This is a genomic window from Aquimarina sp. MMG016 (genome assembly GCF_018100805.1).
Lineage (GTDB): Bacteria > Bacteroidota > Bacteroidia > Flavobacteriales > Flavobacteriaceae > Aquimarina.
The window spans coordinates 173,015-288,357 of sequence record NZ_JAGJEA010000006.1 but is presented as its reverse complement, the minus strand read 5'-3'; the positions used below and the strand labels follow the sequence as shown (position 1 = coordinate 288,357).

The 115,343-nt window shown below is 32.4% G+C and carries 117 protein-coding genes (2 of these 117 running past the window's edge); 48 read left to right on the top strand and 69 right to left on the bottom strand.

Annotated features, from left to right (window positions below; translation table 11 throughout):
- The 3 genes from dnaE to J8M14_RS14215 form a co-directional block, all read right to left on the bottom strand.
- Positions 1-1,068, bottom strand: part of the annotated coding region (gene dnaE, locus J8M14_RS14225; protein WP_211075472.1) for a DNA polymerase III subunit alpha (this coding region is incomplete at its 3' end). The annotated region extends 1,921 nt beyond the left edge of the window; 1,068 of its 2,989 annotated nt are in view.
- A 212-nt stretch (positions 1,069-1,280) separates the two neighbouring features.
- Positions 1,281-2,495: a DNA polymerase IV gene (dinB, locus tag J8M14_RS14220; RefSeq protein ID WP_211075481.1), complete on the bottom strand. Its 1,215-nt coding sequence runs from the start codon at positions 2,493-2,495 to the stop codon at positions 1,281-1,283.
- Between the two features lie 163 nt (positions 2,496-2,658).
- Complete coding sequence (locus J8M14_RS14215) at positions 2,659-3,474, bottom strand: hypothetical protein (protein WP_211075471.1); 816 nt, start codon at positions 3,472-3,474, stop codon at positions 2,659-2,661.
- Between the two features lie 289 nt (positions 3,475-3,763).
- Between J8M14_RS14215 and J8M14_RS14210 the strand changes: the two genes are divergently transcribed.
- Positions 3,764-4,273, top strand: a complete 510-nt coding sequence (locus J8M14_RS14210) for a DinB family protein (RefSeq protein ID WP_211075470.1) — start codon at positions 3,764-3,766, stop codon at positions 4,271-4,273.
- A gap of 90 nt (positions 4,274-4,363) precedes the next feature.
- Here J8M14_RS14210 and J8M14_RS14205 read toward each other — a convergent pair whose 3' ends face one another.
- Positions 4,364-4,891 carry a hypothetical protein gene (locus tag J8M14_RS14205; protein WP_211075469.1) on the bottom strand — a complete coding sequence of 176 codons (528 nt, stop codon included), beginning with the start codon at positions 4,889-4,891 and terminating at the stop codon, positions 4,364-4,366.
- 223 nt (positions 4,892-5,114) lie between these two features.
- Here J8M14_RS14205 and J8M14_RS14200 point away from each other — a divergent pair, with 223 nt between their 5' ends.
- From J8M14_RS14200 to J8M14_RS14180, 5 genes are all read left to right on the top strand, one after another.
- On the top strand, positions 5,115-5,549 hold the full coding sequence (locus J8M14_RS14200) for an Rrf2 family transcriptional regulator (RefSeq protein WP_211075468.1): 435 nt from the start codon (positions 5,115-5,117) through the stop codon (positions 5,547-5,549).
- A 54-nt stretch (positions 5,550-5,603) separates the two neighbouring features.
- On the top strand, positions 5,604-7,811 hold the full coding sequence (locus J8M14_RS14195) for a HAMP domain-containing sensor histidine kinase (protein WP_211075467.1): 2,208 nt from the start codon (positions 5,604-5,606) through the stop codon (positions 7,809-7,811).
- A gap of 20 nt (positions 7,812-7,831) precedes the next feature.
- The gene (locus J8M14_RS14190) at positions 7,832-10,054 is read left to right on the top strand and encodes a tetratricopeptide repeat protein (RefSeq protein ID WP_211075466.1); all 2,223 of its coding nucleotides are present in this window, start codon (positions 7,832-7,834) and stop codon (positions 10,052-10,054) included.
- A gap of 10 nt (positions 10,055-10,064) precedes the next feature.
- Positions 10,065-10,775 (top strand): response regulator transcription factor, encoded by a 711-nt coding sequence (locus J8M14_RS14185; RefSeq protein ID WP_211075465.1) that lies wholly within the window; start codon positions 10,065-10,067, stop codon positions 10,773-10,775.
- 154 nt (positions 10,776-10,929) lie between these two features.
- Positions 10,930-11,985, top strand: a complete 1,056-nt coding sequence (locus J8M14_RS14180) for a DUF6340 family protein (RefSeq protein ID WP_211075464.1) — start codon at positions 10,930-10,932, stop codon at positions 11,983-11,985.
- A gap of 38 nt (positions 11,986-12,023) precedes the next feature.
- Here J8M14_RS14180 and J8M14_RS14175 read toward each other — a convergent pair whose 3' ends face one another.
- The 15 genes from J8M14_RS14175 to J8M14_RS14105 all read right to left on the bottom strand — a co-directional run bounded on the left by J8M14_RS14175 (position 12,024) and on the right by J8M14_RS14105 (position 28,729).
- Complete coding sequence (locus J8M14_RS14175) at positions 12,024-12,257, bottom strand: DUF6095 family protein (protein WP_211075463.1); 234 nt, start codon at positions 12,255-12,257, stop codon at positions 12,024-12,026.
- Positions 12,247-13,059, bottom strand: coding sequence for an N-acetylmuramic acid 6-phosphate etherase (gene murQ, locus J8M14_RS14170; RefSeq protein WP_211075462.1), 813 nt, complete (start codon positions 13,057-13,059; stop codon positions 12,247-12,249). The genes J8M14_RS14175 and murQ overlap by 11 nt, the downstream gene beginning before the upstream one ends.
- Positions 13,060-13,124: 65 nt before the next feature.
- Positions 13,125-13,943 (bottom strand): DUF4249 family protein, encoded by an 819-nt coding sequence (locus J8M14_RS14165; RefSeq protein WP_211075461.1) that lies wholly within the window; start codon positions 13,941-13,943, stop codon positions 13,125-13,127.
- Positions 13,944-13,947: 4 nt separating this feature from the next.
- Entirely contained in the window at positions 13,948-16,338 is a 2,391-nt protein-coding gene (locus tag J8M14_RS14160) for a TonB-dependent receptor (RefSeq protein ID WP_211075460.1), read from the bottom strand.
- A gap of 400 nt (positions 16,339-16,738) precedes the next feature.
- Positions 16,739-17,413 (bottom strand): hypothetical protein, encoded by a 675-nt coding sequence (locus J8M14_RS14155; RefSeq protein ID WP_211075459.1) that lies wholly within the window; start codon positions 17,411-17,413, stop codon positions 16,739-16,741.
- Between the two features lie 108 nt (positions 17,414-17,521).
- On the bottom strand, positions 17,522-18,607 hold the full coding sequence (locus J8M14_RS14150; RefSeq protein ID WP_211075458.1) for a hypothetical protein: 1,086 nt from the start codon (positions 18,605-18,607) through the stop codon (positions 17,522-17,524).
- Entirely contained in the window at positions 18,588-19,148 is a 561-nt protein-coding gene (locus tag J8M14_RS14145; RefSeq protein ID WP_211075457.1) for a hypothetical protein, read from the bottom strand. The genes J8M14_RS14150 and J8M14_RS14145 overlap by 20 nt, the downstream gene beginning before the upstream one ends.
- Before the next feature lie 4 nt (positions 19,149-19,152).
- Entirely contained in the window at positions 19,153-19,695 is a 543-nt protein-coding gene (locus J8M14_RS14140) for an RNA polymerase sigma factor (RefSeq protein WP_247672644.1), read from the bottom strand.
- Positions 19,696-19,882: 187 nt separating this feature from the next.
- Entirely contained in the window at positions 19,883-20,461 is a 579-nt protein-coding gene (locus tag J8M14_RS14135) for a GrpB family protein (protein ID WP_211075456.1), read from the bottom strand.
- Between the two features lie 82 nt (positions 20,462-20,543).
- Entirely contained in the window at positions 20,544-22,769 is a 2,226-nt protein-coding gene (locus tag J8M14_RS14130; RefSeq protein WP_211075455.1) for an NADP-dependent isocitrate dehydrogenase, read from the bottom strand.
- An 880-nt stretch (positions 22,770-23,649) separates the two neighbouring features.
- Positions 23,650-24,000, bottom strand: coding sequence for a 50S ribosomal protein L19 (rplS, locus tag J8M14_RS14125; RefSeq protein WP_211075454.1), 351 nt, complete (start codon positions 23,998-24,000; stop codon positions 23,650-23,652).
- A 137-nt stretch (positions 24,001-24,137) separates the two neighbouring features.
- A complete protein-coding gene (gene trmD, locus J8M14_RS14120) occupies positions 24,138-24,815 on the bottom strand; it encodes a tRNA (guanosine(37)-N1)-methyltransferase TrmD (protein ID WP_211075453.1) in 678 nt (225 codons plus the stop codon).
- A 59-nt stretch (positions 24,816-24,874) separates the two neighbouring features.
- On the bottom strand, positions 24,875-25,495 hold the full coding sequence (locus J8M14_RS14115) for a tRNA (guanine-N1)-methyltransferase (protein ID WP_211075452.1): 621 nt from the start codon (positions 25,493-25,495) through the stop codon (positions 24,875-24,877).
- A 228-nt stretch (positions 25,496-25,723) separates the two neighbouring features.
- On the bottom strand, positions 25,724-27,172 hold the full coding sequence (locus J8M14_RS14110) for a glyceraldehyde-3-phosphate dehydrogenase (protein ID WP_211075451.1): 1,449 nt from the start codon (positions 27,170-27,172) through the stop codon (positions 25,724-25,726).
- 144 nt (positions 27,173-27,316) lie between these two features.
- Positions 27,317-28,729, bottom strand: a complete 1,413-nt coding sequence (locus J8M14_RS14105; protein ID WP_211075450.1) for a trypsin-like peptidase domain-containing protein — start codon at positions 28,727-28,729, stop codon at positions 27,317-27,319.
- A gap of 161 nt (positions 28,730-28,890) precedes the next feature.
- Here J8M14_RS14105 and dapF point away from each other — a divergent pair, with 161 nt between their 5' ends.
- The 4 genes from dapF (at position 28,891) to J8M14_RS14085 (ending at position 32,238) form a co-directional block, all read left to right on the top strand.
- A complete protein-coding gene (gene dapF, locus J8M14_RS14100) occupies positions 28,891-29,676 on the top strand; it encodes a diaminopimelate epimerase (RefSeq protein WP_211075449.1) in 786 nt (261 codons plus the stop codon).
- Positions 29,670-30,197 carry a GNAT family N-acetyltransferase gene (locus J8M14_RS14095; protein WP_211075448.1) on the top strand — a complete coding sequence of 176 codons (528 nt, stop codon included), beginning with the start codon at positions 29,670-29,672 and terminating at the stop codon, positions 30,195-30,197. Before dapF ends, J8M14_RS14095 begins: the two co-directional genes overlap by 7 nt.
- Positions 30,187-31,230 carry an endolytic transglycosylase MltG gene (gene mltG, locus J8M14_RS14090; protein WP_211075447.1) on the top strand — a complete coding sequence of 348 codons (1,044 nt, stop codon included), beginning with the start codon at positions 30,187-30,189 and terminating at the stop codon, positions 31,228-31,230. Before J8M14_RS14095 ends, mltG begins: the two co-directional genes overlap by 11 nt.
- Positions 31,231-31,581: 351 nt before the next feature.
- A complete protein-coding gene (locus J8M14_RS14085; RefSeq protein ID WP_211075446.1) occupies positions 31,582-32,238 on the top strand; it encodes a peptidoglycan-binding protein LysM in 657 nt (218 codons plus the stop codon).
- Here J8M14_RS14085 and J8M14_RS14080 read toward each other — a convergent pair whose 3' ends face one another.
- From J8M14_RS14080 to dnaA, 3 genes are all read right to left on the bottom strand, one after another.
- The gene (locus J8M14_RS14080; protein ID WP_211075445.1) at positions 32,239-32,970 is read right to left on the bottom strand and encodes an SAM-dependent methyltransferase; all 732 of its coding nucleotides are present in this window, start codon (positions 32,968-32,970) and stop codon (positions 32,239-32,241) included. It abuts the gene before it with no gap.
- Positions 32,971-33,036: 66 nt separating this feature from the next.
- Positions 33,037-33,501 (bottom strand): low molecular weight protein-tyrosine-phosphatase, encoded by a 465-nt coding sequence (locus tag J8M14_RS14075; RefSeq protein ID WP_211075444.1) that lies wholly within the window; start codon positions 33,499-33,501, stop codon positions 33,037-33,039.
- Positions 33,502-33,521: 20 nt separating this feature from the next.
- A complete protein-coding gene (dnaA, locus tag J8M14_RS14070) occupies positions 33,522-34,949 on the bottom strand; it encodes a chromosomal replication initiator protein DnaA (protein WP_211075443.1) in 1,428 nt (475 codons plus the stop codon).
- 195 nt (positions 34,950-35,144) lie between these two features.
- On the opposite strand from dnaA, the gene J8M14_RS14065 reads away from it, so the two are divergent.
- Complete coding sequence (locus J8M14_RS14065; RefSeq protein ID WP_211075442.1) at positions 35,145-35,549, top strand: thioesterase family protein; 405 nt, start codon at positions 35,145-35,147, stop codon at positions 35,547-35,549.
- Here J8M14_RS14065 and J8M14_RS14060 read toward each other — a convergent pair.
- From J8M14_RS14060 to J8M14_RS14040, 5 genes are read right to left on the bottom strand one after another with little or no spacing between them, the layout of a single operon-like run.
- Positions 35,543-36,160, bottom strand: a complete 618-nt coding sequence (locus tag J8M14_RS14060; protein ID WP_211075441.1) for a YigZ family protein — start codon at positions 36,158-36,160, stop codon at positions 35,543-35,545. The two genes, J8M14_RS14065 and J8M14_RS14060, sit on opposite strands and share 7 nt — an antisense overlap.
- 10 nt (positions 36,161-36,170) lie before the next feature.
- Positions 36,171-37,040: an EamA/RhaT family transporter gene (locus J8M14_RS14055; RefSeq protein ID WP_211075440.1), complete on the bottom strand. Its 870-nt coding sequence runs from the start codon at positions 37,038-37,040 to the stop codon at positions 36,171-36,173.
- Positions 37,037-37,645 carry an HAD family phosphatase gene (locus tag J8M14_RS14050; protein WP_211075439.1) on the bottom strand — a complete coding sequence of 203 codons (609 nt, stop codon included), beginning with the start codon at positions 37,643-37,645 and terminating at the stop codon, positions 37,037-37,039. Before J8M14_RS14050 ends, J8M14_RS14055 begins: the two co-directional genes overlap by 4 nt.
- The gene (gene ribD, locus J8M14_RS14045) at positions 37,638-38,681 is read right to left on the bottom strand and encodes a bifunctional diaminohydroxyphosphoribosylaminopyrimidine deaminase/5-amino-6-(5-phosphoribosylamino)uracil reductase RibD (RefSeq protein ID WP_211075438.1); all 1,044 of its coding nucleotides are present in this window, start codon (positions 38,679-38,681) and stop codon (positions 37,638-37,640) included. Before ribD ends, J8M14_RS14050 begins: the two co-directional genes overlap by 8 nt.
- Complete coding sequence (locus J8M14_RS14040) at positions 38,681-39,142, bottom strand: hypothetical protein (protein ID WP_211075437.1); 462 nt, start codon at positions 39,140-39,142, stop codon at positions 38,681-38,683. Before J8M14_RS14040 ends, ribD begins: the two co-directional genes overlap by 1 nt.
- Positions 39,143-39,240: 98 nt before the next feature.
- Between J8M14_RS14040 and J8M14_RS14035 the strand changes: the two genes are divergently transcribed.
- From J8M14_RS14035 to J8M14_RS13950, 18 genes are all read left to right on the top strand, one after another.
- Complete coding sequence (locus J8M14_RS14035) at positions 39,241-39,726, top strand: GNAT family N-acetyltransferase (protein WP_211075436.1); 486 nt, start codon at positions 39,241-39,243, stop codon at positions 39,724-39,726.
- An 18-nt stretch (positions 39,727-39,744) separates the two neighbouring features.
- Complete coding sequence (prmC, locus tag J8M14_RS14030) at positions 39,745-40,596, top strand: peptide chain release factor N(5)-glutamine methyltransferase (protein WP_211075435.1); 852 nt, start codon at positions 39,745-39,747, stop codon at positions 40,594-40,596.
- A 13-nt stretch (positions 40,597-40,609) separates the two neighbouring features.
- Positions 40,610-41,200 carry a TIGR00730 family Rossman fold protein gene (locus tag J8M14_RS14025; protein WP_211075434.1) on the top strand — a complete coding sequence of 197 codons (591 nt, stop codon included), beginning with the start codon at positions 40,610-40,612 and terminating at the stop codon, positions 41,198-41,200.
- Positions 41,200-43,194: an NAD-dependent DNA ligase LigA gene (gene ligA, locus J8M14_RS14020; protein ID WP_211075433.1), complete on the top strand. Its 1,995-nt coding sequence runs from the start codon at positions 41,200-41,202 to the stop codon at positions 43,192-43,194. Before J8M14_RS14025 ends, ligA begins: the two co-directional genes overlap by 1 nt.
- 53 nt (positions 43,195-43,247) lie before the next feature.
- Positions 43,248-43,934 (top strand): lysoplasmalogenase family protein, encoded by a 687-nt coding sequence (locus J8M14_RS14015; RefSeq protein ID WP_211075432.1) that lies wholly within the window; start codon positions 43,248-43,250, stop codon positions 43,932-43,934.
- A gap of 126 nt (positions 43,935-44,060) precedes the next feature.
- Positions 44,061-44,756 (top strand): hypothetical protein, encoded by a 696-nt coding sequence (locus J8M14_RS14010; RefSeq protein ID WP_211075431.1) that lies wholly within the window; start codon positions 44,061-44,063, stop codon positions 44,754-44,756.
- Between the two features lie 374 nt (positions 44,757-45,130).
- Entirely contained in the window at positions 45,131-45,475 is a 345-nt protein-coding gene (locus J8M14_RS14005) for a hypothetical protein (RefSeq protein WP_211075430.1), read from the top strand.
- Positions 45,476-45,544: 69 nt separating this feature from the next.
- Positions 45,545-46,249 (top strand): hypothetical protein, encoded by a 705-nt coding sequence (locus J8M14_RS14000; protein WP_211075429.1) that lies wholly within the window; start codon positions 45,545-45,547, stop codon positions 46,247-46,249.
- Positions 46,250-46,302: 53 nt separating this feature from the next.
- The gene (locus J8M14_RS13995; protein WP_211075428.1) at positions 46,303-49,029 is read left to right on the top strand and encodes an AAA domain-containing protein; all 2,727 of its coding nucleotides are present in this window, start codon (positions 46,303-46,305) and stop codon (positions 49,027-49,029) included.
- A gap of 83 nt (positions 49,030-49,112) precedes the next feature.
- Positions 49,113-49,637 carry a hypothetical protein gene (locus J8M14_RS13990; RefSeq protein ID WP_247672643.1) on the top strand — a complete coding sequence of 175 codons (525 nt, stop codon included), beginning with the start codon at positions 49,113-49,115 and terminating at the stop codon, positions 49,635-49,637.
- Position 49,638: 1 nt separating this feature from the next.
- The gene (gene dapA / locus J8M14_RS13985; RefSeq protein WP_211075427.1) at positions 49,639-50,514 is read left to right on the top strand and encodes a 4-hydroxy-tetrahydrodipicolinate synthase; all 876 of its coding nucleotides are present in this window, start codon (positions 49,639-49,641) and stop codon (positions 50,512-50,514) included.
- Positions 50,515-50,525: 11 nt separating this feature from the next.
- Positions 50,526-51,452 (top strand): ion channel, encoded by a 927-nt coding sequence (locus J8M14_RS13980; protein ID WP_211075426.1) that lies wholly within the window; start codon positions 50,526-50,528, stop codon positions 51,450-51,452.
- Between the two features lie 138 nt (positions 51,453-51,590).
- A complete protein-coding gene (gene bamD / locus J8M14_RS13975) occupies positions 51,591-52,382 on the top strand; it encodes an outer membrane protein assembly factor BamD (protein WP_211075425.1) in 792 nt (263 codons plus the stop codon).
- A 15-nt stretch (positions 52,383-52,397) separates the two neighbouring features.
- Positions 52,398-52,730 (top strand): DNA-directed RNA polymerase subunit omega, encoded by a 333-nt coding sequence (locus tag J8M14_RS13970; protein WP_211075424.1) that lies wholly within the window; start codon positions 52,398-52,400, stop codon positions 52,728-52,730.
- Positions 52,731-52,734: 4 nt separating this feature from the next.
- The gene (gene coaBC / locus J8M14_RS13965) at positions 52,735-53,946 is read left to right on the top strand and encodes a bifunctional phosphopantothenoylcysteine decarboxylase/phosphopantothenate--cysteine ligase CoaBC (protein WP_211075423.1); all 1,212 of its coding nucleotides are present in this window, start codon (positions 52,735-52,737) and stop codon (positions 53,944-53,946) included.
- Positions 53,939-54,826, top strand: a complete 888-nt coding sequence (locus J8M14_RS13960) for a DUF4835 family protein (RefSeq protein ID WP_211075422.1) — start codon at positions 53,939-53,941, stop codon at positions 54,824-54,826. The genes coaBC and J8M14_RS13960 overlap by 8 nt, the downstream gene beginning before the upstream one ends.
- A 76-nt stretch (positions 54,827-54,902) precedes the next feature.
- Positions 54,903-56,558, top strand: a complete 1,656-nt coding sequence (gene recN, locus J8M14_RS13955) for a DNA repair protein RecN (RefSeq protein WP_211075421.1) — start codon at positions 54,903-54,905, stop codon at positions 56,556-56,558.
- 78 nt (positions 56,559-56,636) lie between these two features.
- On the top strand, positions 56,637-57,455 hold the full coding sequence (locus tag J8M14_RS13950; RefSeq protein WP_211075420.1) for an SDR family oxidoreductase: 819 nt from the start codon (positions 56,637-56,639) through the stop codon (positions 57,453-57,455).
- Positions 57,456-57,507: 52 nt separating this feature from the next.
- On the opposite strand, the gene J8M14_RS13945 is transcribed toward J8M14_RS13950, so the two are convergent.
- The 4 genes from J8M14_RS13945 to J8M14_RS13930 are packed head-to-tail and all read right to left on the bottom strand — an operon-like array spanning position 57,508 to position 62,257.
- A complete protein-coding gene (locus tag J8M14_RS13945) occupies positions 57,508-58,185 on the bottom strand; it encodes a LytTR family DNA-binding domain-containing protein (RefSeq protein ID WP_211075419.1) in 678 nt (225 codons plus the stop codon).
- Entirely contained in the window at positions 58,182-59,201 is a 1,020-nt protein-coding gene (locus tag J8M14_RS13940; RefSeq protein WP_211075418.1) for a histidine kinase, read from the bottom strand. The genes J8M14_RS13945 and J8M14_RS13940 overlap by 4 nt, the downstream gene beginning before the upstream one ends.
- A gap of 20 nt (positions 59,202-59,221) precedes the next feature.
- The gene (locus J8M14_RS13935; protein ID WP_211075417.1) at positions 59,222-59,914 is read right to left on the bottom strand and encodes a family 16 glycoside hydrolase; all 693 of its coding nucleotides are present in this window, start codon (positions 59,912-59,914) and stop codon (positions 59,222-59,224) included.
- 21 nt (positions 59,915-59,935) lie between these two features.
- The gene (locus tag J8M14_RS13930; protein ID WP_211075416.1) at positions 59,936-62,257 is read right to left on the bottom strand and encodes an outer membrane beta-barrel family protein; all 2,322 of its coding nucleotides are present in this window, start codon (positions 62,255-62,257) and stop codon (positions 59,936-59,938) included.
- 198 nt (positions 62,258-62,455) lie between these two features.
- Here J8M14_RS13930 and J8M14_RS13925 point away from each other — a divergent pair, with 198 nt between their 5' ends.
- The 5 genes from J8M14_RS13925 to J8M14_RS13905 all read left to right on the top strand — a co-directional run bounded on the left by J8M14_RS13925 (position 62,456) and on the right by J8M14_RS13905 (position 67,369).
- Entirely contained in the window at positions 62,456-63,460 is a 1,005-nt protein-coding gene (locus J8M14_RS13925) for a glycosyltransferase (RefSeq protein WP_211075415.1), read from the top strand.
- Between the two features lie 5 nt (positions 63,461-63,465).
- Complete coding sequence (locus J8M14_RS13920) at positions 63,466-64,425, top strand: YbbR-like domain-containing protein (protein ID WP_211075414.1); 960 nt, start codon at positions 63,466-63,468, stop codon at positions 64,423-64,425.
- A 1-nt stretch (position 64,426) separates the two neighbouring features.
- Positions 64,427-65,005 (top strand): dephospho-CoA kinase, encoded by a 579-nt coding sequence (coaE, locus tag J8M14_RS13915; protein WP_211075413.1) that lies wholly within the window; start codon positions 64,427-64,429, stop codon positions 65,003-65,005.
- A gap of 120 nt (positions 65,006-65,125) precedes the next feature.
- On the top strand, positions 65,126-66,652 hold the full coding sequence (locus J8M14_RS13910) for a HAMP domain-containing sensor histidine kinase (protein WP_348772848.1): 1,527 nt from the start codon (positions 65,126-65,128) through the stop codon (positions 66,650-66,652).
- A gap of 3 nt (positions 66,653-66,655) precedes the next feature.
- Positions 66,656-67,369: a response regulator transcription factor gene (locus J8M14_RS13905; protein ID WP_211075411.1), complete on the top strand. Its 714-nt coding sequence runs from the start codon at positions 66,656-66,658 to the stop codon at positions 67,367-67,369.
- Positions 67,370-67,414: 45 nt separating this feature from the next.
- Here J8M14_RS13905 and miaA read toward each other — a convergent pair whose 3' ends face one another.
- Genes miaA through J8M14_RS13875 form a run of 6 tightly spaced genes read right to left on the bottom strand, consistent with a single transcriptional unit; the run spans position 67,415 to position 74,516 of the window.
- On the bottom strand, positions 67,415-68,320 hold the full coding sequence (gene miaA, locus J8M14_RS13900) for a tRNA (adenosine(37)-N6)-dimethylallyltransferase MiaA (protein ID WP_211075410.1): 906 nt from the start codon (positions 68,318-68,320) through the stop codon (positions 67,415-67,417).
- Positions 68,313-69,152 carry an ion transporter gene (locus J8M14_RS13895; protein ID WP_211075409.1) on the bottom strand — a complete coding sequence of 280 codons (840 nt, stop codon included), beginning with the start codon at positions 69,150-69,152 and terminating at the stop codon, positions 68,313-68,315. The genes miaA and J8M14_RS13895 overlap by 8 nt, the downstream gene beginning before the upstream one ends.
- Before the next feature lie 32 nt (positions 69,153-69,184).
- Positions 69,185-71,161 carry a DUF3857 domain-containing protein gene (locus J8M14_RS13890; RefSeq protein WP_211075408.1) on the bottom strand — a complete coding sequence of 659 codons (1,977 nt, stop codon included), beginning with the start codon at positions 71,159-71,161 and terminating at the stop codon, positions 69,185-69,187.
- Positions 71,154-72,527, bottom strand: coding sequence for an exonuclease domain-containing protein (locus tag J8M14_RS13885; protein WP_211075407.1), 1,374 nt, complete (start codon positions 72,525-72,527; stop codon positions 71,154-71,156). The genes J8M14_RS13890 and J8M14_RS13885 overlap by 8 nt, the downstream gene beginning before the upstream one ends.
- Before the next feature lie 44 nt (positions 72,528-72,571).
- The gene (locus tag J8M14_RS13880) at positions 72,572-73,234 is read right to left on the bottom strand and encodes a YggS family pyridoxal phosphate-dependent enzyme (RefSeq protein ID WP_211075406.1); all 663 of its coding nucleotides are present in this window, start codon (positions 73,232-73,234) and stop codon (positions 72,572-72,574) included.
- Positions 73,235-73,277: 43 nt separating this feature from the next.
- Positions 73,278-74,516 (bottom strand): DUF1015 domain-containing protein, encoded by a 1,239-nt coding sequence (locus tag J8M14_RS13875; RefSeq protein WP_211075405.1) that lies wholly within the window; start codon positions 74,514-74,516, stop codon positions 73,278-73,280.
- Positions 74,517-74,718: 202 nt separating this feature from the next.
- On the opposite strand from J8M14_RS13875, the gene J8M14_RS13870 reads away from it, so the two are divergent.
- Entirely contained in the window at positions 74,719-75,129 is a 411-nt protein-coding gene (locus J8M14_RS13870; protein WP_211075404.1) for a hypothetical protein, read from the top strand.
- Between the two features lie 72 nt (positions 75,130-75,201).
- Here J8M14_RS13870 and J8M14_RS13865 read toward each other — a convergent pair whose 3' ends face one another.
- Genes J8M14_RS13865 through J8M14_RS13855 form a run of 3 tightly spaced genes read right to left on the bottom strand, consistent with a single transcriptional unit; the run spans position 75,202 to position 77,714 of the window.
- On the bottom strand, positions 75,202-75,825 hold the full coding sequence (locus J8M14_RS13865; RefSeq protein WP_247672642.1) for a M23 family metallopeptidase: 624 nt from the start codon (positions 75,823-75,825) through the stop codon (positions 75,202-75,204).
- Positions 75,818-76,705: a 3-hydroxybutyryl-CoA dehydrogenase gene (locus J8M14_RS13860; protein ID WP_211075403.1), complete on the bottom strand. Its 888-nt coding sequence runs from the start codon at positions 76,703-76,705 to the stop codon at positions 75,818-75,820. Before J8M14_RS13860 ends, J8M14_RS13865 begins: the two co-directional genes overlap by 8 nt.
- Positions 76,706-76,748: 43 nt before the next feature.
- A complete protein-coding gene (locus J8M14_RS13855; RefSeq protein WP_211075402.1) occupies positions 76,749-77,714 on the bottom strand; it encodes a Gfo/Idh/MocA family oxidoreductase in 966 nt (321 codons plus the stop codon).
- Between the two features lie 149 nt (positions 77,715-77,863).
- Between J8M14_RS13855 and J8M14_RS13850 the strand changes: the two genes are divergently transcribed.
- Positions 77,864-78,505 (top strand): protein-L-isoaspartate(D-aspartate) O-methyltransferase, encoded by a 642-nt coding sequence (locus J8M14_RS13850; protein WP_211075401.1) that lies wholly within the window; start codon positions 77,864-77,866, stop codon positions 78,503-78,505.
- Positions 78,506-78,519: 14 nt separating this feature from the next.
- Positions 78,520-79,125 (top strand): hypothetical protein, encoded by a 606-nt coding sequence (locus J8M14_RS13845; protein ID WP_211075400.1) that lies wholly within the window; start codon positions 78,520-78,522, stop codon positions 79,123-79,125.
- A 5-nt stretch (positions 79,126-79,130) separates the two neighbouring features.
- On the opposite strand, the gene smpB is transcribed toward J8M14_RS13845, so the two are convergent.
- Positions 79,131-79,589, bottom strand: a complete 459-nt coding sequence (smpB, locus tag J8M14_RS13840) for an SsrA-binding protein SmpB (protein ID WP_211075399.1) — start codon at positions 79,587-79,589, stop codon at positions 79,131-79,133.
- Between the two features lie 84 nt (positions 79,590-79,673).
- Positions 79,674-80,030 (bottom strand): DUF3887 domain-containing protein, encoded by a 357-nt coding sequence (locus J8M14_RS13835; protein WP_211075398.1) that lies wholly within the window; start codon positions 80,028-80,030, stop codon positions 79,674-79,676.
- Between the two features lie 213 nt (positions 80,031-80,243).
- On the opposite strand from J8M14_RS13835, the gene J8M14_RS13830 reads away from it, so the two are divergent.
- A complete protein-coding gene (locus tag J8M14_RS13830; RefSeq protein WP_211075397.1) occupies positions 80,244-80,999 on the top strand; it encodes a DUF6503 family protein in 756 nt (251 codons plus the stop codon).
- Here the strand turns inward: J8M14_RS13830 and J8M14_RS13825 are convergent.
- The 4 genes from J8M14_RS13825 to J8M14_RS13815 are packed head-to-tail and all read right to left on the bottom strand — an operon-like array spanning position 80,996 to position 82,889.
- Positions 80,996-81,511 carry a histidine phosphatase family protein gene (locus J8M14_RS13825; RefSeq protein ID WP_211075396.1) on the bottom strand — a complete coding sequence of 172 codons (516 nt, stop codon included), beginning with the start codon at positions 81,509-81,511 and terminating at the stop codon, positions 80,996-80,998. The genes J8M14_RS13830 and J8M14_RS13825 overlap by 4 nt on opposite strands.
- Positions 81,512-81,562: 51 nt before the next feature.
- The gene (locus J8M14_RS23305; RefSeq protein ID WP_282100261.1) at positions 81,563-81,688 is read right to left on the bottom strand and encodes a hypothetical protein; all 126 of its coding nucleotides are present in this window, start codon (positions 81,686-81,688) and stop codon (positions 81,563-81,565) included.
- 57 nt (positions 81,689-81,745) lie between these two features.
- Positions 81,746-82,231 (bottom strand): acyl-CoA thioesterase, encoded by a 486-nt coding sequence (locus J8M14_RS13820; RefSeq protein WP_211075395.1) that lies wholly within the window; start codon positions 82,229-82,231, stop codon positions 81,746-81,748.
- Between the two features lie 49 nt (positions 82,232-82,280).
- Complete coding sequence (locus tag J8M14_RS13815; RefSeq protein WP_247672641.1) at positions 82,281-82,889, bottom strand: TetR/AcrR family transcriptional regulator; 609 nt, start codon at positions 82,887-82,889, stop codon at positions 82,281-82,283.
- 138 nt (positions 82,890-83,027) lie between these two features.
- Here J8M14_RS13815 and J8M14_RS13810 point away from each other — a divergent pair, with 138 nt between their 5' ends.
- Positions 83,028-84,992, top strand: a complete 1,965-nt coding sequence (locus J8M14_RS13810) for an endonuclease (protein ID WP_211075394.1) — start codon at positions 83,028-83,030, stop codon at positions 84,990-84,992.
- Here the strand turns inward: J8M14_RS13810 and J8M14_RS13805 are convergent.
- Both J8M14_RS13805 and clpB read right to left on the bottom strand, forming a co-directional pair.
- On the bottom strand, positions 84,989-85,651 hold the full coding sequence (locus J8M14_RS13805) for a hypothetical protein (RefSeq protein ID WP_211075393.1): 663 nt from the start codon (positions 85,649-85,651) through the stop codon (positions 84,989-84,991). The two genes, J8M14_RS13810 and J8M14_RS13805, sit on opposite strands and share 4 nt — an antisense overlap.
- Before the next feature lie 210 nt (positions 85,652-85,861).
- Positions 85,862-88,462, bottom strand: a complete 2,601-nt coding sequence (gene clpB, locus J8M14_RS13800) for an ATP-dependent chaperone ClpB (RefSeq protein WP_211075392.1) — start codon at positions 88,460-88,462, stop codon at positions 85,862-85,864.
- Positions 88,463-88,666: 204 nt separating this feature from the next.
- Between clpB and ytxJ the strand changes: the two genes are divergently transcribed.
- Positions 88,667-89,062 (top strand): bacillithiol system redox-active protein YtxJ, encoded by a 396-nt coding sequence (gene ytxJ, locus J8M14_RS13795; RefSeq protein ID WP_211075391.1) that lies wholly within the window; start codon positions 88,667-88,669, stop codon positions 89,060-89,062.
- 3 nt (positions 89,063-89,065) lie between these two features.
- Here the strand turns inward: ytxJ and J8M14_RS13790 are convergent, their stop codons facing one another.
- From J8M14_RS13790 to fahA, 5 genes are all read right to left on the bottom strand, one after another.
- The gene (locus tag J8M14_RS13790) at positions 89,066-89,464 is read right to left on the bottom strand and encodes a group III truncated hemoglobin (protein WP_211075390.1); all 399 of its coding nucleotides are present in this window, start codon (positions 89,462-89,464) and stop codon (positions 89,066-89,068) included.
- An 11-nt stretch (positions 89,465-89,475) separates the two neighbouring features.
- On the bottom strand, positions 89,476-89,763 hold the full coding sequence (locus J8M14_RS13785; RefSeq protein ID WP_247672640.1) for a hypothetical protein: 288 nt from the start codon (positions 89,761-89,763) through the stop codon (positions 89,476-89,478).
- Positions 89,764-89,853: 90 nt separating this feature from the next.
- On the bottom strand, positions 89,854-90,453 hold the full coding sequence (locus tag J8M14_RS13780; RefSeq protein WP_211075389.1) for a Crp/Fnr family transcriptional regulator: 600 nt from the start codon (positions 90,451-90,453) through the stop codon (positions 89,854-89,856).
- Between the two features lie 7 nt (positions 90,454-90,460).
- The gene (locus J8M14_RS13775; RefSeq protein ID WP_211075388.1) at positions 90,461-91,648 is read right to left on the bottom strand and encodes a hypothetical protein; all 1,188 of its coding nucleotides are present in this window, start codon (positions 91,646-91,648) and stop codon (positions 90,461-90,463) included.
- Positions 91,649-91,750: 102 nt separating this feature from the next.
- A complete protein-coding gene (gene fahA / locus J8M14_RS13770) occupies positions 91,751-93,031 on the bottom strand; it encodes a fumarylacetoacetase (RefSeq protein WP_211075387.1) in 1,281 nt (426 codons plus the stop codon).
- A 287-nt stretch (positions 93,032-93,318) separates the two neighbouring features.
- On the opposite strand from fahA, the gene glyA reads away from it, so the two are divergent.
- A complete protein-coding gene (glyA, locus tag J8M14_RS13765) occupies positions 93,319-94,593 on the top strand; it encodes a serine hydroxymethyltransferase (RefSeq protein WP_211075386.1) in 1,275 nt (424 codons plus the stop codon).
- Positions 94,594-94,748: 155 nt separating this feature from the next.
- On the opposite strand, the gene J8M14_RS13760 is transcribed toward glyA, so the two are convergent.
- Genes J8M14_RS13760 through J8M14_RS13740 form a run of 5 tightly spaced genes read right to left on the bottom strand, consistent with a single transcriptional unit; the run spans position 94,749 to position 98,531 of the window.
- Entirely contained in the window at positions 94,749-95,354 is a 606-nt protein-coding gene (locus tag J8M14_RS13760; RefSeq protein WP_211075385.1) for a peroxidase-related enzyme, read from the bottom strand.
- A 2-nt stretch (positions 95,355-95,356) separates the two neighbouring features.
- Positions 95,357-95,872, bottom strand: coding sequence for a signal peptidase II (gene lspA, locus J8M14_RS13755; protein WP_211075384.1), 516 nt, complete (start codon positions 95,870-95,872; stop codon positions 95,357-95,359).
- Between the two features lie 50 nt (positions 95,873-95,922).
- Entirely contained in the window at positions 95,923-96,450 is a 528-nt protein-coding gene (locus tag J8M14_RS13750; protein WP_211075383.1) for a nuclear transport factor 2 family protein, read from the bottom strand.
- A complete protein-coding gene (locus J8M14_RS13745; RefSeq protein WP_211075382.1) occupies positions 96,447-96,986 on the bottom strand; it encodes a GNAT family N-acetyltransferase in 540 nt (179 codons plus the stop codon). The genes J8M14_RS13750 and J8M14_RS13745 overlap by 4 nt, the downstream gene beginning before the upstream one ends.
- 9 nt (positions 96,987-96,995) lie before the next feature.
- A complete protein-coding gene (locus J8M14_RS13740; protein WP_211075381.1) occupies positions 96,996-98,531 on the bottom strand; it encodes a hypothetical protein in 1,536 nt (511 codons plus the stop codon).
- A 167-nt stretch (positions 98,532-98,698) separates the two neighbouring features.
- Here J8M14_RS13740 and lpdA point away from each other — a divergent pair, with 167 nt between their 5' ends.
- Positions 98,699-100,105, top strand: a complete 1,407-nt coding sequence (lpdA, locus tag J8M14_RS13735; RefSeq protein ID WP_211075380.1) for a dihydrolipoyl dehydrogenase — start codon at positions 98,699-98,701, stop codon at positions 100,103-100,105.
- Between the two features lie 58 nt (positions 100,106-100,163).
- Here lpdA and J8M14_RS13730 read toward each other — a convergent pair whose 3' ends face one another.
- The 3 genes from J8M14_RS13730 to J8M14_RS13720 all read right to left on the bottom strand — a co-directional run bounded on the left by J8M14_RS13730 (position 100,164) and on the right by J8M14_RS13720 (position 102,176).
- Positions 100,164-100,625 carry a hypothetical protein gene (locus J8M14_RS13730; protein ID WP_211075379.1) on the bottom strand — a complete coding sequence of 154 codons (462 nt, stop codon included), beginning with the start codon at positions 100,623-100,625 and terminating at the stop codon, positions 100,164-100,166.
- 113 nt (positions 100,626-100,738) lie between these two features.
- A complete protein-coding gene (locus tag J8M14_RS13725; RefSeq protein WP_211075378.1) occupies positions 100,739-101,449 on the bottom strand; it encodes a LytTR family DNA-binding domain-containing protein in 711 nt (236 codons plus the stop codon).
- The gene (locus J8M14_RS13720) at positions 101,439-102,176 is read right to left on the bottom strand and encodes a histidine kinase (RefSeq protein ID WP_247672639.1); all 738 of its coding nucleotides are present in this window, start codon (positions 102,174-102,176) and stop codon (positions 101,439-101,441) included. Before J8M14_RS13720 ends, J8M14_RS13725 begins: the two co-directional genes overlap by 11 nt.
- Before the next feature lie 548 nt (positions 102,177-102,724).
- Between J8M14_RS13720 and J8M14_RS13715 the strand changes: the two genes are divergently transcribed.
- Positions 102,725-103,150: a MotA/TolQ/ExbB proton channel family protein gene (locus tag J8M14_RS13715; RefSeq protein ID WP_211075376.1), complete on the top strand. Its 426-nt coding sequence runs from the start codon at positions 102,725-102,727 to the stop codon at positions 103,148-103,150.
- Positions 103,151-103,202: 52 nt separating this feature from the next.
- On the opposite strand, the gene J8M14_RS13710 is transcribed toward J8M14_RS13715, so the two are convergent.
- The 7 genes from J8M14_RS13710 to J8M14_RS13680 are packed head-to-tail and all read right to left on the bottom strand — an operon-like array spanning position 103,203 to position 109,242.
- Positions 103,203-103,442, bottom strand: a complete 240-nt coding sequence (locus J8M14_RS13710) for a CDGSH iron-sulfur domain-containing protein (RefSeq protein ID WP_211075375.1) — start codon at positions 103,440-103,442, stop codon at positions 103,203-103,205.
- A gap of 52 nt (positions 103,443-103,494) precedes the next feature.
- Complete coding sequence (locus tag J8M14_RS13705; RefSeq protein ID WP_211075374.1) at positions 103,495-105,270, bottom strand: ABC transporter ATP-binding protein; 1,776 nt, start codon at positions 105,268-105,270, stop codon at positions 103,495-103,497.
- Positions 105,271-105,278: 8 nt separating this feature from the next.
- Positions 105,279-106,055, bottom strand: a complete 777-nt coding sequence (gene bla, locus J8M14_RS13700) for a subclass B1 metallo-beta-lactamase (protein ID WP_211075373.1) — start codon at positions 106,053-106,055, stop codon at positions 105,279-105,281.
- Positions 106,015-106,569, bottom strand: coding sequence for a metal-dependent hydrolase (locus J8M14_RS13695; protein ID WP_211075372.1), 555 nt, complete (start codon positions 106,567-106,569; stop codon positions 106,015-106,017). Before J8M14_RS13695 ends, bla begins: the two co-directional genes overlap by 41 nt.
- A gap of 34 nt (positions 106,570-106,603) precedes the next feature.
- Positions 106,604-107,377, bottom strand: a complete 774-nt coding sequence (locus tag J8M14_RS13690; protein ID WP_211075371.1) for an NYN domain-containing protein — start codon at positions 107,375-107,377, stop codon at positions 106,604-106,606.
- A 5-nt stretch (positions 107,378-107,382) separates the two neighbouring features.
- Positions 107,383-107,880 carry a hypothetical protein gene (locus J8M14_RS13685; RefSeq protein ID WP_211075370.1) on the bottom strand — a complete coding sequence of 166 codons (498 nt, stop codon included), beginning with the start codon at positions 107,878-107,880 and terminating at the stop codon, positions 107,383-107,385.
- A gap of 6 nt (positions 107,881-107,886) precedes the next feature.
- Positions 107,887-109,242, bottom strand: a complete 1,356-nt coding sequence (locus J8M14_RS13680; protein WP_211075369.1) for a DEAD/DEAH box helicase — start codon at positions 109,240-109,242, stop codon at positions 107,887-107,889.
- 153 nt (positions 109,243-109,395) lie between these two features.
- Here J8M14_RS13680 and J8M14_RS13675 point away from each other — a divergent pair, with 153 nt between their 5' ends.
- The 3 genes from J8M14_RS13675 to pabB all read left to right on the top strand — a co-directional run bounded on the left by J8M14_RS13675 (position 109,396) and on the right by pabB (position 111,963).
- Positions 109,396-109,974: a hypothetical protein gene (locus tag J8M14_RS13675; RefSeq protein WP_211075368.1), complete on the top strand. Its 579-nt coding sequence runs from the start codon at positions 109,396-109,398 to the stop codon at positions 109,972-109,974.
- Positions 109,975-110,090: 116 nt separating this feature from the next.
- Entirely contained in the window at positions 110,091-110,627 is a 537-nt protein-coding gene (locus J8M14_RS13670; RefSeq protein ID WP_211075367.1) for an NADPH-dependent FMN reductase, read from the top strand.
- A 4-nt stretch (positions 110,628-110,631) separates the two neighbouring features.
- Positions 110,632-111,963: an aminodeoxychorismate synthase component I gene (gene pabB / locus J8M14_RS13665; RefSeq protein ID WP_211075366.1), complete on the top strand. Its 1,332-nt coding sequence runs from the start codon at positions 110,632-110,634 to the stop codon at positions 111,961-111,963.
- A 62-nt stretch (positions 111,964-112,025) separates the two neighbouring features.
- Here the strand turns inward: pabB and J8M14_RS13660 are convergent, their stop codons facing one another.
- Entirely contained in the window at positions 112,026-112,727 is a 702-nt protein-coding gene (locus J8M14_RS13660) for a hypothetical protein (RefSeq protein ID WP_211075365.1), read from the bottom strand.
- 139 nt (positions 112,728-112,866) lie between these two features.
- Between J8M14_RS13660 and tilS the strand changes: the two genes are divergently transcribed.
- Positions 112,867-114,198 (top strand): tRNA lysidine(34) synthetase TilS, encoded by a 1,332-nt coding sequence (gene tilS / locus J8M14_RS13655; protein ID WP_247672637.1) that lies wholly within the window; start codon positions 112,867-112,869, stop codon positions 114,196-114,198.
- Positions 114,198-115,343: the 5' portion of a cytochrome c biogenesis protein CcdA gene (locus J8M14_RS13650; RefSeq protein WP_211075364.1), read on the top strand. Its footprint extends 837 nt past the window's final position; only the first 1,146 of its 1,983 coding nucleotides appear in the window; the start codon lies at positions 114,198-114,200; its stop codon lies beyond the right edge, outside the window. The genes tilS and J8M14_RS13650 overlap by 1 nt, the downstream gene beginning before the upstream one ends.

Below are 115,343 nucleotides of genomic sequence, written 5' to 3'. Positions count from 1 at the left end.
ATCAATATCAAAATCAGGAGGGCTGGTGCGATGTGAGTTAATAAATCGTTCAAAATATAGGTCTAACTCGATTGGATCTACGTCTGTGATGCGTAATAAATAAGCTACAATACTATTGGCGCCACTACCGCGACCTACATAATAGTATCCTTTATTTTGAGCATAAGAGATAATTCTCCAATTGATCAAAAAATAAGAGACAAAATTCATTTTTGTAATTAGAGATAGCTCTTTTTCTAATCTATCTAACACCTTTTGGTTGGGATTTGGGTAGCGATAGGGTAATCCTTCTTTACATAATTTTCTGAGTAACTTATTGTCTTTTTTTATACTACCTGTATACGTTTTTTGATTGAGTGAAGGTTTGTTCTTAGAAAAGTTAAAATTAATAGTACATTCCTTTATAATATGTTCTGTGTTTTTAATTATAAAATCAAACTCAGAGAATTGTTTTCTAATTTCATAATCTGTAATCATTTGTTCTGAAAAACAAGCTTGCTGCTCTTCTGGAAGGCGGCTTAATAGTGTATTGTTATCAATAGCTCTGAGTAGTCGATGTGCATTAAAATCTTTCTTATTTCTGAAGGTTACAGGTTGTAGTATAACAAGCTTATCTTCTAATTTTTTATACTCTGAAAACCTAAGCTTTGAAATTTCTTTTAATGAAATACCTATAAATTCGTTTGATGTGAAATTAGTTTTTTGTAATTCTAGAACTTGTGTAAAAGGATAAATAACATAGGCGTTTTCAAATGTTGGCGCGATAGTGGGAAGGTTTTTTTTATTATGAAGATGGAGAGACAAAAAATCATTGAGTTCTTTGTATCCATAATTGTTTTTTGCTAAACCTACATATAGCGGTTGATGGTTATTTCTAAAGTCAATACCAACTATAGGCTTGATCCTATGATCTTTTGCTTTTCTAATAAAATTCAGGCAAGCAGATGTATTATTGATATCTGTTAATGCTAGACAGCTTATATTATTTTGTTTTGCAAGCTCTAACAAGTCTATTTCAGAAAATGTTCCGAAACGCAAACTATAATATGAATGACAATTTAAGTACATCTTTTAAGGAATGCAGGTTTATGAATTATAGCTTTAGAATTAGATAGTCTATTTTAGCTATTTAGTGTTTTTTGAATTTTTATTTTCACTTTTCTAATTTTAAAAAGCATCAGGGATAGCAGTGGAAATCCCACAGTCCCGATGATAATCGGGACGAGGAATTGAAACGTATAGCCCGCTCGGATGCCCAGGTTATTATTGTTGATTTTTAGTTACTGTTTTCTGTGAGCCAATACGATGGGAGGTTGTCCGTTAAAAGGGTTTTGCATCCTGCCAATCGTTTTGGCTCCCATAGCGGCTGCCCTAATTACACTTCGATCCCCATATCGAATTCTAATATTATCTAATGCTTGGTATAAATTGAGTTGTTTTTCATCATCGTCAAACAGATTGATCTGATAATTACCATTAACCAAGTGACTAAATCGAATACCAATCAATCGTACTAATAATCGTTTTTGATACAGTTTATCAAAGAGTTCCTGAATTTTTGGTATAAGAGTATGATCTGCGCTTGTGTATGGTATTTTAAGTTGTTTTGTGTAAGTATTAAAGTCTGAATATCTAACTTTTACAGCAATACAGGCGGTAAGCTTATTTCCTCTACGCAACTGATATGATAGGTTTTCTGTCATGGCGATCAGGATGTTACGAAGTTTATAGATATCTATAGTATCTCTATCAAATGTTCTTTCTGTAGAGATTGATTTACGTTCAGAAAAGGATATCACAGGAGTATTATCTATACCATTGGCTCTTTTCCAGATCGTGCGACCATTAACACCTAATACTCTTTGTATGACTTCTACAGGCATTTCTTGTATAGTATTTACATAACGCACTCCCAGATTTCTAAGGGTGTAGTAGGTTTTTTCTCCTACCATAGGAATTTTTTTAATAGATAAAGGGGCCAGAAAAGGTTTTTCTGTGCCAAAGTCTATTTTCATCTGATTATTGGGTTTTGCCTCATTAGTAGCTACTTTAGATACTACTTTATTCTGTGAAAGTCCAAAGGATATAGGAAGTCCAGTTTCTGACATGATTTTTTGGCGTAATTCTGAGGCATATGTGTAAGCTCCAAAAAATTTATCCATTCCTGAGAGATCTGCATAAAACTCATCGATACTAGATTTTTCGAAAACAGGTACATTTTCTTTAATAATCTCTGTTACTACATCAGAATGTTTACTGTAAGTTCCTGCATTGCCTTTTATGACTACGGCTTCAGGACAGAGTTCTTTGGCAATCTTCATTGACATTCCAGAGTGTATTCCATATGTTCTGGTTTCGTAACTACACGCTGCTACTACACCGCGATCACTGGTTCCTCCTACTAATAGGGGTTTGTCTTGTAGTGAGCTATTAATGAGTCGTTCTACAGATACGTAGAATGTATCCAAGTCCATATGTAATATTGTTCTCAAAATTTATTTTTTTTGGAATATTTCCAAATATATGGAATTATTCCATATATTAGATTTTTACAAATAACATTTTATTAACAACAAGGAATAAAAAAAACGGTACTTGATTTCAAGTACCGTTTCTAAAAATTTTATTTTGGGGCTACAAAATAAAATTAAATTTTAACTAGTCTTCGTAACTAGCAAATTGTTGCATAGCAGTTCTGGTAAGCTCCTTGGCTCTGTTTACATAAAAATTCTTTGTATCATCTAGTGATTCGTTCTGTAGGTCATTTTCGCTTCTCACATAATCATTTTGAGCTTCAAAAGAAGGCTCTTCATCATTATTAAGTACTACACTTAATTCTTGTAAAGCATTTTCTAATTTTTGTAAGGCAAGTTCAGCTTTATCTTTTATTACTGCTTGTGCTTTTAACTCAGCAGCACGCTCAGCTTCAAATTGGGCTTGTCTTTGCTTTTGCTCAGCTATTTGTTGAGCTAATCTTTTTTGTTCGATTTCTAATTGACGTCTTTTTTGTTCTAATTCTAGTTGTTTATTAGCTACTTCTTCTGTTGCGCTTGCGATAGCATCATCTTCTTCAGCACTGGCAACATCACCAATATAAGTATCTCCAGCATTAGCTTGACATTGGGTTAGTTGTTCTAAAATTTTAGACCCTAAATCCTTAGCACGTTTAGCATAATATCTACTACGCTCATAGGTATCTTGTTGTAGAGAACTTTCCATGTCAGATTTAGCTTCGTATGCAGTTTCATTTGCTTCACTACAATTACATTGATCTGCAAGATCTTCTACTTTTTGAAATGATTCTATAGCCTTATCAGCATATTCTTGTGTATGAAACACATTGTTAGCTCCGTAAGCCTTCTTACTATGAGCATATGCATAACTTGCTGCAGTTAAGGCATCATCATAAATATCCTGAGCATTGATTTGAAAAATTGAACAAAATAAAATTAGGATCAGGGGAAACTTTTTCATGATTAATGGGGGCTTTAATTTTATAGGGCAAGTATACAATAATTTTTACATATCATCCAAGAAAAAATGTCATTAATCGATGAAATACGCACTTTATCTTACTAATTTATGGTTTAACCTCAATAAAAGTGATAAATATCCTACTGAATTTAATGTTAATTCGATAGTTGAGATATATTAAAAACGGTTATAATTGTTTTATATTTTGAAGAATAAGTAAAATTTCAATTTTAGTAGATAAAAGGATTTATTGTGTAAGTAAATTATGTATCTTACGTCTATAAAATTTATGAAACAACTAATTATATCCTCAATTAATAGCAACCTCAATAATGCTATTTCTTTATTAGACGCAATAGATTCAAAAACCTATCAAGACAATTCTATTGGACCATATTATTCCAGTATAGGTTCTCATATTCGGCATACATTAGATTTTTTTGATTGTATTATAAGTGGTTTGGATACTAATGATATTGACTTAACAGCTCGTAAAAGAGATGAGATTCTGTCTATGAATAAAGAAGCTGCCAAAAACCATATCTATAAACTTCAGGAGGTTTTGGTTTCTTTTGTAGATGTTAATACAGATTATTTAGTGCATGTTACAGATAACTTAGGGCAGGGTAAAGTAACAGTTAATTATACTTTAGAAAGTATTTTGGCTCATGCTAATAGTCATGCAATTCATCATTATGCTACTATTGGTTATATTTTGAATCAGTTGGGAGTAGAGCTTAAAATCCCGGGATTTGGTTATAACCCTACTACTCCTGTTAACAAGCGAGAGGGTATTTAATTTAGTATATGTTTTTATAAAAGAAAAAACCGCGAAGAATTACTTACACGGTTTTGGTCTATTTCAATAATAGCATCCTCTCATACGATACTATTGTATTACTACTAGTTCTCCTTGAAAGCTTCCTTTGGTTATAGCATCGTTGGATTGAGCAGCAGTATCACTATCAAGAATTAAGTCGTATTCAATTTTGGTTTCTTGACCTACTGCAGACACAGTGACTGTTCCGGCTTCTATAGAAAAACTTTCTCCATCGGTAGATTCAACATCTCCGTCAAATTTTAGTGGACCCCTAGTTTCAGTGTAATCTTCATAGGTGTATGTACCTTCTGCTAGTGTGCTAGTAGAAGAATGAAAGTCAAGGATCAGTATAGTACCTGTACCTTCAAATTCATCAGTGGTAGTATTATAAGTTATGCCACTAGAAGCTAAACTTACATCTACATCAAATGCGTTTATATCTTGTCCAAGAGTTTCTGTAAATCCTTTTGATATTGTAAGAGGAATGTCTCTAACAGTCGGAGGAACTGGTCCATTATCATCATCACTACTACAAGATGTAAATGCTAATGTAAGAATGATCAATATTAATGATTGTACTAACTTGAATTTTTTCATATTTTTTTTGTTAAGTAATTAATGAGTTAAAAAGTTATTTTGTTCGGAGTAAATGTATTCTGTTTAATACATAGCGAAGTTATTGAGAGGAGTTTTAGCATAGTTATGTGGAGGAATGTATAAATAAAGAGGATAAATGCTTTGGTTAGATGTTTTTAATTCGGATAAATTTATCCGAATTAAAAATAATATCTATATTTGATTGTGGTTTTTAAAGTTAAGTATGTTTTCTAAAGCTTGTGAATATGGTATTAAAGCTTCAATTTATGTTGCTCAGCAGTCCTTGCAGGGTAATTGTGTTAATCTAAAAACTGTAGCTAAAGAAATTAATTCTCCAGAGGCTTTTACTGCCAAAATACTTCAGCAATTAGTGAAAAATAAAATTTTAGATTCTATTAAAGGTGCCAAAGGAGGGTTCTTAATTGAAGAAAAAAGAATTAATCAGATCCAACTTGGAGATATAGTGTATGCAATTGATGGAGACTCTATATATACGGGATGTGGACTTGGGTTAAAGGAGTGTAATGCTCGCAAACCTTGCCCAGTACACCATAAAATTTTGATTGTTAGAAAAGAATTGAAAAATATGCTAAAAAATACGAGTTTGTTTGAATTAGCGAATGGTTTGGAGATAGGTTTAACGTATTTAAATAGATAGAGGATGAAATTGTAGTATAATCAACAAAACACAAATCAACTAATTAAAATATATATGAAAGCAATAACAACAATCATAATAGTACTTTTTTTTATGCCTCTGAGCTATGCTCAGAAGGAAAAAGATTTATGTGCTAGTTGGCAAGAGCAAGCTGATGATATTGCAGATTTAGACAAAAGAATGAATCATAACACATCATATATATATAAGGTATCTGATAAATGTAAAGTAAAAGTTTATGTTGATTTAGGAATTGTTTATTTAAATAAGCTAAAGGTTGATTCTTCTCTTTATTATATAGATAAAGCTATAGCATTAGGACAAAATATAAATGCAGAAGAGGAACTAGTGTTAGCTTATACTGAAAAGTGTAATATTCTTATTTCAAAAAATGAACATACACAGGTAGAGGATTTACTAAAAAAGTCAAGAAAGCTATTGAAGAATTATCCAAACAGCTCAGCTTGGATTCATTACTATGATAAGAAAGGATATGTAGAGTATGGTAAATCAGAATATTATAATGCATTAGAGTACATGGATTCTACTATCATTGCTGCTAAACGAAGTAATTCTTTTAAAGAAATCAATCAAACATATGAGCATAAGGGTGTTTTGTATATGAGATTGAATGAATATGAAAAAGCTGCAGAGAATTTTATTTTGTCAATAGAATCAAAAGAAGAACATGGTATATTTCGTGATTTGAGCGGTACATATAGATATTTAGGGTCTTGTTTTTTTGAATTAAAACAATATGATACTGCAAAAAAGTATATTCTGAAAGCTATTGAATTTGGAGAGACTAATAATAACGATTTTGCATTATTGATTGGTTATGCTCGTTTGGCAACTTATAATAGGTACATGAATCTTAATGATGAATCAGAAATAGCTGTAAACAAAGCTATAGAATTAGCCAAAAAAACAAAAACAGACAAACATATTTCTGTAGCACTAGAAGAAAAAGGGTTTCTTTATTTCTATAATTATAAAGATTATGATCAAGCAGAAAAATATTTTGAAGAAGCATATCAAGCTGCGAAAAGAACTGAACAATTACGTCCTGTATATAAAACACTTCAATCATTAATAGCTTTATACATTGAAAAAAAGGATGCTACTAAACTCAGAATGTATCTTGATGAATTAGAGCAGATTGTTAAAGAGACTCCTAAACCAAATTATAAAGTTCATCTGCAAAAAGTTTATAGCAATTATTATGAAATTATTAATCAGCCTAAAAAAGCATTATTTTATTTAAAATCATATTATAGCCTTCAAGATTCTATATCAAACAAGGAAGTGTTTACCAAAGTTGCTGCTTTAGAGAAACAATATGATACTAAAAAGAAAGAGCTAGAGATTGTAAACCTTAACCAAGAAAAGAAAGAACAAGAACAAATTGTACAGCAAGCCACTTTAAGACAGCGGTTGTACTTGCTGGCTTCTATATTTTTATTGTTTTTATTAGTTGTTGGTACCTGGACTTTTATTAAACTTCGTAAACAAAAGACTGAACTTGTTAATACTAATCAAGTTAAGAATCGTCTTTTCTCTATCATAGCACACGATCTAAGAGGAATGATCATCCCTTTTCAAAGATCAGGCAAAATCTTAAAACATCACATCGATAAAGGAAATCATGAAAGAACTATTGAGCTTTCTAATGAAATAGAAAAAAATTCAGAGAGCCTTTCTAATATGTTAGATAATTTATTGAACTGGTCTTTAGAACAAATGAATGGCTATAAGATGAACCCTGAAAAGATTTTGATAAAAACACAACTTAAAGAAATCATCAAAGGATATGAACAGGAAGCAGCTTATAAAAATACTAAGATCAATTTAAAATATGAAGAAGATATAGCAGTTAAGTTAGATAAAGGAGCATTTCATGTGATTTTTAGAAACTTAATTGGTAATGCATTAAAGTATACAGAAGATGGAAATATTCGAGTTGAGTTTAAAAAAGATTTTAATACACTATTATGTTCAGTAATTGATACCGGAGTAGGAATGTCTGAGAAGCAGCTTGAACATCTTTTTACTATAGAAGAAGAAAAAAGTACTGTTGGGACACGTGGAGAAAAAGGTACAGGTCTCGGATTGAATTTGGTATATCGATTTGTAAAAATGAATAACGGTATCATTAAAGTATCATCAGATAAAAGGATTGGTACTCGTTTTGATTTAAGTTTCCCTATTTCAGAAATATTTACAATAGAACAAGAAGACGATTTAGAATCTAAGTCAGCTTAATTAAGAACTAAAAAATGTATATGGGAGTACAGAGAATTGTTTATTTTGTTTTTATTATTTCTAGTATTTTTAATATTCATGCCCAGAATCAAAGCCCAGAAGAGCTTTGTGATGAATTGAGTAAACAATTAGATACAATCCATAACCTAGATGTACGATTAAGGCTTTGTAAACAAATGGATCATAAAGTTGATGTAGTTTGCAGAGTCAATCTTTATATAGAACAAGGAAATATATATAGAGCAAAACAACAAGTAGATTCTTCTAAATACTATACCGAGAAAGCAATAAAATTAGGAGAAAGCAGTGAAAAGGCAGAAGAAATTTTGACTTGGGCCTATGCCAAAAAAGCAGAAGTGTTATTTTCAAATGGTGAAGAAGATAAAGCTATAATATTACTAAAAAAGGTTAGAAACTTGCTTACTAAGTATCCTAATAGTGAGCATTGGGTTTCTTATTATCGCTCATTTCAAGAATTTTCAGCCAAAAAGATAAACTATAAAAAGGCTATACAATATGCCGATTCTATAATTATTGCAGCAAAAAGAAGTAATGATAGTATCGAAATACCAAATGCTTATCATAATAAAGGTTTCTATTTTGTGAAATTGGGAGAGTATGAAAAAGCTGCTGAGAATTTGATAAAAGCAACAGAGTTAAAAGAAAGGATGAAAGATTTAAGTGATATAGCTGCTACATATTATGTTTTGGGCGCCAGTTATGTTAGGTGGGAAAAATATGAGGTAGCTAATAAATATTTCAAAAAGAGTATTGCTATATCAAAAGAATTTAATGATGATTATATTCTAATGATTAGTTATTTAAGATTGGCCAAATCCAAACGTAAATTAAAGGATTTTGAAGAATCTCTTAAAATTATTGACTCTGCATTGTCAATTGCTAAAAATCTTAATAGTCAATCTCAACTTGCAGAAGGTTATATGGAACAAGGATTTATATATTTTGAAAATTTCAAAGATTATGATAAAGCAGAATCTTTTTTTATCAAAGCATTTGAGAAGGCTAAACAATCTAATAATGATTTAATCATATATTCAACTATTGAGTCTTTAGTAAAAATTCACTTGCATAATAAAGATTATAATGAAGTAAAGGTATTATTGGAAACATTGAAAGAGGTAACACAAAAAATAAATACTAAAGATCATACTTTAAGATTACATAAAAGATATAGTGATTATTATGAACAAATAGGCAGATCAAATCTGGCATTGTTGCATCTTAAAAAATATTATTTAATAAAAGACTCTATAGCTAATACAGAAATAAAGACTAAAGTAGCTGATCTTGAAAAAAAATACGATACTAAAAAGAAAGAGCTAGAAATTGTAAACCTCAATCAAGAAAAGAAGGCGCAAGAACAAGTAGTGCAATTGGCAACTTCAAAACAACAATTGTACTTGTTAACTTCTTTATTTTTACTGTTTTTATTAGTTGTTGGTACTTGGACTTTTATTAAACTACGTAAGCAAAAAAATGAACTTACAGCTACAAATCAAGTTAAGAATCGTCTTTTCTCTATTATAGCACACGATCTAAGAGGAATGATCATCCCTTTTCAGAGATCAGGCAAAATCTTAAAACATCACATCGATAAAGGAAATCATGAAAGAACTATTGAGCTTTCTAATGAAATAGAAAAAAACTCAGAAAGCCTTTCTAATATGTTGGACAATTTATTGAATTGGTCTTTAGAACAGATGAATGGCTATAAAATGAATCCAGAACAAATTTCAATAAAAGCAGAACTGAAAGAAATCATTGAAGGCTATGAGCAGGAAGCAGCATTTAAAAATTCTAAGATCAGTTTAAAATACGAAGAAGATATTGCCGCTATGTTTGACAAAGGAGCATTTCACGTAATTTTTAGAAACTTAATCGGTAATGCGTTAAAGTATACAGAAGATGGAAATATAAGAGTTGAGTTTACAAAAGATTTTAATACGCTATTATGTTCAGTAATTGATACCGGAGTAGGAATGTCTGAAAAGCAACTCCAAGATATTTTTACTTTAGGAGAAGAAAAAATTACCATTGGTACACAAGGTGAAAAAGGCACTGGTCTGGGGCTTAACCTCGTAAATAGGTTCGTAAAAATGCATAATGGAAGCATTAAAGTTTCTTCAGAAAAAAGAATTGGCACGCGTTTTGACTTAACCTTTCCCAAATTAGAACCATTAACTACAGATCAATCGGATAATTTAGAATCCATGTCTGCATAAACTTAAAGCCATGAGTGTATACATAGTAGAAGATAATTTAGAAGATTTAAAAAAACTTCAGGTTACCATAGAAGAACTTGGGCATAAATGCATAGGTAGTTCGGATGATTCTTTTGAAGCACAAGAACAGATAGGAATGTTAAAACCAGATGTTGTGCTGATGGAGGTTGATCTAAACGGTAAACAATCTGGAATTACATTAGCCAGAAGAATTAAATCATTATATAAAGTGCCTATTTTATTTATATCATCAAATACAAATAGTGATATTGTGTCTAAAGCGGCAGATATTAACCCTATAGGTTATTTAACCAAGCCTATTAATAAAAATGATCTCAAGGCAGCAATGATTCTTGCACAAAACCATGTTCCTAAACAAATGGGTAAAAAGAAAGAATTATCTAATATTTTTATTAAGAGTGGTAATAAGTTGATAAAAGTTGTTATTGATAGTATACTTTTTGCATATACAGATTCAAAAAATTATTGTTCCATTATAACTTCAGATAAGAAAAAACTATCTGTGAGACATTCAGTAATGGGATTACATAAGCAACTGGATAACACAACTTTTATTCAGACACATCGATCCTATATTATTAACTGGCAGAAGGTAGATTTCTTTTATGAATCTGATCAGACTATAGAAATAGAAGGACACCATATTCCCGTTGGACGAACTTTTAAGGAAGAAGTATATAAGAGACTAAAGGTGATTTAGGTTTACGAAGTTTCTATTTCATGGATCAACATTTTTCCTCTGATGCCTGTAACTAATCCACAAAATTAAGTCACTACTCCACAATTAAATATTTTCCTGGATTATGATATCTATATTAACCACAGTTTATAAAAACTAACTAAAAACACAAATAATGAAATCACACAATTTCCAAAGAGCTTTACTAAAAATAATAACTCTACTGTTATTTCTTATCATAACTTCATGTAGTAGCAAAAAGTCATTACGTACAGAAGTTATAAAACCACCAATAGTTTCATTGGATTCCTCGATTAAAAAGGTTGGGGTTCTTAATAGAAGTATTCCTTCAGAAGAAAATAAAGGGTTGGATCAACTCGATAAAATCTTATCTGTAGAAGGAGCTAATTTGGATAAAGAGGGGGCAAACCAAGCAGTTTTGGCATTAAAAAATGAACTTACCAAGAATCCTAGATTTATAGAATCTAAAGTTATAGAAAGCAATGCTTTATCTAATCCAGGAGGTGGTGTTTTTCCATCAGCTTTATCTTGGGATGTTATTGACCAACTTTGTAAAGAAAATAATGTAGATGCTATTTTTGTTTTAGCTATATATGATACAGATGCTAAAGCAACTTATGATACAGCTGCCAAAGATATCAAAGGTCCATTAGGGGTTAAGATTCCCGGTTTAGAGCATATTGTAAAAATAGAAACAAAAATTTATACAGGATGGAGAGTTTATGATCCGGTTAAAAGGAGAATAAGTGATGAGCTTTCTGTTAATGAAAAAACATTATCCAAAGGTAAAGGAGTTAATCCTGTTAAGGCAATTGAAGCTGCTAAGAATAGAAAAGAATCGGTATTACAAATCAGTCGTAAAATAGGAGAGAATTACGCTTTGAGATTACTTCCTTATAAGGCTAGAGTATATAGAGATTATTATGTGAGTGCAACACCCAATTTTGAAATAGCGAAGCGTAAAGTAGAAACAGGGCAGTGGGAAGGTGCTTCAGAATTATGGTTAAAAGAAACATCTAATCCAAATCCTAAAATTGCCGGTCAAGCATGTTTTAATATGGCTTTTTATAATGAAATAAAAGGAGATTATCCTAAAGCGATAGAATGGGCTACAAAATCGTATACTGATTACGAAAATAAAAATGCACTAGACTATATAGATGATCTTAAAGAAAGAATAGATAATCAGAAAATATTAAGCAAAAGTTGATAGGGAACTATAAATGGGAAGAAATAATATATCTCATATTATTTCTTCCCAAACATAGAATCCATAATAGTCTTTAATCCTCTAAAGGCCATAAATATTGCAAATCCAGCACCTATTAGCCCTAGAATAAGGACTGGTATATATAACGGATGATCTTGATTTTTAAAAGCTTGATGTATAACTACCGGGCTGATAAACATAAAAATCAAAGCAATTGCCATTCGTTGCACGCCTTTACCCAATAGTTCTTTGTCAGTTCTTTTAGGCTCCATAATTGTTTATAGCATTACGAACATTTCCATGTTGTTTAAGTAATTCTGCAGCTTTCTCGCGGTTTATATTAAGTTCTTCCATAACCATACGAGTTCCGCGATCTACCAGTTTATTGTTGCTCAGTTGCATATCCACCATCTTGTTACCTTTCACTCTTCCAAGTTGAATCATTGTGGTAGTAGATATCATATTTAAGACTAGTTTCTGAGCAGTTCCTGCTTTCATACGAGAACTTCCGGTTACGAATTCCGGACCTACGGTAACTACTATAGGAAATTGTGCAGTTTCCGCCAAGGGGCTTCCTTCATTACAGGTAATGCATCCAGTGATAATATTGTTTTCATTGCATTTCTGTAACGCCCCAATTACATAAGGTGTTGTTCCTGAAGCTGCAATACCTACCACTACATCATTTTCAGAAATATGATATGTTTCGAGGTCTTTCCACCCTTGATCTGTACTGTCTTCTGCAAATTCTACAGCTTTTCTGATAGCGTTGTCTCCTCCTGCTATTAATCCTATGACCAGATCATGAGAAACCCCAAAAGTAGGAGGGCATTCACTAGCATCAACAATTCCCAGTCTTCCACTAGTCCCGGCACCAAGGTAGAATAACCTACCTCCATTTTTTAGTTTTGGAACAGTTTGCTCTACTAAAGCTTCGATTTGTGGAATTGATTTCTCAACAGCATCCGGTACAGTTTTATCTTCATTATTGATGTTAGTCAATAATTCATTGACCGTCATTTTTTCAAGATGATTGTACTTAGAAGCCTTTTCTGTGATTCTTGTAAACTCCATAGTTTCAAAAATACTGATTTTTAGAATGAAGATACCGGCTAATTATTCAAGATTTTAAAAAAAAACTATTCTTCAATCGTAAATGGAAAACGGTCTGCTTCAGATAAATTAAAATATCCAAAAGCAAAATTATCTCTGTTTGTTGTGTTAATTATATTACCCCGTAATGATGCTGGAGGAACCTGAAAAGGACCACCACTATCTGGATCGCTTTGTTCTATAATGATATTCATATAATTAAAGAACTGCTCATCAACTCCTAATAATTTAACAGTCAAATCTTGACCTGCAATCATATCTTCATAGAAATATGAAAAGGTACCGTCATTTTCGACAAAACGATCTTCAATAGTACCATATAAGTTGAAATCAAAATCTAGAAGATAAAAATCATCCCGAGTACTATCATCTGTAAAAGTGATTAGTATTTCAGTTTCATCTCCGTCGATTAAAACTCTATCTCCTTGCTTTATATCATCAATTGGCACAGTTGGAATTAACTGAGTTGTGGCTTTATAAGTTTCGTTATTATGGATCACTGTTAGCTCATAATCAATATTAGTTTCTGGTAATTCGAAAGTAGTGGTTGTTGGGATATAAACCCCTGCTTCTGAGGATTCTTCAAAATTTAATACTGTATTATCGTTAAGATTGGTAATAAAAACAGTGGCATCACTCACAGGAGGCACACTATTAGAAAAGAAAGGAGAAGTTAGGGTTAGTTTTATACGGCCTTCAACGGTAACCGGGTCTTCAAACACGTATTTTTCAAAAAATGCATCGATGACTAATCTGGGTTCTCCGTTGGGAATATCAACCTCAATTACATCTTCACATCCTGTACATATTATAAAAGCGAATATTATATAGATTAGTTTTTTCATGTTTTTAAAATTTAAAATTATAGGTAACCGCCGGTATTATGCCAAAAATTGAAGTTCGTACAGCTTCATTGACAAATGTCTCATCATTTTGACTAAATGATATAGAAGCTGCATTTCTCCTGTTATACAAATTGTAAATACTAAATACCCATTCCCCTTGCCATTTTCTATTTTTATTTTTTCTAGGAGTTAGTGTTGCTGAAACATCAATTCGATGATAAGCAGGCAATCTAAAATTATTACGTGCTCCCTCTTCAAAGACAGGGACTACCAATCCATCTAAATACTGAAACTGACCTATTGGATAATTGGTGGGTTGCCCCGTTTGAAATACAAAGTTAGCTCCAAATTTCCACTTCTCATTCAGTTCATAGCTTCCATTAAAAGATATGTCGTGTGTTTTATCAAAAGGTGTATTATACCAATCTCCACTATTGATCCCTGTTTCTTCTGGAGTTCTTCCTTGAGTCCTTTGTTCTGATTTGGATAAGGTATATGCTAACCAACCCTTAAACTTACCTTCATTTTTCCGAAGTAAAAGTTCTAGACCGTATGCTCTGGCTTCTCCATTAAGGATATCTTGTTCAATAGCATCATTAGCGATAAGGTCAGCTCCATCAATGTAGTCAATACGGTTTTCTATATCTTTATAAAAAGCTTCAGTTTCTATAGAGTATTCTCCATCTTTGATACTTTTAAAATACCCTATGGCATATTGATTCAATAATTGAGGTTTAATATATTTTCCACTTGGTGTCCATACATCCAAAGGAGTAGGGGAGTTTGTATTAGACAATAAATGAAGATATTGCGCCATTCTATTATAGCTGGCTTTGATTGAAGTGTTGTCATTAAAAGCATAAGCTAAAGCAATTCGAGGCTCTAAATTAGTAAATGTTTCAATTTGATCACTTCTACTAAAACTTTCTGTGCCTATCGGATCAGCCGCCTCATATATCTGGCGATCTTCGTCAAAATTTAACGGATTATCATTCTCGTAGATGTTCAATTCATCTTGACCTAATCGGATAAAATTACTAAGCCTTAATCCATATTGTAGGGATAGCTTATCACTTATTTTATGTTCTGCATCAACATAAACACCAAATTCATTAGCATATTTATCGATAAGTTTATCCGGAGGAATACCAGAATCAGGCCTATTAGGTTCAATCTCACCAGGATTAAACTTAAAATAGATATTATTGATACCGTAGTTGATTTGTAGATTATTGCTTAAATAATGTTTAAAGTCATATTTTATATTGAAATTACGAATACCAGAATTCCATTTAAAACCTACAAAATCTAACTCAAGGCCATAGAAATAATCAGAATATATTATGGAAAGATTAGAGAATAGTTTATCAGAAAAAAGATGATTCCATCTTAGATTTACTACAGTGTTACCATAGATATTTTCAAAGCTTTCTGAAATGCTGAAGACATCTCGGCCAAAATATCCCGAAAGAAAAATATTATTATTATCGTTGATTTTATAATTCAATTTGGAGTTTACATCATAGAAATAAGCTACATTTTTATTGTCCTCATCAAAAATTGGAAGAAAAAGATGTGCATATGATGCACGACCTCCGACTAAGAAAGCTCCTTTGTCTTTTACAATAGGGCCTTCAGCTAATAATCTACTGGCAACAGCTCCAATTCCTCCATTGAGTTTATAGTTCTTACTGTTTCCTTCTTTTTGATAAATGTCTAAAACCGAAGAAACCCTTCCACCATAACGAGCAGGGATTCCTCCTTTATATAATTTGATATCTTTTATAGCATCAGGATTGAATACTGAGAAAAATCCAAATAGGTGAGAAGAATTAAAAATCGTAGCTTCATCCAGAAGAATAAGGTTTTGGTCCGCAGCACCACCTCTTACATTAAAACCAGAAGCTCCTTCACCACCACTGGTAACACCTGGTAATAATAAGATAGATTTAATAACATCCGCTTCACCAAGAACAACCGGAATTTGCTTAATAGTTCCGGCAGAAAGCTTGTTCATACTCATCTGGGGTTTTTTGATATTTATTCTTTCTGATTTTTCAGTGATCACAACTTCATCCAGCATTTCTGAAGATTCTGACAACTGAAAATTTAATTTAGTATCTTGGTTCAGATCAATTTCTTGAATGATATCTTTAAAACCTATATAGCTTACTTGTAATTTATATGTTCCTTGCGGAAGTGTTATAGAATAAAAACCATATTCATTAGTAACGGCTCCTTTTCCTATTTCCGGAAAAATAACATTTACACCAATTAGGGTTTCATTACTCGATTGTTCAGAGACTGTTCCACTTAATGTGAACTTTTCTTGACTATACAATGAACACTGTGTGATAAGTATAAACAGGAAACTAATTAAGATATATTTTTTCAAAGGATATATGTTTTAAAGTATATGTTGAATAAAATCAAAGAATATGATTGTAGTTTAAAATTACGGTAAAGTTGTTTTTTATAGAAAAGTGATATACAAACCATTAATATCTGTCTACCAATCTTTTTGAATACTCTATAAAGAGTAAATCATAAAAAGTAATATTGTAAAGGAAAATATATGACACGAGTTTTACAATTACACAAGAGTTAATTTTGAGTTATATTATTTGTCAGATTGTTATCAATGTTTCCATTGAAAACTGATTGGTGACCATTCATTATTAATATTTGAAGTACTATTGATAGGTGAATTATAGTTTTGATTTTTAATAAATACTTGATTGTTTTTTGAAAATACATATAAAGTATCAAGTTTTTTCTTGTGAACTTGTTTTGACTTATTCATTATTTGGGATATTTTTTTTATATCGATTTCTACCTAAATTGAATACACCAACTTTTATGCCTAACCCTGCAGAAAATCCATTAATTCTATCAACTCCATTAGGAACTAAGTCAAATTTACTAGAGAATCGATATTTAACACCAGTTTCTAATTGTACATATCTAGAAATGTTAAAAAGTAAACTTACACCTGGTTCTACCACAAAAATAGCGTCCCACTCATATTCGTCTTCATTAAATTCATCATCGTTATCAAAATCTCCATCCACATAACCTGTAGCTCCTGCACCTACTAATAATGGGAAAGATAAATTTAGCCTAGATTTACTAAAGAAAATTGGTTCTAAATGAATTCCTCCATATCCACCGGCAAGATCTTCGTTATTAGAAATGAATGTACCTCTTAGATTTTGTTGTGAATAAAAGCCTTTCATTGAAAACCCCACTTCAAACTGGCGATTCGCTACATAAGCTACTTTAAGTCCAAATATTCCAGTGTCTTTACCATCAATCTCTCCATAGCTAGTATTGATCCCCAGATATACTCCGTGTACAATATTCTTTCGATCATTAAACTCTATATAATCTTTTTCTTTTGATTCTTCCTGTGCGTTGATATGAAATATGCTAAGAATTAATAAAATAAGTGCAGCTCTTGATTGTCTCATGATTGTTGATTTGTTTTATTATTACTATTGACAGTTTAGTATGGAAATGGTTGCTTTTTGATTGGTTTTTGTGAAAACTTTAAGGTTATGGTGTCTATAATTGACTAATTATCTTTCTTTTAAAATGATTACTCCTTTTTTACCTGTAATGTTAAATTCACCTTTTTTACCCAAACCATATGAAGCGGTAATATTTCTCAGTTTTTTCTTACTATCTACCACGTCAGTTTTAATATCGACGAATGATTTAGGTATTCGTAACAAACCTTGTTCAAGAGAAGCATTAAAATCAAAACTCAGATTAGAAATATTTATATTTAATTCTGAAGATTTTTGTTTTATGGTAATATGGGCATCATTTTTAAGTATTTCATTAATCCAAAGATCTGCTACATCTAGAGTAAGGTCAATATTTTCTTTAATTTCTTCAAGTCTTATATTCGAAAACCTAAGTTCTCCCTGAATTTTCTCTAATTTTCTTATAGTTGCTTTATCCTTACTGGAATACATTTCCAGGTTTTTTACACTATCTATGTTTATGGTGGATCCACTGCTAGTTATCCGAAGGTCTTCTGATGTATCAAGATCAAGTTCACTGTTTTTTAATTCAATATTTCCGTAGGTAATTGATTTAGCCTGTAGTTTACCAAATTTCGTTTCTATATTAGCATTGGTCAGATCATTATTAATCCATATATCTCCGTGTTGTAAATTAACCTTTAATCTTCCTTTCCAATCACTGATAATAATATCTCCAAATTTATTTGTTAGCTGAACTTCTGCATTAATGGGTAAATTAATTTTATAATCAATCTGAATATTTCCTTTATCAAAATCAAATGGATTAGCACGATTTAGAATACGTGAGAAAAAACTGTTACTTTTTTCCTCGATATTAGAAAATATGTTTATAAAATCACCTGAAATTGTAAAGAACGGTTTTATTCTTGCCAAAAGTTCCTGAGCATCTTCTTTTTCCTTTTTACTAACCTTAATATCTGCAATGATTTGTACTTCATTTTGGTCCCAACCATTAATTATGATATTTCCATATTTGTTTTCTAGCTGTAATTCTCCAGCATTAGTAAACTCGTATGACTTTTCAATAGTTTTAGATACTTCTTCCTGAGCTCTGATATTCTGTCCTGAGCAAAGTATACAGACTATTAATATCTTATAAAATATATCCTTCATTATCTTCGGATTTTTTTGAGTCATTAATTTGTTCTAATAGATTTTCTATTAATTCTATCCTCTTCTTGTAATTGTTTACGATAGCCTCTAGTATATATTCATTGTTGAGGTTTGTACCCATTTCTTCTTTTAGGAGAAGATATTCTTCATCCAATTCATCTATAAAAGACAAAAACTCTTCTTTATCTTCAGGTAGTAGTTTCGTATTGTTCTTTACCAATTGAACCTGAAAAGAAACCAAGCCTTTATAATAATTATCAATGTCTTTTAACTCCTGATTTACAATGTCATTTGATGGATTTATACCGATTTCCGAGGTGAGAAATAGGCCAGCAGAAGAAAATATACCTATGATAATAACAATACTGGCTGCAATTTTAAGAAGTGGAGACCGCCATAATCTAATGGTTTTAGGTTTACGAGGTCTTACTTCATCAGTTTGGAGTTCGGAATCAATATATTGCCAAAGCTTAGCTTTATCCCCTTTATATTCGTCAAACTGATGTTTGTTTTCTTTTATATATTTTTCAAAGTCATCCATTATGTTATAATGTGTTTATCGTCTGAATTAGTTTTTTCTTAGCTCTATGATATTGAGATTTAGAAGTAGAAACGCTAATTTTTAGTATTTCTGAAATCTCAATATGGTCATAACCTTCAATTAGATAAAGATTGATAATTTGTCTATATCCATCTGGGAGTTGGGCTATACCTTTTTTTATTTTATCGATATTAATTTTTTTAACCGGTTCACTAATCTTCTCTTCACTTATATGATACTCGTGATTATCAAGTGGAGTAATCGGTATTTTTTTTAGTTTTAAGTGATTTATACTTTTATTAATAACTATTCTTTTTAACCATGAGCCAAAAGTGCTTTCGTATCTAAAAGATTTCAGATTCCTGAAAGCTTCTACAAAACTATCTTGTATAATATCCTCGGCATCTTCTTTAATACCTATCATACGCATACTCACATTATACATAGCGTCTACATAAAGCTCGTATAGTTGATACTGCGAATTCCTATCACCAGACTTGCTTTTTTCTACAAGATCTTTATGTGTATGCAGGATATTGGTTTCCAATTAATTGTGCTGGATTGTAAGTTTCTTTAAAGTTACTTTTCTTTTCTAGTTATTACTATTGACAACTGAAAAAATGGAAGGTTGCATATTACTATATAAATTTGATGAATACCAATAAAAAAGGGTTACAAACTTTAATTTGTAACCCTTTTTATGTCTAATATTTCTAAGATTTTTTAAATATATTTTACTCCAATGCTGATTTGGCAATCTGAGTAATGTATTTTACAAACTCACCTTTTCCAATTCTATAATTAACTCTATGGTTATGAAATTTTTGAGCAAGTTCATATTTCAGAGAGGCATAATCTTTAGCAATATCAGGATGCTGTCTTAAATAATCTCTAAAATAGATTCTATCCCAGAGGTCTTCATGATCCACAGTAGTCATATGTATAAAGAATTGTTGTTCTTTTTTATGATCTAAACTGAATCCTTTGGCGAATATCATATAATCTTGCCCAAAACCTTCTTGTTTAAAAAAATCATACCCTATACTTTTCATTTTTTCTACAATCGAATTACTGAAAAGCTTTTCTTTTGGGATTGCGATTAAAATATCAATACTATCTTTTGAAGGTAAGTTGGGAATAGATGTGCTACCAAAATGCTCTATTCTAAGAATAATTTTACTAGATATTATATTCTTTATTTTCTCTTTTTCAAGCAGAAAAGTGTTGGGCCACTCTGGTTTGTAGTCGCTAATTTCTATTGGGAATAATTTACCCCATTCTTCAGGAGTTAGATCTTGAAGTGTCTTTTTCATGATGTATTGATTGATGATTGTATTGCATAAAAAACCTGTGTAGGAAACTACACAGGTTTATAAATATAAATTTTGTTTTTTGTTAACTATTGATAATAGAATTTAGTGTGTCACTTGGCCTCATAGCATCAGCTACTTTCTCAGTATTTGGCCAGTAGTAACCACCCATATCTACAGCACTACCTTGAGCTTCGATTAGCTCATTAATGATTGTAGCTTCATTATCTGCTAATTGTTTTGCAATATCAGCAAACTCTGTTTGTAGCTCTGCATCTTGATTTTGCTCCGCTAGTGCTTGTGCCCAATATAAGGCTAGATAAAAATGACTCCCTCTGTTATCCAATTCATTAACTTTACGAGAAGGAGATTTTTTATTATCTAAAAATTTCACAGTAGCATCATCCAAGGCATCACCAATAATTTTAGCTTTTGGATTGTTGTTTGTTTCTCCTAAATGCTCCAAAGAAACAGCCAGTGCCAAAAACTCTCCAAGAGAATCCCATCTTAGGTGTCCTTCTTTATTGAATTGTTGTACGTGTTTAGGAGCAGATCCTCCTGCACCGGTTTCGAATAAACCACCGCCATTCATCAAGGGAACAATGGATAACATTTTTGCACTTGTTCCTAACTCTAGAATAGGGAATAGGTCTGTGTTATAATCACGTAATACATTTCCTGTCACAGAGATAGTATCTTTTCCGTCTTTAATTCTTTCTAAAGAAAAACGGGTAGCTTCTACAGGGGACATAATTCTTATATCTAATCCGGTAGTATCGTGTTCTGGTAAATAAGTGTTTACTTTTTTAATAAGCTCAGCATCGTGGGCTCTATTTTTATCTAACCAGAAGATTGCTGGAGTACTAGTGGCTCGAGCTCTGCTTACAGCTAGCTTTACCCAGTCTTTTACTGGTGCATCTTTAGTTTGGCACATACGCCAGATATCACCTTGCTCTACAGCGTGTTCGATCAATACCTTACCTGAATCATCCACTACACGAACAGATCCATTTCCTTGGATTTCGAAAGTTTTATCGTGCGAACCATACTCTTCAGCCTTTTTGGCCATCAATCCTACATTAGGAACTGTACCCATAGTAGTTGGGTCAAAAGCTCCATGTTTCTTGCAGAAATCAATAGTTTCCTGGTAAATACCTGCGTAACTGCTATCCGGTATTACAGCCTTAGCATCCTGTTGTTTTCCTTCTGCATCCCACATTTGTCCCGATGTGCGAATCATAGCCGGCATAGAAGCATCAATAATAATATCACTAGGAACATGTAAGTTTGTAATACCCTCATCAGAATTTACCATGGCTAATTTTGGACCTTTTTCATAACAAGCCTGGATATCGGCTTTTACTTCAGCTCTTTTAGCATCAGGTAATCTTTTTAATTTATTGATAAGATCTCCAAAACCGTTATTCACTTCTACACCAATTTCTTCTAATACAGCTGCATGTTTTTCAAAAACATCTTTGAAAAATACTTCTACAGCATGACCAAATATGATAGGATCAGAAACCTTCATCATGGTTGCTTTCATATGTAGTGAAAACAATACATCTTTTTCTTTAGCATCAGCTACCTGCTCTTCAAGAAAAGAAATCAAGGCTTTTTTGCTCATCGCAGTAGCATCTATAACTTCTCCTTTTAGCAATGCAGTTTTTTCTTTTAAAACAGTAGTGTGTCCATTATTATCTACGAATTCAATTTTTACATTTCCCGCTTCAGAGACTGTAACTGATTTTTCATTAGATCTAAAATCTCCACTGGACATTGTTGCTACGTGAGTTTTAGAATCTGCACTCCATGCCCCCATAGAGTGAGGATTTTTTCTTGCGTATTGTTTTACAGGTTTTGGCGCTCTACGGTCAGAGTTTCCTTCTCTTAATACCGGATTTACTGCACTACCTTTTATTTTATCATATTTAGATTTGATTTCCTTCTCTTCTTCAGTTTCTGGTTCTTCCGGGTAATTAGGTAAAGTGAACCCTTGAAGTTGTAATTCTGCAATTGCAGCTTTTAGCTGTGGGATAGAAGCACTAATGTTAGGAAGCTTGATAATGTTGGCTTCAGGTTTTTGTGCAAGTTCTCCTAGTTCTGCTAAAGCATCAGATTGTTTTTGCTTATCTGTGAGCTGCTCAGGAAAATTAGCCAAAATTCTTGCCGCAAGAGAAATGTCTTTAGTTTCTATAACTATATCTGCGGGTTTTGTGAATTTTTTGACTATCGGTAAAAAAGAGTAAGTAGCTAGAGCCGGAGCTTCATCAGTTTTGGTATAAACAATCTTTGCACTATCAATTGCCATATATTTTATTTTTTTGTAAGGCATCTTTTGTTTAGAAAAGTAATGATTGCAGATACCTTTAATTAAAACACGTTACGGAAAATTAATCACATAATTTTTCCGTGCGCGAAGATACGAATATAGCGATGTAAATACAACCAGAATGCTGTTAGTTTTGAGTTAAAGAGTTTGAATCAGAATTTCTTAAAAAGAATCAATTAAAAATATGGAGTAAGAGTTTTTTTGGTTAAAAAAATGAGGTATTCTTTATAAAATAAAAAAGCCATATCAAGAATATGAATATTTTGATATGGCTTCATCGGAAATAAAATAATATTATGTTAGCTGTTTTACCCGCTATGAAATAAAAACTTTCGTTACTTTATACCATAAAAATTTACTTCCTATTTTGAGTAGTTATAAATTTATCAAACAATAATTCGTTTAATTTATAGCTACTCGTACGACTAACAAGTATTTGTCACTTAAATTAATTTCCTAATTTTTGATATATTACTTGAATAGTCTAATGCCTCTTGAATTCAAAAAGGTGTCAAAACTTAATTTTTTCCTTTGAATTTCATTTTGAAATGATTTTAAAGTAAGGCCCTTAAAGTTATTTCAAGGATGTACTCAAAAAAATAACTTTCGTTTCATATTTATTTCAAAATCAAGATAGGCTTTTATATGTTCAATGAACGTATGATATGATATATAACCAGGAATCCTTGTGTCATCTCATATGTTATATTATCTTGAATTAAAGATAGTAAAAATCAATTATTCTATCAATATTTTGTATAGTATTAGTTATCAACTGGTTATAAACTAAACTTATTAACTTTTGTTCATAAAAAAAGGCTGCCGTTTGGCAACCTTTTTAAAGTAAAAGCTATAATGATTAGCTTCTTTTTTCTTTGATACGTGCTTTCTTACCAGTAAGTCCTCTAAAGTAGAAGATACGTGCTCTACGCACCTTACCTCTTTTGTTAACTTCAATTTTCTGAAGTGCAGGAAGGTTAACCGGGAAAATACGCTCTACCCCAACAGTTCCAGACATTTTTCTGATTGTAAAAGTCTCAGTAGATCCAGAACCTCTTCTTTGGATTACAACTCCTCTAAAGAACTGTGTACGTGTTTTGTTTCCTTCTTTAATTTCGTAATATACTGTGATTGTATCACCTGCAGCAAACTCAGGTAATTCTTTTTTTGTAACAAATTCGTTTTGTACAAATTTTACTAAATCTTCCATTTTGATATAGATTACATAGGGTTTTGTTAAAGCAACATTCACGATTTTCGCCAGAGGTTGTTTCAATCAGGGTGCAAAAATAATTATTATTTAGTGATTTGCAACTATTTTTAATTCTTTTATTACTGAATTACAGACTATTCTTCTAATAAATCTGGTCTACGTTCTTTGGTTCTTTGGTATGCTTGTTCTTCTCTCCAGGCTTCGATTTTAGGAAAATTGCCTGATGTTAGTACTTCGGGTACTTTCCAGCCTTTATATTCAGCGGGTCTAGTGTAAATTGGAGGGGCTAGCAAATCATCCTGAAAAGAGTCGGTTAGCGCTGAGGTTTCGTTGCCTAATACACCAGGGATTAAGCGGAATATGGCATCGCACAGAATCAAGGCTCCTAATTCTCCTCCAGAGAGTACATAATCTCCTATGGATATTTCTTTGGTAACAAAATGATCTCTTACGCGTTGGTCTACACCTTTATAATGCCCACATAGAATAATTAGATTACCTTTTAATGATAATTGGTTGGCGATACCTTGATTTAAAGTTTCACCATCAGGGGTCATATAGATTACTTCGTCATAAGTTCTTTCGGATTTTAATTTAGAGATACATTTATCAATGGGTTCTATCATCATAACCATCCCAGCACCTCCACCAAATTGATAATCGTCAACGGTTTTGTAATTATCTGTGGTATAATCTCTTAGGTTGTGTAAATGTACTTCTACTAGTCCTTTTTCTATAGATCGCTTCATTATGGAAGCTTCGAAAGGACTTTTTAGAATGTCTGGAACTACAGTTATAATATCAACGCGCATCTTTATTCTTTAAGGTTGCAAAGATGCAAAAGAATATAGTAAAAATCTATAAATTTGGATTACTTTGCTCCGGTCTTACGCTGTTTATTAATTTCATCCTGAAGTTTACGCATTACTTTTTGTTCACGTTCTAAAGCTCTGCGTCTATGATCTTCAAATTCGGCTTCAGTCTCTGCTAATGCTTTCTTAGCTTGCACGGTAACTGCATTGCTGTTTTTGAATTTAAAAATAAAGAAACCTAATAATGCTAAAAGAGCTCCAATAATAGACCACATTATGGTTTTATAACCCGATTTTGCCACAGACGCTCCAAAGAAACTCATGCTATCTTTTTCATTGGTGATGTTAGCAAGGTTTTCATTTGTTTTGGCTAAAGACTCTTGTAGCCCGGTAATGGTAGACTTTTGCTCTGCAATCTCTAAATTGGTAGTTTTTAATTTAGATTCTAAGGTTTTTATGGTGTCAATAGTGTTGGATTTTAGCTTGTTAATCCACACTTGTTTGATGACTTTATATTCTTGGTATCTGCTTGATTTTTTTATGACTATATCAAACTGTTTTTCAATGTTTCCTTCTTTTAAAGCTTGCTCAGGTGTAAGTACAGGTTCTTCTTGTGCCTGAATGGTTTGAAAAAGAGGTAATGATAGTAGTAAAATGAGTAGATATTTAGGTAATTTCATTATGTTTAACGTTAGTCATTTAATTTCTTCTGTAAACGTTAATAAATGTACGATATTGTAGAGAATAGGCAAGATTTTTTGAATATAGTTTTGCTATCTAATATCAACGTTATGTTATTTATTTGATAAAAAACAGATTAAATATTCTGAAGCATAAATTTTAAGTTAAAAAAAGTCGCTATTTACATTAAATAGCGACTTTTAATATTCTGTATAAGAATTTTGCTTCTAGTAATATGTAAAGCGTCTTACTTTAGCAATATATTTTGATAATCTAATTACTTGGTGGCTGTAACCGTATTCATTGTCATACCAAACATATAAGATGGCATTTTGACCTTTAGTATCTACTATAGTCGCGTTACTATCGTATATCGAAGGAGCTGATGAGCCTACGATGTCGCTAGACACCAATTCGTTGTCTAGAGAATATTTGATTTGTTCTACCAAGTTGCCTTCTAAAGCATATTTTTTAATGATAGCATTCATACTTTCTTTAGAAGCTTTTTTCTCTAAATTAAGATTAAGTATAGCTAATGAACCATTAGGTACAGGAACTCGTATTGCGTTAGAAGTCAATTTTCCTTCCAGGCTCGGTAAAGCTTTGGATACTGCTTTACCTGCTCCAGTTTCAGTGATAACCATGTTTAGTGCTGCTGCACGGCCTCGTCGATATTTACTGTGCATATTATCTACTAAATTCTGATCATTAGTATATGCGTGTATGGTTTCCAGATGTCCATTTACAACTCCAAAACTTTCTTCTACTGCTTGAAGAATTGGAGTGATTGCATTAGTTGTACAAGAGGCAGCAGAAAAAATATTTACCTTATCAGGGTCGTGCTCTTTGTGGTTTACTCCATGTACAATATTAGGAACACCTTTCCCCGGTGCTGTTAGTAATACTTTGTCGATTCCTTTGGCTGCTAAATGTCTGCTTAAGGCTTCTTTGTCTCTAAAAGCTCCGGTATTATCAATTAATAATGCATTGTCAATACCATAAGAATTATAATCTATGTCTTCAGGATTATTAGCACTAATTATTTTAACCGTAGTTCCATTAACTATTAAAGCGTTATTAGCAATATCGGTTTCGACTGTACCTGCAAATTCTCCATGTACAGAATCATTTCTAAGCAAAGAAGCTCTTTTTTCTAGTATTTCTTCTGTAATAGCTCCTCTGGTTACGATTGCTCGTAATCTTAATTGATTTCCTTTTCCAGTAATGGTCATTAATTCTCGTGCTACCAAACGACCAATTCTTCCAAATCCATATAATACTACATCTTTAGGAGATATAGCTTTGAATTTTTTAGCATCTTTTAGCTTATCTTGTACAAAACGATTTACAGATCCAAATTCATCTCCTGCCAAATGGTATTCATAAGTAAGTTTACCAATGTCTAGTTTTGCAGGGGGTAAATCCATCAATTTGATAGCTTGTGCAATTTCTGCAGAATCAAAAATCGAAATAGGTTTCTGTACAAATTCACCTGCATATTCGTGTAGGTTAATAATCTGACTAACATTTTTGTCGATCAATTGATTTCTAAAAAGTACTAATTCGACAGCATTATCATACCATAGATCGCTTACAGTTTTAATAAAAGCAACGGTAGCACGACGTCTGTCTGCCTGAAAGGCTAATTCTTTTTCATAAACTTCATTAGAGCTCATAATGTGTTGTGTTTTTTACAGTCTTGAAATTTCGTGCAAAAGTATATATTTCAAACGTTTTCGTGCAACCTTTTTTAATAAAAAATTCCCATTGAATTTTTAAAACAATGGGAAGTGCTATTTTATAAGGGTTTTATGTATAACTTATTGAAAAACAAACTCTCTTTTATCACCGTTTCGATCTATTAAGCTAATGGTGATATCTTCATCCGGATATTTGCTTTCTATAATTTGTTTTACTTCTACAACGTTTTTAACTTTCTTACCATCAATTTCACTAATAATTAAACCTTTTAGATTATAACGTTGCATTCTAGCGCTTAATTCCTGGCTAATAACTACTCCATGATCTATTTTAAAGTTCTTAAGATATCCTTTTGGAGGGTTGGTAACTTCTACACCAACATCTTTTATAATATATTGCTGTATAATAAACTTAGTAAGTGTAACGGGTAAAGTTAATTCTTTACTATTTCTTAGAATTTTGACACTAATAATATCATTAGGGCTTTTGCTATTTACATAACCGGTTAAATCCGAGAATTTTTTAATTTTTAATCCGTCAATTTCTTTAATAACATCACCTTCTTGTATTCCTGCTTTTTTAGCACCACTATTATCAGCTACAGTAGCGACAATAACACCTTGTGCGGTATTAATGTTATAATCTTTCATTGCTTTTGCATTAATGCTCTGTCCGGTTATTCCAATAATAGCACGTTGTACATCTCCAAACTCTAATATGTCTTCAACAATTTTACGTGTGTTATTAGATGGCACGGCAAAAGCATAACCAACATAACTACCGGTTTGTGATGTAATTGCTGTATTAATACCAATTAATTCTCCTTTAGTATTCACAAGAGCTCCACCACTGTTTCCGGGATTGATAGCTGCGTCTGTTTGTATAAAAGACTGAACATTATTGTCAGTCTCGTCCAGATCTCTTGATTTAGCACTTATAATTCCTGCTGTTACCGTAGAGGTTAAATTAAATGGATTACCAACGGCCAGAACCCATTCTCCGATTTTAGCAGAGTTTGAGTCTCCAAAAGGAATATATGATAGCTTTTCTTCAGAATCAATTTTAATTAGCGCGATGTCGTTTTGAGGAGAAGTTCCTATTACTTTAGCTTTATAAGACTTGTTGTTGTTTAAAGTAACTTCTAGATCAGAAGCTCCATCAATTACGTGGTTGTTTGTTACAATATATCCATCTTCGGTAATAATAACTCCAGACCCTGCTCCTTGAATTCTTCTTTCTTTAGGGCCTCCGTTTCTAAAAAATTCCATTAAATTTCTCGGTGTTCTGGTAACTCCATATTGTTTAACGTGTACAACTGCATTAACCGTTTTTTCTGCTGCTAGGGTGAAATCTACATTTGTATTCGTAAGATTATCTGTATTGTTAGCAGTATATGTGGTTGGAATTAAATTAGGTTGAGTATTGGTTTGTGTAATTACGATTGGTTCAGGTTCTAAAAACAGTTTATATGCGCCTAATGTTAGGACTCCTGCTAAGATGGCTATAACCAATAAACTAAAAAATCTTTTCATCTTCTTTCTTTTTTGTTTGATTTAACTAGTGCTATTGAGATAGACTATATATAACTTTTAAAGTTACAATTCTAGTGCGTTTTTTTTGTTATTTAACTCACAATTAACAACATATTTTTGTAATCATTCTTTGTACCTTTGCTTTTGTAATTTAAGAAATAATGATCCTTACTTTTTATAAATATCAGGGTACCGGAAATGATTTTGTTATCATTGATAATCGTAATAAAATTCTTTCCAAAAATAATACCAAATTATTTGCAAGACTTTGTGACAGGAAATTTGGGATCGGAGCAGATGGTTTGATGTTGTTAGAACTTCCTGAAAATGAAGAAGATGATTTTACTATGGTGTATTTTAATGCCGATGGTAACGAGAGTTCTATGTGTGGTAATGGAGGAAGATGTTTGGTGGCTTTTGCAGCCTTCCTAGGTGTTATTGATAATAAAGCAACTTTTACGGCTATAGATGGAAAACATCATGCAGAGATTAAAGATGGGTTAGTATACCTGCAAATGCAAGATGTTTTAGAAATAGAAACATACGACTCGCATCTATTTTTGGACACCGGATCACCACATCACGTGGCTATGGTGGAAAATTTATCTGATTATGATGTGGCCAAAGAAGGTAGAGCTATCAGAAATGGAGCTCCATATTTTGAAGCTGGAAGTAATGTGAATTTCGTGGAAAAGAAAAACGGGAACGTGTTCGCAGTTAGAACTTATGAAAGAGGGGTAGAAGATGAAACATTATCTTGTGGAACTGGTGTTACAGCAGTTGCATTATCTATGCATGCTACTAAGTTGACCAACGATGAAGAAGTTAGTGTTCAGACTCAGGGTGGAGAATTAAAAGTTACTTTTAGAAAAGAAGAAGATGGTTATAAGAATGTCTTTTTGATTGGACCTGCAAAGCAGGTTTTTAAAGGAGAAATAGAATGCTAACACTCAAAGGAGAAAATATCTATTTACGAGCTTTAGAACCAGAAGATCTAGATTTTGTTCTTGAGGTTGAAAATGATGAACAAATCTGGGAAATGAGTTCTACACAAACACCTTATTCTAAATTTGTGATCAAACAATATCTGGAAAATGCTCACAAAGATATTTATGAGGTAAAGCAATTGCGATTAGTTATTTGTACTAATGATAATCATACTTTGGGTCTTATTGATGTGTTTGATTTTGACCCTACTCATAATAGGGCAGGAGTTGGAATTGTAATTGCTGAGGCAGAAGATAGAGGTAAAGGTTATGGAGCTGAAGCTTTGGAATTGCTTATGGATTATTGCTCAACCCACTTACATTTACATCAACTATATGCTAATATTTCTGAAGACAATTATAATAGTATCAAGTTATTCGAAAATAAAGGTTTCCGTAAGGTTGGTGTTAAAAAAGAATGGAATTTAGTCGGAAACAGGTACAAAGACGAACTTTTATATCAATTATTATATGTACATTAAAAAGATTTTAGTGGTTATTGCCCTAATTGGATTAATAGTAGGTGGGGCTTTTGCATACTATGTGTATCAAGCTGTTTTTTCTCCTAATACAAAATTTGAGACCGAAACTGCGCTTGTTTATATTCCAACAAATACTAATTATGACGATCTTAAAAAGATTATAACTCCTTTTATTGAAGATATATATAGTTTTGATCGTATTGCAAAACGAAAAGGATACATTGATAATATCAAAGCGGGACGATTTATTCTTAAGAAAGGTCTTAATAATAATGATATTGTTAATGTTCTACGAAGTAAAAATACACCTGTATACGTGACTTTTAACAATCAAGAAAGACTCGAAAACCTTGCTGGTAGGGTCGCTTATCAGATCGAAGCCGATAGTGTTTCTTTGATAGAGGCTTTTAAAGAAGAAGCTTTTTTAGAAAAAAATAATTTCTCTTTAGAAACGGCACTTTCTATGTATGTTCCTAATAAGTATGAATTCTTTTGGAATACATCGGCAACACAGTTTAGGGATAGGATGCTAAAGGAGTATAATCGTTTCTGGAATGATAAGCGTAAATCTAAAGCTAAGACCATTGGATTGACACCTATAGAGGTTTCTACTATGGCTGCTATCGTGCAAAAGGAAACTGCTAAAGTTGATGAACGCCCTAGAGTTGCTGGAGTTTACATGAATCGTCATAATAACGGCTGGAAATTGGATGCAGATCCTACTGTAATCTATGCGCTTAAAAAACATAAAAATGATTGGGATACGGTTATAAAGAGAGTGCTGTATAAGGATTTAAAATTGGATAGCCCTTATAATACTTATATGTATAGTACATTGCCACCGGGTCCAATTGCAATGCCCGATATTACTTCAATTGACGCTGTGCTTAATTATGAAAAGCACGAATATTACTTTTTTGTTGCTAATGTAGAGAATATGGGATACCATAAATTTGCGAAAACTATGGCGCAACATAATCGTAACAAAAAACAGTATATAAATTGGATTAATAAACAGGGTATAAATCGATAAAATCATAGTGTAATTTTGTAGGAAAAAAATATGCTTTTTTGATTTTCATGGATTTTTCTGACTCAATTTATTAACAAAAACATAAATTTTATTGTGAATTACTTGGAATAGTGGTAGTTCAGTTTATGTCGATGAAACTACATGGTTTGACGTTTAAGTGTTGTTTTTAAGTCTTTTTTTAGCTATTTCAGTTGTTTTTTTATCTTGTTTTTGATGTAAATAGCTGTTTTTCAGTATTATAATTATTTTAACACTCAGTCCTTTGTCTAAAGAAAAATATGTGTATCTTTGCACGGCAAAAATTTAAGTAGTGGGGAACACTTTTTTAGTGACTACTTAGAAATTTTTCATATGATAAAAAGACTAGTAGGCTTATCATTATTACTTACAATTGGGGGAATACTATTGTTAAGTTTTAAGACCACAAAAAGTCCAAATTTAGACAAATACAGTACAGCTGGTTTAGATTTGTACTATATCGCTCCGAACTTTGACGAAATCGAAGACGGCATGTCTGATTCGTATATGTCACCAAAATTGGGTAAATCTTATGTCGGATTCAAAGAAGCGGTCGCTTTTAAAGAGTCTAGAGGTGATTATGGAGTAGTAAATCAATTTGGTTACCTTGGTAAATATCAATTTGGTAAAGGTACACTAGCTATGATAGGGATTTATAACAAAAATAAATTTCTGAATAGCCCAGAACTTCAAGAGAAAGCTTTTTACGCCAATTCATCAAGAAACAAGTGGATTTTAAGAAGAGATATCAAATGGTTTGTAGGTAGACGAATGAATGGTGTTGAGGTAACAGAATCTGGAATTCTTGCTGCTGCACATCTTGCAGGACCCGGTGCTGTCAAGAAATATTTGCGTAGTGGAGGAGTAGAAGGCTTTGCAGATGCATTTGGAACTACAATACGTTACTATATGAAACGCTTTAAGGGTTATGATACTTCTTTTGTGGTGCCAAATAGAAAAGCAAAAGCGATAAGCTTAATTGATAAATAATTAATGATCTCTTTGGATAATGAAGATAGAGGGTTTTTTATGAAGCTCTATTTCTTCTTTTTTCCATTCTTCTATTGTTTTAGTGGCTATAAGTTCAGAGGTAAGGGTGATGTCGCATGCGATACATAAACGAGTGTTATTGTGTAATATAGATTTTAAATCTGAAAACATTTTATCATTCCTGTAGGGGGTTTCTATAAAAATTTGAGCTTGATTTTTATCCAGAGATGTTTTTTCCAGATATTTGATAGTAGATTTTCTTTCGTTTTTATCAATGGGTAGATAGCCGTTAAATGTAAAATTTTGACCATTCATGCCACTGCTCATCATGGCTAATAAAATTGAGGAAGGACCAACAAGAGGAGTAACCTGAATTCCTTTTTCGTGAGCAATTCTTACTACTTCTGCTCCGGGATCTGCAACTCCTGGGCAGCCAGCATCAGACATCAATCCCATAGATAAGCCATTAAGACAAGGTTCTAGGTATCCGGGTATCTCGGAAGTATCTGTGTATTTATTTACAGAGTGTATAATCAAAGATTTTTGAGATTTGCTTGGGCTTACCTTTTTAATGAATCTTCTTGCAGGTTTTTCGTTTTCTACGATATAATGATTAACCTGCTCTAATACTTTCTTAATAGATATCGGAAGTACCTCTAACGGTACATCATCTCCAAGTCTTGTGGGGATCAAATATAATTTTCCTTTTGGATCTAGGGCTTTAAATTCCATAGGTAATATAAACGACTAGTTATGGTTAATATTTTTCAATATACAAAACTTTGCTTTTCTAAAAAGTTAAGAAAGCTTTTCTAGCTTGGCAGCAATTTTTTCTGAAGCCTGATTTAGCATTTGAAATACATCCTCAAACCCCTGATCACCACCATAATATGGGTCTGGAACATCTATTGAATTATTTGGATATAATTCATCCATAATTAAAGACACTTTGTTTGTGTCTTTTGGATTTCGAGATAGTTTAATTACATTTTGATAGTTAGAACTATCCATAGTGTAGATAAAATCGTAATTATCAAAGTCTTTTGTGGTGAATTGAGCTGCTCTTTGCTGAGTAATATCGATTCCAAACTTTTTAGCAACTTCAATGGATCGTCTGTCTGGTTTTCCTCCAATATGGTAGTTGCTAGTTCCGCAAGAGGCTACAGTATATTTTTCAGGATCAAGTTTAGATTGTAGTATTCCTTCTGCTAACGGTGATCTGCAAATGTTACCAAGACATACCATTAGTATTTTGATTTTCATGTCAAAAGAAAGGAATTTGGTTAAAGAGTGAGCTTTTTACCTAAATCTTCAACGTATTTTCTAAACTGCTTGTCTGTAGAAGATAAGTTGTCTACAGTTTTGCAAGCATGAAGTACGGTTGCGTGATCTCTTTTGCCAATTTGTGTACCAATACTGGCTAAAGAGGCTTTGGTTAATTTTTTTGCAAAAAACATAGCTAATTGGCGAGCCTGAACTATATGTCTCTTTCTTGTTTTAGATTGAAGTGTCTCAACATCCATCTGGAAGTAATCACTTACCACTTTTTGGATATAATCTATTGAAACCTCACGTTTTGTGTTTTTTACATAATTGTCTACAATAGCTTTAGCTAAATCAATAGTAATATCTTTTTTGTTGAATGAAGAGTGAGCGATTAATGAGATAATAGCTCCTTCAAGTTCTCGGATATTGGTTTTGATGTTATTTGCTAAAAACTCTATAATATCTTCAGGCATTTCTACACCATCGCGATATAGTTTGTTCTTGATGATAGAAATTCTTGTTTCAAAATCTGGGTGATGTAACTCTGCAGATAACCCCCATTTAAAACGGGATAACAGTCTTTGCTCAATATCTTGCATGTCAACAGGGGCTTTATCACTTGTTAAGATAACCTGTTTGCCATTTTGATGCAAATGATTGAAAATATGAAAGAATACATCTTGTGTACCTGCTTTACCAGATAGTAATTGTATGTCATCTACGATAAGTACGTCGATAATCTGATAAAAGTGAATAAAGTCATTTCTGTTATTCTTTTTTACAGACTCAATGTATTGCTGAGTAAATTTTTCAGCAGAAATATATAAAACTGTTTTTTCTGGATAATTATCCTTTATGTTTACTCCGATAGCGTGAGCTAAATGAGTCTTTCCTAATCCAACTCCTCCAAAAATCAAAAGAGGGTTAAATGAAGTTCCGCCTGGTTTATTGGCTACTGCCATACCTGCAGATCTTGCTAATCGGTTAGAATCACCTTCTAAGAAATTTTCAAAATTGTAGCTTGGATTAAGCTGAGATTCAATTTTAACATTTCTTATACCGGGAATCACAAAAGGATTCTTTAGTTCTGGGTTTTTACTTTTAATCGGCACGTCAACTTCTTGAGAACCTACTGCAGTACGATTAGAACTTGGAATTTTTTCTGTAAATGGCTTTTTGTTACCATATGTATTTTCCATTTTGATTATATAAACCAACTTAGCTGTTTCTCCTAACTCACGAGTTAAAGAAACTTTCAGAAGATTAACATAATGTTCTTCTAGCCATTCGTAAAAGAATTTACTAGGTACTTGAATACTTAAAGCACTATCTGTAAGTTTAACAGCTTTGATTGGCTCAAACCAAGTTTTAAAAGCTTGTGGTGTGATATTGTCTTCAATAAAAGACAGACAATTATCCCAAACTGATTGCGCAGTTAAATTCATTCTTTAGATTAAATTTCTGTTTACTTAGGTTATTAACGGAAAATTGTTGAAAAAGTTCCTTCTTTTTTTGTTTGACAAATATGTGAACAAAAAATGTAAAAAAAAAACGATTTCTGGGTTGAATATTAATTATTTTTTTCGCATACTTTAATTACTTCAATAATCATAACAATATATCACTTTTTAATAAAAAATATGCCTCTTACATCAAAAACATTGTTAAAAGTTAGATACTCAGAAACAGATCAGATGGGAATTGTCCACCACGGTAATTACGCACAGTATCTGGAGTTAGCAAGAATAGACTGGTTGTCCCGCTTAGGGATTTCCTATAAATCAATGGAAGAAAGCGGTATTATGCTTCCTGTTTTTACTTTGGATTTCAAATTTAAGAAATCTGCTTTTTTCGATGATGAATTAACCATTACAACTAAGTTAAGGAAAATTCCTACAGTTCGAATCGAATTTGACTATGAAATCTACAATCAGGATCAAGAGTTATTAACAACAGCAGCTACAACCCTTGTGTTTGTTGATAGTGTTACACGCAAACCAATTTTATGTCCTTCTTATTTAATCGAAAAAATAAAAAATCATTGATTCTCTAATTCTTTAATTGTTACCTCATACAACGCGGAGAAAAAGCTATTTATTTTATCAGCAACAGTTTTTCTTACAGAAATATATATATTGCAATTTAGCTCGAGTTCTTGTCTGGTGATTTTTAGCTGATGTTCTTTGATAATACGCATCACTTTATTCATATCCTTGTACTCAAATATGATGAGAAAGTCAACATCAATGGTCTTTTCGATAATATCAGAAGTTTCCAGAGCTAGTTGTGCAGCTCTTTTATAAGCATTTATTAAACCACCTACACCAAGTTTTACTCCTCCAAAATATCGAACAACAACTACAAGTACATTTGTAAGCTCAAAAGATTGGACCTGACCATAGATAGGTTGCCCAGCTGAGTTAGAAGGTTCTCCATCATCGTTAGCTCTAAATCTTATTTTTTTGACTCCAATTTGCCATGCATAACACCAATGTCTTGCAGAATGATGCTGTTTCTTTAATCTTTCTAGATGTTGCTTTGCTTCTTCTTCAGATGAAATCGGGAAAGCATATCCAAAGAATTTACTGTTTTTATCTTTAAACAAAACTTCTTCGGTTGCTGTGCTAATCGTTTTATAGGTGTCCTTTATATCCAAATTTGGTTTATTAAATTGAGAAAGCGACTAATAAAATACTGATTATAGCTAGTATAATTCCGATCCAGTTTTTCAAAATTAGCTTTTCTTTAAAAAGCATGATTCCTGCAATTGTAGATACTAATAATATGGCTACATTATTAATAGTAAAGACCGAAGAACTATCCATACCGTCATATCTTAATGCTTTTATTAAAAAATAAATAGAAAAATAGTTTGGTACTCCCAGGCAGATTCCTGCTATAATATTTTTAATAGATATATTTAATGTTCCCTTCAGTGCTTTATATATAATAATGGTTACACCAACAATAGCGGCAAACCCAAAAATACTTGCAGAAAAGATAGGGACATCAGTTTTAGCTATATAATGTGTTTCTAGAAATTTAAGGCTGGTGTCAATAATTCCACTTCCTATAAATACCAACAATGGATAAATTAGATTTTCTTTTTTGATAGAAATACTTCCTGCATTTTTCATTGAGGTCATATAGACGGCTAAAAGAGCTATGATAATCCCAATAATTTTAAGTGCTCCGGTACTTTCTTTATAAACTATAATTCCAAAAACAATAGGTATCGCTACACTCATTTTGGTGGCTACTGCTGCTACAGATAGCCCATTTTTCTGTGTAGTAATTGCCATTAAATTAAATACCGAAATAAATATAATCCCTAAAATCATTGTACCATAAAACCAACCTTGATTAGTAATAGAAACAAAGTCTATGGGCTCTGAATAAGCTACTAGTCCAGAGATACATGCAACTAAATAGTTAACGATAATCGCTTGTAGTGTATCTACTTGATACTTTGCAAAAAGCTTAAAAATGACAAATATTAAACTAGAGGCTAAAACACTTAGGATTAAATAGATCAAAATAATTCAGATTTAATGGTAAATAGATTGGTTACATCTTCTGTACTGGGATTGTTATTCCAGATATGGATTCCCAGACTTGAAGCTGTGTCAGTATTTGCTTTAGTGTCGTCAATAAAAAGAGTTTCTGAAGGCGTGATGTTGTTTTGGTTTAGAACAAATTCAAAAATATCCCTGTTAGGTTTTCTAAATCCTATTTCTTGCGAAAGATAGAATGTGTTAAAGCTATTTTTGAATTCAGGATAGAACGCAATATTCTTTTTTATCCAATCGATATGTAATTCATTAGTGTTGCTAAGTAAAATCAGCTTATACTTTTTTTCTGAAGCCAATTGTTGGATAAAATCTAATCGATGTTTAGGGAAATCTAATAGTATTGCATTCCATGCGCTAATAAGTTGCTCCTCTGTGGCTTCTGGAAGTAAAACTTTATAATGATTTATGAATTCGGAAGTAGAGATACCTCCAGTTTCATAAAGCTCATTGATAGCTTGTTCTTTTTTAGTGAATCGAAAGCTTTTGAATTTTGAAAACTCTCTTAAAGTAGCAGGTTTATCAATATTGATAAAAACATCACCAAAATCAAAAATTATAGTTTTAATCATTGTAGTAAATTCTTAATGTGTCATCCATAATTTTGTCTTCAGAAATAAGATCCCGTTTTAAAATAGGGGCTTTTATACCGGATCCGAAAGAGGTTTTGCCAATAAAAACCCTTGCTTCGTCCCAAACGTTTTGATTAATAAAAGCTTGTAGTGTTTTAGCTCCACCTTCTATAATTACAGATTGAATATCATGTTTGTATAAAATTGCACAAACTTCTTCTATCAAATTATTATCAGAATTTACATTTTCGTAAATCAGTTGATTGCTACTTTCTTTTTTGTGTTTTGAAGAAGTAATGATAATGGTTTTTACAGTTTGATCTAATATTGCAGAATCTTCAGGAATCTGATCAGACCTGTCAATTACAATTCTAATAGGGTGTTGGCCAGCCCAGTCTCTAATGGTAAGTTTGGGATTATCTTTTATGACTGTTTTGCTGCCCACTACTATAGCCTGTTCTTCTGCTCGCCATTTATGAACCAATTGTCTGCTATATAAATTAGTAATCCAAATGGGTTTTCTTTCTGGCATTGATTCTGGAGCAATAAAACCATTAAGGGTTTCAGCCCATTTAAGGATAATATATGGTCTTTTTTTAGTATGAAATGTAAAAAAACGTTTGTTGAGTTCTTGGCATTCTTTTTCAAGCACTCCAACAACTACATCACAGCCCGCATTCATAAGTTTTTGAATTCCTGCACCGCAAACTTTAGCAAAAGGATCAATTGTCCCAATGACCACTTTTTTTATACCTTTTTCAATAATAAGATCACTGCAGGGAGGTGTTTTTCCATAATGACTACACGGTTCTAGGCTTACATAGATAGTTGCGTCTTTTAGTATAGATTCATCAGATACGGAGTTGATGGCGTTTACCTCTGCGTGGGGTTTGCCAGCTTGATAGTGCCATCCTTCACCTATAATCTTATTGTTGTGAACAATTACACTTCCTACCAATGGATTTGGGTACGTTGTGCCAAAGCCATTTTTAGCCAGTTGAACACATCGTTTTATGTATTTTTCATGTATAGACACTACTTTAAGCTTACTTTTTGTTCTTTATTAATCTGGTATGGATAAGAAAAAGTTCCTAAATGATATCGGATAGCACCTTTGTATTGAATTTTTAATGAGTCTGTCTGAATTACATTTAGAATACTCCCTAGAATTCCATTTTTATTTTTCTCATATATCTTAGAAAGAGAAAAAGTTCCTTCAAGTGGTATAGTAAACTCACTTTTGGCAGGAACATCGAACTCTTGTGATGAAATGGTGCCTACATCTATATTATCAACAAAAATATGTAAGTCTTCTATTGATAATTTACCTTTTAGGTTATTTGGATTGTTAAAAACAGCATCTGTAGTAAGCGTTATGTTTCGCATACTTACTTTTTTAACCTGGATTTTATCTACATACTTGAATTCCGGTTTTTTGGATACAGAACAGGCTGATAAAAGGATAAATATTGTTGATAATAATAAAAACTTCTTCATTGACTACTGATTAGATTTGATGTATATTTCCGAATAATAAATAATCATTTATAGACATCATTTTTTAAGTTACACAAAAGTAGTATTTAAAAATAATAATGAGCACAATAAAAATTCGTCCAATTGAACATAAGGATAATGAGCAAATAGCTCTGGTTATTAGGGAGGTTTTAATAGAAATGGGAGTTCCTAAGGTTGGAACTGCTTATGAAGATAAAGCTTTGGATATGATGTATGAAACCTATGATAAGCCCAGAAGTTCATTTTATGTAGTAGAAGAGAATAGTGTGGTGATTGGAGGTGGTGGAATAGCTCCTTTAGAAAATACAAAAGATAACATTTGTGAACTTCAGAAAATGTATTTTTTGCCTATAGCCAGAGGAAAAGGTATAGGAATGAAAATGATTAAAACCTGTTTGGATTTTGCCAAAGAGCAAGGATTTGAAAAATGTTATTTAGAGACAATGCCTTACATGAAAGCTGCTCGCAAGTTATATGCAAAAGTTGGTTTCACAGATTTACAGGGGCCGGTAGGGGATACCGGACATTATAGTTGTCAAGCCTGGATGATGAAAGATTTGTAGTTTTAAAAACCGGCAGAGTTGAAATTAAAAAACCTTAGAGAAGATTTTGTAAGAGCTTTATCAAGATTGTATGATGCTGATGAAGTGATGTCCTTTTTTTATATCCTAACTGAAGAGGTTTTAGGATTTAGAAGAGTGGATGTGGCTTTGAATTTAGAAAAAAAGCTTTCGGATAACGAAGTGTTGAAATTTTCTAATATTCAACAACGATTGGAAAATCAAGAGCCTATTCAGTATATACTTGGTGAAGCTGAATTCTATGGTTTGAGGTTTAAAGTAGATTCTAATGTTTTGATTCCAAGACCGGAAACTGAAGAGCTAGTAGATTGGATCATCAAAGATTATAGAACGGTTAAGGATAAAATAAAAATCTTGGATATAGGTACAGGTAGTGGTTGTATTGCGGTTACGTTGGCTAAAAAAATACCTAATGCAGAAGTATATGCAATAGATATATCTCAAAAAGCTATTGAAGTAGCTCGCAACAATGCTAAGTTTCACAATGTGGAAATAAAGTTTATACATAAAGATATTTTAGCAGAAAATGATTTAGCTGAAAAGTTTTCTGTTATTGTTTCTAATCCACCTTATGTTAGAGAATTGGAAAAACAAGAGATGAGGCCCAATGTATTAGACCATGAACCGTATCAAGCTTTATTTGTTTCAGATGAAAAGCCTTTGGTGTTTTACAAAAAGATCACAGAATTGGCATTACAAAGTCTAAAAGCTGAGGGGGTATTATATTTTGAGATTAATCAATATTTATCTGAGTTAACCAAGAAAATGATGAAAGAGACAGGATTCAATTCGTTAGAGCTACGTAAAGATATCCGGGGTAATGATCGTATGATAAAAGCAAATAGAAATTAAAAATTAAAGAATCATGAATAATCTGGATTCAATTTGTGTGTTTTGTGGTAGTAGTGAAGGAAATGATATGAATGTTATTTCTGAGGCATTTCTATTGGGAGAAAAAATGGCTCAACAGAATATTGCTTTGGTTTACGGAGCTGCAAAGATCGGTATAATGGGCAAAGTTGCAGAAGGAGCATTGCAGCAAAAAGGAAAAGTCATCGGGGTTATTCCTGAGTTTTTGAAACTTAAAGAAGTTGTTCATCAAGGTTTAACAGAATTGGTTACCACAACTAACATGCATGAACGAAAAATGAAAATGCATGATATTAGTAATGGATTTATAACGTTACCAGGGGGTTTTGGTACATTAGAAGAGCTATTTGAGATTATTACCTGGTCTCAGTTGGGATTACATCAAAAGCCTATTGGCTTGCTTAATATTGGTGGTTTTTATGACCATCTATTGTTTATGCTGGAGAATATGGTGAGGAGAGGCTTTCTTAAGATGGAAAACTATGAATTACTGATTGTAGATAGTGATATTGATCAATTATTAGAAAAAATGCGCAATTTTAAACCTATGCAGGTGCCTAAATGGTTAAAATCGGATAGAACATAATGAGTATAGAAATACAAATCAATCAATTAAGAGAAGAATTACGTCAACATAATCATAACTACTATGTGTTGGATGCGGCAACAATAAGTGATTATGAATTTGATATGAAACTAAAAGAGCTTCAGGAGTTAGAAGCACAACATCCTGAATTTTATGATCCAAATTCTCCTACGCTAAGGGTAGGTGGAGGTATCACTAAGAATTTTGAAACCGTAGTTCATGAACATAGAATGTATTCTCTGGATAATTCATATTCTAAAGAAGATTTATTGGATTGGGAGAAGCGTATCAAAAAACTGGTAGATGGAGAGGTTAACTATACTTGTGAGCTTAAATATGATGGGGCATCTATAAGTTTGACTTATGAAGAAGGAGAATTAGTAAGAGCTGTAACGAGAGGCGATGGAATACAGGGTGATAATGTAACTACAAACATAAAAACAATAAAGTCAGTTCCGCTAAAGCTAACAGGAGACTATCCCCCAAAATTTGATATACGCGGAGAGATTATCTTACCTTTTGAGGGGTTTGCAAAAATGAATCAAGAGCGCATAGAGGCAGGAGAAGAACCGTATATGAATCCCCGAAATACCGCTTCCGGAAGTTTAAAGCTTCAGGACAGTACAGAGATTGCAAAACGTCCTTTAGATTGTTTGCTATACAATATTACCGGAGATAGATTAAAAATTGATTCTCAATATCAAAGCTTGGAAAAGGCGAGAGCTTGGGGTTTTAAAGTTCCAGCAGAATCAAAATTAGTGAATTCTATAGATGAGGTGTTGGAGTTTGTATCCTATTGGGATACGCATAGACATAATCTGCCATACGAGACAGATGGAGTAGTGATTAAGGTAAATAACCTTCAGCAGCAGGAAGAATTAGGATTTACTGCAAAAGCTCCTAGGTGGGCTATGGCTTATAAGTTCAAGGCGGAGCAAGTTTCAACTGTTTTAAAAGAAATCACTTATCAAGTTGGTAGGACAGGAGCAATTACTCCAGTGGCTAACTTAGATCCGGTGTTATTAGCTGGAACTACCGTAAAAAGAGCATCGTTACATAACGCAGATCAAATCGCTAAACTTGATATAAGAGAAGGGGACACTGTTTATGTAGAAAAAGGAGGTGAGATTATACCGAAGATCGTTGCAGTGGATTTTTCAAAAAGAAATAAGGACTCTCAGCCAACACAATATATTACTGAGTGTCCGGAATGTGGTACAGAACTAATTAGAAAAGAAGGTGAAGCACAACACTATTGTCCTAATGATCAAGGATGTTCTCCACAGATTGTAGGTCGTATACAGCATTATATTTCTCGTAAAGCGATGGATATAGAAGGGTTAGGAGGAGAGACTGTTGCATTATTAGTAAAAGAAGGATTAATAGTGAATTATGCAGATTTGTACGAGCTTAAAAAAGAACAGGTGATTCCTTTGGAAAGAATGGCAGAGAAAAGTGCAGAAAATCTAATTGCTGGAATCAAAAAGTCTAAAGAGATTCCTTTCGAACGAGTTTTGTTTGCATTAGGGATTAGATATGTTGGAGAGACAGTAGCTAAAAAACTGGCAAAACATTATAAAAATATAGATGCAATTATTACTGCTACAGAAGAAGATTTGGTAAATGTAGATGAGATCGGCATTAAGATTGCACAAAGTGTAAAGGAGTTTTTTGGTATAGAGGAAAATGTTACTTTAATCAAAAGATTACAAGATTATGAGGTTCAATTAAAGGTGTCTGCAGAAAAATTAGCTAATCAAACAGATACGTTACAAGGTAAAACTTTTGTAGTTTCAGGGGTTTTTGAGAAAGTATCTCGTAATGAGCTTAAAAAGTTAATAGAAGATAATGGAGGTAAAATATCTAGTTCAATCTCATCAAAGACCTCTTTTGTTGTGGCTGGTGAAAATATGGGGCCTAGTAAGCTGGAGAAAGCTAATAAACTTGAAATTGCTATAATCAGTGAAGATGATTTTCTAAATATGTTAGCATAATAAGTTGATAATTATATAGTTACTTACTAAAGATAGCTAATTATACTATAAGATTGAAAATACGTACACTTATACAGATATTGTTAATACTAGCCGGAGGGTTATGTGTGTTAAGTACTATAATGCAGTGGCCCGAGTTGGAGCTTTATACCAAACCAACTACGGTACCACTTTTTTTTATGTTATATTGGTTTAATGTCAGAAAGTTTGATAATTTATTCCTTATCATTTTGTCACTATGCTTTCTTGGTGATATTTTTCTTTTAACCAGAATCGAAAATGGTTTTATGTATGTGCTTCTTAGCTATACTACGTGTTACTTGATATTGTTCTATTATTTGTATAAAAATCATCAGCCACTAGATTATGACAAGTATGATGTTATATACATAATATTATTTGTTCTTTGCTGGACTTATATTGCTTATGAGATTTATAGAGCTACAGAAGGAAATATGGGTGACATAAAACCTTACGGTACTGCTTATATCATAATTTTGTATTTACTTTTTATTGGAGCTGTTTTTCAGTATATAAATATTCGATCACCAAAATCTCTTTGGTTTTTGATTGCGATACTTAACTTTGTAATATCTGATACTTGTTTTGCATTAAATAAATTCTATATCCCTTTGTTGGAGCTGGAAATTATTAATTCAATTTATCAATTATTAGCAGTGTTCTTCTTGGTTAAATTCAAAATTGCCAGTCCTGTTGCTTTGAAACTAAAAAATTCATAATTGATATTTTTTTAATATTATATCCTATTTCGCTAAAAATTAGTATATTGGGTATTCGGGAAAAATTGTATAACATACGTGTGTAAAATTCAGTAATTGGAGTTTTTTACACACTAATTAAAGTTAATGAATGGGGAAAGGTTACTAAAATTTCTTATTTCTTTATTTATCGTATTACAAGTTCTGGGTTTTGTATTTCAGATACCATTCTTGAATGCATATTGTAATCCGATTCTTTTTGCTTTGGTAATAGTATTTTATCTCATAAGTAGTAAAAGAACAAATGCTTTACATATAATAATTTTATTGATATTCTTTTCTGGAGAATTGATAAGATTTCAGGATGTTTTAAATACGATAAAGTTTGAGATCATGGTACATACTATTGTGTATATACTATTATTCTATTTTTTGTACTACAACCATAAGTCTTTTAAGTATAATAATAGAGATGTATTTACACTAGTATTAGGTAGTTCTCTTTATACTGTAATTTTTTTTCTCGCCTATAGTATATTAAGAGAACCTATGGGAGAGTTAAGTATTTTGGGGTTTCTTCATCTTTTGTTGTTATACATTTTGTTGATTGTTGGAGCTATGCATTATATTAATATTAGATCAGAAAAATCGTTGTGGTTTTTCTTGTCTATGTTAAATTTTGCTTTTAGTGATTTTATGTTGTTGATTGATAGGTTTTATCTTCAATCCAATGAGTTAAAGGTGTTGATGCTGATTTGTCAACCATTAGCATTGGTTTTTTTGGTTAATTATATGATTTCAAAATCTGTACATCTAAAATCTGATGAGTTTGAAGGTTTTTGATGTATTGTAAATAAAAAAAAATATTGAATCTGGAAAAAATTACATATCAATTATTTTTTATAACCGGAGGGTTAGCCTTTTTAGCATCTATATTTATTAATGGCTTAATGATTTACCTGAGGCCATTAGTTATTATGTCCTTATGTTTTTTGTATATTAAGAAAGCTGAAAAGTTGAATTATTTAGTTTTGTTTTCCTTATTGATGTTAATGATTTGTGAGACATTATATTTTCATGATTATTTAGGAAATTTTGAAGCCCTACATATTTTGTTGTCCTCATATTATTTGTTAAATGTAGTTTTGTTGTGGAAGAGTTTGCAGTTGGTGAAAATTCAGTTTCGTAAAATTTTTACAATACAGCTAATTATATCTATGACCTTGATTACTTATGTTTTAGTCACTGTTGCAAATTTAATTTCGCCAGCGGTTAATGAACATAGTCTGGTTCTCAATATATTGGTAGTTTTCTTTGCTATATTTATAGGGGTTTGTTATTATATTTATCTTAATAGTAAGACCGTTACAAGCTATTCTTTAATGGTAGCGGCATCTTGTTTTTTGATTGTTAATATTGTTACTGCGCTTCATAGGTTGTATGTTCCCTTAGATGTATTTCCTGTGATTACTAATCTATTACAAATCTCAGGGCAATTTTTTCTTGTCAAGTTTTTTATAGAACAACATAATTTGGTTCCATCCGGAAAAGATTATTTCTAATAGTGATTAAGTTTTTATGGATGATATTTGTATTTTGTAAACTCAAAGTTACTTTGTTTCCCGTTAAACTTGAAAAAAATACCACTTACATACTTACCATTTTTTATTGCTGCATTGGTAGTGTTTGTAACTACAATATTTTTTGAAAAAGGTTCTCTCGTTTATGTAAAGCCGCTAGTTTTTTTAGCCTTAATTTATGTCTATGTAAGGAAAGCAAATAAGTACAAGTTAGTATATATACTCAGTATGTTAATTCTTTTTGTTAATGATACTTTAGTCTATAGTGATTTTATGAGATATTTTGATGCTATAGCAATAGTTATAGCCTTGTATTATGTATTTTCGATGTTTTTATTGAAGGTTTTTTTTACATTAAAAGGTGTTAATCTGAATACAATATTTTCTTTTCCGGTGATTATTAGCCTTGTGTTGATTTCATATCTTACATATTCCATTACGGACTTAGTTTTACCTCATATTTTGGATTCTCTGTTGTTTTTTGGGATTATTATGATATCAATGATTTCTTTTGTTAGTATGTGTTTTTATGTATATATAACTGATAAATATTCTGGTAATTTTAGACTCTTTATTGTTGCTTGTTGTTGCTTATTTGTAAACGCTTTATTACCCATAAACGAAATATTATATTATAACAGGGTGTTTACTATAGTGGTTAATGTTGCAGAAATGGCTGGTCTTTATTTTTTCATGGAGTTTTTGATTAAAGCTAAACCTCAGGATTTAATAAGAAAAGAGCAGAGTTATTTTTAGATTTTTGAAACATTTATTAAAGCCTGTCTCTATAAATTTTATAAACTTTAAATTTGGATATCACATCACTTGTTAAATATTTTTCTGATTGTTACAAGGCTGACAATAGGGAGTTTAGTATAGATAATTTTTTCTCAGCTAAATTTGAGAATCAATTCCTTCAGGATTTGGATGAGGAACTTATTAATGGAAAGTATAAACAGCAATATATCCCAGATGATGTTGGAGAGATTGTTTCTAAAAACCTTCAGTTATATAAAAGAGATAAGCAACTATTTTATTGTTCACTATTTTTATTAGGTAAACGAAGATTGTTCAACAAAAGAACAAGTCGTATTTGTGCTCCCATCTTTTTCTATCCTTCAAAAATTATTCAAGTAGATGAAGACTATTTTATTGAGATTTATCTTGAAGAACGACAAGTTAATTATGGATTTCTAAGAACATTAGATTTTAATTCATCTTTTGAGAGTTTTCAGGAAGAATTCAATGAATTATTAAGTAGAGAAATAATAGATTATCCATTCATTGCAGAGTTGCAAAGATTGTTTGATAAACATATGTCTAATGTTACTTTTTCTGAAGAGGTACATATGTTTCCAAAGTTAATTCCACCAAAAACAGTTAAGAGATATTTTAATTCGGTTAACGAAGAAAAGTTTGACCAATTTCAATTGTTACCAGCATCCGGAGCAATGGTGTCAAGTAAAGCAACCAATGTGCAGAATGTTGTAAATGAATTAGAGCAGTTGACGGGTATTACAGATTATTCCTCAGCTATTCAATCATATTTAGGCGATTCTAATCGTATAAGAACTAAAAAATATATTCCTAAGATAAAACCTTTTATACTGAATACGGCTCAAGAAAATAGTATTAAAGCAGCTAACGAAAGGGTTAAGTCAGTAATTATTGGTCCTCCGGGAACAGGTAAGTCATATATGGTAGCAGCAATTGCGATGGATTATATAAGTCAAGGGAAAAGTGTTTTGATTGCGACAAGAACAGACGAGGCATTGCAGGTGATCTCTAATAAATTAGAGTCTTTTTCTGTAGGAAGATATAGGATGAAGGCAGGAGGAGCTAGATATAAACTGTCATTAATAGCTAGTTTAGAGAAGTTTTTATTTAGGTTTAATCAGCTGCCTTATAGAAATGAAATTAATAAGGATTGGTCTTATTTAGGGGAACTTCAAAAGAGATTAAAAAAAATTGAATCAGAATTCTCTAAAATTGATTCTAAAAGTATTGAACTTACCGAAACAATTCTTGAAGAACCAGGAATTATTAGAAATATAAAAATACATTGGTTAAAGCTGTTTAAATTATGGCAGCAACAAGAATGGAAGTTGATAGATGAATACATGTCTTGTCTTAGAGAAAGTATTAAAGAATCTAACCGAAAATTGATGGGGCAGTTACTAGGAAATGTGCAGAATCGATTAAATTTCAATAGACAGGAACTTCAGGGGTTAGTGAATTCATTAAGAAACGATGACCTTTCATTAAAATCTGAAGAACTAAATTCCATAAATTTTAAGGTCATTCTGGGAGCTTTACCTATTTGGCTAGTAAAAATTGATAAAGCGGCTGAGGTACTTCCTTTAAAAAAGGAAATGTTTGACCTTTTGATCATAGACGAATCTACTCAATGTGATATGGCTGGTGTTTTACCTTTAATGCAAAGAGCTAAGAAAATGGTTATTACCGGAGATCCTAAGCAGTTAAGACATATGAGTTTTTTGTCTAAGCAACAAATGTTTAGCATCAGTAAGAAATATAACATTCCCTGGAGTGAAAAAATTAACTACCGAAGTAAAAGCCTTCTTGATTTTGTTTTAGAAGGTATTCAGTCTTCTGCTCAATTGAATCTTCTGAATGAACATTATAGGTCTTTACCTGATATCATTAAGTTTAGTAATGAAAAATTTTATGATGAGTCGTTATTGATAATGAATGATTTGCCTAAATATAAAACTCAAAAATCTGTTTTCATTCGTGAACTAAAAGGGAAACGAAATAGTAAAGGGGTTAATGAAGTGGAGGCTGTATCTATAATAAAACTTGTAAAAAAGTTGATCTTTCAAGAAGATAATGTGCAAAAAAAACAAGCAACATCAATTGGAATAATTTCCCCTTTTAAGGATCAAGTTACTTATATTGGTAAAGCAATAAGAAAAGAAATTACTCTAAAACAGTTACATAAACATAATATACGATTAGGAACTCCGTATTCTTTTCAGGGAGATGAAAGAGATATTATTCTAATCTCTATGGCTGTTGATAATGATTCTCATCATAGTGCTCTAAACTATTTAAACCGTTCAGACGTTTTTAATGTAATGATTACACGAGCAAGAAATATTCAAGAAGTATTTTTGTCTGTATCGATAAAAGAATTGAAATTCGATTCTTTGCTTCGGGATTATATAGAACGATCTATGATTAATAAGCAAGTCGTTCGAAAAGAGGATTCATATTTAGATGAATTTGTTAGAGAAGTACGTGTATTTTTGGATGCTAAGCATTTAGGTATAAATTATCATATTGGTTATCAACTTTCGGGGCTAGTGATAGATATTTTAATTGAGAAAGATGGTAAATATTTAGGAATTGATTTGATAGGTTATCCTGGTGATTTTCAGCCTTCGTTTTCGATAGAACGATATAAGGTTTTGTATAGGGTTGGTATCCAGGTGATTCCACTAAGTTATATGACTTGGTATTTTGACGAAAAAATAAAAGAAAAATTATCAGATATTATAAAGAAATTAGGTTAATTCTATTTTCTGTCATTCTTGCGAGTGATGAGATGATTTTAAAACCTAAAATAGCTACATTTGTGACTTAATCTTTTTTATGAATGATTTTAAAAGGTCTTAAAAGAAACGCGCTAAAAAAAAGCATTGAATCCCATCTAAAAAAAAGAAGCACTGAACAAAAGGATGTTACTACCCTTAAAACTCTTGCTGTTCTTCTTGATGCTTCTAAAGCAATTAATATTTTGTCGGTGGTAAAGCTTGCCAATGAACTTGGGGTTAAGTCTGATAAACTTAAGGTAGTGGGGTATAAGGAAGATCAAAAAGAACTAGAGGATGATAAGGATGCTGCCTATTATAATGATAAAAGTTTTGGTATGAATGGCGCGGTTAAGAGTGGTTCTTTAAATGAATTTATAAATGAAGATTTTGATGTTTTGATTAATTTTTATGATGAAGATAAATTAGAACTCAATTACGTAGCTGTTGCATCTAAAGCTAAGCTAAAGGTCGGTTTTGCTGAAGTTGATAATCGGATCAACGATCTGATTATAGGATCTACAACTAATGATACCAACCTGTTTATTGCAGAATTAAAGAAATATTTAAAAATTTTACAGATTATATAATATGAGTGGTTTTCTCAGAGGAACTGGTGTGGCATTGGCAACACCTTTTAATAGTGATGGTTCAATAGATTACGATGGAGTTACAAAGTTGGTTGATTTTTGTGTAGGAGGGGGTGTAGAATATTTAGTAGCCTTAGGAACAACTGCGGAATCCGTTACACTATCCAAAGAAGAGAAGAAAAGTTTAATACAACATATTGTACAGGTAAATGATAAAAGACTTCCATTAGTTATTGGTATAGGAGGAAATAATACAGCTGCAATCCTTCAGGAGATTAAGGATACAAATTTATCAGATTTTGATGCTATACTTTCAGTAGTTCCTATGTATAACAGACCTAATCAAGAAGGAGTTTATCAACATTATAAAGCAATAAATGATAATACTCCTCTTCCGGTATTGTTATATAATGTTCCTTCTCGGACCGGAACAAATATGACTGCTGAGACAACGCTTCGTTTAGCACAATTAGATAACATAGTTGGAATAAAAGAAGCTGTTGGAGATTTTACACAAGTGCTAAAGGTTTTAAAAGACCGACCTAAGGATTTTCTTGTGATTTCAGGAGACGATGCGCTGGCTTTACCGGCTGTAGCTGCTGGAGGAGATGGTGTGATTAGTGTGGTAGGACAAGGTTTTCCTAAAGAATTTTCAGAAATGATACGACTAGGGTTAGCTGGAGAAACGAGTAAAGCGTTTCAAATCCTATATAAATTATTACCAGTAATGGATTATGCTTTTGCGGAAGGTAATCCTGCTGGGATTAAGAATGTTTTAAAAGCGAAAGGTATCTGTAATGATAATCTTCGCTTGCCTCTAGTGCCTGTTTCAGATGAATTGGCTAAAAAGATTAAAGATTTTATTAAAAAGAAATAAGGTCTACAAAAATGGCTAAAAAGATTAAAGATCCGGGAATAGGAAGATCTTCAAAAAAACATGCGAAGCGATTTATTAATCCTGATGGGTCTTTTAATGTTAAACATGTTAATAGAAGTAACTCTTGGACCGGGAATTATGATTACTTGATTAGTATTAGCTGGATCAGGTTTTTTTTCTGGGTGGTCTTGGGGTATGTTATTGTCAATTCGTTTTTTGCACTGATTTATACTGTTTTGGGCATTTCTGAAATAGTAGAGCCCTCAGGTAATATTTTTGAGGACTTTTTAAATGCATTTTTCTTTTCAGCCCAAACTATAACTACAGTCGGTTATGGCGCAATGGCGCCAAAAGGATTGTTGTTCGGTATTATTTCATCTTTTGAAGCACTCATAGGTCTACTTAGTTTTTCATTTATTACGGGTTTGCTTTATGGAAGGTTCTCTAAACCTAGAGCTAATATTAGATTTAGTAGTAGTGTGGTTTTGCGTAAGCATAATGATGAAGATTGTATAATGTTCAGATTAATGAGTAGAAGCAAAAATGTAATGATACACCCTAAGATCGAAGCAACATTAGCTTTGTCCCAAAAAAATGATGAAGGAAAATATACAAATAGCTTTTATAACCTTAAACTGGAACGGAATTCAATTACATATTTGCCTACCACCTGGACGATTGTACATGCTATTAATGAGTCTAGTCCCTTGAAAGAGTTTAATGTTAAAGAATTGCCAGAATTAAACGGAGAGATTTTAATAATGGTAAGTTATTATGATGAGTCATTTGCACAAGAGGTACATCAGGCTCATTCGTATGTTCTTAATAACCTAAAACAAGATCATAGATTTGTTCCTGCATTTTACTACGATGATAACGGTTATACTATTTTGGATCATAACCTTTTGGATGAAACTACTGCTAATTCGCCCAAATAAATTGTGTAAGATTTTCTAATGAATTCGATATATATTATTTTTTGCAACAAGCCTTTATATTTGGGGTTATTTAATAGATGAATTAAAGTTTTTGTAATACGGTAGAAATATCTATTTTTGCCAGATGTTTTTTAAGCTATGAAGAGATTATTGTATTTACTTATTATTTTGTTAGCCTTAGGGTCTTGTAGTGAATATCAGACGGTATTTAAAGGAGAAGAAGTAGGTCCTAAATATAAGTTGGCAGAAAAGTTGTACAAAGCAGGCAAGTACAAAAAAGCATTACGCCTTTTTGAGCAGATAGTGCCACAATATAGGGGTAAACCTCAGGCTGAACGAGTGATGTATTATTATGCTGATACGTATTATCAATTAGAGGATTTTTACTTAGCAGGATACCAATTCGAGAGATTTGCAAAATCTTACCCTAAAAGCGAAAAGAGAGAAGAGGCTTTTTATAAAAGTGCTAAGAGTTATTATGAGCTATCACCAAGATATAGTTTAGATCAAACAGAAACTACTAAAGCTATAGAGAAACTTCAGGAATATATAGATGCATATCCTGAAAGTGAAAATTTGTCAGAAGCCAATAAGTTGGTTGCAGAATTAAGAGAGAAGAAAGAAAGAAAGGCGTACGAAATTGCTAAACTCTATCACCATAGAGAGAATTATAAAGTTGCAATATCTAGTTTTGATAATTATTTAGTGGATTATCCAGGTTCGCCATTCAGAGAAAAAGTACTATATTACAAGTTAGAATCTGAGTATTTACTGGCGATTGGTAGTTATGAGAGCTTGGTAGAAGATCGACTTAATACAGCTCAGACATACTACAATAACTATAAGAAATATTACAAGTCAGGAGAATATACTCAGAAAGCTGATGAAATAGCTGAGGATATAAAATCAAGATTAGAACAATATAAATAGAAAACTTAGGAGAAGATGGATTTGAAAAAAAGCAATGCACCGGTAAATACTACTACAATTGATAAAAATTTAGTAGATCAGCCTACAGATAATATTTACGAAGCAATTTCGATTATTTCTAAAAGAGCTAATCAGATCAATACAGATATTAAGAAAGAACTTCTTGAGAAACTGGATGAGTTTGCTACTTATAATGATAGTTTAGAAGAGATTTTTGAAAACAAAGAACAGATTGAGGTTTCTAAGTTTTATGAAAGACTACCTAAACCACACGCTTTGGCGGTTCAGGAGTGGTTAGAAGGTAAGATTTACCACAGAAACACTAAGGCAGACTCAGAATCATTATAAGTCTATGTCGATTTTAAGCGGTAAAAAGATTTTAATTGGTATCACCGCTGGTATAGCTGCATATAAAACTGCATCCTTAGTACGTTTGTTTATAAAAGCAGGTGCTGAAGTAAAGGTTGTAATGACTCCCGCAGCAAAAGATTTCGTAACTCCGCTTACATTATCTACATTATCCAAGAACCCTGTTTTTTCCTCTTTTTTTGATGAAGAAGATGAAAACGCAGAATGGAATAATCATGTAGAGTTAGGATTATGGGCAGATTTTATGATTATTGCTCCAGCTACTGCTAATACATTGTCTAAGATGTCAACAGGTAGTAGCGACAATTTACTTTTGGCAACGTACCTTTCTGCTAAATGCCCTGTATATTTTGCTCCGGCGATGGATTTGGACATGTATCAGCACCCTTCTACAGGTGCTACTTTTAAAAAACTACAAGAATTTGGTAATATCATGATACCAGCTGAGTCAGGTGAATTGGCTAGTGGTTTGATAGGGCAAGGTAGAATGGCTGAGCCGGAACATATTATAGATTTTATAGAGAAAGATATTTTAGATCAACTCCCTTTAAAAGATCAAAAAGTTTTAATAACCGCTGGTCCTACCTATGAGGCAATAGACCCTGTGCGGTTTATTGGTAATCATTCTAGTGGAAGAATGGGAATTGAATTGGCTAAAGCAGCTGCAAATCTTGGAGCGCAAGTGACTTTGGTGTTAGGGCCTTCTGCGCTGAAGGTTGATCATAGTTTAATTAATATAGTCAAGGTTGTTAGTGCAGCATCCATGTATGAAGCTGTGGTGAAGGAATATAGTGATTGTGATATTGCCATTGCGTCTGCTGCAGTTGCTGATTATAGACCTAAGAATATATCAAATCAAAAGATCAAGAAAGCCGATGCCGAATTTGCAATAGAATTAGAGAGAACGACTGATATCCTGAAATGGATGGGAGCTGAAAAGAAAAACCAGTTCTTAGTAGGGTTTGCATTAGAGACTGAAAATGAAGAAGAAAATGCAAAAAATAAACTAAAGAAAAAGAATTTGGATTTAATTGTATTAAATTCACTTAATGATAAAGGAGCCGGTTTTAAGGGGCAAACCAATAAAGTTAGTTTGATTAATCATAAATTGGAGATTAAAGCGTTTGAACTTAAAACTAAAGCGGAAGTCGCTGTAGATATATTTGAAGAAATTAATCAGCTAAAAAATGCATAAACTACTTTTTTTTGTACTTTTTGTACTTGGTTTTAATCTTAATGCCCAGGAGTTTAATGCTACAGTTGGAGTAAATGCTGAGCAAACGGGTAATCCTAATTTACAAGTTTTTAGAACTCTAGAGCGCTCTTTAACTGAATTTATAAATAATACAAAGTGGACTGAAGTTGATTATCGAACAGAGGAGCGTATCAACTGTAGTTTCTTTATTAATATATCTAGTTTTACTAATGATGCTTTTGCAGCTACTTTACAGGTTCAGGCATCAAGACCAGTTTACGGTTCTAATTATAATACAACGATTTTTAATATTAATGATAAGCAGTTTAATTTTAGTTATTTAGAGTTTCAGCCGTTAAATTATAACCCCAATAATTTTGAGTCAAATTTGATATCAGTTGTTGCATTTTATTTATATACTATACTTGGGGTAGATGCAGATACATTTGAGCTTAATAGTGGCACCGGTTATTTTCAGGAAGCCAAGAATATTGTAGGTAATGCTCAAGGGAGTAATACACTTGGATGGAATGCGCAGGATGGTAATCAAACTAGGTTCAAGCTTAATGATGATTTGCTTTCTGGGACTTATGATGGATATAGAACAGCTATGTACAGATATCATCGAGAAGGATTAGATATTATGCATAATAATCTTAAAAAAGGTAAAGAGATGATTATCGAGGCTTTAGAACCGCTTAAACAAATGAATAATACAAGGCCTAATTCTTACATGATGAGAGTGTTTTTTGATGCTAAAGCTGATGAAATCTCAAGTATTCTTTCCGGAGGACCTTCTGTTAATATTGCAGATTCGGTTGCTTTATTGGATAGAATTGCACCCACATATTCAGAAAACTGGAAAAAAATAAAGTTTTAGTATAGTATTTGTTTGCAATTTTTTTTAAAACTGTAGTATCTTTACTTACTTATAAATAACCTAATTTTTCTATCCTTTGCTTAGAGGACTTTCAATAAAAAACTTTGCTTTAATAGAACAATTACAGGTCTCATTTGATTCAGGTTTGATTACTATTACTGGAGAAACTGGGGCTGGTAAGTCATTGTTACTTGGAGCTCTGGGATTATTGCTTGGTAAAAGAGCAGATCTTAGTAGTGTTAAAGATAGTAGTGCTAAGTGTTTTATAGAAGGTGTTTTTGATATTGCTAAATATGATCTTCAACCTTTTTTTGAGGAAGAAGAATTGGATTATGAAGAAGAAACAATCATAAGACGTGAGATTTTGCCTTCAGGTAAATCCAGAGCGTTCATTAATGATACTCCTGTTACCTTACAATCGCTTTCTGGTTTGGGAGAAAAATTAATCGATATCCATAGTCAGCATCAAACTTTAGAAGTTACTTCTAGTGATTTTCAGTTTAAAGTATTAGATGCTCTTGCAGGAGCGGATCGCGAAATTGAGTCTTATAAACGTGGTCTTAGATTACTTAAGCAGAAAGAAAAAGAAGTTAAAGTTTTAATTGAGAGTCAAGAAGAGTTCAATAAAGAATATGATTATAATACTTTTCTTTTAAAAGAATTAGAAGAAGGAAAGTTAAAACCTGGAGAATTACCTGAGTTAGAAGAACGATATGAGCAGTTAAATAATATCGAGGAGATTCAGGAGTATTTGTCTCAATCAGTTTCTTTGGTTAATGCTGAAGAAATAGGTTTGTCTGATCAATTAAATGCAATCAAGGCTAATTTGTCTAAAATAGAAACGTATTCCGGAACGTTAAAAGAACTTTCTGATCGAATCCAAAGCATCTACATAGAATTAGATGATGTAAACACCTCGTTGCAGGATGAGATGGAAAAACTTGAAGCTGACCCTGAACAATTGGAAGAATTGAGTCAACGATTGCAATTAATTCATAATCTTCAGGTAAAACATGCTGTTTCTACTATAGAAGAACTTATAGTAATCAAAGATGAGCTTCATGAAAAAGTATCTAAGACAGAATCACTTTCTGATGATATAGATAAGTTGAAAAAAGAAATAACTACTATACAATCTCAGTTAGATGAAGTCGCGGTAAAAATTCATGATAAAAGAAACAAGGCATTACCTAAGTTAACGAATGAGTTAGAAGATATTCTAAAAGCTTTAGGGATGCCTAATGCTTCTTTTAATGCTTCTTTAGAGTTGCAAGAAAAATATTTATCTAATGGAAAAGAAAGTCTTGAATTTTTGTTTTCGGCGAATAAAGGAGGGTCTTTTGGTGAGTTAAAAAAAGTAGCTTCTGGAGGAGAGCTATCCAGAATTATGATAGCGATCAAGTCTATTTTGTCTAGATATGCACAGTTGCCAACCATTATTTTTGATGAAATTGATACAGGGGTTTCTGGTGAAGTAGCCCATAAAATGGCAGATCTGATGATGGATATGAGTAAGAATTTGCAGGTTTTTAGTATTACACATTTGCCGCAAATTGCTGCTAATGGTCAAAGCCATTATAAAGTCTTTAAAGAAGATATTAACGATGCAACAGTTACTCAGCTTAAATTATTAAATGAGGAGGAAAGAATAAAAGAAATCGCAGAAATGATTGGTGGTAAGGATATTTCTGATTCAGCATTGACGCATGCAAGGTCATTGTTATTTAATTAAAATAAAATATAGTAGCGTTTTAGGTCGTTTTGTTATCTTTACCGCTTCGTATACAACCATACTTTAATTTATAGTTAAATGTCACACAATTTATTAAAAGGCAAAAGAGGAATTATCTTTGGGGCGTTGGATGAAAGTTCAATAGCCTGGAAAACAGCAGAACGTGTTTTTGAAGAAGGAGGAAGTTTCGTCCTAACTAATGCTCCGGTAGCAATGCGTATGGGAGCTATTAAAACTCTTGCCGAAAAGACCAATTCTGAGGTAATACCTGCAGATGCGACTTCTTTAGAAGATTTAGAGAATTTAGTAGAAAAAGCAATGGAGATCTTAGGAGGTAAACTAGATTTTGTTTTGCACTCTATTGGGATGTCTGTAAACGTAAGAAAGGGGCGTCATTATACAGATCTTAATTATGATTGGAGTGAAAAAGGATGGGATGTATCTGCACTTTCTTTTCATAAAACAATGCAGACACTATACAAAAAAGAAGCAATGAATGATTGGGGGAGTATTGTAGGGTTGACTTATATGGCTGCTCAGCGTGTATTTCCTGATTATAATGATATGGCTGATAATAAGGCGTATTTAGAATCAATTGCTCGCAGTTTTGGATATTTCTTTGGTAGAGATAAAAAAGTGCGTGTAAATACGATTTCTCAATCTCCAACACCGACTACTGCTGGTAAAGGTGTAAAAGGTTTTGATGGTTTTATAGAGTATGCAGATAAAATGTCTCCTCTAGGTAATGCCACTGCAGATGATTGTGCAGATTATACAGTAACATTGTTTTCTGACTTAACTAAAAAAGTAACACTTCAGAATTTATATCACGATGGCGGTTTTTCTAATATGGGAGTTAGCCAATTGGTGATGGATAAGTTTATAGATGAAGAATAAACTATATATACTTTTTATATAAAATTAAGCCTCAATCCTTAGATTGGGGTTTTTACTTTTTTAATGTATTTATAAAACTTTCTTTGTAGGTTCTTCCTATAGGAATGACATCATTCTCAATAAAAATCTGATTTCTGGAAATTTTTTCTACTCTATCCAAATTTACAATATAAGAACGATGAGTGCGAATAAAATTAAGTTTAGATAGTTTTTCTTCCCAGTTCTGTAAACTATCCAAAATAAGAATCTGTTTATCAGTTGTCACCACTTTTACATAATCTACTTCTGCTTTTAGAAATAAAATATCTTCAGCATTAGTTTTATAGATGGTTTTATCGGCATAAAGGAATAGCTGTTTGTTTTTATTCTTTTCAATAGGAAGTAACTGCCCTCTAACACGACTGACAGACTTATAGAAGCGCTCATAAGAAAATGGTTTTACTAAATAATCTGTTACAGCTTCTTCAAAGGCTTCAATAGCATATCCTGGATAGGCGGAGGTGACGATTACCTTTGGAGGGTGATGTAATGTTTTTAAGAAGGACAACCCATTTAGCTCAGGTAGTTGGATATCCAAAAATAAAAGATCTGTTTGCCGTAATTGTTCCAGAGGTATGTCCAAACCACTTTCATAAGCTCCTAAACAATCTATAAAGGGGGTCTTGTCTACATAATTTTGTAATACCTCAATTGCAGAAGCTTCATCCTCTAAAATTAAACAATGTATCATAGCTGAATTTCCAATTTTACTTTAAAACGATCTTTATCTTTTTCAATTTCCAATTGATGCCTTTCTGGATATAGCAGCTCCAACCGCTTCTTAGTATTTTTTATTCCAATACCGCTTTCTTTCCATTCTTTATCAATATTTTGCTTAGCGCTTTCTTTAAAAGAGTTCTCACAAAGAAAAAAAAGTGTATTTTTTTTTACTAGGACCCTAATTTCAATTACATGGTTTTTACCTTTTATAATACTAGAATACTTAAAGGCGTTCTCCACAAATGCTATGAGTAATAGAGGGGATATTTGTTGTTTTTCGTTATCTATATCTTGAGAAAAATTAACTACTATTTTGTTAGATAATCTTTCTTGTTGTAAAATGATATAATCTTTGAGATGCTGTAATTCCTGGTTTAGCATAACATATTCTTTTTGACCCTCATGTAATACATATCGAAACCCATCAGAAAGTTTTAATATCAAATCTGGAGTTTTATCGTCTTTTCTTAGTGCATTTGCATAAATCGTATTTAATGTGTTAAATAAGAAATGAGGGTTGACTTTTGCCTTTAGCACTTTTATTTCAGCTTGTTGTTTTTCTTGTGTCAATCTGTCAATTTCTACTTGTTTTCTATATACATTCTTTAAAGAGTAGATTGTGAAAAAAACAACTCCAAAGCTTACATAAGTCAAAGAATTGGCAGCAAAGTGTTTCCAGAAATGAGTATCTCCCTCATGAAAGAAGCGATCAAAATATTCATAACAACATGCGTTTATAAAATATGCAAGAATAACAATTAGGAGATATTTCTTTTTATTTTTCTTTGGAAAGAACCATAGGTATAAAAAATAAGAAATAGTCATTTTAAACAGTAAAGAATTTAATTCGTGTGTAAAAGACATCATGTACCCACCGTCTCTTTTTAAATACTTTATATATGGATAAAATAACACCATACACCAGAGCAAAACATGAAAATATGGTTCTGCTTTTACAAATTTTTGATATATATTTCTATTTTCCATTAATAGGAGTAAGTTACATTTTATTGATAAGAAATTACAATGTTCTTTATTGCTGCTTTGGCTAAAATTGTTTTGTCTCCAGTAGTTCCACTAATTCTAAAGATAAGGTGACCATCGTTAAGCGGATTGCAATCTTCTACATTAAAAACAATATTGTTATTAAGTTTGAACCATAAATGTGTTCCTTTTTTTCCAATTTCTACATCATACCATTTTCCAACTTCTGTAATGTTATCAGGTAAAGTTTGATAAAAACCTCTGGAATGAGGAGACATATTCTTAAAAAAAAATGGTTTATATCCGTGGGACTTATTGTTAAATGTAAGGTTATAATGTTTCATATTACTTCGCCATTGCCAGAACTCTTCTGGAGACGCATCGTTTTCGGGAAGAATTAATTCATCTGTATCGTTTTTTTGCGAAGCAGAGAATAAAGTAATTAATACCGAGGACTCTGACATAGCTTTTACTTTATAGTTGATGATGAAATCTCCTTTATAGGTTTTTGGACTGATTAGAAAATAGCCATTAGAACCTTTAGTTTCTTCAATGATCAATTCATCATTTTTGACAGTGCTTTTACCTTTATCTAGTGTTTTCCATTTAGAGAGTTCCTGCGCTGTAATTTCCTCTTGTTGTAATGCTCTTTGTTTACAGCTTATAAGTAATATAAATGATATAGTAAGAAGTATACTGTTTATTCTTATCTTCATGTTTTTTGATTTTTATTTTCTTTAATCTGTGGTACCATTGTGTTGATAATCTCGTTCTTTTCTGTTCCTTATTTTTCCTTCATTCTGAAATAGTTTATAGTTCACACTGAACAATACTCCAAAGGTTTGTGATTGGAAGCGCCAAACCTCGTTTTGTATTATATCTTGTGTTATTGTATTTCTGTACATTAGATTATTATCAAAAACATCAATAATTCTAAAACTAGCCGTTAATTTGTTGTCTAGTAATTTTAATCTAACTGCCCAGTCAAAACGATTTCGAGGTTCTCTGTAGTTAAATGCTCTTTGGTCTTTGGGAGTATGTCGATATGTGATATCTGTGCTGATATTTTTATTGATTTTAAAAGTATTCTTTAGAATAATGCTTGAAGAATACAATTGATTCCAGGTAAGATAAATGTCCTGGTCGATGTTTGTGAGGTAGTAATTACCTGATAGCTGTGCATTCCAATGCTGAGTTATTTTGTAACGTATATCTGTCTCAATACCATAAGAATGCTTTTTGCCAATATTGTCGAAACTTATGGACTGTACACCATCCTCATTGATATCGCTTAACCATTCGATTACATCTGTGCGATAACGATAAAATGTGGAAACAGATGCATTAAATTTGTTATTGTTATATTGATAATTGATTTCAAAATTATCACTAAACTCAGGCTTTAGGTTTGGGTTAGCTACCCACTGAAAAAATTGATTTCCCATTTGAAAAGGGTTGATATGATGAAAATTAGGGCGAGAAACTCTTTTACTATAACCAATATTCAAACTATTCGTTTCATCAACCTCATAAGAAGCATGAATCGAAGGGAACAGATCTGAAAATTTTTGATTAGTAGCCTGGCCATTTAGAGTATTATCTGAGTCAGAAATGAAATGTTCATAACGTAATCCTGTTTGCCAGCTCAGTTTTCCTGTATTGAATTTTGCCAAGGCATATATTCCTAATAAGTTTTCATTGTAGTTAAAAACATCAGTGCTTGCTGTTTCCTGAATTGGATTAAAATAATTATAGCTTCTGAGTTTTCTACCATTCCAGGAAAATCCTGTTTCTATTTGAGTTTTTTCTCCAATTGGCAAAGTATAGTCTAATGCTAATGCATGAAGTGTATTATTATTCTTTTGTTCTTCATTGAAAAGTAAAACCCTATCTTCAAAATCTATAGCTGGAAGGATATTTTTGTTTTTAGTAAGGTTATAATCAAATTCAATATAGTGCCCTTGTTTGTTGAAGTTTGTTCTGTGATTGATGTTAAAATTAGTGGTCTTATGAGTGTGCGAAGAGTTTCTTGTATAAATATAATCTTCTCTTCCTGTTACGTTGGTATAAAAGGTGTTGTTGTAAAAAGTGTGGTAATCGTTTGTGTGATTAAAATCAAAAGAAAGCTCGTTTTTGTCATTGATGAAGAAATCGATTCCAGAAGCTATCGTCCTAATTAGGCCATTATAGTCATGTGGAGTAAAAAAATCTCGCGTATTTCCATTAAGGTACTGTTGATTGATGGTTTGTTTACTATCCATTTCTCTTCCCGATTGCGAAGCATTCCATCTAAAGTTTATAGGCGAAAAATTATAGTTGCCATCGATACCATAGTTGTATCGTTTTGTACCTACTCCTGTATTTAAAGTCAGATTCAATCCTTGAGCAGAGTTCTTTTTAAGAATAATATTGATGATTCCTGAAAGACCATCTGCCTGATTTTTTGCAGAGGGTGATGTAATAATCTCTACTTTTTGTATAGATGAAGAAGGGATTTGTTCTAATAACTCTGTAGCGTTTAGAGCAGAGGGCTTACCATTGATCAATAAACGTACATTGCCGCTACCGCGTAAAGAAAGGGTTCCTGATCCTAAGTCGGTTTGGATTTCAGATATTTGATCAAAGGCTTCTAAGGCTGTTGTTCCTGACTGCTGCAGATCAGCCCCTAGATTGATGATTTTTCTGTCGATTTTTAATTGTGTGGTAGTCTGTTCAGCTTTTACAAATACTTCATCCAATTCATTTATAGGAGTTTTCAAAAAGATGATGATATTTTTTGGATCAGTAATTTCAGAATAGGCTAGAATGGATGTTTCTCTTCCTATAAAACTGATTTTAAAATGGGTAATCTCCTTTTTTGTTTTTAGTTGAAATTGTCCAATATCACTCGTAGAAGTGCCATCGATTAATTTGTCATTTTTATAGATGGCTACTGTAGCAAACGGGATAGTTTCTTGTGAATTGTGATCTTTTACAATACCCTTATAGATTTTGTTTTTTTGAGAAAATCCGGTGATGATTCCAATAAAAAAATAGAATGTAAAAAGTGTCGTTCGCATCTTTATGTAGTATAACACAATCAAATGTGATGCGATTTTTTAGTATTAGAAATTTTATTCTGTTAGTGTTGGTATTTGATCTGTAAATGAAGGTCGATTAAAAAGATAGAAAGAGGTAGAGATATGCTTAAATTAAAGCAGATAACCAGATACTCAGAAAAACAATAATAAAAGATTAGTATTAGCTACCTTTGCCGGATGCAGATTAGTTTTTCTTTTATCGTACCGGTATATAATAGACCTAATGAAATTCTAGAATTGCTCCAAAGTATGGTGGCCATGGAGTATAAAAAGGAATACGAAATTGTAATTGTAGAGGATGGTTCATCAGAAACCTCAGAAGAGGTGATTACCTCTTTTCAGGATAAATTGCATATCAGTTATTATCAAAAACATAATACAGGTCCTGGGGATTCTCGTAACTATGGTATGCAGAAGGCTAAAGGAAATTATTTTATTATTCTTGATAGCGATGTAATTTTACCAGAAAATTATTTATCAAAGGTTGATGTTTTTTTAGAAAAAAACTTTGTACACTGTTTCGGAGGGCCCGATGATGCGCATCCAAGTTTTTCAAACCTTCAGAAAGCCATAAGTTTTAGTATGACTTCTTATCTTACAACCGGAGGGATAAGAGGACGAAAAAATACAATGGGTAAGTTTCAACCCAGAAGTTTTAATATGGGGCTTTCTAGAGAAGCGTTTGAAGCTTCTGGAGGTTTTGGAGATATTCATCCAGGAGAAGACCCCGATCTCACTATCAGATTATGGAAACTTGATTATGACACAGCGCTGATCCCAGATGCTACCGTTTTTCATAAACGAAGAATCTCATGGAAGAAGTTTTATCAACAGGTAACTAAGTTTGGGTTAGTAAGGCCAATCTTAAACAAATGGCATCCGGATACAGCTAAATTTACATATTGGTTTCCCTCATTATTTATCTTGGGTACTGTATTTTCATTAATTGCTGCCGGATTTGGTTATTGGTATTTTATATCACTTCTAGGGGGGTATTTGTTTATGATATTATTGGGGGCAACTTTTAAGTATGGTAATGTTTCTATTGGAATCCAGTCAGTTATAGCAGTTCTTATTCAATTTTATGGTTATGGCAAAGGATTCTTAAGATCTTATTATTATATTCATATGCTAAAACGAGTTCCTGAAGAGCAATTTAAGAAGTTGTTTTTCTCAAAGTAATTCATATGTCAGGTAGAATTAAAAAAAGATTTTCCTTTAAAAGAAGTAATGTCAAAACATTCTTCTTCTTTCTGGTTTTTACATCCTTTTTATGGTTGTTTACTCAATTTTCTAAGAATTATACTAAAGAAGTAGAGGTGTCTATTTTGTATAAAAACCTCCCTGAAGATAAAATCCTTAATAAAAATAGTGATCAAACATTAAAATTAATACTAAACGGAAATGGTTTTAGGTTGATGAATCATTATTGGAGTAAACCAGAATTGGAGTTTGATGTAGCTAACGCATCTGCGTTTAAAGATGATGAATATCATTTTTATGTAGATAAGCAAGCAGCTTCTCTAAAACGTGAATTAGATTTTAATGGAAGAGTTTTATCCGTGCAAAAAGATACGTTAAAACTTAAGTTAGATATCAATTTAGAAAAAAAAGTACCGGTTAAGGTAAATGCTAAGGTTCAATATACCACAGGTTATGGAAGTGATAAAGGAGTAGTATCTTTGCCTGATTCTATAGTAATTAGTGGACCGGAAAAAGTAGTGGATACAATTCAATATGTAAGTACGGATCTATTGGAACTGGAAGGGTTAAATTCTGATTATAAAACAACATTGTCGATAGATGTAGAAGAACTGCCATCTAGAGTTAGTCTTGATAAAAAGGAGATTGAGGCAAGTATTCAAGTAAGTAAGTTTACAGAAGGAAATCAGATAGTCCCAATTACATTACAAAATGTTCCTGAAGGAGAGAAGGTTACTATCTTCCCAAAAGAAGCTACTGTGGTGTATAGAGTAGGTTTAGATAGATATAATGAAATTACGGCAATGAACTTTAAAGTAATTGCGGATTACAATAAAGCGTTAGAAGATAATTCTTTTTTAATCTTAGAATTGATAGAAATTCCAGAATCTATTCATGATGTTCGTCTTCAGGAAAAACAAGTTCAATATGTGATTCTAAAATAATATGGTGATAGTCGGATTAACCGGGGGGATTGGTAGTGGGAAATCTACAATTGCAAAAATGTTTAAGCAGTTAGGAGTTTCGGTTTACATAGCGGATAAAGAAGCAAAAAAATTGATGAATGATGATGAATCTATAAAGAAACAGATTAAAGCGTTATTAGGAAAAGAAGCATATAGTAAAGAGGAATTAAACCGGGCATATATTGCCAGTAAAGTTTTTAATGATAAATCTCTTTTAGAGAAGTTGAATTCGATTGTTCATCCTGCTGTTGAAAAACATTTTAGAAACTGGGTAAGTCTTCAACAAGGAGAATATGTAATTAAAGAAGCTGCCATACTTTTTGAAAATGATGGTTATAAACATTGTGATTATACAATTCTAGTTACGGCTCCCGAGGAAATTAGAATTGATCGAGTTCTAAAAAGAGATCATACTACACGTGAAGAAGTGCTTTCCAGAATCAAAAATCAATGGGATGATATGCAGAAAATTCCGTTAGCTGATTTTGTAATTCATAACAATAATTTAGAAGAAACTGAAAATCAGGTAGGAAAAATTCATAGAAAAATTTCCTGTTGAGCCCTTTGTAATCCTAATCTTTCATTTTGTTAACATTTGGTTAAACCATAAAGTCCCTAAATGTTAAAGTCTTACTTTTGACCTATGAATAAAAGGTTATTCGTGTTACTGATAATCCTAATGAGTTTATCATTGATTGGGATTATTTTCGTTCAGGGATATTGGATTAACAACACGGTAGAGAACAATGAAGAGCAGTTTTCTTATAATGCGAAACAAATTCTAATTTCTGTATCTAATAAAATTCAGTACAGGGAGTTTGAAGAAATGTATGCTCCGTTAAGGGAAATTTTGGATAGTATTGATGATCTGGACAGTAAAACATTACGACAATCTTTAAATATTAGTATTGATAATACCGCTAGGACTTTTGCATATGCTAATGGTATTTTAGAAGAAGACTATAAGCTGTTTTCGTCTTTTATCAATTTTAATATAGATACGGTAAAACTAAAAAACATATTAAATCGTAATGCCGATATCTCAGCAGAAGAGAATAATAGTGTTAGTCACCAAAAATCTAAAACCAAATTAGATAGAATAAAAGAACTAACAGATCTTCAGCGAAAAGATTATGAGATTGTAATTGGAGAGATTGCCAGTTTGATTCCTATTCATAGGAGGGTGCAGAAAAAGGAGATAGAATACCTGCTCAGAAAAGAACTGGAAGAAAGAGATATAAAGGTTGACTATGAGTATGCTATATATAGTAATGCTCTAGCCACTAGAGTACGTTCTGATGATTTTAGTTGGGATTATCCTACAACATATGCAGTTCCTCTCTTTTTAAATGAGGAAGGAGCAAGTAAGTATCAGTTGTATGTTAATTTTACGGGTAAGAAAAGGTATGTTTTGTCTACGATTAAGAGTATGGCAATTTTATCAATCATTTTTACTCTAATTATTGTTATAGCATATTCCAGTGCTTTATCACAGTTGATGCAACAACGGCAGATATCGCAGATAAAGACGGATTTTATAAATAATATGACTCATGAGTTAAAAACGCCTATTGCAACGATTAATCTAGCTCTTGATTCAATTAAGAATCCTAAAATATCAGGAGATCCAGAAAAAGTGCAGCGTTATATGAATATGATCAGAGAAGAGAATAAACGTATGCATGCTCAGGTAGAAAACGTGCTTAGGATTTCTCAGCTAGAAAAGAATGAGTTAAATATAAAGAAAGAGAGACAGGATTTACATGATATTATTGAAGATGCCGTAACGCATGTTTCTTTGATTGTAGAAAATAGAGAGGGATATATTAAACCTCATTTAGGAGCTCTGAAATCTATGATTTTGGCTAATGATAGTCATATGACCAATGTAGTAGTGAATATGTTAGATAATGCAGTAAAATATTCTGAAGGGTCACCTAAAATAGATATTTATACTGAAAATGTAAAAAATAGTATCGTTCTTAAGATTCGCGATCAAGGTGTAGGAATGAGTAAGATAGCTCAGAAAAAGATTTTCGAAAAATTCTTTAGAGAGCATACAGGAGATCTACATAATGTAAAAGGACACGGATTGGGATTGACATATGTAAAAAGAATCATAGATGATCATCATGGTCAGATATGGGTGGAGAGCGAACGGGGAAAAGGCTCCACATTTATAATTAAATTACCGTTAATATCTTAAAATATGGAAACAGAAAACAAAAAGATTTTGCTTGTAGAAGATGATCCAAACTTCGGAACAGTGTTGAAGGATTATCTCGTAATGAATGATTATGATGTAGTACATGCTAAAAATGGTATGGAAGGTTTCGAAAAGTTTAAAAAGGATGACTACGATATGTGTATCCTGGATGTAATGATGCCTTATAAGGACGGATTTACGTTAGCAAAAGAAATTAGAGATAAAAATGAAGAAGTACCAATCATTTTTCTAACTGCAAAAGCAATGAAGGAAGATGTGTTGAAAGGGTATAAGGTTGGAGCAGATGATTATCTTAATAAACCTTTTGATAGTGAAGTATTATTAATGAAGATACAAGCTATCATGCAACGTAAGAATACCGAATCTGTAGCAGATAGCAAACAATTTGAATTTAAAATAGGAGGTTTCCACCTGAATTCAAAACTTAGGTTCTTAACCTATAAAGAAGAAGAAGCTATTAAGCTTTCGCCTAAGGAGAATGAGCTACTGCGTTTATTAGCGTTACATCTTAATGATTTGATGCCTAGGGAATTGGCGTTGACTAAAATATGGAGAGATGATAATTATTTCACTTCTCGAAGTATGGATGTATATATAGCAAAACTTAGAAAATATCTGAAAAAAGATGAAAATGTAGAGATTCTTAATATCCACGGAGAAGGATTCAGATTAGTGGTTAGAAGCGAAGAATCTTAAAAAAGTAATAACGGTAACCGACTAAAAAATTCACTATGATCAAAATCATAGTGAATTTTTTTTAATATAAGTGATAAAAGATTCTAAATCACTTTGATAATCAAACCATTCAATTTCGGTGTCTTTTCTAAACCAGGTCAGCTGTCTTTTAGCAAATCGACGTGTATTTTTTTTGATTTCAGAAATAGAAAAATCTAAATCCCATTCCTTATTTAGATACTTAAATATTTCTTTATACCCAACAGTATTTAATGCATTTAAGGATTGATATTCCTGAAGACTTTTAACTTCGTCTATTAATCCAGCTTTAATCATAAGATCTACTCTTAGATTTATTCGATCATATATAATTTGTCTGTCTGCAGTAATTCCAGTTTTAATACTTTTAAAAGGGCGATTTTTTTTCGACTTAGTAAGAAAAGAAGAGTAAGGTTCGCCAGTGCCCATACAAATTTCTAAAGCTCTAATCACTCGTTGAGGATTATGTATATCAACATTACTATAATGGATAGGGTCTAATTCCTTTAATTGCTCTTGTAATACATCTATACCTTTAGTTTCTAGTGTATCATTGAGCTGTTGTCTGATTTTGGGATCTACCTCAGGAAAATGATCTAACCCTTTGGTCACAGCATCAACATATAATCCGGAACCACCTATCAAAATTGCATAGTCGTTTTTACTAAATAATTTGTCTAGAATTTCTAGAGCTTCTTTTTCAAAATCTCCAACGGTATATATCTCTTTAACACTCTTATGTTGGATACAATGATGTTTAGCCTGGCTTAATTCTTCTGCTGTAGGTGCTGCTGTGCCTATGCTCATTTCTTTATAAAATTGTCTGCTGTCTGCAGAAACAATCTCACAATTAAAATATTTAGCAAGTTGTATGCTTAAGCTGGTTTTACCGATAGCAGTTGGTCCGGTAATTACAATTAGATTTTTAGTCATTGTGCAAATCTTCTCCACATTTATGACAGAATTGAGCACCATCATAATGATTAGACGTATTACAATTAGAACATACTTGCGTATTTAGGTTTACTTTTTTGGACTTACGTCCTGAAGCGTATTCTGCGGATACAATACCTGTCGGAACAGCAATAATACCATAACCTACAATCATAATAAGAGCAGCAATTAATTGCCCAAATGGGGTAGAAGGAGCGATATCTCCATATCCTACTGTGGTCATAGTTACAATACACCAATATACACTAATAGGTATATTTTTAAAACCACCTTCTTCGCCTTCGATTAGATACATCACGGTACCCATAATGATGCATAATACTAATACTGCAAATAAAAAGACTAATATTTTTGCCCCGCTATCACGTATTGCTTTAGCCAATCTATTAGACTCACCTATATAACGTGAGATTTTTAGAATTCTAAATACTCTAAGTAGTCTTAATGCTCTTACAGTAAGTAAGGCGCTGGTACCGGTGAAAAAGAAGGTTAGATATAGCGGTAATGTTGAAAGCAAGTCAATAATGCCATAAAAGCTAAAAATATATGATGAAGATTTTTTTACAGTAATTATCCTCGCCATATATTCAAAAGTAAAGAAAATGGTTATTACCCATTCTCCATAATACAATATATCATAAATCACAGCCGGAAAACCCTTTACGCTTTCTAGCATTACGAAAATAATACTTAGGATAATAAGTATCATTAATATTACATCAAAAAGCCTTCCTATTGGGGTGTCAGCCTCATATATGATTTCGTGTAATCGGTCTTTCCAGTTTTTTATTTGTGAGGATGTTTTGTTCAAGTTTTTGATTTTGATTAAAAATACTAAAAAAACTAACTTGTTTTCTTAACAGTGATTAGAGTGTCGTTTTCTATTTGTACAATAAGGTTAAAGAATTCTTTTAATATAGAATAATATTCTGATGGATAATATGAAGAATTAAATGCGATTCTATGATTTAACATCAACTTGTTTCCATTTCTTTGAAAACCAATTTTAACTGTTCCCAGTTTATTTGGGATTGTATAGCCTATATTTTTAGGAATATCGATAAAATCATAACCTTCAGGGATTTCTATAGATATCAAATAGGTATACGAGTTTTGATATCCAAAATCCACCGGGTATGTTCTTTCATTTAGCCTGAATGGGTTTTCTTTAAAAAAAGGTCTTGTGAATGGTTTGATATAAATTTCATTATCTATTTCCTCAATATTTCTTCTAAATGTAAATTCTTCTTCAAATGGTTTTTCAGTATCCTTTTCATTTTTAATACTAAAATCTGTAATGGCAACACTCTCGTTCTGTTTTTTTATATTGGTAATAAAACTCTCTTTATTAATTTGGTCGAACTTTTTTCTTTTATCGTAGCTGTGATAACCAGTGGAGATATGTTTAGCTTTACCTTTTAGGACTAAATTGTTATCAAGTATTAATTCTTCTCTGAAAAAGTATGAAGAATTGCGTTGAGGTTTTATATCAACCCATGAACTACCATTTTTAAAATCCAATAATCTACCATATTGATTTAAGCATCTGAAAGGAAGCTGCCCAAATTCTAAAGTGTTTTCGGTTGCATCTAATAGATATGTTTTATCATCTAAGGACAATTGAACAACCAGGTAGTTAAAATCCGAAATGACCGGATGAAGCTTTGTGGGATATCCATTGGTTCTAGTTGATAATAATACTGAATTTACTTTAAAACCTTGTTCCTTTAGTGTATTGTGCAGTAAGATATTGATTCCTGAAACATTACCGGTTTTGTTTTCGATTACCTTTTTTACTAGGCTACTCTCATTGTTTCTAAATATTTGATATTTTTCATTCCATTTATAATTGTCTGCGATATAATTATAGATGCTTTTTGCTTTAGTTAGATCATTTGGTTTTGATTGGATATTATCAGGAAGGATGTCCTTGGTAATATTAATTTTTTTAAGTTGAAGTCCTATAGTTTGCTCTTTTTTAAGCTCATTATCTACATTTTTCCATGTTTCAGTGTATTTCTTATTTTTTCCATCAAAACCTTTGAATTCCTTTAACTCATATTCAATTCTGGAAAAATAATTCTTCTTTGCCGTCATATGTTCTTCTTCTTCGAAAGCTGGGATATTCTCCATAGTATATACGTTATGCGAACAATCAGCTGTTCCAGTTCTAACATCTAGGCATTCACGAATTATTTTGGATTCATTAGTTTTTAATTTTAAGGGTCCAATTAATCTTATATTATAAATATAATTACCAGGCAAATCAGCTGTGAATTCACTATACATCTTTGGAATATCATCCTGAAAATCCCAACCATTAAAATTGTACATAAAAGGAGATTCTGTTTGATATTTGTAGGTCAATACAGAACCGGGTTTTAGATTGGGAAATGTGAATTTTACAACAGTATAACGTTCATTATACTTTTCTCTAAATATTTGTTTTTTGTCTACTTTAGTTTTTACAATTTTATTATTTTCTAGATTATGTGTATAGGCAACAATGTCTCTTATTTTTTCTTTATTGTTTTTGTTTTGATATAGGTAGACCTCAACAGTGGCTTTTTTAAAACCTTGTTCATTTAATATTTTTATTTTTGCTTCATAATTGGTTAAAAGATTGTATCTACCTCCATTTTCTACTCTACTATATCCTTTTTCATAAATATAAAATGCATTAGCAGTGCTGTCTTTAGTATAAATATTGTTTTTTAGATCAGCCATGCTTACAACAGCATTTTTAGTGTTGTAGGCTTGTTGGGCTGTTGTAAGAAATGAAAAAGTAATTAAGAATAGTAAGAGTATGGGTTTACTCATTTTTAATAAGTTTAATAATTTTTAATTTTTTATGCTTTCGGGTGTAACTTTGGATGATATGTTGTGCATCTCTATCGTGTTTCATTGGAGTAATAATAGAACGTAAAATATCAATATTATCAATTTGATAATTCAGATTAAAGAACCCTATTCCTTTAAATCTACCTTCTTCAATTAATACGACACTTTTTTCATCAACATCACGTCCTTGATCAATAATCACCATGTCCTGGTTATCAAAAGAGTTGTTTTCGATAAGTTGCAAGGCTCTTATGTTATATTCCTCTGGAGTTTCTTCTGTAATGCAGGCCCCAAAACATGCTTTTATTGTGTAGCCAAAACAGTTACCATTATTATTATCAATCCCCGTGAGTTTTTGACATAAATGATACTCCTCAGTCCAGCGATGTATAAAAGTTTTAGCCTGTTGTCTGTTGGTAAAAGTGGTAATGCTTTTTTTTCGATAATCGCTCTTACCAATTTTAAGATTTATATAACCGTTGTCATCTATAAATTGATAAAGTGCCTGATCAAATTTTGACCGTCGTAATGCTCGATTATATTTCGGTTTGTTAATCTTAATCTCTTCACTTTCTTTTAGAAGTGCTAACAGTTCACTACCAGTAATTTCATATGTAATACTGGTGACTTCTGTCTGAATTCTCCTTGATTTACTCTGGTCGCTTGTAAAATGCTGATTCAGTCTTTTTTTGATATTTTTACTTTTACCAATGTATATGATTTTTCCATCTTCTCTATGCATGTAATATACTCCTGTGGCAGTTGGTGCTTGTTCCATAAGCCTTAAAAGCTTATCATCAATCTGACGTTTAGGGTCAGCGCGAACCGTTTCGGTAATGATGGTTTTTTCAGAATCTTTGGATAGTAATAGCTTAAATAGCTTTACAGTGGCTAAAGCATCTCCATTAGCCCGGTGTCTATCAGATAGAGGTATGCCGAGTCCTCGAACCAATTTTCCTAAACTATAAGATTTTTGATCCGGAATCAGTTTTTTGGATAGTTCTACGGTGCATAAAGATTCTCTTTCATAATCAAAACCTAATCTAGAAAACTCTGTTTGTAATATCCGGTAATCAAAACTGGCATTATGGGCTACAATAACACAATCTGTAGTGATCTCTACAATTCTTTTAGCAACTTCATAAAACTTTGGAGCATTACGAAGCATCTGATTATTAATTCCCGTAAGATTAGCAACAAATGGTTGAATAGGTCTTTCGGGATTTACAAGGCTAATAAATTGATCTACAACATCGTGTCCGTTATATTTATATATAGCAATTTCGGTGATTCCCTCTTCATTGTATTTTCCTCCGGTAGTTTCTATATCTAGAATTGCGTACATATATTGGTTTATAATTGGTTGTTTTTAGGGGTTGTGAAATGTAATTAACCATAATTTCTAGCACCAAATATAGAACTTCCTATTCTAACCATGGTACTTCCGTAATTCATAGCAGTTTTGTAATCTCCACTCATTCCGATGGATAAGATTTTTAATTCAGGATATTTTGATTTTGACTGATCAAAAAAGTCTTTGATTTTTTTAAACTCACTCTGTATTTGCTCTTGATTTTCAGTAAAAGTAGCCATTCCCATAAAACCTAGAATACGAATATTAGATAGGCTTTTTACTTCTTCTGAAGCAAGTAAATTAGAAACGTGCTCTTCGCTTAACCCAAATTTACTTTCTTCCTGTGCTATTTTTACCTGAAGTAGACAATTTATGGTTCTATTATGCTTTTTTGCTTGTTTATTAATTTCTTTAAGTAGCTTAAAGCTATCAACAGCATGAATTAAATCTACAAAAGGAGCCATGTATTTTACTTTATTAGTCTGTACATGTCCAATCATATGCCAACTGATATCTTTAGGCATCATTTTCCACTTTTCTGCCATTTCCTGAATTTTGTTTTCACCAAAAATTCGTTGACCAGCTTCATAGGCTTGCATTAAGTCAGAAACAGGTTTGGTTTTGGATACAGCCACTAGTGTAACTTCTTCTGGTATAGAGGTCTTTATGTCTAAAAGATTTTTTTTGATATTATTCATAGTTTGCAAAGATATCTAAAAAGCTCCCTAACCCCAAAGGCGGTTAAAACTCATAGATAGTAACCCCACTTCTCAGCTTTGGTTCTATATAAGTACTTTTAGGAGGCATTTTTAATCCTTGATCGGCAATTTTTTTCATTTGTTCAACTGATGCGGGAAATAATCCAAAGCCTACTTGGTACTCTTTACTATCTATTTTACTTTTTACAAAAACAATATCGTTTTTACCATGAGAATATTCGATTCTTGTATCAGTTCGCACATTATTAATGTTCAGGATAGGTTTTAATACTGTCTTATAAAGAATTTGAGCATCTAATTCTTCTAATGCATCTGTAAATTCATATATTGTTTTTCTGAGATAAAGCGAATAGAATTCTCCATCAAGATACATGCTAAAATGATGAGGTTTAGAAGGTTTATATACTTCAATCCCTCTATTTTCAATACGAAACCATTCATCTAACCGTATTAAAAACTCTTCTTTAGTTAATCCATTAAGATCTTTTATAAGTCTATTGAATTCATAAATTCTAAGGTCAGATTCAGGAATCAGGTAACTCATAAAGAAATTGTAAGCTTCGGTTCCTTTATGATCAGGATTGTTTTTTTGTAAATCTTTAGTTAATAAATAAGATGATGATGAACGGTGATGACCATCGGCTATATATATGGTTTCTATATTCGAAAACTCCTTTTGAATCTGATCAATCACTTTTTGATCTTTTACTTTCCAGAGATAATGAGTATCACGATATGTGGTGGTGAATTCGTACTCTGACCTTTCTTCTGTAATTTCAGCAATAATTTCAGTTAAGTTTTTATTATCTGGATAGGTTAGGAGTACTGGTTCTGCATTAAAGCCAACAGTTTTGAGGTATTCTTTAAATGTGGTTTCGCGATGTTGTAAAGTGTCCTCATGTTTTTTGATAATATCATTCTCATAATCTTCTGCACTAGCAGCTGCAATGATTCCACAAAAAGATTCTTGTTCTCGGTTCACAATTTTATACACATAATAACACGCAGTTTCATCTTGTTTGAAGATTTCATCTTCCTTGAATTCCAAATATCGATTACGAACCAATTTATATCGATCTTCTCCCGAAATTTCTTTTTGGTATTTGTATCCTGGATTAACAATATGTAAAAAAGAATAAGGGTTATAATCCATTCGAGAATCACGTTCTGCGGGTGTATAACTTTGATAAGAACGAGATGCTACCAAACTAACTTTATCTCTGGTAGGACGAACTGCTTTAAATGGATGGATTTTTGCCAAGGTAATATGAATTGATTAATACAAACATAAAGTATTTTATAGAAATTTTGTTTTATAAAACATTACTATGAGTAGAAACAAAAGTTTTTATCCTCAAAAATGTAGTTTTTCGTCCACAAAATATTGAAGTTGGTCACTTTATGATTTTTAAGGATGTTTTCCTTGATATTATTGTAGTATTAAAAATCAAAAAGCAATAATGATGAAAACACAAATTATTTCAAAACTCAAAGTATGTATTCTATTATTTTCTATGGTATTGGCATTTAGTTCTTGCTCTGACGATGACAAGGCAGTCGTGGAGCTTCCGATATTTGTAGAATTACCTGCGAGTACCTTGGGTTGGTATAATGGACTACTAACTCTGAATGGAATATTGGTTAATTCGGATGGTACTGCATGGGTTACAGCATCAGGTTCTAAAACCTATACAATTAGTTTTAGTGATGATGTATCATCAATTACAGGTGCAACATTTATAACGAATAATGATAGTACTATTTTTACATATATAAATGCTAATGCCACAACAACAGTGACTATTAATGTTAATGGTGATCTTACAGTTGCGAAAAGTGATGTTCCGATTATTGCTTTCGACGGAAGTAACTAGAAGATATTTATCTCTGGAATACAAAAAAAGCGCTTTAACACATATGTTGTAAAGCGCTTTTAATTATTTTATTTAATTATTCTTTATAAACTTTGTAGGGTCCAGGTACCCTGTAGGATCTTCGGCATAACCACCTCCAATATCCATAAAGATATTATCTCTAATTTCCAGATGTAAATGTGCATAATATAAACCACCTGCATTACCAATGGTTCCTACCATAGCACCTTTTTTAATTAAATCCCCTTTCTGGACATTAATAGTATTACAATGTGCATAAACAGATTCATAATATTTTCCTTGATATTGATGAATAATCCTGATCACGTTACCCCAGCCACCGCCTATGTTTTCTGCAAAAGAAACATATCCGTGACCAATACTGTAAATAGGGTCTCCAAGGTCTGTATTTCCGCCTCCAACACCATTCCAGTCATCTCCTAAGTGATTATTATTTCTAAACTTTTGAGCATTATAATACCCTTTTGCATTTGGTTTTCCTACTGGAAAATCAAAGCTTTTCGAAATAAATTCAGGATTGTTTTTAAATATCGAATCGTATTTGTGATATTTATTCTGAGTTATTATAAAACCCCTATTGTTAGTATTAAGATCACTAGCAAAATACGTTTCTGATTCATTTTTATATAAAAAACAAACCAGAATTATATTTGATATTAATAAAAGTCTATACAAATTGTTTAGCTACTTTTTCTGCTTTCCTGCTTTCTGAATAATCATAGAAACCTTCTCCGCTTTTTACTCCAAGTTTACCAGCCATTACCATATTAACTAATAACGGGCAAGGAGCATATTTAGGATTCTTAAACCCATCATACATTACATTTAAAATAGAAAGGCATACATCAAGGCCTATGAAATCTGCTAATTGCAGCGGTCCCATTGGGTGTGCCATTCCTAATTTCATAACTGTATCGATTTCTGATACTCCTGCAACTCCGTTATATAAAGTTTCAATAGATTCGTTGATCATAGGCATTAAAATACGATTGGCGACGAATCCTGGGTAATCATTTACTTCTACAGGAACTTTGCCAACCGTTTTGGACATTTCCATAATAGTATTGGTTACTTCATCAGAGGTGTTGTATCCTCTGATAATCTCCACCAATTTCATGATTGGTACTGGATTCATAAAATGCATACCAATTACCATATCCGGTCTATCTGTTGCGGCAGCAATTTGTGTAATCGAAATAGATGAAGTATTGGTCGCTAGAATAGTATCTTCAGGGCAAGCTTCGTTTAATTCTTTGAATATTTTAAGCTTTAAGTCTACATTTTCTGTAGCAGCTTCTATAACCAAACCGGCATATTCAACTCCTTCTTTGATATTAGTATACGTCGAAATATTTCCTAAAGTCTCCTCTTTATCAGCTTCAGTGATCTTTTCTTTGGCAATCATTCTATCCAAATTTTTGGTAATAGTTGCTAGTCCTTTATCCAAAGCTGGTTGAGAAATATCGATAAGTTGAACTTTAAAACCTTTTTGAGCAAAAGTATGTGCAATACCATTACCCATGGTTCCTGCACCGATAACTGCTATGTTTTTCATGTTGTATATTTAGTATGTGTATGTGATATGTGTATAATCTATACTAGTGTTTGAAGCATTCAATAACTTTAAGTGCTACTTCCAATGCTTTTTTACCATGCTCTAATGATACAATTGGAGTAGTGTCGTTATTAATGGCTTCAGCAAAAGTATCTAACTCATCCAGAATTGCATTATTAGAAGGTACATTGGGGTTGTCAAAATAGATTTGTTTTTTGACTCCTTCAGCATTCTGAAGAATCATCGCAAAATCATCTGGATTTTCCGGAGCATCTTTCATTTTTACAACTTCGCATTTTTTCTCAAAGAAATCTACAGAGATATATGCATCACGTTGAAAAAACCTGGATTTCCTCATATTCTTTAAAGAAATACGACTTGCCGTAAGATTGGCCACACAACCATTTTCGAATTCGATTCTGGCATTGGCAATATCAGGGGTTTCACTAATTACAGAAACACCACTGGCACTAATATGTTTAACTTTAGAATGAACGACACTTAATATAGCATCGATATCGTGAATCATTAAATCCAAAACTACAGGTACATCGGTACCACGAGGGTTAAACTCAGCCAGTCTGTGAGCTTCAATAAACATGGGATTATCAATTTTATCCGCTACAGCTGTATATGCAGGATTAAAACGTTCTACATGTCCCACTTGCCCTTTTACCTTATACGTATTAGCTAGTTCGATCAATTGCTCAGCTTCTTCAACGGTATTCGTTATTGGTTTTTCTATAAAAACATGTCTCCCAGCTTTTATAGCTTGCTTGGCTACATCAAAATGTGCGAAGGTTGGTGTCACAATATCTACAACATCAACTGCATTGATTAATTCTTCTGCAGAATTAAATAATTGATAACCAAACTCTTCTGCAATAGCTTTAGCTTGTGCCTCACTAGCGTCATAGAACCCTACTAGTTCGTAATTTTCAGATTGTTCGAGAAGTCGTAAATGGATTTTGCCTAGGTGTCCCGCACCGAGTACTCCAGCTTTGAGCATAATTCATGATTTTACACAAAAATAGTATTATTTATAAATTTTAAATCCTAATTATATGTAAAATGCAAAATATTCAGGTTAGTAGTGAAATAGTTTAGAAATCTTTAAAATCTTTATGTAATTTTAGCCAGCTAAACAACCTTAATATAGTGAAAGATACCCTTAGACATGCTGGTAAAAGAAAGCAATTAGTAGAAGTATTGATTAAAAAAGGAATCAAAGATGAAGGTGTTTTGTCTGCTATCAACAAGATACCTAGGCATTTATTTATGGATTCAAGTTTTGAGGATCATGCGTATCAGGACAAAGCTTTCCCAATAGCTGCCGATCAAACTATTTCTCAGCCATACACAGTTGCTTTTCAGAGTGAATTGTTACAGGTTGAAAAGGGAGATCAGGTATTAGAGATTGGTACAGGATCCGGGTACCAAACTGCAGTACTATGCGAGTTAGGAGCCAAAGTATATAGTATAGAAAGGCAGCAGGAATTATTTAAAAAAACGAAGCTGTTTTTGTCTAAGCTTGGCTATCGTCCTAAAAGACTTACGTTTGGTGATGGGTATAAAGGAATGGAAGAGTTTGCTCCTTATGATTCTATTATTGTAACTGCGGGAGCTCCGTTTGTGCCAAAACCACTTTTGAGTCAGCTTAAAATAGGGGGTAGACTAGTTATCCCGGTGGGTAAGAAAAATCAAATCATGACTTTGTTTATTCGTAAAAGTGAAAATGAATTTGAAAAACGAGAGCTTGGAGAGTTTAGATTCGTACCGTTATTGGAGGATAAGAATTAGAGTATATATTTGTTATGAAGAGAGTTGAAATTGTATTAATAAGCATAGCAGTTTTAGCGATATTTTGGAAAGCGTTGGATTATCCTTTTGGAAATATGGTTACTATGTTGTCACTTTTAGGTCTTTCTTGTCTATATTTCTATTTTAGTTTTGTGCTACTAAATAGTGTGCCATTACGTAAAATGTTTAAAAAAGATGCTTACGCTGAAGCTTCTTCAATAAGGATTATAGGGACAATTTGTACAGGTGTTCTTCTTTCTATTACTGTATTGGGAATATTATTTCAGGTAATGTCTTGGCCTTTTTCAAAAACCAATTTGTTACTAGGTTTTTTGGGCTTACTAATTATTTCGGTTATTAGAATTATTAAATATTTTAAGCAGAAAGAAGGCTTTTATAAAAAGATACTTTTACGCAGTATAATTTACTGTACTATAGCTCTTGTTCTTTTATATATTATTCCTCCATATACTTTTCTGAAAATAAAGTATAAAGATCACCCGGATTATATTGAAGTTCTAAAACAATTGGATAAAGATCCTAACAATCAAGAATTACAGAAGCAAGAACAGGAATTATATAATAAAATAACAACACACGATAGAACAGGAAAAAGGTAGCGATATTAATTATAGTTTTTCTTAATCCTATCCAACGCTCTTTTATTATCTCTATCCTTGATAGTTTCTCTTTTATCATACATTTTCTTACCACGTGCCAGAACAATATCTAACTTAGCTAAGCCCTTTTCATTAATAAATAAACGGGTTGGAATAATAGTAAGACCTGAATTTTTAACTTCTTTTTCGAGCTTACGCAACTCTTTTTTATTAAGTAATAGCTTACGTTCACTCTTTGGACTATGATTAAAGTAGGTTGCGTGAGAATACTCTTCGATGTGCATATTGATCACAAAAAGCTCTCCGTTATTGAACTCACAGAAACTTTCTGCAATACCTGCTTTACCTTCACGAATGGCTTTGATCTCTGTACCAGCTAATTTGATTCCGGCTGTATATTTATCCAGAAATTCGTATTCGAATTTAGCTTTTCGATTTAGTATGTTAATTTTATTCGGATTCATTTTTAACGTCAATGCGTACAAAGATGATAAAAATAAAGCTTTCTCGAAAGAAAGCTTTATAATATTGATAATTGTGTGTTATTCTTATGGTTCCTGAAATTGAATAGTAGCTATTTTACCAATTTCAGTAAGTTTTAATTCCATTACCAAGCTTATTTTTTCGAACGCAGCAGTATAACTATTGACTCCTTCTGTAGTTTCGATAAAAGTTAAGCTTTTTAAGCTTCCAAACTGCTCAAAGCAACCTTTTACAAAACGAGTTACTCCTTCTTTGGTCATTTCTTCTTGCATTTCTACTGTATACATATCAAAAACAGCATCTACATTTTGTGCATTAAAGTTTTCCTGAAAAGCTTTGGTAGTGTTTTCATACACCCCGGCATCTTGGGCAAGAAGAGGGTGAATGCTCATACAAACTAAAAGTAGTATTATATATTTCATAATGGTATTTGATTTAGGTATTGCAAAATAAATATCTTTTTGAAATTTTGAAAAATAATTTCAAAAATACTGGAGTACATTTATAATGAAAAGCAAGTCAATATAATAAGTATAGGGATACAAATATGTCTAGAAGTTTAAAAGTCAGTTTAACATAATTCTTGCAATAATTACTGGTATAAAAAGTATTTTTAGTTTTTAAATGAAATAATTATGAAAAGGTTTTTGATACTAATATCAGTGCTAATTTTAACATCCTTTACTATAGATACTATACAATTCTCTGCACAAGAAATTGTAGATAAAACAATTGAGAAAGCAGGTGGAAGTTTATATAATAATGCAATTATTCAATTTACCTTTAGAGGAAAGCAATATAGAAGTAAGCGTAATGAAGGATTTTATGAATTAGAACGATTTGTTGCAGGAAAAGATGGGTTAGTAATTCATGATGTAATTAGTAACAAAGGATTAGAAAGGACTATAGAAAACTGTCCGATTACCGTTGCAGATTCGTTAGTAACCCGAATTAGTGATGGTGTAAACTCGGTACATTATTTTGCTAATCTACCTTATGGGCTTAATGCTCCGGCCGTAAATAAGCAATTGGTAGGAGAGTCTAAAGTTAATGGAGAATCATATTATAGAATCAAAGTAACTTTTGATCAAGAAGGAGGAGGGACTGATTTTGACGACGAATTCTTGTATTGGATACATAAAGATAATTATACCGTGGATTATTTAGCTTATAAATATGCTGTTAATGGAGGTGGAATACGTTTTAGAGAAGCATATAACCCCAGGATAATAAATGGGATACGATTTGTAGATTATAATAATTATAAAACAAGCGATTTATCTACTCCACTTACAAAACTTGATGAGTTGTTTGAAAAAGAAAAGTTGAAACTGCTTTCTAAAATTGAGCTAGAAGATATCTATGTTTATATCGAAAGAGATTGTTGTTAATTGTAGTTAAGTACAATATCGGATATGTTTTCTCCTGTTACGGTTACAATGAATACTTTGCCATAGTCTTTTTCACTTAGAGAAGAATATTTTTCTTGCCCTAATATTGTATTGACAAAAGCTGGTGTCGTATTGCTATGTCCAACAATTACAGAAGTTTTTCCTTTTGTTTTTTGTTTAAATTCAGGATCATTTAGATGACGTGGATTGTATATAATTATCTCCAGATTTTTGCTTTTTGCAATAGGGTCTGCTGTTTGCTTTGTTCTTATATAATCTGTGCTGAATACCATATCTACTTTGATGTCAGCAAGCATATTTGCCCAGTTTTGGGCTCTAGATTTTCCTTCTTCTGTTAGATTAGGGTTTCTATTATTGGGATCACTAAGATCTTTTTCGGTATGGCGTATGAAGAAATAAGTAGTTGTATCCAATGTTTCTACCTTTTCCTGCGAATAGCATGAAGTTATTGATAGAAAAAGAGAAAAAAAGATTAAAATTGATTTATTCATAATATATGGATTCTTTAATAATTGCAAAAAAATAGGTTATTTCCAGTCAAACTAATCCAACATCCCAGTTTGCCAGATAACAATGATCATGGATAAAATGGCAATAATAAAAAATCCAATATAAATATATGAGCTCTTCTTTCTATTAGAAGAGCCTAAACCTCCAGAAGATTTCATAATAGTTAGGTTTTAAGTGATTGATGTTCTAGATAAGACTGTGAAAAATAACAAATGTTACACTTTTTGTGGTTTTAATTGCGAAATTCTTTCCTCAAAACTTTTAGCATCTATAGGATTCAAAATGTTTTTAAATAATTTAGATAGTTTTTCATCGTGATTCCAGCGTTTCTGTTGTAGTAAATTAAAATGCACAAAAGTGCTCCACATTACAGCTTTGATCTCAGATTTATCTTCATTCCACATGCGGATTTCTACGTGCAATTGATTGTCCGTAAAATGGAATAGTTGCGAATCAATAATTACATCTTCCATTAATAGTGCAGGCTTAAGGTAGGCTATCTGATTGGAGCCAACTACCCAACTTATACCTTGGGTTTTTGCCAGAGTAAAAATATCCAATTCATAATGTTGATCAATTTGATCCTCTCTAGCGTTAATCATGTAATTAATATATGCCGCATTGTTAAGGTGGTTGAAAGGATCACAATCCTGAAATCTAATCTTTGCTTTACTTTCTAAAACTTTTGGTAATGTTGTCATATCTCTTTGTTTTATACCGATTGGTATATTTTATGTTAAAAAAATAATTTTATCGTTTTAATTCATTGTGAATCATCTTGTCAATTTGATCCATGGTTTCCATAAGATAGCTGTTGTCATCCATGGTGTGTGTCATAAAAATCGCCCCTGTAATCATGCTATACAACCTTTTGGCATATAACATGGAGTTTATCTGGGTATTAATCTCTCCAAGTTTTTTTCCTGAATCAATAAGCTTGGCTACGTTACTTTGAATCTTCCCGATGGTAAATTGTACGTGCTGAAATAAAGCAGGAATTTGATGTTTGGCGTCTACTCCCATATTGAGCACAGGACATCCACCAATCTCTTGAGTGTAATTATAATAGTTTCTGTAAAAATCAGTAACCAAAAATAGTTTTTCTATAGGTGAATCACTAAGGGATTGATGATCCGTAATTCGTCTAAGCATATTTTTTTCTGTCATTGTGAAAGCAGCAATGGCAAGCTCTTCTTTGTTCTTGAAATTGCCATAGATAGCTCCTTTAGTTAGTCCGGTTGCTTTAGTAATATCGCTAAGACTAGTTGCAGCATACCCATTCATATTAAAAATGGGAGCCACAGTCTGAATAATAAATTCTGCTGTTTGTTCAGCTTTTGTAAGCACTTTTATTGACATAACTTCACAAATATAATAAAAATATACCAATTGGTATATTTTTAAATAATGACATTTGTATTGATCTAATTTTAATACTATCATAACACAACTAGAGCTTCATTAACCTTATATTGTTATGTTGTAATTACTATAACTATGAAAAAATCTTTTATACTATGTATTCTTTCCCTGTTTTGTGGCTTGTCTTATGGACAAGTTGTGATTAATGAATTGGATTCTGATACTCCAAGTACAGATGATTTAGAGATTGTAGAACTAAAATCAGATAGCCCTGGTTTTTCTATGGATGGATATGTTTTGGTTTTCTTTAATGGATCTACCAGTGGAGGGGATGCTAGTTATTTTGCTTTGGATTTAGATGGCTTATCCACTGATGTTAATGGTATTCTTTTAATAGGAAGTAATGCTGTATCTCCTGTGCCAGAATTTATCCTTTTTGATAGTACTATTCAGAATGGTGCGGATGCGGTAGCGCTATATTTAGGAAATGATACAGATTTTCCGGATGGGACCTTGGCTACTACGACAAATTTAGTGGATGCTTTGGTGTATGATACCAGTGACGCAGATGATACTGGATTATTAACACTTCTTGGTGAAACAGAACAAATTAATGAAAATGAAAATAATAATAAAGATGCAGAGTCTATACAGCGCAACAATGATGGCTCTTATACCGTAACTACACCAACTCCTGGAGTTCCTAATGATGGAAGTGGAGTACAGTTTAATGGTATTTCTTTTACTGTAGCAGCTAATCAGTATAATGAAGGAGATAGTTTTGATATCATTTTTACTACTCAAAATAATGTCACCAGTGATTTAAATTTTGATTTCACTATAAACAACGGAAACTTTGATACATCAGATTATTCCGGAAGTACTTCTGTAACAATTCCTACAGGTATGAATACGGCAACAAATACTATTCAGATTATTGATGATATTGATGATGAAGGCGATGAGGAACTAAAGATTACCTTTGGTATGATTCCATCAGGTTTTAATCGTCTTAATGATAATAAAGAAATAAGAGTTATAGATAATGATTTTACCATGGCTGCTTGGGGGACACCTCTAAACCCAACTTTTGGGAACGTAGTAAATACTGCTCCAATTGGGTATTATAATTCTTTGGAGGGTTTAGCTAATGCTCCACTTGTGCAAGCTATTGAGGATATCATTGCAGATCCGGCTACTGTTAGAGCACATACCTATGCGGATATTGTGGAAATTCTAAATTCGGCAGATCAAAGCCCTGAAAATAGTAATCAGGTTTGGTTAGTATATAGTGAAGAGAGTCGTCCTAAACTGGATTTTGATGGATTTGATAATGGGGGAGATGAGTGGAATCGAGAACATACGTATCCAAGATCCAGAGGAGGCTTTAATGATAATGAAGCTGATAGAATCGCGGATGGAATTAATGTGTTTGTAACCACTAAGGTTGATTCTTTAAGACATGCTAATTCTGATGCTCATGGATTGCGAGCAGCTGATAGAGGTGAGAATAGTTCTAGAGGAAATCGGGATTATGGAGAGTATTCAGGTCCGATAGGAACTTTAGGGAGTTGGCAGGGTGATGTAGCACGTGGAATCTTCTTTCTAACAATCAGGTATGATGGGTTGGAAGTGGTGAATGGTGATCCAGATAACTCTACAGTTGGTCAACTGGGCGATTTAGCAACATTGTTAACTTGGCATCGTAATGACCCTCCTGATGATTTTGAAATGAATAGAAACAATATAATTTATGAATGGCAGCGTAATCGTAACCCTTTTATAGATCAACCTGATTTAGTAGAATATATTTGGGGTAATAATGTTGGGGATACCTGGTCTAATACTTTATCCGTAATCGATAATAGTATTAGCCAGTTTAGAATTTATCCTAATCCAGCTAAAGATTATATTAATATTTCTATTGATGGAAATAAGGGAGAGATTGAGATGTTTAGCACATTGGGAACTTTGGTGATGAAGACATCTTTTAAAGGAGCAAATTCGATATTACCTATAACCGGTATATCTCCCGGACTATATATCGCAAAAATTAGGGTTGAGGAGAATACTATTGTCAAGCGTATTGTTATACGCTAGTTTTTGTGATTTATACCAAGATTACTATATATAACATCATCAGATAAGATTTTAGAAATACTTCTTGGTAGAAGGCAGTTGTTTGTTAGGTTTAGTTCTTGATTTTGTAATAAAGTATTAAATTTTAGCATTACTTTATCTGCTTGATCACAACTAACAGTTTGATTTCTGACATAATTGGTTTTCGGATTCTTACGATTACTACTTCTTGTTTCGAAGTCCTTAAACTGACACTTTATAATTTCATTATTATGAAAGTAAAATCTTTCTTCTAAGTTTAGTGTCACCTTAATTTGTGTTAACTTACCGTACTTATTTCTTTTGTAATCTTTGTATTTAACCTTATGTGTAGCAAACTGAAAGAATAATTGATCATCCCATATGTAATACTCATCCTTATAGATTACATGACCCAAAGTATAAATATGAAGAATATGTTTTAACTCTGAGCTGTTATAATAAAAAGTAAGCGATCCATTGTCTGATGATTCTTCGCAAACATAATTTGTATGATGCTGTCTTAAAGCGTCAGAATCTAATAATTCTCTTATAACTTGGTATTTATTACTTATATCAATAAGGATTTCTTTTTTACTTTGACTTAAGCAAAAAGTATAGCAAAATAGCAATGGAAGTAATAATCTAGAGGTTGGTTTCATTGCGCTGCAATTTACTTAAAACTTCAGCGCGGACTGGATTAAGTTATTAACTAATGTAGGAATAAAGATGTTAATATCTACGGTAAAACCGTAAAAACCGTTAATTTATAAAGGATTAATAGTTGTTGATTTTTTATCTCAAAATATAAACAGCAATAGACCTGTTAATGCGTCTATTGCTGTTTTATCTGATTTGCTTGAAAATTAGCCTTATTGAACTAAGTTTTCCTGATTCCTAAACACTAAGTTGTCGTCAAATTCATCAAGCAGAATGACACTTTGGGTAGAAACTTTTCCTGCAAGAATTTCTTTTGATAATAAATTTAAAACTTCTTTCTGAATAGTTCTTTTTACTGGACGGGCTCCAAACTCCGGCTGAAAACCTTTTTTAGCAAGAAATGCTATAGCTTCATCTGTTGCATCAAGTTTAATATTTTGTTGCGATAGCATTCTGCCAACATTCTTAAGCTGAAGCTTTACAATTTCGGTAATATTAGCTTGTGTCAAAGGAGAAAACATAATAATGTCATCAATTCTATTTAAAAATTCAGGACGTACTGCTTGTTTTAATAACCCTAACACTTCTACTTTGGCAGCTTCCATAGCGGTATCCATATCTTTGATAGCTTCAAATTTGTCCTGGATAATATGGCTACCCATATTACTGGTCATAATGATTATTGTGTTCCTAAAGTCAGCTGTTCTACCTTTGTTATCAGTTAACCGACCTTCATCCAAAACTTGCAATAGAATATTAAAGGTATCAGGATGCGCTTTTTCTATTTCATCCAATAATATTACAGAATATGGTTTTCTTCTTACTGCTTCGGTAAGTTGGCCGCCTTCATCATATCCAACATATCCTGGAGGGGCTCCTACCAATCTACTTACTGCATGTCTTTCTTGATATTCACTCATATCAATGCGTGTCATTGCACTTTCGTCATCAAACAAATACTCAGCTAATGCTTTTGCCAATTCTGTTTTACCGACTCCTGTTGTTCCTAGGAACAGGAAAGATCCTATTGGTTTTTTTTGATCTTGCAATCCAGCTCGACTTCTACGTACGGCATCACTTACGGCTTCAATAGCTTCAACTTGACCTACAACTCTTTTCTGAAGTTCTTTTTCTAAAACTAATAGCTTTTCGCGTTCACTTTGTAACATTTTGGTTACCGGGATTCCAGTCCATTTCGCTACAACTTCTGCAATATCATCATTGGTTACTTCTTCCTTGATTAAAGAAGAAGCACTTTGTTGTTTGTCTAATTGTTGTTGTAGGCTTTCTAATCTTTCTTGTGCATCTTTGATCTTACCATAACGAAGCTCCGCTACCTTGCCATAATCTCCATTACGTTCAGCACGCTCGGCTTCGAGTTTGTATTCTTCAATATCAGTTTTAGCGTTTTGGATTGCGTCTACGACTTCTTTTTCACTTTGCCATTTAGAAAAAATCTCATTTCGTTCCTCTTTGAGATTACCAAGTTCAGCATTTAGTGCTTTCAGTTTTATTTCGTCATTTTCGCGTTTGATAGCTTCAATTTCTATTTCTAATTGCATGATCTTTCTATCCAAAACATCTAATTCTTCTGGCTTAGAGTTGATTTCCATACGAAGTTTAGAAGCAGCCTCATCCATTAAATCAATTGCTTTATCTGGTAGAAATCTATTGGTGATATAACGTTGTGATAATTCTACAGCCGCAATAATAGCTTCATCTTTGATTCTAACTTTGTGATGTGTTTCGTATTTCTCTTTAATACCTCGAAGTATAGAAATAGCACTTTCTGTATCTGGTTCATCAACTACTACTTTCTGAAAACGTCGTTCTAGCGCTTTATCTTTTTCAAAATATTTTTGATATTCATCCAAAGTTGTTGCCCCAATAGCTCTTAATTCTCCACGTGCCAAGGCAGGTTTTAAAATATTAGCAGCATCCATTGCTCCTTGTCCACCACCGGCACCTACAAGAGTGTGGATTTCATCAATGAATAAAACAATATCTCCATCGCTTGTAGTTACTTCTTTTACTACAGCCTTAAGACGTTCTTCGAATTCGCCCTTAAATTTAGCTCCGGCAATCAAAGCCCCCATATCCAAAGAAAAAATTTGCTTGTCCCTTAGGTTCTCAGGAATATCACCTGCGATAATTCTATGTGCTAAACCTTCTGCAATAGCCGTTTTACCTACACCAGGTTCTCCAACTAACATAGGATTGTTTTTGGTCCGGCGTGAAAGGATTTGTAATACTCTGCGTATTTCTTCATCTCGTCCAATCACTGGATCTAATTTACCGTTTTCTGCTAATTCGTTTAAGTTTTTTGCATACTTACTTAACGCTTGATAGGTCTCCTCGGCACTCTGTGAAGTAACACGTTCACCTTTTCTAATTTCTTTAATAGCTTCTGTTAGATGTTTTTCAGTTACACCTTGATCTTTCAGGATTTGTGCAATTTTACTTTTAGACTTAAAAATAGCGATCACTATATGTTCAATAGAAACATACTCATCATTCATTTTTTTGGCAATGATACTGGCCTCATTCAATGCTGTTCCTGCATCACGCGATAATTGTAATTCACCACCCGTTACTTTTGGAAAGCTTTCTAAAGTACTATCTAAAACTTGCTGTAAAAGTTGAATATTAACATTAAGTTTTTTTAATAGAAATGGAAGCACGTTTTCATCTACAGTAAAAATACCTTTAAAGATATGTTCATTTTCTATTTGTTGATGCCCGAAACCTTGAGCAAGTTGTTGAGCTTGCTGTATGGCTTCCTGTGATTTTATAGTGAAATTATTAAAATTCATTTTTGTTTATTTTGAGTTTCAATAGTACCGATCAAATAATATTCCGATCTAATTTTAATGTCAAAATGTCTTGTCTATGTTATATTTTACTGACTTTTTGACTTATTGTAAAGTTACACAATAAGTCACGACGAATATATGATGAAGGTCAATTATAAAAAATCATTTGATTAAGTTTGTAATTGAAAAGAGAAAAAGAAAAACATGGGAATATTTGGAAAATTATTTGGATCAGAGGGAAAAGAGCCAAAAGAAGAAAAGAAACCACTGCCATGGCAGGTGATTACTTCAATAGACCAATTAAATACAATTGAGAAAAGATCAAAAACTAAGACACAAGCTATTTTTAAACATTCAACTCGTTGTGGTATTAGTAGAATGGTGATGAGAAATTTTGAAAGTAGTTTTGATTTGGCTGAGGATCAAGTAGATTTATATTATTTGGATTTATTAAGTCATAGAGATGTTTCTTCAGAAATTGCATCGAGGTTTCAAGTATTTCATGAGTCTCCACAATTTATAGTGGTTCGCAATGGTACAACTGTGCATCATGCGTCACATAGTGCGATTACACCGGAGGTATTACATCAGTTTGTATAAAATTTAGGATTTTCTGTTTTCGAAAATCTTCATAAATAACATAGTACCTATATTTCTAGCACGGTTTTTTGCAATAGAAGCTAACTCCCCTTTATAGAGTTCATCTAAAGTATTTATCCAGAGACGTAGCCATATCCCAAAGTGTTCATTAGTAATGCTATTGTTTACTGCTACATCCGCTTCTTGGTGCTTTTTAATAGGGTTACCTTTAAATTTGGCAACAAAGAACAAGTTTGTTTCCCAGAAATCAGTGAGTCTATTAATATGCTCATCCCAATTAGTTATCATTTTATTAAAAATAGGGGCTAGTTGTTTTTCACTTCTAACTTTTTTATAAAATAAAGATACTAGCGTATGAATATCTTCTCTATTCTGAATATCAACAAGATTTTTATTTTTCATAATCATTGGAATTATGTCAGGTAATACCCAAAGTTTATTATTACTAAAAGGGAGTTAATAATGATACTAATTATCAATAGATTGAATACGAATTTCGCTTTCATTTGAGCCAGAATAGAGGCGTTAAATGCCATACATATCATCACACATATCGATAATTCGAATATCTGAATTATGGAGCGTTCTTGCATTAGGATATACATGGCTGCAACTGATCCCAGACAACTGGATAGTATAATCATTAATGGGATATAAGCCATATACATTTCTCTGAAATCGTTTAGCAACTTTGAATACATAACAATAGATTTTTTATTTATGATTCAAAGGTATTTCAGGAAGGAGGTATAAGTTTATGACCTCAATCATAAAACTATACAATCAGATGTTTATCGATATACTTTTCGATCTTTAATCAATAATTCTCCTTTTTGTTCAAGTTTTTTTATTGCTCGTATCACGGTCTCTACCCGAAGACCGGTTAGATCCGCTAATTGCTGCCTGGTGAGGTCGATTTTATAGTGTTTAGTTTCAGAAATAGCTTTGTCGTTATTCTTTTTAAAATAATCCAAAATTCTAAGAATACGATGCTCAGGCTCTTGAGTTGATATTTCTGAAACCACTATAGCTTTGTAATATAGACGCAAAGCTAGTGTACTAGTAAATTTATAATGAATAGAAGGGTTTTCTTCCAGAAGTTTTAGGAACTGTTTTTTTGGTAATTGCCATACCTCCGTATCCACAATTGCCTCTGCATTTGCGGGATATTTAAAATCTGCAAATAATGGTGGTTCTCCAAAGCTTTTACCAGCATCAAAAATACCTTGTATATATTCTTTACCATCATCATTAAAGTTATTCATCTTCACCTGTCCGGATTGAATTTGATAATAATGATGAGCAATCGATCCTTCTTTAAAAAGTAATTCTCCTTTTGAGTACTTTTTAAGAATAGCTCCTGCATTAGATAGAACATTTTGATCTATCATTTTTTTATTAGTTAAATCTATATTGAGTAATAATACTTTTTAGCTTGTTTTTTAAATCTTCTCCAGAGTCATAAACCATTTGTTCATTGCTGGGAAATGGTATAGATTGTAATCCTAAAAAACGAACTAAATCATCTCCCAAAGCTCGCTTATCACCACTGTAATTAGCATATACGTGTTCAAAAACGTATTCACTACTCAATGGAAAAGCATCCAAAAGCTGTTTTGTTCTTAGGTCTTTATATTGAACATTACCCACTACATTAGCAGCTTTGAACTGGGTGAATTCGTAATATTCACATCTTACTGTGACCATTTTATCAACTTTGATTTTCTTACCTTCTTCATCTAGCACATACTCATCATTTTCATCTAATAAATATTCCCAGCCATCTTTAATAAGTCTTTCTTTTTCTAATTGTCGTTCTCTGATTTGCTCAGGTGAAATGTTAATTTCACGTAAAGCAACTTCCATTGTATAATCGTAAGTTACTGATCGTTGAGGTTTACTATGATACACTGTCCATAAATCATTTAACCCATAAGTACTGAAGTTTAACAAATCTGTTTCCAGTCTTTTAGGAATTACCATATTGGTTTTATTCTTCATGGTTACTTTTACAAAGTCAGTACCTTTTAAATGAGCTTCTTCAATCAATTCTCGGGTATTGTTAAAGCCTGGATTGATTTTATCAAGATATACCAAATCATCATACACATCTCGATAGTCTTTTTTTCTTTTAGCAGAAGCTAATAAACTTTTAGCGCTATTATATAAATATTTAGATAATTTATCTTTGGTATCAACTATTTTCTGATCATAATTTTTCATTAAGAAATTAGCATTGCGACCTTGCTCAACTAAATAAAGTGGTAATAGAGGCTTGATACGTTCTTGCCTATTTTTTAAGCCCAGGTAGGTATTGTATATACGTTCCAGGTTAGCAGGATTACCATCTTTTTGCATATAATCAATTGCATTGATGTCACGCTCATTTGATTTGGCATAAGCCTCTTCCAACATGGCGATGTAAGGTTGTTTCCCTTTTTTGGCTTTATTAGTTCTCAGTTTTTTTAGTGCAATATTGATGGCATCATCATATTGACCTGTATTAAGATAACCTTCCGTCTTTTTTACACTACTGCACGAAGAGGTAAATACTATAATCGAGAATATAAGTAAAAGTCGTTTCATAATCGTATGGTTTTGGGGATATGAATTCAATTTTAATGCCAAAAGGTAATAAAAAACCCCAAATATTATCTATTTGAGGTTATGCTATTGATTTTTAATTATCTATTTTTTAAATACCGGAAGTAGTTTTGTAGATACCTCACCAAATCCAATTCTAACTCCATCTTTTTCACAATATCCTCTCATAATTACTGTGTCATTATCTTCAATAAATTTACGGCTACCTCCTTCTTTAAGTTGTACTGGTTTTTCACCTCTCCAGCTTAATTCTAACATAGAACCATAAGAATCTGGAGTAGGACCAGAAATAGTTCCACTACCCATCATATCTCCGGAGTTAACGGGGCAACCATTTACAGTGTGATGTGCTAGTTGCTGAGACATGTTCCAATACATATATTTAAAATTGGTTTTACCTACCACGGTCTCTTCACATTTTTCCGGTTGTATGGCTACTTCTAGATTAATGTCAAAACTTTTCTTTCCTTTATATTGTAAATATGGAAATTGTTTTTTCTGAGGTTTGGGGCTTTCTACTCTGTAAGGCTCCAGGGCATCTAAAGTTACTATCCAGGGAGAAACAGAAGAACCAAAGTTTTTGCCCAAGAATGGTCCAAGAGGCACATATTCCCATTTCTGTAAATCACGTGCGCTCCAATCGTTAAATAATACCAATCCAAAAATATAATCTTCTGCTTCTTCAATAGGGATAGGTTCTCCTAATGGATTGGCATCAGTTGTGATAAAAGCCATTTCCAATTCAAAATCTACCAACCTTGAAGGGCCAAAGATAGGTTCTGTAGCACCATTAGTCAGTTTCTGACCTTGAGGGCGATGAATTGGTATGTTTGAAGGAATTATAGAGCTACTTCTACCATGGTATCCGATTGGCATATGAAGCCAGTTAGGTAATAATGCATTTTCCGGATCTCTAAACATCTTACCAACATTTGTAGCATGCTCTATACTGCTATAAAAATCGGTGTAATCTCCAACATTAACAGGGAGCTGCATTTCGATTTCATCTAGCGTAAATAATACAATTTTACGATGCTCTTCATTATTCTTTAAGCTGTCATTTTCGGCATCAAATATTTCTGCAATTTTATTGCGGACTAATCTCCAGGTTTTTTTTCCATCAGAGATAAAATCATTCAACGAATCCTGTAAAAAGATATCATCTGTAAGTGGGATACCATCAAAATAACCTAATTGATGTAATGCTCCTAAGTCGATAGCAGTATCCCCAATTCGAGTACCAATGGTAATAATATCATCTCTGGTTAAGAAAACTCCAAAAGGAATATTCTGAATAGGGAAATCTGTATAAGGAGAGGTTTTAATCCACGTTTTTCTATCGGGGTTATTTGCTGTAATCGGCATCGCTATTTTTTTAATATGTTGTTGGTAATTCTATAATCAAATATATAATATTCGTATGGTTAACGGTTTGTATTTTTTAGAAATTTATGGAAAAAAAATATATGTATTTCTTTTTCTTACTTTAAGTTTCAAGTTAGCAATTTTAAGCTTTCAAATCATAAACTTAAAACCAATAATAACAAACTCTAAAAATGTGTATAAGTTGTTCATATTTATTAGCATTTGTTTACGTTAATTTAAGGAATGTATTTGTTACTTTTGCTGTTTTATTAACAAACCGGGAATACATGCAACGCGACGAACAAATTTTTGACTTAATTCAGGACGAAAGAGAACGCCAAATCAATGGATTAGAACTTATTGCTTCAGAGAACTTTGTTAGTGAACAAGTTATGGAAGCAGCAGGATCAGTATTAACAAATAAATATGCCGAGGGTTACCCCGGTAAAAGATATTATGGCGGTTGTGCTGTCGTAGATGTTGTAGAACAAATTGCTATTGATCGTGCCAAAGAATTATTTGGTGCTGAATATGCTAATGTACAGCCTCATTCAGGATCTCAAGCTAATACCGCAGTGTATCACGCTTGTTTAAAACCGGGAGATAAAATCCTTGGTTTTGATCTTTCTCATGGAGGGCACCTTACCCACGGATCACCTGTTAACTTTTCAGGTAAATTGTATAATCCTGTTTTTTATGGAGTAGAGAAGGAGACAGGAAGATTGAATTATGATAAAATACAAGAGATTGCTGAAGCTGAAAAACCACAATTAATTATTGCTGGTGCTTCTGCATATTCCAGAGAGATTGATTATAAAAGATTCAGAGAGATAGCTGATAGTGTAGGGGCAATTCTGTTGGCAGATATTGCGCACCCTGCGGGATTAATTGCCAAAGGTGTAATCTCTGACCCTGTGCCTCATTGTCATGTGGTGACTACCACTACTCATAAGACTTTACGTGGCCCAAGAGGAGGATTGATCATAATGGGTAAAGATTTTGAAAACCCATTCGGAATTACCTTGAAGAGTGGAAAAAAACGCATGATGTCTTCACTACTAGATAGTGCGGTGTTTCCAGGGAATCAAGGAGGGCCATTAGAACATATTATTGCAGCAAAAGCAATCGCTTTTGGAGAAGCATTAACCGATGAGTTCTTACATTATATTGTACAAGTCAAGAAAAATGCTGCTGCAATGGCAGAAGCCTTGGTAGAAAAAGGATATGAAGTAATTTCTGGAGGTACGGATAATCACATGATGCTAATCGATCTGCGTAATAAAAACGTTACTGGTAAACAAGCAGAGGAAGCTCTTGGAGTTGCAGAAATCACTGTAAACAAAAATATGGTGCCATTTGATGATAAATCTCCTTTTGTAACCTCAGGGATTCGTATTGGTACAGCAGCAGTGACTACCCGTGGGTTAGTAGAAAAAGATATGTTGCAGATTGTAGAACTAATAGACAGAGTTATCAATAATGTTGAAGATGAAGAAGTGTTACATAAAATAGCAGATGATGTAAATGCTATGATGGCAGATAAACCATTGTTCGTAGGGTAAATTCAGACAGTACAATTATACTAACAGACGCATACAGTTTACTTGAATTGTATGCGTTTCTTTTTATACTATTTTACAGTTGTTTTTATCAAAAAAACTTAATGTTACTGACATAGGACTGTCATTCTCACCATTACTTTTGTTTTGTATTCGTATTAAGAATGATTCCAATTTTCTGCATCATCACTATCATTAGGAGAAAGTCCTATGATGTCACCTTCAGTATTTACTCCTAAGCCAACTACAGTTCTGTTAACATAGTTGAAATAGCTAACCACTTGATTGATTTCCAAAATTTCACCATCAGATAATTCTTGCTTTCTAAGGTTTTGGATATCAGACTCTGAAATGTTATAGTGTGATAATGTAAGTTTTTTTGCATATAATAATCCTTCTAAATATTGATACCGGAAATGATGATGTAACTCATCAGTTTTGATACAATCTATGATTTTCTGAAATTTGGTATCATCATTTAGCAAACGTCTTAATCCTGCTGTATGATGATCTACACAATAACTGCATTGGTTTAAGTAGCTTACATATACACCAAGAGTTTCGAGATACCATTTTGGCAATGTGTTATTAGTATTGTGTAATACATTTTTATATAAACTCATATGTCCAACTAATGTGTGAGGTCTTAAACTATGAACTGATAATACATTATCAATGGTGTTATTAGGCCCTTTGATGCGATTATAAATTTTCTTTAACTGTCCAGTGGCATTGGAATATGAAATCTCTTGTATCCAACTCATAATTATTGAAGATTTTCTTTAAAAAAAGATCCTTTTTGGCCGAAAATTGCACTAATAAGAACTAAAATAGAACCGAACATGATCGATACGTCTGCCAGGTTAAAGATTTCTGTTCTCAGAATACCCAAATCTAAAATCAAGAAATCAGTCACCGAACCATACATAATTCGGTCAAAGAGATTACCAATACCTCCACCAATAATAAAAGCAAATCCAATAATGGTTTCTCGAGAGTAATTGGTTTTGATTAATAGTTGTCTTAATAAAAATAATAATACTACTATGGGGAGAGCTTGTAAGAATATTGTTTTTAGCACAGGGCTCAAATCTGAGCCAAGACTGTATGCTGCTCCTGTATTCTCTACTTTGGTTAACACAAGGTTGTCTTTAATAATATGTATTCGCTGATCTTTTTGTATTGTATTTCTCACAATATTTTTGGAGATCTGATCGCAACTAATATTGACTAATACTAAAGAAAGTATAAGTATGATTCTTAATTTTTTGGTAATTCGCATTTTTTGATTAATGATGATGAACTACCAAAAATAATAGAAACTAATCAGTATTACTTATGTTTCCAGTATTTTTTATATTCTGAAAGAGAAAAGGCAGCATCATAACTAGTTTTGTTAATGGTTTTGTTTTCATCAGAATCATAATCCATTACTATTTTCCAATTACCGTCTTCAAGTTTTAATATTACATGAAACTTACCATAAGAATATTTGGTTTCATTCTGATCATTGGTATATGTTACTCTATAAATACCTCTATCTGAAGCTAATGAATCTGATGTTACTCTTTCTAATAGTCTAAAATCTATAGGAGCTGGTTTACGAGATGAATCACTCCAGCGTTTTTGATATCCTTCTAAATATAATTTTGCATTTTTGATCTCACCACCATTTCCAGAAATGCGTATCATTTCTTTACTATGTATGGAAGCAAATATTTTATAATCTAAAGTTTCAAAGGCTTTGGAGAAGTTCTCATACATGTCCTTGTTTATCTTTTGATGTAATGCATTCTCTTGTGCAGAAATTTGAGTTACAAAGACTATGAAAAATATTTTAATTATTAAGTTTTGCATCATTTTATTTTGCTTTTTATATATAAGACACAATTTACTAATCTTTTGTCATTCAATAGTTTTGGGTGCTCAAAGGTTTTCGAATAATTCATACCAATCTTTTTCATTACCGAAATAGATTTAATATTAATTTCAGGAGCTACAGCATAAATATCATTCAATCCAATAGTATTAAAACCAAAATCAAGACAAGCTATAGCTCCTTCGGTTGCATATCCTTTATGCCAAACGCTTTTTTTAAGTCTCCAACCTATATCTACAAAAGATCCAAACTCATCGAGATATGTTTGTTCACATAACCCAATAAAACCTATAAATTCATTAGTTTCTAAAATGTCTACAGCAAAATAACAGAAACCTTTTTCCTCAAACATTTTTTGCATACGAAGAATAAGAGCTTTAGTATCTTTTTTAGAAGGTTTAAAGGGAAAGAACTCCATAACATCATCATCATTATTCATTTCTGAAAATGTATCAAGGTCATCAAGTGACCAGTTTCTAAAACCGAGTCTTTGAGATGTAAATAAATATGTTTTCAAAACTTTATGTTAATTCTGAATATCAAAAGATACACTTTCGTAAGCACCTATATCGGGAGCTGTTAGATCTCTAGGAGTTCCTAGTATATCACTTCCAGAGGTTGGAGTAGAAGCTTGTCCATTAGCGGCAGAAGTTTCGCCGATATTTAGTTTATTGTCGAAAGGAGCTTTAAATTCAGGCTCTTCATTAAGAATTATATTTTCAAATATGTTGTTATCAGTGAAATCGTATAAAGCATCGTCATCAAATACTCCATTAACATCATTAAATCGTATTAATGAATTTTTAAAATTATAATTAAAAGTGGCGTTATCAACTTTGCGTAATGTAAGTTCTAGGTTTTCATTACCATAAATAATACAGTCTGTAAAGTTGGCGGTAAGGTCAGCTGCTAATGCTTGACCATTTTCAATTTCTAAAAAGTTTTCTACAAATACTGTAGGGCTATCTCTAAAACTATTATTCCAATAGTTGGTGAATGTACAGTGATTAAAATTGTATGTACCACCTAAAGACAACCTAACCGAAGATATCCCTGAATTATTAATAACTAAATTTTCTCCTGTGATGTTACCTGTAAGCGACACTAAGCCAAATAAAGAACTATTATAGATCTGAGTATTTGTAATCGTTAGCGTTGGATCGGTTCCCCCATCGTTGGCATCCATTCTAATACCTTGAACAGCATTTTTAATGGTAGCGTGATTAATAATATGTCCTGTACTTCCAGCAGTAAGCCATATACCATTCCATTGACCCGGGATTTCACTAAATCCGGGTTCTAAGCGATCTCCTTCAAAAATAACTTCATTTTCCATCGCTACAGGGTCAGTACTTAGTGCTCCATTAACTAATAGTGTAGCATTATTGGCAGCAATAATTCCTGATTCTGCGTGAAAATGTATTCTTGCTCCAGCTTCTATGGTTAATGTTCTGTCTGGTGGAATAGCAGCATACCCATATATGACATAAGGTTTTTCTGCGGTGAATGTAAGTTCAGTATCATCTAGAAAAAATCCTTCTAATGGTGTTTCAATTCCTTCTATAGGCAGCGTTTCAATCTCACCAGTCATCTCATCTCTATCCGGAAATAAGAATACAGCATCTTTTACTAAGGTCACCAAATCAACATCTTGTTGGATTCCTGTAGGGTCAAAAAGAACACGATCTGTATATAAAAATTCTAGATCTCCCGTTTGTTGTGTGATATCTGTAGTAGTTTCTACAAATACGAAAATACTATCTTTAGCAAGAATCTGAATGTTTTGAAAAGATTTTCCAGGTATGCCATCTACATTTAATCTATAATTAGAGCTTTCGCCTCTTTCTAATGCAATACTAGGAATCGTAAAATCATCATCCGTACGATTATATACTTTAAATCGATAAGTACTAGAACCAATGTTGGTAAAAACAGTATCCAGGAACAATGTATCGGTAGAGAATTGCAAGTTTCCAGTGCTGGGTCCAGATTCAAAATCATTACGGCAAGAACTCCATAAAACAACGATTAACAATAATACTAGAGTAGATAAATAACGCATTTACGATTGTTTTGATTTACCATTATAGGTATTGTAAAAGTATAACATTTTTGTTAGTGATAATATTGTATTTTTTAATAAAAATTTGAGATGCATAGGGCTACGGTAAGAAGCAAAACATTTGTACATTTGTGTTTATTTTTAATACGTCAACATAATAATCTCTTATGAGTACATATGATGTAGCCGTAATCGGCTCTGGACCTGGAGGATACGTGGCAGCTATTCGTTGCGCACAGCTAGGTATGAAAACTGCAATAATTGAAAAATATTCAACACTTGGTGGAACATGTCTTAATGTAGGATGTATTCCCAGTAAGGCACTCTTAGATTCTTCTCATCATTACGAACATGCAGTTAAGCATTTTGAAGATCACGGGATTGAAATTCCTGGTGATGTTAAGATCAATCTCGAAAAAATGATTGCTCGTAAGCAAACAGTAGTTGATCAAACTTGCGATGGTGTAAGTTTTTTAATGAAAAAGAATAAGATAGAGGTTTTTGAAGGGGTTGGCTCTTTTAAGGATGCAACACATATAAATGTAACCAAAGCAGATAATTCTGTAGAAACTATAGAAGCGAAGAATACGATCATAGCTACAGGCTCTAAACCATCTACTTTACCTTTTATTAAATTAGATAAGAAACGAGTGATTACTTCTACAGAAGCATTAAAGCTAAAAGAAGTACCTAAACATATGGTTATTATAGGCGGTGGTGTTATCGGATTAGAATTAGGTCAAGTATATCGTCGACTTGGTGCTGAAGTTTCTGTAGTAGAGTATATGGATAGAATTATTCCAGGAATGGATAAAGGTTTATCCAGAGAATTGCAGAAAGTAATGAAGAAACAAGGTGTAAAATTCTATACTTCTCATAAGGTAACTGAAGTAAAAACTACAGCAAAGCAAGTAACAATCACTGCAGATGATAAAAAAGGAAACCCTGTAGAGTTCAAGGGAGATTATTGTTTAGTTTCTGTAGGTCGTCGTCCATATACAGATGGATTAAATGCAGAAGCTGCAGGGGTAAAAATAAATGATAGAGGACAGGTTGAGGTAAATGATCATTTACAGACTTCTGCTTCTAATATCTATGCAATTGGAGATGTTATAAAAGGTGCTATGCTTGCTCATAAAGCTGAAGAAGAAGGAGTTTTTGTAGCAGAAATATTAGCTGGACAAAAACCACATATTGATTATAACCTAATTCCTGGAGTAGTATATACTTGGCCTGAAGTTGCAGCAGTTGGTAAAACTGAAGAAGAACTTAAGGAAGCAGGAGTGACCTATAAATCCGGACAGTTTCCGTTCAGAGCTTTAGGAAGATCTAGAGCTAGTGCGGATTTAGATGGTTTTGTGAAAATATTGGCTGACGCTAAAACGGATGAGGTTTTAGGGGTACATATGATTGGTGCTCGTTGTGCAGACCTTATTGCAGAAGCGGTAACAGCAATGGAGTTCAGAGCTTCAGCAGAAGATATTTCTAGAATGTCTCACGCACATCCAACATTTACAGAAGCTATAAAAGAAGCTGCATTAGCGGCTACTGATAATAGAGCTTTGCATGTGTAGAGTTTCTTAAAGACTTAAATAAAAAGGTGAACTATAATAATATAGTTCACTTTTTTTATTATTGAACATTAATTCCAATATTACCTTGAGCTACTATTGTGGCTAGTTCTGTTGGGCTTAGATGTACATTGATATATCCATCATATGTTATCAGACCTTCATAATTGATATCGGCCCCTGCTACATCTCCTTCATCATCTAATTTGGTAACTGTAGTGGTACTGGTTCCGGTACCTCCATTTACATTAGTTAATGTAATAGCAATTCCTCCTCCTGTTGCTGCATCGTTCTTATGTATATGCATTGGGTGATCACCATCTGCAGGAGTTCCTGTAAGTTGTACATCTATTCTGGTTGTAGTTGAATTTATTTTAACAAATTTAGCAGTGCCTGATACTCCGGAGTCTCCTACGGCATTAAGTGTATAAGTTGTAGACACTTCTACAATAGCGTCATCATCGTCACTACAATTCATTAATAAAAATGGTACAATTAATAAAACTAAGATTGATTTTTTCATAATGTGAGGTTTTGAGTTTTGTACTTTTAATAAGATGTGATTAACAGAATTTGGTTGCTTGAGAAAACAATTAAATTTTTGTTAATTACCTGAAAAACAGTTGTTAACTATGCTTAAAGTCTTTCTAAACAGCGCAAAACCTCTTCTTTATAACTCCTGCTAATCGGAATAGATTTATTGTTCAGTTCTATTTCTTCATTAGAGAAAGAATCTATTTTAGAAATCGAAATGATATATGACCGATGTGTTCTTAAAAATTGTTGTTGGGGAAGTTTAGATTCAATATTACTAATTGTTTCTCTAGTAACAATTATCTCTGTAGTGCAATGAACTTTTATATAATCACTATAGCTTTCAATATAATGTATATCAGAAAAGTTAATTTTTTTCATTCTCCGGTCAGAACGTACAAAAATGAAGTCATTAATAATAGTTTCAGAAGTTTTTACTGTCTCAGTTTTGTGATATACATCAAAGTAATTATTGATAGCTTTCAATAATCGTTCAAAAGAAATGGGTTTTAGCAAATAGTCTACGGCTTGTAAATCAAAACCATCTATAGCATATTCTCGATATGCCGTAGTGAAAATAATTTTAATATCCTTATTGATTGATTTGGCAAAAGAAATACCTGATATCTCAGGCATATTGATATCCAAAAAGATAAGATCAATATCTTGTTTATTGATTACATTAAATGCTTCTAATGAGCTACTGCATTTAGCTACAATATCTATACGATCAATTTTAGAAAGATGATCTTCTATGATATCTCTGGCAGTGGGTTCGTCATCTACTATAATGCAAGAGACTTTATGATTCATCAATTATTGTTTTTAAGGTAAGTTTTACTGTATACCAACCTTTATTATTTATAATCTTTAAATGGTGTTTGCCGGGGTACAATAAATCTAATCTTTTTTTAATGTTGACCAGTCCAATACCTTGATTATTGTTTTCTGAGTAGTTAAGTACTGAATTTTTTATACAGAAATGTATTTCATTTTCGACATATTTCAAGTCCATTATGATGGATAGTTTTTGATTTTTGATTTGCCCATGTTTGAAGCTGTTTTCTACGAAAGGAATCAATAGCATCGGAGCTACCTGGATAGTATTACTAATATTTTCAAAATTCATTTTCACATCCAGTGTATCACTAAAACGCATTTGTTCCAAAACTACGTAATCTTTAATATGATCAACCTCATCCTGAAGGGAAACTAAAGGTTTATCAACTTGATATAGTAGATAATCAAGGAGATTGGATAATCTTAAAATCATCTCTGGAGTTTCTTCAGATTTTTTTAATGCAAAACCATATATGGTATTTAGCGTATTAAATAAGAAATGAGGATGAATCTGCATTTTGAGATATTGTAATTCTTGTTCTTTGAGTTTTAGTTGTGCTTCTAGAATTTTAGTTTTCAATTTCTGATTAGCCGAAGTAGATTTATAATTATGTTGAGCTAAACTAAGAGCACTGGCAATAAAAACTACAAAATATACTGCGATGAATAGAAAAAAAGGGCTTCGGGTCATAGGGGCCATCTCTCCAATTTTTATTTCCGTTAAGAAAATCAAACCGTAAAAAAAGGAAATAACAATAAAAAATGCTGAAATTATAACAGTATAAATACAATAAAGTATAAATAACAGATACCTTTCTTTAATTAAATATTTTGGGATTAAAATATCAATTACGGTATAAGTTGTGCCTATCGTCACTGGCATTAAAAAAAGAGAGAAAGAAAATACATAATTAATATTCTCTGTGTTGTAGCCAAAGAAATATGTATAACCAAACAGGACTACTACCCAAAAGATTGTGTGAAGCAGCAGTTTTGCAATTTTCTTAAGTATAAATTCTCTGGAGATCATACAAGAGCACAATATCTGTAATTTTTATTTTTTAGATACTTTTTTGAGATGAATAACGGTTTTAATACTAAGTATAGCAAAATAAATATATTTTTATCTGAAGATAGCTTCAATCGTGCATTAACTAGAATTAATCTGGTAATTAGACGCAAAAAAATAATTGGAGGATCATTAAGAAATAGTTTTGGATATGTTTAATCCTAAAATGTATATTAATTATGATTTCATTAATAGTAAATTTTGCTCACAATTCATTACTCTTTATTCAATTGTTTGATCGAATGAAAGAAGGAGGAATGTTTTTTATGTTTCCCATTTTTATTATGTTATTACTAGTACTTTTTTTAGTTGTAAAAAGCATCTTAGGAATACTTAAAGGACATTCAGGGTTACAAAAGAATATTCAGCTCATCAATTCAATTGGCTTGTTAACATTAGTATGGGGCATGTTAGGACAATTAATAGGTATTATAGGAATGTTTGATAGCGTAGAGAAGATCGGTGAGATTTCTACTCATATTTTTGCAGGTGGGTTAAAAGTATCTGCACTGCCACCGGTATTCGGTTTTTTTGTTTTTATAATTTCAAGGATAGCTACTATAATTTTTACTTGGATTCAGAAAGAAAATGTAACGCACCCATAAACTATGTATATAACTAAAAACCCTATTTAATTTAACTAAATAGGGTTTTTATTTAATTCTTATGTGACCCATCACAGTATGGAGGGTTACTTGTTTGTTTACAAGTACATAAATAAGCTTCTTTGGCTTCTTCTACACTAAAAATAACAGGATTCGTTCCTCCTTCTTTCTTGTGATTACCATTGCAAAAAGGTTGATCTGCGCTATGACCACAACTGCACCAGGCATAATTTTTATCGGCTTCTAATTGGCATGCTATGGGAGCATCACCACCTCTTATATTATTTTCCATAGATTTGATTTTTATTTCTTTAAAATTATCAAATCCTAGGTTAAGAATTATTCTAAATTCTCGCCTGATAGGTATACAAATCAAAATAACGTCCTTCTGCTTCAATTAACTCATCGTGCGTGCCTCTTTCTGCTATATTTCCTGATTCAATCACTAAAATCTGATTGGCTTTTTTAATCGTACTTAGTCTATGAGCAATAACAAATGTAGTTCTACCTTTCATCAGTTCTCCAAGACTTTTTTGAATCAAAGCTTCGCTTTCTGTATCCAGGTTGGAGGTAGCTTCATCCAGAATGATAATTTTAGGATCTGCAAGAATGGCTCTGGCTATTGCAATCCGTTGTCTTTGACCACCTGATAATTTTACACCACGCTCACCAATCAATGTATCCAGACCATTATCAAAACGATCTGTAAATTCATTAACATAGGCAGCTTTTACGGCTTGTTGGACTTGCTCATCAGTGGCATCCGGTCGTGGGAAAAGAATATTTTCTCTGATTGTCCCTTCAAATAAGAATTCATCTTGTAGCACAACCCCTAGGTTTCTTCGATAACTGCTAAGATTTACCTTAGATAGATCTTGTTGATCAATAGTGATTTGACCAGATTCAGGATTGAGAAATGTAGCTGCCAATCCTGCTATAGTAGATTTTCCGGATCCTGAACTTCCAACCAAAGCTGTTACGGTTCCAGAATTAGCTTTAAAACTAATATCGTGTAGTACTTCTTTACCTTTTTCGTAAGAAAAAGAAACATTATCAAATACGATATCACCCGTAATACCATTTAGATGAATGGTTCTGTTGGTAACATCTTCCTCTGGATCCATATTCATCAGTTCTTCGGTGCGATCTAATCCTGCTAACGCCTCGGTTAATTGACTACCTATATTACTCATCTGTACGATAGGAGCGATCATAAACCCAAGCACTAAAGTGAAAAATAGAAAATCACCAGTTGTCATAGGATCCACATCCTGCATCATATAATATCCACCAATACCCATAATACCTGTAGAGGCAATTCCTGCTAAAAGAAATGTAGAAGAGCTAGTCATCAAAGCAGTTGCAGTAAGACTTTTTTTTACATTTTGAAATAAACGATTAACCCCTTTTTCAAAGATTTTATGTTCTTGTTCTTCTGCACCAAAACCTTTAATGACTCTAACTCCAGCTAGTGTTTCGGTAAGCCTTCCTTTTACTTCGGCATTAATCTCTCCTCTAACTCTAAAAATTGGGCGAATATATTTGAACGCTTTAAGCGCTACAATTCCGAATAGACTTACGGGAACTAGCACAAAAAGCGTCATCCATGGATTTATATAAATAAGTATAATTAATGAAACGATAGCTGTAAATGTTCCACCTACCATTTGCACTAAACCTGTACCAATAAGGTTTCTTACTCCTTCTACATCGCTCATAATTCTGGAAACCAACGCTCCCGATTTGGTGTTGTCAAAAAAACTAATCGGTAGTGATAATACTTTTTTCTGTACCTGAGCCCTAAGTTCAGATATCAAATATTGAGCCTGGACACTTAGAATTCTTGTTAATAAAAAGGAAGTAGTTGCTTGAACAAGTATAGCTAGCCCAACAAAAATGAGTAAATCATACAATTGTCCCATATCCTTACTGGGAATTACATCATCTAACAGAGTTTTACTTTTCCACGGTAGGACAAGTCCAGCCATTCTATTAAAAATAATCAAAATTAAGCCAATAAATACTAAGTTCCTTCGAGGCCAGATAATAGTCTTAAAGGCTTTAGCCATGGTGACTTTTGGCTTTTTCTTTTGAGTGTTTTTATCTTTTAATTCTTTCATTGTCTTATCTATTTTTTAAATAAAGAAATAGTGTAATCTAATAACTTTCTATTTCCGTAATCTCCGTGTCCGGGAATCACAACTTCAATATTAGGATATGCTTTTTTGATCTTGGTCACTGTTTTTGACCATTCATTAATATTCGCATCGGCTAGATTTCCTTTTGAAGCGTGTATACTTTTTATCATGCATCCTCCAAATATAACTTCTTCGTCAGGAAAATAGGATATGATATTATCAGATGTGTGTGCTTCACCAAAATATCTATTGATAATTTTTTTATCACCTAATTTTAGGTCTAAATAATCCTGAAACATTTGGTCAGGGAGATCGTACCCCTCTAATTTCATATACATAGCTGTATTTTTTGAAGCAATACAAGGGATATTATTTTTTTGGAAAACGTCCATACCTTCTATGCAATCCCTATGAAAGTGATTGAACACTACACCTTTTATGATAACTTTTTTATCATTTTTAAGCCAATTGATTAATTCTACTGTTGCCTGATCATTGGCAGGCGTATCAAAAATATAGGCTTCGTTATTGTTAATGTACACAAAACCATTACAAGGAAATTTACCTCCATTCTCCAAAGTGATTTTTGAAATATGAATATAACTATGTTCATTAACTTTGGTAATTTTAAGGTTTTCAGAAATGGTAATCTTCTCCTGGGCAATACTGCTATAAGGTAAAGTAAAAAGAAGAAAAGTAAGCGATATGAGTAAAACAAGAGTTTTTTTATTCAACACTTTTAGATTGGATTTTATATTTTTTGACATAATGTGTCACTAAAATATAAATAGTTCCTGGAATTCCGACCCAGATTAATTCACTTAACAAAACCTTAATTCCCCAAATGCTAAAAAACTTACTAGCGCCAATTGGTGAAACCTGAATAGGTCGCCAGGGTAAAAAATATCTAACGTTGTCAAAAGGAGAAAAGAAAGCAATACCCAATCCACCAGTAGTCATCGCATCCAGAATACCGTGCGAGGCAGTACAAATTGTGAAATATGCAATGAGAGCAATACTGTTTTTGGTAAAAAGCTTTTTGTTATAAAAAATAGTAGTTACTAAAACACCTAATAATAAAGCAAATACAAAAGAATGTGTAAATCCACGATGTCCCCAGAAATCTTCGTATTTAACTCCAAATGCAAAACTAATAACATCTGCATCCGGTAATACCGAACAAAAGATGCCTAGAATCCAAAACTTCTTAGTAGTAATTTCTTTGGAAAAACTTTTCCCAAAAGCATATGCAGCAAATCCGTGTGCAAAGATGGAGGCCATTATATTTTGTAAATCTTTTTAGGTCGTTCAATAATTACTTTTTCTTGGCTGATCTTCTTTGACTTGGCTTCTGCTGTCTTTTATTTCTAACATAAATAAGTTTAGACCTACCTTTGGATGTTTCTCGTTGTTCTATTTCAAAGTTTTTAATAGATTTGATTAAAGGTGTTAACTTCTGAAAACCGTAATTTCTTGAGTCAAAGTTAGGTTGCTTTTTTTGAAGTAAACTACCAACATCTCCAAGAAATGCCCACCCATCATCATCTGCTATATCTGAAATTGTAGTAGAAATCAGCTTAATTTCTTTTTGAGTGATTTTGTCAGCATCCTTTCTAGGCTTTGGTTCTTCTGTGTTAGATTCTGTTTCTTCTTCAGATTCATATTTAAGGATTTCCAGATAAATAAATTTATCACAAGCTACTATAAATGGATTAGGTGTTTTTTTCTCTCCAATACCAAAAACTTTCATTCCAGCTTCTCTGAGTCTCGTTGCTAAACGAGTAAAATCACTGTCGCTGGATACTAAACAAAAACCATTGACTTTGCCCGAATAAAGAATATCCATGGCGTCTATAATCATAGCAGAATCTGTAGCGTTTTTTCCTCGGGTATATCCATATTGCTGGATTGGAGTAATTGCATTTTCTAAAAGGATTTTCTTCCATTTTAATAGACCGGGATTAGTCCAATCACCATAAATTCTCTTTATGGTGGGGTTGCCATATTTGGCAATCTCTTCCATCATTTCTTTGATGTATGAAGAAGGAATATTATCTCCATCAATTAATACTGCAAGGTTTAAATCCATAAAAATTATTTTCTTTTACTGTAAATGTCAGTCCACATTTTTCGCCATATTTTCCAAGAAGAATCTTCTTGCTTACGATATATAGTAGTATTTATTCCATTTTGAATCATTCCAAATTGGATGGTGTCTTTTTTGTACGTCCAATCTAATAATGTAGTATGTGTCGTTATAGCCAACGAATCTTTGATATCTAGATTAAGTAGCTCCGTTTTAAAAGTATTAATGATTGTAATAGAACTATCTTTTGGAAACCAAAAGCTTCTTATATTTTCTTTACCTTCAATAGGTTTTAATGAATTTGGTTGTATGCGTGCATTATCTTCAAAAAGAGACATTATCTGTTCTTCATTCATATTTTTCCAACCCGCTACATAGTTCATATTAATAGCTAGTATGGCATTTTCATTTTTATCAAGAATATCTGTAGCGTCTTTGTTAGTGTTTGGATCTTGTTTACATCCGATTATCGATATAAACAACAATGCCAGCTTTAATTTTTTCATGATGAATCATTTTTTCTTACGTTTCTTATGTTTTAGATTAAAAGTTTTATCACCTTTAGTTTTAGGTTTTTTGTACTTCTTTTTGATCTCTCGTTTATATTTTCCGCCAAGATTTACTTTTCTGTTTTTTTCTTTCTTTTCGTGAAAAGCAGGGCCAACATCTTCATCAAGCTTATTTGGGTTGTATATCTCTTTGATATTTGGTTGTTCTTCTGGAGTAAGTTCTTCAGAGATTTCGACAGCAGAAGGAAAATCAATTACTGAGACTTTCATTTCCATTAAATCTTCAATAGCTTCCAAAAACTCTTGTTCTTTTTCTGTTGTCAGAACTATAGCAATTCCTTCTTTTTGTGCACGTCCGGTTCTACCAATTCGATGCATATAATTCTCAGGATATTCTGGAGTATCTACATTGATAACGTGGCTGATATCATCAATATCTAATCCTCGTGCCATAACATCAGTAGCAATTAAGATTCGGTTTTCACCATTTTCGAATTGTTCTATACTTCGTAACCTGTAGTTTTGAGTTTTATTAGAATGAATCACAGCACATTGATCAGGGAAAGTTTTTTCAAACCTTTCGAATAGTCGATCAGCCATTCTTTTGTTGCTAACAAATACTAAAACCTTTTCAAACTCCTCGGAATTCTCCAGTAAATATTCCAGAAGATTTACTTTGGTATAAAAATTAGCTACATGATAGCCATATTGTTTTATGTTTTCTAGCGGTGTTCCACTTTTGGCAATTGATATTTTTTGTGGATTTATAAATATTTCTGAAATTAGTTCATCTACTTCATCAGTCATCGTAGCAGAAAACATAATGTTTTGTCTCTGTCTAGGAAGAATATCAAAAATATTCATCAATTGATGCCTGAAACCAAGATCCATCATTACATCTACTTCATCAATAACTAGTTTTTGAATAGATTTTAATTGCAAAGCTCTACTTACCGCCAAATCATATAAACGTCCCGGGGTAGCGACAATGATATCCAACCCCTGAGAAACCGCTTGTTTTTGTGTATTTATATTCGTTCCGCCATAAACACCGGTAATACGAACATTAATATAGGTGGATAGTTTTTCAATCTCATCCACAACCTGAACTACTAATTCTCTGGTAGGCACTAAAACTAAGACTCTGGGATTTTGTTGAACAGAATATTTTAGCATTCGCAAAATGGGAAGCATGTATGCATAAGTCTTACCAGTACCGGTTTGCGCAATACCTACAACATCTTTTCCAGACATTACCGGAGAAAATGCCTGCTCTTGTATAGGTGTAGGGGTGTCAAACCCTAAATCATCGAGGGCATTAATAAGTTGGTTGCTTAAGTTTAAATCTCTGAAAGTCACGTAGGTTTGATTTTATGCGAAAGTAATTGTATTTGCTCAGAAAATATAAAAATAAGGTAAACAAAATAAATGTTTATGACTAAAAATTATTTCATAATACGCAACCTTGATACTTTTTTTGAATCTATAGAGTACATCTAAAATCTATAAGGAATGAAAAAAATGGGGCTTATACTCTTTGGGATATTGAGTATTATAAGTTGTAATAATGATGATGATAGACAGATTAATCCTATGGATCAAAATAGGGTCTTACTGCTCAAGATTGATTTCGAAGCAAATACTTTTGAAGAAGGTAGAGAATTTGTTTTTAGTACCAATAAGGATTTTGATATTTCATCGGAATATGTTTCGCCTGGAGATTTTGGAAGTATTGACTTGTTATATAAAGGAACTCAGCAGAAATTGTTTTCAGGAACTATAGTGTGGAGCGGTTTGGGTAAAATTGATTTTCCTGAAAAGTTTATTCAGCCTGAGGATTTCAACCGATTGAATGAACCTTTACCGATGCCGGATGTATCTGAGTTTAAAAAAGTAATGTATGACGAACACGCTTTTTATCCGGAGAATATCGAGTATCAAAAAATATGGGAGTCTATAGCTGATCTAAAATTAGTTAAAGAATATAGAAGAAATAATCCTGAAACTAAAATTAATATACTGTTATATACCCCGGCAGTTGGAATAATGGATCCTGCTGAAGCAGATTGGATTATGGTCATTAAAAACTAAAAATATTTGGGAGGCTCTATACAAATAGAGCTTTAAGAGCGCCTAACAGGATTAATATGTTAGGCGTTTTTTATGAGTCAATATTTTAATTACTTTTGAGTATAAACTCATATCTAATGAAAAATATTTTAGCATTTGCTGGTTCCAATAGCAGTACCTCAATTAATCAAAAACTAGTTGAGTTTGTAGCTTCAGAAATAAAAATTCACAATACAACAGTGATTGAACTTACTAATTATCCAATACCTATGTATAGTGAAGATGAAGAAAAAAAGGGGTTTCCTGAAATGGTATCGAAGCTAAAAGAAGAAATTGCTAAATCAGATGCACTGATTATCTCTGTGAATGAACATAATGGTAGTTTGGGGGCTTTTTTTAAGAATATTATAGATTGGCTTTCTAGATTGGATCGTAATTTTTTAGAAGGAAAGAAAATACTACTAATGAGCACTTCACCAGGTAAAAGAGGTGGATTAGGTTCATTAGACTTCGCAAAAAGTATATTTCCTAGATTTGGGGCAGAAATTGTAGAGAGTTTTAGTTTTCCATCTTTTTATGATAATTTTTCTTCTGATGAAAATCAAGTTATAAACGAAACACTTTCATTGGGATTAAACGAAGTTCTCAGTACTTTTGCGCAGCAAATCACATAATCTAGTGCGTACTACCCAAAAATATTCCATAAAAAACCCTTCTAAGTTTAAAACCAAATTATTACAGTGGTCACAACAATTTGATGATGTAGTTTGGCTGGATTCTAATGATTATTCGCAGCAATATTCTAGTTATGATGCTGTTTTGGCAGTAGATGCTTTTACAGCTATCCTTACAGACCACTATAATGCTTTTGAAAAGCTTAAAGAATATCAGGAACAAGCGGCAGATTGGATTTTTGGATATCTTTCTTATGATTTAAAAAATGATACAGAAGATCTAGTTTCCGAAAATCAGGATGGATTAGGCTTCCCGGATTTGTATTTCTTCCAGCCTAAAAAACTTTTTTTACTTAAGAATGATCAATTAGAAATCAAGTACCTGAGAATGGTTGATGATGAAATAGAAGATGATTTTCAACAGATTTCTGCTTTTTCTTCTGACATTCATCATTCCTCTAATGATGAATCTTCTTGCGGAAAGGTTAAAATAAGTCTTAGTATAACTAAAGATGTATATAAAGAAAGGGTGAATTTGATGTTAGACCATATTCATCGAGGAGATATTTACGAAGCTAATTTTTGCCAGGAGTTTTTTGCTAAAGATAGTTGTATAGATCCTTTACAAACATATTATCATCTTAATGCAATTTCAAAACCACCATTTGCAACATTTTTTAAGATGAATCATCAATATTTGCTTTCAGCTTCTCCAGAACGTTATCTTAGAAAAGAAAGACAGAAGATTATTTCGCAACCCATCAAAGGCACTGCAAAGCGATCTGAAGATGAAGTAGCTGATAATAAACTGATAGAAGATCTTAAAAATGACCCCAAAGAGCGATCAGAAAACGTAATGATTGTAGATTTGGTACGAAATGATTTATCCAGAACGGCAATCAAAGGTTCTGTTAAGGTAGAAGAACTGTGCGAAGTATATTCGTTTAAACAGGTCCATCAGATGATTTCTACTGTGATTTCAGAAATTAATACAGAGACTTCTCCTGTTGATGTTATTAAATCAACTTTCCCTATGGGAAGTATGACTGGTGCTCCAAAGATTTCGGCAATGCAAATTATTGAAGACTTGGAAGCATCCAAAAGAGGCTTGTACAGCGGTGCAGTTGGTTATTTTACGCCGGAAGGGGATTTTGATTTCAATGTGGTAATTCGAAGTATTTTATATAATGAAGCAGAACGATATATCTCATATACAGTGGGGGGCGCAATTACTGCCAAATCTGATCCTGATAAGGAGTATGAAGAATGTTTGCTTAAGGCCAAAGCCATGCGAGAAGTTTTGGAAGGGATGAGAGGTGAGAGCGCTTCGCTGTGAGAGGTGAGAACTTATTGTATCTTAAAAGATAATTCTCAAACCTAATACCTACTACCTAAGATCTAAATCAGGTTTCTCCTAAAACTTTTTCTTACGTCAATAATAGTCTCTTTAACCTCTTGAGCAGTTATATCTTTAATAGAAGCGATTTCTTCAAAATTCAATTTTCCAAAAACAAAAAGGTCAATAATCTTAGAGGTTTCCATAGGTAACCAACTATAAAATTTACCTAACAATTTTTGCTTTCTGGAGTCAGAAGAAGTCTCAGAGTCTATTATTTTAAGGATTTCAGAATCTGTGTCATCATAAATAAAATTTTGTTTCCCATCAGGGTTTTGATGATAACAGATGTCATCAAGATCTTCTTTCATAATCAAATCATTATCAGCTTCTGCAGTAAAACTTTCTTCCAGTTTTTCAAGCTCTATTTTTAAAAAATGATTTGTACTTATGTTTCTTTGATGCCAACCTTCTTTATTATATAGTTCATCTATGAGCTCATCGGCAATTTTAAAAAGTTTTAATTCTAATGATAATGTATCGATTTCAAAATCTAAATCATCATAGTATAGCTTTAGTATTGCATCATCAATGATACCATTGGAGCAATACATGTTTTGGGGCAAAATGCCGACACTTTCTGCAATGTATAACCTATGTTTTACGTATGGATGTAAATGTGGAACTATGGATAATAATTTTTTACTGAATTCTCTTTGATCATCAGCTCCATAAAATTTTTGTAATTCGTGTGTGTTATTCATTTGTGAGCGATTTAAGAGTTTTTTAAAAATAACGAAAAGAAACTATTTTTTGTGTTAAAAACTTGAAAATCAGCTTATAAATATACTTTTGTTGTGAAATAATGTAGCCATACAAAATTGTATATTTGGCTTTAATATTATGACTAAACATAAATCATTGTTAAAAGCGTTTAAAGAACACATTAGTGCAAACCTTTCCTTTCTGTCAGAAAGTAAAGTGCTAGTTGCCTGTAGCGGAGGATTGGACAGTGTGGTACTAGCACGTTTATGCAAAGAATTAGGGTTAGAATTTGGTATTGCGCATTGTAATTTTAAATTACGCGGAGAAGAAAGTGACGGAGACGAAGCTTTTGTTAAAAATCTTGCAGGTCAATGGAGTGTACCGTATTATATTGAACATTATAATACAGAAGAATACGCTGATAAAAATAATATATCAATACAAGTTGCAGCCAGGAATATACGTTATAGTTGGTTTATAGTACTGTCTGATCAATACGAGTATGATTATGTTTTGACAGCTCATCATGCTGATGATAATCTGGAAACATTTTTAATTAATCTTTCTAGAGGAACCGGAATAGATGGATTAACCGGGATTCCTGAAGTCAATGATATTTTTATTCGCCCTTTACTCCCTTTTTCTAGAGATCGGATTTTAGAATATGCTAATCAAAATAATGTGAAGTGGAGAGAAGATAGCAGTAATAAAACTACAAAATACCTGAGGAATAATTTTAGACATACAGTAGTACCAGAGCTTAAATCTGTGAACCCTCAATTTCTAAAGAATTTTCAAACAACTTTAGAGTATCTAAAAGAAAGTAAATCTTTTATCAAAAGTCAAGTAGCTATACTAAAAAATGAACTCTTTGAGTTTTCAGAATCAGATACTGTGAAGATATCTATCCATAAGCTTCAGAAATTTGGTAATCCCAAAGCCTATGTGTACTTTCTGCTAAAAGATTATGGTTTCACGGCTTGGGAAGATATTGTTCAGATACTTAGTGCCCAGCCGGGCAAACAGATCTTTTCGGTTACTCATCGATTAGTCAAGGATAGAGAGTTTTTATTATTAAATCCAATCGAGAATAAAGTAACGGATCGTTCTTATAAGATTCCTGAGGAAGAAAATATGATTATGATTCCTTCAGGAACACTAAAATTTAGGTTAGTTGATGAAATTGGCAATATAGATCTTAAGACGATCTATGTAGATAAAGAAAAGTTAAAGTACCCTTTGGTTGTAAGAAAATGGAAAGAAGGCGACTATTTTTATCCATTGGGGATGAAAGGCAAAAAGAAGTTGAGTAAATATTTTAAAGATGAAAAACTATCTTTGCTAGCAAAAGAAAGGGTATTGTTATTGTGTTCTGGAGACGAAATTGTTTGGATTATCAATTATAGAGCAGATAACAGATTTAAGATTACCCCCCAAACTAAACAAATATTAAAAATTAAGATAACCTAATGCGGTACTTCATTTTATTACTATCTACAGTATTATTTTCTACTACAATTTTTTCTCAGACTTTGGACCCTATTAAATGGAAAGCCAATGTAGAAAAAGAAGCTGATGACACTTATATTCTGTATTTTGAGGCTAAACTCGATAAAGGATGGCATTTATATTCTCAGAAAGAGGCAGAAACAGATGAGATAGCACCAACTCCTACTGAGTTTAGTTATAATAATACTCCGGAGACCTATGAACTTGTTGGAGAAACTTTTGAGCCTGCTGGTATTGAAAAGTTTGACAATATATTTGAGATGGATGTAAAGTATTTTGAAGGGAAAGTTACTTTTTCTCAAAAAATTAAACTCATTGATAAAAATTTAAAAGCGGTAAAAGCTGAAGTGTTTTTCTCTGTTTGTGATGACGAAAAGTGCTTGGCGCCGGATATTGTTGAATTTGATTTGAACCTAGCAGGAAAAGCTTCAGAAAACAAAGGAGATGCCACAAGTATTACTGAAGAAGATCGGAATAAATCAGAAGGGCTTAATATAGGAGTAAAGGGTTGGGATAAATTCCCAAGAGAAGATGTAAAAGATAAAAGTTACCTTACAATTTTTGTACTAGGGTTTTTAGGAGGATTGATAGCATTATTGACGCCTTGTGTTTTTCCTATGATTCCTCTTACGGTTTCTTTTTTTACTAAAAGTGCCAAGGACAAGAAAAAGGGAACATTTAATGCAATTCTGTACGGATTTTTCATCTTTGCGATCTATGTATTGTTAAGTCTTCCTTTTCATTTGTTAGATTCCTTAGACCCGGAGATATTGAATAATATTTCTACCAATGTTACATTGAATATCATCTTTTTTGTGATCTTTATTGTTTTTGCGATTTCATTTTTTGGGTATTTTGAAATTACCTTACCGGCATCCTGGAGTAATAGTCTGGATAGTAAAGCAAATAGTATCGGTGGAGTAGTGGGAGTGTTTTTTATGGCACTGACTTTAGCTTTGGTATCATTTTCTTGTACAGGGCCAATTTTAGGGTCACTTTTAGGAGGTTCTTTATCAAGTGATGGAGGAGCTATGCAATTAAGTTTCGGTATGGGAGGGTTTGGTTTAGCTCTGGCATTACCATTTGGATTGTTTGCATTATTTCCT

Coding starts and splice junctions, on each gene's coding strand:
- J8M14_RS14080 (WP_211075445.1), bottom strand. CDS start 32,970: ATGGAATTTAAAGCCCTAGATCCAAAAGGAAAATTATATTTGATCCCC.
- J8M14_RS13740 (WP_211075381.1), bottom strand. CDS start 98,531: ATGCGTTATTTATCTACTCTAGTATTATTGTTAATCGTTGTTTTATGG.
- J8M14_RS13820 (WP_211075395.1), bottom strand. CDS start 82,231: ATGACAACATTACCAAAAGTTTTAGAAAGTAAAGCAAAGATTAGATTT.
- ligA (WP_211075433.1), top strand. CDS start 41,200: ATGAGTATAGAAATACAAATCAATCAATTAAGAGAAGAATTACGTCAA.
- J8M14_RS13945 (WP_211075419.1), bottom strand. CDS start 58,185: ATGATACATTGTTTAATTTTAGAGGATGAAGCTTCTGCAATTGAGGTA.
- J8M14_RS13780 (WP_211075389.1), bottom strand. CDS start 90,453: ATGATAGATCAAAATGTTCTATCTAATGCAGGAGCTATTCTTAAAAAG.
- murQ (WP_211075462.1), bottom strand. CDS start 13,059: ATGGAGTTTACAAGAATCACAGAAAAGGCTTCTAAGTACAATCATCTT.
- J8M14_RS14200 (WP_211075468.1), top strand. CDS start 5,115: ATGTTTTCTAAAGCTTGTGAATATGGTATTAAAGCTTCAATTTATGTT.
- tilS (WP_247672637.1), top strand. CDS start 112,867: ATGACTAAACATAAATCATTGTTAAAAGCGTTTAAAGAACACATTAGT.
- fahA (WP_211075387.1), bottom strand. CDS start 93,031: ATGCCGATTACAGCAAATAACCCCGATAGAAAAACGTGGATTAAAACC.
- J8M14_RS14095 (WP_211075448.1), top strand. CDS start 29,670: ATGCTAACACTCAAAGGAGAAAATATCTATTTACGAGCTTTAGAACCA.
- J8M14_RS13815 (WP_247672641.1), bottom strand. CDS start 82,889: ATGTCAATAAAAGTGCTTACAAAAGCTGAACAAACAGCAGAATTTATT.
- J8M14_RS14155 (WP_211075459.1), bottom strand. CDS start 17,413: ATGAGACAATCAAGAGCTGCACTTATTTTATTAATTCTTAGCATATTT.
- J8M14_RS13775 (WP_211075388.1), bottom strand. CDS start 91,648: ATGAAACGACTTTTACTTATATTCTCGATTATAGTATTTACCTCTTCG.
- bla (WP_211075373.1), bottom strand. CDS start 106,055: ATGTCAAAAAATATAAAATCCAATCTAAAAGTGTTGAATAAAAAAACT.
- glyA (WP_211075386.1), top strand. CDS start 93,319: ATGCAACGCGACGAACAAATTTTTGACTTAATTCAGGACGAAAGAGAA.
- coaE (WP_211075413.1), top strand. CDS start 64,427: ATGGTGATAGTCGGATTAACCGGGGGGATTGGTAGTGGGAAATCTACA.
- J8M14_RS14175 (WP_211075463.1), bottom strand. CDS start 12,257: ATGGAGCCTAAAAGAACTGACAAAGAACTATTGGGTAAAGGCGTGCAA.
- smpB (WP_211075399.1), bottom strand. CDS start 79,589: ATGAATCCGAATAAAATTAACATACTAAATCGAAAAGCTAAATTCGAA.
- J8M14_RS13695 (WP_211075372.1), bottom strand. CDS start 106,569: ATGGCCTCCATCTTTGCACACGGATTTGCTGCATATGCTTTTGGGAAA.
- J8M14_RS13705 (WP_211075374.1), bottom strand. CDS start 105,270: ATGAAAGAATTAAAAGATAAAAACACTCAAAAGAAAAAGCCAAAAGTC.
- J8M14_RS14035 (WP_211075436.1), top strand. CDS start 39,241: ATGAGCACAATAAAAATTCGTCCAATTGAACATAAGGATAATGAGCAA.
- J8M14_RS13710 (WP_211075375.1), bottom strand. CDS start 103,442: ATGGAAAATAATATAAGAGGTGGTGATGCTCCCATAGCATGCCAATTA.
- J8M14_RS14150 (WP_211075458.1), bottom strand. CDS start 18,607: ATGAAGGATATATTTTATAAGATATTAATAGTCTGTATACTTTGCTCA.
- J8M14_RS13830 (WP_211075397.1), top strand. CDS start 80,244: ATGAAAAGGTTTTTGATACTAATATCAGTGCTAATTTTAACATCCTTT.
- J8M14_RS14215 (WP_211075471.1), bottom strand. CDS start 3,474: ATGAAAAAGTTTCCCCTGATCCTAATTTTATTTTGTTCAATTTTTCAA.
- lpdA (WP_211075380.1), top strand. CDS start 98,699: ATGAGTACATATGATGTAGCCGTAATCGGCTCTGGACCTGGAGGATAC.
- coaBC (WP_211075423.1), top strand. CDS start 52,735: ATGTCGATTTTAAGCGGTAAAAAGATTTTAATTGGTATCACCGCTGGT.
- J8M14_RS14050 (WP_211075439.1), bottom strand. CDS start 37,645: ATGATTAAAACTATAATTTTTGATTTTGGTGATGTTTTTATCAATATT.
- J8M14_RS13880 (WP_211075406.1), bottom strand. CDS start 73,234: ATGAATAATATCAAAAAAAATCTTTTAGACATAAAGACCTCTATACCA.
- J8M14_RS13960 (WP_211075422.1), top strand. CDS start 53,939: ATGCATAAACTACTTTTTTTTGTACTTTTTGTACTTGGTTTTAATCTT.
- clpB (WP_211075392.1), bottom strand. CDS start 88,462: ATGAATTTTAATAATTTCACTATAAAATCACAGGAAGCCATACAGCAA.
- J8M14_RS14135 (WP_211075456.1), bottom strand. CDS start 20,461: ATGAAAAAGACACTTCAAGATCTAACTCCTGAAGAATGGGGTAAATTA.
- J8M14_RS13990 (WP_247672643.1), top strand. CDS start 49,113: ATGATTTTAAAAGGTCTTAAAAGAAACGCGCTAAAAAAAAGCATTGAA.
- J8M14_RS13805 (WP_211075393.1), bottom strand. CDS start 85,651: ATGAAACCAACCTCTAGATTATTACTTCCATTGCTATTTTGCTATACT.
- J8M14_RS13690 (WP_211075371.1), bottom strand. CDS start 107,377: ATGGATTTAAACCTTGCAGTATTAATTGATGGAGATAATATTCCTTCT.
- J8M14_RS13720 (WP_247672639.1), bottom strand. CDS start 102,176: ATGGCCCCTATGACCCGAAGCCCTTTTTTTCTATTCATCGCAGTATAT.
- J8M14_RS13675 (WP_211075368.1), top strand. CDS start 109,396: ATGAAAAAAATGGGGCTTATACTCTTTGGGATATTGAGTATTATAAGT.
- J8M14_RS13835 (WP_211075398.1), bottom strand. CDS start 80,030: ATGAAATATATAATACTACTTTTAGTTTGTATGAGCATTCACCCTCTT.
- J8M14_RS13760 (WP_211075385.1), bottom strand. CDS start 95,354: ATGAGTTGGATACAAGAGATTTCATATTCCAATGCCACTGGACAGTTA.
- mltG (WP_211075447.1), top strand. CDS start 30,187: ATGTACATTAAAAAGATTTTAGTGGTTATTGCCCTAATTGGATTAATA.
- J8M14_RS13810 (WP_211075394.1), top strand. CDS start 83,028: ATGAAAAAATCTTTTATACTATGTATTCTTTCCCTGTTTTGTGGCTTG.
- J8M14_RS13685 (WP_211075370.1), bottom strand. CDS start 107,880: ATGAAAAAATTAAAGCTGGCATTGTTGTTTATATCGATAATCGGATGT.
- dnaA (WP_211075443.1), bottom strand. CDS start 34,949: ATGAATTTAACTGCGCAATCAGTTTGGGATAATTGTCTGTCTTTTATT.
- J8M14_RS14130 (WP_211075455.1), bottom strand. CDS start 22,769: ATGGCAATTGATAGTGCAAAGATTGTTTATACCAAAACTGATGAAGCT.
- J8M14_RS14195 (WP_211075467.1), top strand. CDS start 5,604: ATGAAAGCAATAACAACAATCATAATAGTACTTTTTTTTATGCCTCTG.
- J8M14_RS13790 (WP_211075390.1), bottom strand. CDS start 89,464: ATGAAAAATAAAAATCTTGTTGATATTCAGAATAGAGAAGATATTCAT.
- trmD (WP_211075453.1), bottom strand. CDS start 24,815: ATGCGCGTTGATATTATAACTGTAGTTCCAGACATTCTAAAAAGTCCT.
- J8M14_RS13935 (WP_211075417.1), bottom strand. CDS start 59,914: ATGAAGATAAGAATAAACAGTATACTTCTTACTATATCATTTATATTA.
- J8M14_RS13885 (WP_211075407.1), bottom strand. CDS start 72,527: ATGTACGCAATTCTAGATATAGAAACTACCGGAGGAAAATACAATGAA.
- miaA (WP_211075410.1), bottom strand. CDS start 68,320: ATGACTAAAAATCTAATTGTAATTACCGGACCAACTGCTATCGGTAAA.
- J8M14_RS13920 (WP_211075414.1), top strand. CDS start 63,466: ATGTCAGGTAGAATTAAAAAAAGATTTTCCTTTAAAAGAAGTAATGTC.
- J8M14_RS13930 (WP_211075416.1), bottom strand. CDS start 62,257: ATGCGAACGACACTTTTTACATTCTATTTTTTTATTGGAATCATCACC.
- J8M14_RS13825 (WP_211075396.1), bottom strand. CDS start 81,511: ATGAATAAATCAATTTTAATCTTTTTTTCTCTTTTTCTATCAATAACT.
- J8M14_RS13950 (WP_211075420.1), top strand. CDS start 56,637: ATGTCACACAATTTATTAAAAGGCAAAAGAGGAATTATCTTTGGGGCG.
- J8M14_RS13925 (WP_211075415.1), top strand. CDS start 62,456: ATGCAGATTAGTTTTTCTTTTATCGTACCGGTATATAATAGACCTAAT.
- J8M14_RS13785 (WP_247672640.1), bottom strand. CDS start 89,763: ATGTATTCAAAGTTGCTAAACGATTTCAGAGAAATGTATATGGCTTAT.
- J8M14_RS13970 (WP_211075424.1), top strand. CDS start 52,398: ATGGATTTGAAAAAAAGCAATGCACCGGTAAATACTACTACAATTGAT.
- J8M14_RS13725 (WP_211075378.1), bottom strand. CDS start 101,449: ATGAATCATAAAGTCTCTTGCATTATAGTAGATGACGAACCCACTGCC.
- J8M14_RS13660 (WP_211075365.1), bottom strand. CDS start 112,727: ATGAATAACACACACGAATTACAAAAATTTTATGGAGCTGATGATCAA.
- J8M14_RS14005 (WP_211075430.1), top strand. CDS start 45,131: ATGACCTTGATTACTTATGTTTTAGTCACTGTTGCAAATTTAATTTCG.
- J8M14_RS14185 (WP_211075465.1), top strand. CDS start 10,065: ATGAGTGTATACATAGTAGAAGATAATTTAGAAGATTTAAAAAAACTT.
- J8M14_RS13940 (WP_211075418.1), bottom strand. CDS start 59,201: ATGGAAAATAGAAATATATATCAAAAATTTGTAAAAGCAGAACCATAT.
- J8M14_RS13715 (WP_211075376.1), top strand. CDS start 102,725: ATGATTTCATTAATAGTAAATTTTGCTCACAATTCATTACTCTTTATT.
- J8M14_RS13870 (WP_211075404.1), top strand. CDS start 74,719: ATGAAAACACAAATTATTTCAAAACTCAAAGTATGTATTCTATTATTT.
- J8M14_RS14165 (WP_211075461.1), bottom strand. CDS start 13,943: ATGAAAAAACTAATCTATATAATATTCGCTTTTATAATATGTACAGGA.
- J8M14_RS13730 (WP_211075379.1), bottom strand. CDS start 100,625: ATGAAAAAATCAATCTTAGTTTTATTAATTGTACCATTTTTATTAATG.
- J8M14_RS14010 (WP_211075431.1), top strand. CDS start 44,061: ATGAATGGGGAAAGGTTACTAAAATTTCTTATTTCTTTATTTATCGTA.
- dapF (WP_211075449.1), top strand. CDS start 28,891: ATGATCCTTACTTTTTATAAATATCAGGGTACCGGAAATGATTTTGTT.
- J8M14_RS14180 (WP_211075464.1), top strand. CDS start 10,930: ATGAAATCACACAATTTCCAAAGAGCTTTACTAAAAATAATAACTCTA.
- J8M14_RS13845 (WP_211075400.1), top strand. CDS start 78,520: ATGAAGAGAGTTGAAATTGTATTAATAAGCATAGCAGTTTTAGCGATA.
- J8M14_RS14065 (WP_211075442.1), top strand. CDS start 35,145: ATGCCTCTTACATCAAAAACATTGTTAAAAGTTAGATACTCAGAAACA.
- bamD (WP_211075425.1), top strand. CDS start 51,591: ATGAAGAGATTATTGTATTTACTTATTATTTTGTTAGCCTTAGGGTCT.
- J8M14_RS14210 (WP_211075470.1), top strand. CDS start 3,764: ATGAAACAACTAATTATATCCTCAATTAATAGCAACCTCAATAATGCT.
- J8M14_RS13670 (WP_211075367.1), top strand. CDS start 110,091: ATGAAAAATATTTTAGCATTTGCTGGTTCCAATAGCAGTACCTCAATT.
- J8M14_RS14190 (WP_211075466.1), top strand. CDS start 7,832: ATGGGAGTACAGAGAATTGTTTATTTTGTTTTTATTATTTCTAGTATT.
- rplS (WP_211075454.1), bottom strand. CDS start 24,000: ATGGAAGATTTAGTAAAATTTGTACAAAACGAATTTGTTACAAAAAAA.
- lspA (WP_211075384.1), bottom strand. CDS start 95,872: ATGCGAATTACCAAAAAATTAAGAATCATACTTATACTTTCTTTAGTA.
- J8M14_RS14110 (WP_211075451.1), bottom strand. CDS start 27,172: ATGAGCTCTAATGAAGTTTATGAAAAAGAATTAGCCTTTCAGGCAGAC.
- J8M14_RS14025 (WP_211075434.1), top strand. CDS start 40,610: ATGAATAATCTGGATTCAATTTGTGTGTTTTGTGGTAGTAGTGAAGGA.
- J8M14_RS23305 (WP_282100261.1), bottom strand. CDS start 81,688: ATGAAATCTTCTGGAGGTTTAGGCTCTTCTAATAGAAAGAAGAGCTCA.
- J8M14_RS14040 (WP_211075437.1), bottom strand. CDS start 39,142: ATGAAGAAGTTTTTATTATTATCAACAATATTTATCCTTTTATCAGCC.
- J8M14_RS14205 (WP_211075469.1), bottom strand. CDS start 4,891: ATGAAAAAATTCAAGTTAGTACAATCATTAATATTGATCATTCTTACA.
- J8M14_RS13905 (WP_211075411.1), top strand. CDS start 66,656: ATGGAAACAGAAAACAAAAAGATTTTGCTTGTAGAAGATGATCCAAAC.
- J8M14_RS13860 (WP_211075403.1), bottom strand. CDS start 76,705: ATGAAAAACATAGCAGTTATCGGTGCAGGAACCATGGGTAATGGTATT.
- J8M14_RS13750 (WP_211075383.1), bottom strand. CDS start 96,450: ATGATGCAAAACTTAATAATTAAAATATTTTTCATAGTCTTTGTAACT.
- J8M14_RS13890 (WP_211075408.1), bottom strand. CDS start 71,161: ATGAGTAAACCCATACTCTTACTATTCTTAATTACTTTTTCATTTCTT.
- J8M14_RS13910 (WP_348772848.1), top strand. CDS start 65,126: ATGAGTTTATCATTGATTGGGATTATTTTCGTTCAGGGATATTGGATT.
- J8M14_RS14075 (WP_211075444.1), bottom strand. CDS start 33,501: ATGAAAATCAAAATACTAATGGTATGTCTTGGTAACATTTGCAGATCA.
- dapA (WP_211075427.1), top strand. CDS start 49,639: ATGAGTGGTTTTCTCAGAGGAACTGGTGTGGCATTGGCAACACCTTTT.
- J8M14_RS13980 (WP_211075426.1), top strand. CDS start 50,526: ATGGCTAAAAAGATTAAAGATCCGGGAATAGGAAGATCTTCAAAAAAA.
- J8M14_RS14115 (WP_211075452.1), bottom strand. CDS start 25,495: ATGAAATTACCTAAATATCTACTCATTTTACTACTATCATTACCTCTT.
- J8M14_RS13855 (WP_211075402.1), bottom strand. CDS start 77,714: ATGCTCAAAGCTGGAGTACTCGGTGCGGGACACCTAGGCAAAATCCAT.
- J8M14_RS14145 (WP_211075457.1), bottom strand. CDS start 19,148: ATGGATGACTTTGAAAAATATATAAAAGAAAACAAACATCAGTTTGAC.
- J8M14_RS14085 (WP_211075446.1), top strand. CDS start 31,582: ATGATAAAAAGACTAGTAGGCTTATCATTATTACTTACAATTGGGGGA.
- J8M14_RS14105 (WP_211075450.1), bottom strand. CDS start 28,729: ATGAAAAGATTTTTTAGTTTATTGGTTATAGCCATCTTAGCAGGAGTC.
- ytxJ (WP_211075391.1), top strand. CDS start 88,667: ATGGGAATATTTGGAAAATTATTTGGATCAGAGGGAAAAGAGCCAAAA.